This window comes from Mucilaginibacter sp. P5_A4, from assembly GCF_056400605.1.
Map to the genome: position 1 here is coordinate 1 of NZ_JBFUKX010000024.1, position 91,818 is coordinate 91,818.

The following is a 91,818-nucleotide window of genomic DNA, read 5'->3' on the forward strand; positions in this document are numbered from 1 at the left end:
TTTTTCCTCCTGTTGGCTATCCTGGATATACTGCTATGCCGTATTCCTTACATTCTGTTCAAACTCAAGAAAATAAAAAGAATGAGGCTGTATCTCGCAAACAATATGCTTATAGCTATTTAGGCACGACGTGCTCTCATCCTTTTTCACTCATAAAATGTATGTAAAGAATGTTTTAATATCTCCTAAACAAGATATAATACATTTTTTAATTTCAACTGTAAACATAGGAGGTACGAAGCAATCCCCGACTTACAGAGCGGCCTTGCAAATCCGACATGTACAGTTTGGGATTGCTTCGTACCTCGCAATGACGATCTATTTATAAGGATTATCTAATAATTATAAAGCCTATCTACTTAATATTTACTTCTTCTTTTTAACCGGTGGTGCAACAAAATTCAATTCGCTTTTGCCCAGATCTTTTGATGTGGCTACAGCTATACCACGCTGATCGGCTTTGTTTACCGCGCAATAGTAGTGGTATACCACACCCTTATATTTTACCACAAATGATTTGTGGGCAAACATATTATCATAAGGTTCGGATGATTCAATCAGCTTATCGCCGGTCCAATCAGTCCAGTGAACCAGGTCGTACGAACAGGCAAAGCGGTTAAATACACCCGTTGTCCCGGTTTTCCAAAAGGCGCCGAAATAAAACATCACATACACATCGCCCATTTTTTGAATATACGGGTCGCCGGTAATGCCATCGCCATGGTTCAGCACAGGATCTTTGCCAAAACGCTGCCAGTGCAGCATATCATCAGATACAGCCATACCAATGCGCTCGGCGCCGCGCTTTTTGTTTAGGCTATCGCCGTTGGCATTGTAATACATTACAAATGGGTGCCCGGTAAGCTTTGCCTTATCCCATATCACGGTTTCTTTATATTGGGTATGGTTATCCCACCAGCTTACGTCTTTATCGATGCTTGATAGTACGGGATGATCTAACCGCTGCCATTCATGTGGTGTTGACGGATCCTTGCCGGTATTGGCTATGCTGATTGATAGCAGCCCTTTCTCGTACCCCCGGCTTTGCCCGCCGAAATACGACATCCAGTATTTATCCTGGTATTTTTGCAGCTGATAACTGCCGCCCCATTTGTAATCCTGCAAAGCAATATAACCTGCCTTTTGGTTGCTGTCCCACTGCGTGGTATCTGAGAATGACAGGATGCGGCCGCGGGTTTTCCAATGCAGCAGGTCCTTGCTATCAGCCAGCCAGGTTTCGTAACCACGGCCATCGAATACAAGGTAAGTCATGTACCAGTTGTTCCCTTTCCTGAAAACACTGGGGCAATCCATTTTTTTTGAATTGCTATCGGGCGCCATCACCAGGCCATATTTATACGGGGTTTTTACCTGCTGGTAAATATCCTGCATTACCTTATTGGGCACAGTTTTGGTTTGTGCCGATAGTTTTATAGCCGGTAACAGGCAAATAAATAATACCAAGCGTTTTAATGTATGATTCATATTTTATAATTCTTAAAAGCTGCCTAAAAACAGATCGTCATTGCACGAAGCAATAAGGTGTTGGTAAAAAAATCCTTTGTCATGCTGAACGTAGTGAAGCATCTATTATTCGCCATACTTCTTCGCCCTGTACAGCCTGCGAATAGATCCTTCACTACGTTCAGGATGACAAACCCCTTCAGAATTTCCCCAAACTTTTACTACTCAACATGACAGCCCTCTACCTAACCACAAACAAATAACCACCCGACCCTACCCTAACCAGGGCCTTACCATTTTTGTATCCTATAAATTCCATGTCTTTTCTGTTCCTGATGTTTTGCCCGCCGGCTGTGATCATAGCCGTTTTATTTACCGGCAAATAAATGGTGGCCGTTGTATTAGCAGGAATGCTTACACTCAGCTCAAACTTACCTGCCTCCTTTTTCCAGCTGCTTGAAATGGTGCCGTAAGGCGATTGGTAGTTTGCCCTTGCCCAGGTTACATCGCCTACAACTTCCGGTCTGATCTCTATTTTGTTAAAGGCTATAGCATCATCTGCCGGGCGGATGCCTGCCAGTCCGCTGTAAAACCACTCCATTAAATGGCCCAGCATAAAATGGTTGTTTGATACCGATGGCAACGCCGCCCATGATTCTGTCAGCGCCGTTGCTCCATGTGCTAACTGATACCCATAACCCGGCACATCAGCACGGTTATTCATATCAAATATCACGTCAGACCGACCTTCATCATCCAGTACCCTCAGCAGGTAGCGGTAACCAATATCACCGGCGGTAAGGCTGTTACCCCTGCTGCGGATATCCTTTACAATATTGTTCACCACAGCGGTTTTATATTGCGGTTCAACCAAACCGGCATAAACCGATATAGCATTTGCCGCCTGGCTGCCGGTACCATATTGCCTGGTTTCGGCATTAAAGAATTTTTTATTGTAAGATTGCTTAACCTGTGCGGCTAATTTATTGTAAGCCACAGCGTCTTCGCTTTTCCCCAGTAAAGTGGCAATTTTTGTCGCGATATCCAGGTCGTAATAATACAAGGCCGTGGCCGTAATGCCCTTTGGGGTTAACTGCGACACGCCAGGTGGATTGGGTCCCAGGTCGTACCAATCGCCAAGGCCTTGTGTTAAAATATGGCCATCTGCTTTTTTACTTAGGTAAGTTAGGTAGCGTTTTATCATATCGTAATTCTGGGCCAGCACACCTTTATCGCCGTACCATTGATACACATACCAAGGTAGGATAACTGCATTGCTGCCCCATTCGGGCGAGTCGCGAAACGGCTCATCAAACTTTACATATTCAGGAGCTATCTCCGGAACCAAACCATCTTCAGTTTGGGAGATCCGCATATCGTTGATGCATTTACGCGCCAGCCTAACTATATCATAGTTATAATGCAGGGAACTTCCCACCAAATGAGCCTCTTCCAGCCAGCCCAGTTTTTCGCGGTGCGGACAATCGGTAAACACGCTGGCCATATTGCTTTTCATGGCCCAGTCTATCAGCTTAAAGGTTTTGTTAAACAGCTCATTTGAACAGGCAAAATTACCAACCGTAGCAGCGGCGTTGCGCGTGTGCAGGCCTTTTATCACGATTATAACCGGCAGCTGTTTGGCATTAGCCTCATTTTGCGGAGCCACGCCTACCACCTGTAAATACCTGAAACCGTAATAGGTAAACTGCGGCTGCCAGGTTTCTGCACCATCACCTTTTAAAATGTAATTATAATAATGCGGCCCGCCCGATCCTTTTTGATTGGCACTGCCATCAGCATTAACCAACTCGGCGGGAATTATCTTTACCGTATCTCCTTTTTTTCCCCTAATCGTGATTTGCGGGATGCCCGAAAAGTTTTGTCCAAAGTCATAGATCCAGGCTCCTGTGTTTAATTGGGTTTTGTTTTGGGGGATAAACTCCTGCATTACTTTCAGCGGGTCGGCCGCCTGGGCGTTTAGCATCGGCGGGCCATCTACCTGTATAGCCTTACGCCAGGTATCATCATTAAAGGCATTGGTGTTCCATCCGGCCTGTTCCAGGTTGGCATTATAGTCCTCGCCGCCATAAATACTGCTGAAGGTTACCGGGCCGGGAGCTGTTTTCCAGGTGGTGTCGCTTACAAGGTTATCTATCTTCCCATCCTGGTATTCCATAACCAAACGGCAGATCATTTTGGGGTAGCCATATCCCCCGGTAAGCTTACGGTAGCGTTTATCGCGGGGGATATAATAAAACCCATTACCCAACATTACCCCGATGGTGTTTTTACCGGCTTTTAGCTGACCAGTAATATCAAATGGTACATACAGGGCCTGCTTGTCATATTTTGTCCAGCCGGGGTCAAGGAAATGGTCGCCAACTTTTCTACCGTTCAAACTCAGGTCGAAATGCCCCAGCCCGCAGATGTAAAGTGTAGCTCTTTTAAGCCGATTGCCCACATGGAATGGTTTACGCAGCAATGGCAGCACATCATTGGCCATCCCTAACTTTTTTGGCCCTTTACCATGATAAAACGGAACAATAACTGAGGTATCGGGCAGTTTCTCGTAAGCTATCCAGTTGGCACCTTGCCAATCAGCTTGGGTTAACAATCCCATTTGCCAGCGGGCGGTACCACTCCAGGCTGATTGCTGCCGGTGGTTATCCCAAACCATTACTTTCCAATAATAAGTTTTGGCCGGTTGGAGTTGGCTGCCCTTGTAGGTCACCTGCAAAGATGCCGGCAAGGCCACTTTTTTTGAGTCCCAGATGTTGCCCTTATTACCGTCCAGCTTCTGCGGATCATCGGCTACCAATACCCGGTAAGCCGTTTGCATGGTGTTGGCTTTGCTGCTTTTCAACTGCCAGCTCAGCCCTGGTGATACCGACTCAACCCCTTGTGGATTTTGTTTGTAATCACATTGCAGACCTGCCACTTTTAGTTCCTGGGCAAATAATCCCAATGGTAATACCAGCAGCAAAAACAAAATGATCTTTTTTAGCATTTTTCTATATTTTTCTCAATTTTTCTACTGCATTTCTATCCCCAATATACATAAACCTGCACATTTTTCACCCGCAATTACCAGTTTATAATTACCCGCGTTAATACTCGTCCCCGTTGTGGTAACCACCATTCCCGACTTGTTTTTGGCTACCGGTCTAAAGCTTAAATCTTCTTCTTTCATCATAGTTCCATCGGCAGCAAGCAACTTCATTTTTGCTGTAAAGACCTTATCGGTTGAGTTGTAATACTTTATACGCAAAGCATACAGATCAGCCACACCGGGGGTAATGGTAAATGACATGCTCCCCCTGGCATCCTTTTTATAGCGGATCACTTTTTTACCGGCCAAAGTATCCCTGAATATGCCATCGCCCTGAATATCAGCGACATCAGCTTTGTAACTTATGGTTTTACGCAGATCGGTTGCTGGTTCAAGTGTAGTTACCGGCAAAACAGCTACGGTGTACGTGTATTTTCCTTTATTCGCACCTAATTGCACCATGCCATCCTTTTTAAATCTTTTGCGGTAGACCGGGAGCTTATGCCCGCCATCGGCATCATTTTCTATATACAAACCGGTAACTTCATAATCATTTAACCATGCTGGCCTTTGTGCCGGGGTAGTATCCATCGCCACAAATACATCTGCATCGGCAGTTACATTAAACGAGGCAAACTGCTTATTATCAGAAAGATCTGTACAAATCCAATCAGCCCCAAAAAGCACGGGCGGCAGGTTACTGAATCTGATATCAGCGTTCACATACTGCTTTTGGCCCACATCCATCCAGCTTTGCAGTGTCCACTTACCGGCTGATTTTAAATGTGCTATTATACCGCTGTTATTTGGTGCTGCATGTATCTTGCCATTTAAAGTACTGATAGCCATTGCAGATATAAGGGCTTCACCAGCAGGTACATTGGGGAAGCTTATGTTTATTTTACCGCCTGTGATGTGGGCTGTGATTGTTTTCTTGAGCGCGCAGGCATAACCTGCTTCCTTCCAGATATCCAGGTTTTTGATCTTTGTTTCACCGTTAACAGCTACATCAAATAAACGCCAGCCAGTACAGTCCATTCCGCCGCCTGTGCCATACCATGGTTCGGTAAAATATAATTCAACACGGTAATCGCCATCGGGTACCGGGAAGTTAAACTGCAATTTGCCCATCCCATACCTGAATGTTTGAAACAATGGGCTATCATTTGTTCTGCCAATATTATCAAACGTGCGTTGCTGGCTGGCAAAAAAGGCAGGCATATTCGAATAATCGTCCGTCCATGATAATGAGCCCGGTTGGTTTTTATTATCCTGATGCTTATCGGCCATCCATAAATTACCAAAACTGTCTTTATAATCGGGGCCTCCGCAATTTAACCTGTACAGGTAATTGTAACCGGCCGCAGGTTTGAGCAGCACTGAATTTGCTGATCTATCCGAATTTAAATACGGAGCAGCTGGTAAATGATTGAGCACCACCTGATCATGCGCAACGGATTTGCCATTTACATACCCAACCGCGTACAAAACGTTATATTTTATATCCACACCATCCCACTGAAAATGAGTACCTACCCCGCGTTTTTTCTTTTTACCAAGCGAAATATGTTGTACATCATTAAACAGTTCTACCTCGTCGCAATTGGAGTAAACGGTAATGCTATCTTTTTTACCGGGTGTTAACCAGCGATCGGGCCATGTATGGGATACAATGTAAACCATTGGCTCTTTATCTTTTGGTGCATAATTGGCCCGGTACATATAAAATGCGTCGGTTGGCTGTCCCCAGGGTGTAAATAAGCCCTTATAGTTAACCGGCCCTACCCTGTCCAACTCCCGCTGGCCTTCGCCTCCTTGTGTGCGGCCAGGGTTCTCATGCGAGTAGAGCAGCCATTGAAAATGTCCTGCAACCTGGTCTTTTACAGAATCGGCCAGGCGAACTTTAGTCTCCATCAGTTGTGTCATTCGGTCCTCGCTAAGCGGACCGTTTTGGTTAAATGGCCCTTCTGTATGTAAACCAAGGCTTCTCCAGGCACCATATTCGCCCACGAGGATCTGTTTTTTGAGGTCTTCACCATAGGTTAGAGGATTACCGCCATAGGTGCCGGTCCAGTTTTGCGGCACATCCCAATCGGTACCCTGGCCACCGTTACAGGTGGTAACTTTGCGCTGCGATGATGCAGTCGGGTCAAGCTTGCGGATGATTTCGCTGCATTCACGGGCAAAATCGGCCGGTAGCTTGCTTTCATTCTGCAGGCCCCACAAAATAACTGAGGGGCTGTTACGACGCTCTTTGATCCAATCAACCAATAGCACCTTATAAGTAGCCCTAAACTCCGGCGTATTAAACCAGATATGCGCCGAATATTGCGGCCACCAAAGGATGCCCAGTTTATCCCAATATGTTTGATATGCCAGATTATGCGGTTGGTGCGCATCCCTGAAAGCATTAAAACCAGCAGCCTTTACCTGCATCACCCTTGCTTTGATTTCTTCACCGGTAAAAGCCTGGCTCTTACCCATCAGGTGCTCATACTCGGCAATGCCATTGATAAACACTGGTTTGCCATTCAAATAAAAACGATTATCGTCATTATTACGACCAATTGGCCAGCTTATCCAGCGGATGCCATAGGAAGTGGTTGTTTGATCCACAAGTTTGCCATTTTGCCAAACCCGGGTAATTAAATTATATAAATACGGATTTTGTAAAAACCATAAATGTACACCGGCTATATCTTTTAGTAATTGCTTTACAACAACAGTTTCACCGGGTTTAACTTCATTTGAAGCGTTTACTTCTGCAACTACTTTTCCTGTAGCATCAACCAGTTTATTGCTAACACTGATGGAAGACGAGTGCATACTGTAATTTTTCACTTCTGTTTCGAGGTTAAGCGTGGCTGATTTTTCGGAGACGGTGGTATCATTCCAAATATGTACGCCAAAAGGCTCAATACGCACGGGACTGGTCACGATCAAATGCACCGGCCTGAAAATGCCCATAGGCTGCGACCCTTCAGAAAAGCCCGGGTCATCCGAGCAGCCGCCACAAACCCAGGGCAGGTCTTTTATAAAGGCTGGATGATCTGCACGAACACAGAGCAGGTTTTTACTCCCTGTTTTTATCGCGTCAGTAACATCCAATGTAAACGAGGTACGCCCACCTGCATGATAGCCCACCTGCACGCCATTTAGCCAAACAGTAGCATAAGAGCCCACTCCTTCGAACCATAAAAAGTAGCGCTTATTTTGCTGCTTTGCAGGCAGAGCGAATATTTTACGATACCATGCATAGCCATGCCTGTTTCCATGTTTTAAACGGCGATAACCTTCATATTCATCCCAATTGTGCGGTATTTTTACTATCTTCCAGCTTTGATCTTTAAAGCTGGCCTGTTCAAAGCCCGGATAAGTTATTAGGTTATTATCATGGGCTATGGTATGCCAATTGGTGTTTAACAAAATCTCCTGCCTGGTGTTATTTTGCCCAAATACCGGAGTTATAAAAAAAGTAAACACCAAGCATATAAAAAGCATTAAAACCGGATGATGATTAAACCCGGAAAACTGTTTTTTAATATGACAATTGTTTACCTTCATCGTCTTCTATTATAGCTGTTTCAGATCAGCATTAAATTGATACGACCGGCCTTTTTGCGTATTGATGCTGATGATTTTATCATGATAACGCAAGCGACAAACCCCACCGGCTTTTGATAGCACTTGTACCCCCAGCAGCTGCCCTTTGTGCCAGTTAAAGTTCAATTCAAAATCACCACGGGCGCAAATGCCTTTTATACTTCCCTGCGCCAAAGCGGATGGCAGGGCTGGTAGCAGTTCAATATCATCTCCCTGACTTTGCAGCAACATTTCTGATAAGCCGGCGGCTCCGCCAAAGTTTCCATCAATCTGAAAAGGCGGATGCGCGTCGAACAGGTTATGGTAAACCCCGCCTTTTTCTTTACCAGAGCTCACGTCAGCAGGAGAAAGCAGCTTAGTGAACATCAAGTAGGCGTGATCGCCCTGCCTTAGCCTGGCCCATAAATTTACCTTCCAGGCAATACTCCAGCCGGTTCCCTCATCACCGCGGTATAACATAGATTTTTGGGCTGCATGCATCAGGTCCGGGGTTTTCCCGGTGATATCTGTACCGGGGAACACGCCCCACATATGCGATACATGCCTATGTGTATCGGCAGTATCGTCCTTATCTTCTATCCATTCCTGCAGCTGACCATATTTGCCAATTTGGTTAGGCGCTATCTGATCGTATTTTGCATTCAACGTATCAGCAAAAGCTTTATCAATTCCTAAAAGGACAGACGCCGCTATGCAATTTTTGAACAAATCGCGGATGATCTGGTGATCCATAGCAGGCCCCGCTACCAATCCGCCATGTTCAGGCGAATTGGAGGGAGAGCTGATAAGGTAGCCGGTTTTAGGATCTTTCACTAAAAAGTGCATAAAAAATTCCGCCGCCCCCTTCATCTCCGGGTAAGCGCGGTTCTGTAAAAAATTTTTATCCTTAGTATATAAATAATGCTCCCATAATTGGTGACAAAGCCATGCGGCGCCGCTTACCCAAATGCCATGATTTGACGCATTTACCGGAGCAGTGCCCCGCCACAGGTCGGTATTATGGTGCAGCACCCAGCCCGGTGCACCGTAATGTTCTTTTGCTGTTTGCCTACCTGTTTTAGCCAGGTCATCAACTATACTAAAAAACGGCTCGCTACAGGCCGAAAGGTTCAACACCTCGGCAGGCCAATAGTTCATCTGCAAATTGATGTTGGTGGTAAATTTACTGCCCCAAGGCGGCGTAAGCAGGTCGTTCCACAGGCCCTGCAAATTGGCCGGACCATTACCCGGGCGCGATGAAGATATCAGCAAATACCTGCCATATTGTGTGTACAGTGTGATAAACGATGGATCGGGTGTATCCCTGAATTTCAGGATCCGCTCATCTGTAGGCAAATCAGCATTGATGCCTTTACCAAGGTCAATAGAGAATGTTTTGAAGAATTTTTGGTAATCTTTTATATGATCTGCCTTTATAACCGGGTAGCTTTTACGGGTAATACCCGCTATTTGCATTTTGCAAATGGCTTCCGGATTGCCGGATACATCATGATAATTTTTGAAATTTGTTGCCGCTGTTAAATAAAACGTAGCCTCGTTGGCACCGGTAACTTCTATATTATTGGGAGTCACCAGCACTTTGCCGTTGGTGGCCTTCACATGCAGGTAACTTACCCCGCGTAATACCCCATCATGTACCTTTAACGATAATGCAAGCGTGTGATTGTCAACCCTGCGGGTAATAAAATTTTTATGCAGACTTTTCATCAGGGCTTTTACCGTAATGCTGCCCGGCTTATCGGCGGTTAAATGAATAGTTATTACCTGGTCGGGGGCGCTTGCCAGGTACTCGCGGGTGTAGGTTATTCCATCAGCCTTATAGGTAACATGTGCCGTGGCATTCGTGATATCAAGGTCGCGCTTGTATTCACTTATTGTTTGCTTTGGGATTTGCAGGTACAAATCGCCAAAAGGCTGGTAATCGGCATTATAGCGGGGGTAAGCCGGCGGATTATCATCCTGGATCCGGTATTTCCATGTTCCGCTTAATTTTATTGGTTCTATAGTGCTACTCTTTTCAATAGCGGATGTTATCGCATTGCTTGTTACCCCGGCTTTGATGATAGCAACTTCAACACCTTCAGGATAAAGCAGCATTTCTTTTGCCGCGCTGGTTAAGCCACCTTTATCATTGAAATTTAATACCTGTATAGCTAATAAATTTGTTCCTGTACGCAGCTCTTTAGCCGGGATGATATATTTACGATAAGCTGTTCCGTTGGTTGTGCCTACCTGGTTGCCATTGATATAAGTAAAATCGAGATCCCGGATGCGGCCTAAACTGAGCACCAGATTTTTTCCCTTCCAACTGGCCGGCAACTCAAATGTCGTTCTAAACCAAACCGCTCCGTCAAGTCCCTCAAAACCGGGGGTTGTTTCCCAGCCCTGTGCGGCGGGTAAGGTAATGGATTTCCATGTGTCATCGTGAAAATCTACCCCTTGAATCCCATTTATATTCCGCACCATTTTAACCCAGCGGGCAGAATCAGCAGCGTACGTAATTTCATTGCTCTTCATTCCCATGAAATGTTTTTCGGCAAGTGCTTCGGCTTCGGATTGTTTGCCGTCAAACAAGAGCTGGCGAATAGGTTGCAGGTATTTTACGGCCCCTTGCCGCTCATAGGTGCGCGGACCGCCCGTCCATAGCTTTTGTTCATTAAACTGGATCCTGTCTTCTGCCACTCCACCAAATATCATGGCGCCTAAGCGGCCGTTGCCAATGGGTAAGGCATCCGTCCATTTTTGTGCAGGCTGCCTGTACCAGAGTTTAAGGTCTGATTGGGCCCGGGCTAAATGAGTGGCAAGCACGAGCGTAATTGCAATAAATAAATATTTTAAGACCGGCAGTTTGGAGTTTTTCATAGCACTGTTTAGTTAAATAACCAGCGTAAATCTTTAATGTTACCGGTATTACTCAATCCGGCATCGTAAACCGGGATATAGGCATCATCATTAACAATACCTAAAATTAAACAAGCGCCTTTACCCAGCGTAAGCGTGTTGGTGCCCGCCTTAAACGAATAGGTATGCACATTAACCGGTGGCAAACCTTCTACCTGTATGGCATTGGCAATCTTTATATCCGCCTGGCCGTAATCATTGGCACTGGCATCTGTTTCCAGTTGTGGTTCCGGCAGGTATTTAGGGTCTTTCTCATTAAAAAAGCCCACCAGCACCTTAACAGGTTTGGCGTTGATAAAACTTAATTCCGTTCCATTTTTTAGCTGATCTGCCTTAATTAATTTTAAAGGCTGCAGGTTTACCAGCTCAGGGGCTGCATTTTTAACTACTACAGCAGTATCAGCAAATATCTGCTCACCGTTACTCAATTTATAAAAGGCGGTACCCTTTGTTTTAATAACGGCCTGCGCGTTGGTCAGAATTATCTTATCGGCTTTTTTTGCCGCCACCTGCGGCGATTTCAACGAGTCGATGTTATGTTTAAAATTATCCAGTTCTTTTTGGTAAACAGGCAGCAACTCCACCCAGGTTTTCATTTTAGCATCATTGCCGCCCACGGGAATTTTACGCTGTTTGGTTTGCATGCTATTGGCATACAGGTAAGTATCTTTGGTAAGATTAACCAGCTGCTTAAAATAATACAGACTGGTTTGCAATTCAGGTAATGCCTTTTCCAGGTCGGCAATGTTATCCGAATATTTGTACCGAAGCACCCATAATGCTGCTTTTGCTTTATAAGCATAGCTGTTTGCTAAAGCATTATAGCAATAGATGTCATTTTTTAACCTGTTAAATTCAGCTTTATCTTTTTTTATCTGTGCCGATGCCCGATCAATAGCCTCAACACCTTTACGGCCCTGCACTATTACACTATCAATTACTTTAACAGGCGTTTCGCCGATGTGGGGCTGGTGTTTCCATTCCTTTTCGGCATACTCACTCATCATTTCGCCAACCGGCCCTTCAGAGTTATAAAGTAAGGTGAACAAACCATATTTTTCGGGATTAACCAACTGGCTCATCAGCATACCCAGGGTCATAGTTTGCCGGTTGCCATCGGTAATACCAAAGCGCCTGAGCAATTCCGGGGCTATCTCGCCCGATTGCTCGTACGCTGCTAAAATATCCTTGCCCTGGGTTTCGTTACAGCCATATTTAGCGGCCAGCTGCTTAGCCCAATAATTTATCTCATCTCCCCTGCCGCGATGGCTATCCCAGGCATAGCGTGCCCATGCCTTGTACCAAATCCAATCGCGATCCAGTTGTAATAACCGTTCTCCACCTGTATTATCGGCTGTATAAGGCCAGTCCCAGTAAGATGCCTGTGGATATATGTGCAAGCCATTTGCCCCGTAAACATTGTGCATGGCCAATAGGCATTTTTGTATAAAATCCGGCGAGCCATAGCGGAAAGGCTCCAGGTTGGCCATGATGTGCACATTCTCTATCTGTACGGTACCAATGCGACTTAGTGTGCGGTGCAAATCGGCCCATGGGCCATGCGGCTCATAGGTGGTAAGTGCTTCCCCATTATATTTAGCCATGGTATACAGGTTTTTATATAATGGCTTGGCGTATTTCATCACCGATGGTGCATCGCTATCATGCGCACGCAATACAATCGGCGGTTCGTCAGTGCGGCCCAATGCTTTCAAGCCATCCTGTACGCCGGGAATAATGGTTTTGGTGAACCAGTCTATATCATCCTGCCCAACCCCTTCCATCGCTTCGCCAAGGGTGATTAACAAACCTACATTCGGGTATTTTTGTACGAAGGCCGCTATTGATTTACGGGTATAATCGGCAATTACGGGTACTATATGACGGTTCCTGTCCTGTGTTTTGAGGTTATTTTTTTCGGCAAAGGGTTTAGATACGATGATGTTATAAAAGCCCTGGATCAGCCAGATGCCGCGTTTATCGGCCTCGCTCGCCAGGAAACGATAGATCTCCTCATTCTTTTTAAAGGTGACGTCATCCACCTCAACGGCATAAGGATATTCCTTTACTTTAACCAAAGAGGCAAAGGGATGACCATTCCACAGGTATAAAGAGTTCATCCTGTTTTCGGCCAAAGAATCCAGGTACCGCAGCCAAAGTGCTTTATCATAAAACCATGGAAAATTTTCGGGCGTATAAGGATATTCATAAGTACCGCGACCGGGCAATAATGCAGGTTTTTGAACACCAACGCAAGCGCCGCGTAAAACCATTTCGGGTTGATCGGTTATTGCCAATTTAAGAGGTAAAGCATGCGCGCTTTTTATCCTGCCAGCCAGCTCCAGGCAACCATATAAAGTACCGGAATTATCCGCGCCGGCTATGATAGCCGTATTGTTGGTGCTATTAATTATAAATCCTTCTTTGCCGGGGAATTTCAGAATATCAGCATGTTGCTTTATCAATGCTCTTTTAATAACAGGATCCCGTAAAAGACCAACAAAAATGGCGTTACCGGCCACCGCTTTAGTATTTTGCTGTGTGGTAACTATATAACCGACCTGTTGCAAGGCTGACTTTAGTTTTTGAGCGCCATAATCTAACCGTTCGTGATGTTTTGCGGGCAGCACGATGGTTATTTTTTTACCGGGGTCCTGGGCCTTCAATGAGGAATGAAAACAGCTGAATATCAGTATCAGAAGCGCAACGTAGCTATGGGTTATTCTCATTTTCATGTTTTTACATCATTTGCTACAAAGCCATTTCAGGGGGACAGACTTGGTATAGCAGGTTATGTTAAGATGGTATTAAGGTTGAACTTAATTGGTTGTATTACATTCAAAAATATCAGTATAGCATGGTAGTTTCATCTGATATTTTTCCCAGCTACTGTACGATATTACCATCATTGGAGTCTTTTGCAATCCAGAAAAGCGAGAACGTATGCTACAAATTAAACAGGCATCCTTACCAATACACGCTTAAGCTGTGTGCTATGCATAATTATTTTACCATCGGCATAAATTATAAAACCTTTGCCTTTATGATATTTGGTGCCGGTTTTATCCCATAGGATACTGATATGATGACCATGGTAAAGCACATTATCCAATGCAAACCATTTCCATTGATTTTTAGGGATAAGCGGAAAAATCTCCAGCATATTATCGGCACGGGGCTTTAAGCCAACCAGATCATTGATCACCAGGTCGCAAAAACCGGAGTGGTTATAATAGCTGCTGCGTGGATTATCGCCTTTAAGCCAATAGCCGGTTTTTTCGTCCTGGTACTCACCAAGATACGGCACTCCCCGCTTTATGTGCGATAAGGCATATTTATGCAGTTCGTTATAGAAAACAGCCGGGGTCATGCTGCCTTTGTTTTGATAATTGGTAAGCAAATTTGCCAGCCCTTTTAGGGTTTGGGTAGTAGCAAATGGCCAAACTGCCCCATCCCACTCACAGCCATGCCCGGTACCATGTGTGCGGAACAGCGGATGGCGTCTTTCGGCCGTGGTAATACCCCATGGTGCATTAAAACCTTTATCATCAGTTAACTGATCCCATTGTTTGGCAAAAGCGGGATTATCATCGGGCAGCTTAAAATACCAGGGGATAAATCCCAATTCCTCACGGGCACTGGCAAAGCTCCCGTTGGGCCTGCGTGCCTCAAAAAATGAAGCAGAATCGTTCCATAAACTATCCTGTGCCAGTTTTTTTAGTTCGGTAGCTTTTTGGCTGTACTTACTCCTCAACGAATCGATGCCAAGCAGTGATGCCATTTTTGATAGCGCCACAGCGTTACCATACATATAACTGTTAATGGTAGGTCTCTTATTTTTTATTTTTCGTGAGCCGCTAATGGATTCTTCCATGGCATCCCTTACATCAAACTGCCAAAACAGTTTTGAGGGCAGTTGCTTTTCGGTTTCCCATTGGCGGTAATCGGTATTTAACGCAGGTAGTACCTGCGCTACAAAATTTTTATTGAGGTTAACCAGGTAATAATTATAAACGGCATCATCAATCCAGCTGCTGAAGGCGTGCAAATGAGGTTTCTTTTGCTTTGGATCAACATAGAGCCAGAATTTGATATAGTCGTTTATATATTGAGGATCATGCAGCCAGCGGCCCTCGTAAACCTGGTGACCAAGCGCACTGCTCGAGCTGTTGTAAACGCCCGTAAAACTTACCGGTGTTATAAATTCTGTAAAAATAAAGCCATCAGGTGTTTGTTTCAGGTGTTTACGAAACGTCCACCAGCGGTAATAATATATTTTTTGGATAGCCGAATCGGGGCATTCAAAAAGTGGTATGTTTTTAGCCATCCAATCATAAGCACCATCATTGGTTACATAGTTCTTTACCGTTTCGGTATCTATCGCATTAAAGTAGCTTACATAGGTTTTTAGCTTATCAAAGCTTAACAGTGGCTTTTGTTGCGCGTAAACACCACCTGACGCAAAAACAAGCACTGCAGTTATAAAACCAAATATGATAGTTCTCCTGGCCATATTTATACTTCAACCATAGCTTTAATTACCCCATTGGCAGGGTTTAGCCAGCTTTCAAACTGGTTTTTCACTTCATCAAATGTTACCCTGTGGGTAATATAAGTTTGGGGATTAATCAACCCGTTTTTCATAGATAGGATCACATGCTCAAAATCTTGCCGGGTTGCATTGCGGCTGCTCATCAGGGTGGCTTCGCGTTTATGAAACTCCGGGTGACTGACAACAATATCACCCCGTTGCAAACCCACCAGCACATACCTTGCGCCGTGTGCCATGTATTGAAAAGCGCCATTTATAGCGTTTTGATTACCGGTTGCATCAATTACTACGGTAGGCATATCGCCATTGGTAATTTCTTTTAACCGCTCCAGGATATCTTCGTCCTTTACGTTAATGGTGTGGGCAATCTTCAGGTTATCCCTGCAAAAAGTCAAACGCTGCGCGTTCACATCGGCCGCTATAACCACTCCCCCTGCTATGCGTGCAAACTCCATAATACCCAAACCAATTGGCCCCGCGCCAATAACCAGCACAAATTCTCCCGGCTGTACACCTGCCCGCCGCACGCCGTGCGCGCCTATGGCCAATGGTTCAACCAATGCCAGTTCATCAAAACTAAGTCCCTCGCCGTGCATCAGCAAATGTGAGGGCACCTGCAGGTATTCGGCCATGCCACCATCAGTGTGCACCCCGCAAACTTGTATGTTAACACAGCAATTGGGCTTAGCCGATCTGCATGCAATACAGTGGCCGCAATTAAAATATGGTATAAATGTTACTGCCTCTCCTTTTTCAAAACCATCCGCTTCGCCGGCATCAAGCAGCTCGGCGGCCAGTTCATGCCCCAATATGCGGGGATAACTAAAAAATGGCTGTGTACCCTCAAACGCATGCAAATCCGTCCCGCAGATACCAATACGTTTTATTTTGAGCAGGGCATAACCGGGTTTAAGCGCCGGAACATCAGCGGTGCCATACTCCAGTTCGCCGGGGGTAATACAGGTAAGTACCTTCATTATGTTATTTTAGATAAGAATCAAGATGTTAGAGTCAAGAATCAAGAGAAAGCCATAGTAAGGTAAAGGCTTGGAAAACTTTTATGTTTTAACGCTTTTGTGCCGTCTTGATTCTTGATTCTCGATTCTTAATATTGTTAATAATTGTAAATACCTATAAGGATACGCCTCTTTTCCATGGGATAAAATCATCCTGGCCATGCCTTACCGCGCTTACTTCAATTTCGCCGCCGGCTACTTTAATTACGTAGTCCAGGATCCTTTCGCCTGCCTGTTCAATTGTTTCATCGCCTTCTACTATGGTACCTGTATTAATGTCGATGATATCGCTCATCCGGTTAAACAAAGTAGTGTTTGTGGCGATCTTAACAACCGGAGCTATCGGGTTGCCGGTTGGTGTACCCAGGCCGGTTGTAAACAAAACTATATTAGCTCCCGAACCAACCTCGGCTGTGGTTGATTCCACATCGTTACCGGGTGTACACAACAAATTCAAACCTGGTTTGGTAACTTTTTCAGGATAATCCAGCACATCTGCCACCGGTGATGTACCGCCTTTTTTTGCAGCTCCGGCAGATTTGATGGCATCGGTTATTAAACCATCTTTTATGTTGCCCGGCGATGGATTCATATAAAAACCAGAGCCCGCTTCCTCGGCACGCTGGCTATAGCTACTTACCAGACTGGCAAAACGCTCGGCTTTATTTTTATCCAAACAACGGTCAATCAGGTTCTGTTCAACACCGCATAGCTCCGGAAACTCGGACAAGATAACCGAACCACCAAGCGCCACCAGCAGATCGGACGTGTAACCGATAGCGGGGTTTGCCGATATCCCCGAAAAACCATCAGAGCCCCCGCATTCCAGCCCTATAACAAGCTTACTTAATGGTGCCGGTTTACGAACGTACGTATTGGCCTGCATTAAGCCAGCCAGGGTTTGCCGTATGGCCAGCTCCATCAGGTCGGCTTCCTTCCCGGTTTTTTGCTGATCTAATATGTATAAAGGCTTATTGAAATTGGGTGAGCGCTTATTAATCTCTTCCTGCAGGATCCGTACCTCCGCATTCTGGCATCCCAGGCTTAATACCGTGGCGCCTGCAACATTAGGATGGGTAATATAACCTGCCAGTAAGCCGCACAAGGTAGTTGAGTCCTGGCGTGTACCACCGCAGCCGCCGGTATGCGATAGGAACTTAATACCATCAACGTTAGGGAATATTTTATTACCGGTTACCTGGGCTGTATCGCCATCAATTTCGGTATACAATACTTCATTGATCTCTCCGCCGGCTTTAATCATGCCTATCAGTTGCTGTGCTTTTATTTCATAAGTTTTTTTACGCCCATAGCCCAAAGGCTTTACCAGCGCTTCCTGCAATACCTCAATATTGCGGTTCTCGCAAAACACCATCGGAACAACCAGCCAGTAATTGGCAGTACCCACGCTACCATCCTCCCGGTGATAACCGTTAAATGTCTGGCTTTGCCATTTACTTACATCCGGTTTATGCCAGTCGGTATGGCTGCTGCCAGTTAAAAAGCTGTTGGCTGCATGTACTACATTGCCGGTAGATAACAAACCACCAACCGGGATAGGGCTTTGCGCTTTGCCTACTAAAACCCCGTACATAATGATCTCGCCACCCTGTGGAATATCGGCAATTGCAAACTTATGTTTGGCTGGTATAAATTCAAGCACTTTATAACTATTCCCCTTATATTCAACCTCTTCACCCGGCTGTAAATCGGCCAGTGCTACCAGTACATTATCGGCAGGATGTACTTTTATAATTCGTTGTTTCATCGTTTTAATTTTTTAATAGTGCAGCAATCTGTTTATCCTTTATTCACCTGGTTAAATTGCTCAATCACAGCTGCAGTAAAACCTGGTAAAATGTCCAGGTCGGCATCCCACAAGTCTTTATTTTTTAATATGTTTTGAATTACAGCATCGCTATCCGGGTTTTCCCAAACCTTTGCAAAATATGCAGCCTGGCTATCTGTAACTTTATATTCCCCGTTGTTGTTGGTACCGATATATTGCCCCTCATCCCCCGCTTTAACGCGCATAAAACGGATAAAGGCAGCAAAACCTATTGCCATGCATGCAGGTACTGCATTGTTTAATTTATAATAGTTTAATAATAACGGAATAACACGCATTTTGATTTTAGTAGCGTATTGCACCGAGATACTTAACCACTCATGCCTGATATACGGATTGCGAAACCTATCCAGCACCTTGTTTGCAAAATCAGCAGCTACAACATCATCAATTTTATACGGGATGGCAGGCCGGATCTCTTCAAACACCAGCTGCGTAATAAACTTTGTAAACCGCTCATCATCCATTGCCTCTTTAACCGTTTTAAATCCCGATAAATAAGCAAAAGCGCAGCACAAGGTGTGTGTACCGTTTAGCAACCTTAACTTTAATTCCCTAAACAATTCAATATCGGGTGTTATTACCACACCCTCATCAGCCTGTGCAAATGATAATACGTCCTTTATTTTATCGTCTCCCTCAATAGCCCATAAACTATAAGTTTCGGCCATAATTGAAAGGTTATCCGTATAGCCATTCCTCGTATCCAATTCCCCATTCAATGCAGTATCCGGGCGACCAGGTACAATCCTATCCACTAATGAATTACAGAAACTATTGCTATTTTCCAGCCAATCCATAAAGGCAGGCTCCAGTTTATTCAAATGAGCCAACTCCAATACAATGGCTTCCAGTTTTTTACCGTTATCAACAATAAGTTCGGTTGGGATAATTACCAGGCCACTATCCACACTGCCGTTAAAGGCCATGTAACGTTCATATAAAACAGCTAATAATTTGCCGGGGAATGAAGCCGGCGGGTGTTTACGCACATCTTCCTTTACCAACTTAATACCCACTTCGGTGGTGTTAGATATAATCACTTTCAACTTTGGGTTTCTGGCAACCTCCAAAATGTCATCCCAGGCATTTGCGGCAGAAAGCACCCTGCTTATTGCCGAAGAAATTAACTGCTCGCTCACCTCCTTACCATTTACAATCCCTTTTGAATAAATAGTATACAAATTATCCTGCTTATCAAAATCGTCAACCGTACCTGTATCTGTTGATTTTATAACAACTACCCTGCCGTTAAAAATTCCGCTACGATTAGCCTTGTCAATAAAATAATCGGGAAGGCCCCTTAAAAGCACTCCTGTGCCAAATTGCAATACCTTTTCGGGTAGCTCAAATAGTTGTTCGCCGGGCAATTCGGTTCCTGCAACGTTTATTCTTTTAAGGTTATACTTTGATAAGATCATGTTTTGTTTGATTGGGGTATTTATGATTATTTATGTTTTAATAAAATCTGATCGGCCACCCAGCGTACCAGGTCGTTAGCGGCATTAAAGTTTTCAAATTGCGGAGGCAGCTTCCGGCCATCTACATATTCGTTGTAAAACCAGGGGTCGCCTACGGCAAACACGGCTCCTTTGCCATATTTAGCAGTGGCAACTATTACGTCATTTTTATTAATAAGTCGGGCTATAGCCGGGGCACTAATGTTTAATGTGCTAAGCTCCTTAATGTATACCTTTTTGGCTGTTTTAAATATCCTATTATCGGCGGGTATGTTTATTGCCCCCTGTTCAAACTCACGACCGGCTACATGGTTAATGCTGTTTTTATTAAAACTGATACCAAACTTTGCCATCAGCTTATTAAGATGGGTAAACTCGGCGTTACCCGTATCATTATTTAGTACCAGTAAAACGCCTCCGTTTTTAACCCAATCGCTTATGGCTTTAATGTGCGGTTCAAGTATATATTTTGCCTGTGGATTTTCTTTGGGGATATCCGGATCAACAATAATATAAACAGCTGCATTTTTTAGGTTTGCAGCGGTGGGCTCTTCATTTAAAGTTTGTGTACGGAAGCCATAGTTATTAAATACCTGCCCAAAAAACGAAATGCCATTGTTGTCCCACTCCTCCCATTTATAATGAAATGAGGCTGTTTGGCCGTTAATATCCTGCCGGTGCTCGTCATTAAAATAACTATCCAGCAAAGCTATTTTGCCTTTGCCTGCAGCTAAGGTTTTTAACTTTTCCATTTCAACACTGGCCAGCATAAAAACGCCAACACCCTTAGTTTCATTGGTGACGGTTTTTACACCGGTATAATATTCATAGCTGCCATCACGGTATGGTTCCCCGCCCACGCCAACAGCGCCGCAGGTTCCTTTTATATTAACCTGCCCGGCTGCATCGGTTTCAATAAACTGCTTTATAATACCTTTATATGCTTTTTGTGCAGGTTGCAGGTATTTTGCGGGCAAATATCCTTGCCGTACACTTTTGGCTAAAGCGTAAACAAACATACAAGAGGCGGATGCTTCTAAATAATTATCCTTTTGAGCGCCTTTGTCCAGCACCTGGTACCATACCCCCGTTTGTTTATCCTGGTAATTAGTTATCGCAACAGCCAAACGGTTTAAAATAGCCAGCAACTGCGCACGTTTTGGATGATTTAAAGGCAACTGGTCGAGCACATCAACCAGGCCCATAATATACCAGCCGTCGGCCCTGGCCCATAAACATGCAGATAAGCCCGTTTGCGGATTAGCCCAGCGTTCTTTTTTACTTTGATCCCAGGCATGGTACAGCAGCCCCGTTTTAGGATCGCGGGCGTTTTTTTCCATCAGGATGAACTGGCTGGTTATATCATCAAAATCATTTTCCTGATGAAACTCAGTAGCATATTCTGCATAAAAAGGTTCGGCCATATACAGGCCATCCAGCCACATCTGGTTTGGGTACCGTTTTTTATGCCAGAAACCGCCCTCGGGTACACGGGGTTGCTTGTCTATCTGTTTACGCAACAGCGTGGCCGCCTTGTAATACTTTGGGTTATTTAAAACCCGGTAAAGCATAATGAGGCTGCGGCCCATTAAAATATTATCAAGGTTAAAATCATCCGCTTTATAGGTACGGATAGGGCCGTCAGCGGTAACATACCTATCTGCAGCGCGTTGTATATAGCTAAAATATTCGCCGTTGGCACTTTGCTGCCAAACGCTTTGCATACCCTGCAAAACTACGCCCTGGTCGTACGACCAATTACCACCGGGCAACGAATCTTTCCAGATATGCATAACTGTGGCAGCCATGCGCTGAGACCAGGGCTGCTCCTGTGCCCGAAGCAATAATCCTTGCAGGATAATGGTAAATAACAAAAATATCTTCTTCATTTTTAAGATTATTTTATGGTTGAAACATCCCAGTTATCATTACCGGCCAGGATATTTTTTATAGTATATTTTTAAAAATCAACAGCACTCAGCTGGTGCGACCATGGTATAAGCCCCTTTGCCTACGCCTGTCATCAATATCAGCAGGTATAACTTCCTCATTATTTTGCTGTTATAAGTGAACTACTTTGAGCACCAGGGCCAAACTCAGCTTTATTTTTAGCCTTTGAGGCATCGGTATTTAACAACTGTACCTGGGCCGATTTTTTGCCTGCTATTTTAAGCAGTAATTGCGCCTGGTTATACGTTATGCCGCTAAGAATTATGCTGCTGCCATTTTTAATATTAATAAGCGGGCTGGTATTTTTACTATCCAGGTGCACATTTTTAAGGCTGATGTTTTGCGCTTCAATAATATCAATACCATCGCTTGTTTTGAATATGCTGTTTTCAATATGGATGCCTTTAATACTCATTTCGGGCAGGCCGCGTATCATAATGGCTTTCTCGGCTCCGTTGCAGGCCACATTGTTCACATAAAAATTGCGGAACGCCGGTGTAGCTGCTGTTACCGGGAAATTTGCCTGGTCGTTAACCTCATCTGATTCCCCCGGTGATTTACCACCATAATACATATCAAAAAGTATAGCCTCATGAAGTATATCTTTCATGCTGATGTTTTTGATAAAAATATTTTCGACCACCCCACCCCGGCCGCGGGTAGTTTTAAACCTAAGGCCAATATCGGTACCAATAAACGTACAATCGGACACGAAAATATTGCGGGCGCCGCCCGACATTTCACTGCCAATTACAAAACCGCCATGCGCGCGGTAAACAACATTGTTTCTTACAATAACATTTTCCGTTGGTTTACCCCTCTTACGGCCCTCTTCATCACGGCCGGATTTGATACAAATACCATCGTCGCCGGCATCAAATGTGCTGCCTTCAATCAGCACATTTTTACATGATTCCACATCAATCCCGTCACCGTTCTGCGCGTTCCACGCATTTCTCACGCGTACATTTTGCACGGTAAGGTGTTCGCACAACAAAGTATGAATATCCCACGCCGGTGAATTTTGAAGTGTAACCCCTTGCAGCAATACATTTTTACAATTAGTAAGCACCAGCATATTCGGCCTAAAAAAATCCTTCAGCGATTCATTATCCTTAATGGTTTTCCCTTGTCCAAGTACGCCGGCCCCGGGTGTTTTAACACCTTTCATAAAGCTTTCTGATGGATACCATGATCTACCATTTTCGCTTATAACACCGCCGCTGGCCACCAGCTTTTTCCACTCGTTTTCGGTAAGCCTGTCTTTGCCGATGGCACGCCAAACCTCGCCATGCCCGTCGATAATACCATCGCCCGTAATGGCTATATTCTGCAGGTTGGTACCCGATATCGGCGACTCGTTACGCACAGCGGCATGCCCTTCATAATTACCTTCAATTAATTTATACTGGCTTTTATCGCCTGTAAACTGCAGCAATGCAGCCCTGCTAACATGTAAGTTTACGTTACTTTGCAATACCAGGGGGCCGGTAAGCCATAAACCCTGCGGAATAAGCACTACCCCACCTCCTTTTGCACTGCAGGCCGCAATTGCTTTATTAATATTTGCTGTATTTAGCGTGATGCCATCGGGCTTTGCGCCGTACTTTAAAATATTAATGGTATCCTTTTTAAATACCGGCATATTTACATGTGGCAAATGTTGCCACGAATACGGCGGTCCCTGTGCAAATGCAGTCAGTAAACCTGCTCCAAACAGGACAGCAATACTAAATGATACTTTTATTAACGACATGTTTTGTATAGGTAAGATTTTTAACGCCTTATAATTGGTGACGAATTTATCCAGGGCTATCTATTTGACAGTGTCCATGTAAAATTCCTAAACAAGATTAACGGCTCTTAACTACAAAAAAAAGGATTTAACCAACTAAAACCACGCAATCGTTCCCAGTAACGTTTGCGGAGTTTAACAGTTGCGGGTAAACACGATAAAATCCCGGTTTTTACAATAACTTAGCCGTAAAATAATTTCTTAATATTTGAAAACGTTTGATCTTACCGTAATTTGCAGGATCAGGAAACCAAATTATGTTTGAATCTTATACCATTAAGGACATAGCAAAAGCTTTGGGTGTATCAACATCTACTGTATCAAGGGCGTTAAAAGGCAGTTATGAAATTGGCGCCGAAACTAAAAAGCTTGTCCAGGAGTATGCAGAAAAGGTAAATTACCGCCCAAACCCTATAGCGTTAAGTCTTAAAGACCAAAAAAGCCATTCAATAGGCGTTGTGGTGTGCGAGGTAGCCAATGATTATTTCTCGCAGGCCATCAATGGCATCGAGTCAATTGCCTATAATCTTGGTTACCACGTTATTATTACGCAAACCCACGAATCGTTTGACCGGGAAACGGTTAACGTGCAGCACTTGCTTTCAAGGCATGTTGATGGGTTGCTGGTTTCCCTGTCAGCCCAAACAACCGATACCTCACAATACAAATATTTACATGAGAAAGGGTTTCCTATTGTATTTTTTGACAGGGTTGCAGCCGATATTAATACCCACAAGGTAATTGCAAACAACTTTAAAGGATCATTTGATGCTACCGAACTGTTAATAAACTCCGGCTTTAAAAAAATAGCCCACCTTACCAGCTCAAATAACTTATCAATAACTCAGGAAAGATTTGATGGCTTTAAAGCCGCGCTTGATAAACATGGCCTTGAATTTAAGCCGGGGTATTTAAAACATTGCGAGCATGGCGGGATGATTTATGACGAAATTGAACTTGCCGTAAAAGCCCTGTTAGCTATGGACGACCGCCCCGAAGCTATTTTCATAGGCGCCGACCGGCTTACCATCAGCTGCGTATCTATATTAAAAAAGCTGGGGATCAAAATACCAGGAGATATCGCGCTGGCAGGTTTCACCAACTCTGATGTGGTTGAATTATTTGATCCCCCATTAACCGTTGTACGTCAACCGGCTTTTCAGATAGGGCAAATGGCTACAGAAATGCTCATAAAAACCATCGAAAGCAAATGGCCTATAGAAGAGTTTATCACTGAACGGGTTGAAACCGAACTGATTGCCAGAACCTCGTCGCAAAAGTTGTACTAAAGTTCAAGGCCTTTTAATTTAGCAAAGACGCAGTTTATAAGCAAGTAATGCGTAGTTTTCAACTTCCTAATGCTGTGTAAAATAAAGCGGCATCCAAATTAGAAAAAATGCATTACATAATATACTTAAGCGCCGGGGTTAACTGGTTTAATGAAAGCGAATTAAAGGACATCCTGACCGTTAGCAATGTGAATAATATTCGAGATAATATCACCGGCCTCCTTTTATATGGTGAAGGAAATTTTATTCAATTATTAGAGGGAGAAGAAAATGATATACAAAAGACTTTTAATAAAATAAACGAAGATCAAAGGCATAAAGGAATAACTCACATTGCAAGTGGTGAATTAAAAGAAAGAAACTTCCCTGATTGGGCTATGGGCTTCAGATCAATTGATTCAGTCAGCCTTAATCAATTTAATGGATATCACAATCCTTCAAAAAAAGACTCTCTCTTAAACAAAAATAACCATATAGCTGTAAATCTATTAAAAACGTTTGTTCGAACTGAGAGAATGTTTCTTTAATTAGCGCCAATTTCTTCATGTTCTCAATAAAGAATTCAGTTCTTCCGACAGCATGTGTGTCGGCGCCTTTTATTAATGCGATAAAAGATGATTGAACGTTTCCCGATAAATCAAACTTTCAAAAACACCTTATACCTAAACAATAGGTAGAGCAATGCCATTTGGACAATCACTATAGATAATGCCTGGGCAAATGCCTGCCAGTTAAGAGATAAATGGTGAATTAACCCGCCAAAAAAATAATTGGCGCTGTGCTGAAAATCGATTATGCCTTCTGACGCGAGGTAAATAAGTATAGAGTTTAATCCTATAAGTACAAACGGAAAAGCCCATTTACGATAGCCTGCTACATCAATAATCAAATAGAAAATTGAAAAAAGAACCAGGCTCCATCCTCCCACATACAAAACAAAGGAACTTGTCCAAAGCCTTTTATTTATTGGAAAAGCCAAATCCCATAATAAGCCGAATGCGATAAAGATTAAACCTGCGAAGAAAAGACATATCCCCTTTTTCCACATCGGCCAGTTTGATGATTCGTACTTTAAAAACGTTCCGGTTAATATACCCATGAGCGCGGTTCCAATAGCCGGAATGGTTGATAAAATCCCTTCAGGGTCGTGAACCTTATCATGAAGCCTGCCGGGTAACAACAAACGATCGATATACGATTCGAGGCTTCCATCCATAGTCAAAACACCGGCTCCGTAACCGGGAACAGGAATGAGTGTCATAGCTGCCCAATAACCTACAAGTAAGGCGCAAAACCAAATAATCTGCCCTTTACAGTTAAAATTTAAATAGATGAGACCTGCAAAGAACCATGACAAACCTATTCTGCCTAAAACACTGGCAAAGCGCGTGTTTTCAAACCCGTTAAATTTGAACAAGCCATTAACCACCACGCCTAAAAAAATCAAGATCAAAGTACGCCTGATCATGGATTTGTAGATCTCTTTTTTAGCCTTGTAAGGTAACAGGTATGCATCTGTGACACCATATTGCCCTGTTTTGTTATTCATAGAATATGGCATAGAAATTCCCGCTATGAATAAAAACAAAGGGAAGATCATGTCATAAAAAGTTATTCCATTCCACGTTGTATGGTGCAACTGGCCCGACATCCATAGCAACAAAGGCCAGCCGGTCGCTTTTGCCAGCGTATGAACTACGCCTTCACCACTCATGATCCAAAACATATCAAAGCCACGTAATGCATCAAGCGACATCGATCGCGCGGGTTTTGATTTGCCAACTAATTTGCCGGGCTCAACATCCTTATTCATTATACCTTATTTTAAATCTTCGCCCATTACTTTCCTATACTTTTTATAGAGCTGCACCGCTGTATCCACACTATTACCGGAAGTAACAACGGGATAACTTTTGCTGGTGTTAACCCAGGTCCACTCCCATTCGCTTATGTTTTTGTCAAAAGCTTTAAGGTCTGGCTCCTGCTTATCAATTATTGACTTGCTAAGCACCTCAAAAAATCGTTGCCACCTTACTTTGTAAAAATCATTCAGCAACCCACTCCACTGCCGGCAGGAGTATTCATGCAATGGACTGTTTTTATCTCCCCATAGGGTAACCAGGTTTCGTGCATTACGTTCGTAAAGTTTTTTCTCTGCCGGGTTTGTACCCCAGCTCCTGGCATCCGCTATCCAGGGGCCCAATAAAAAATCTTTACGGGTTGCTAATAATTTATCTATGTCCGTAATCAACTCCAGGTAATCAGCCGCTGCTTTATTGAATGTATTAATATCTTTATCCCGGTAGGCATTTATCCACTTTACCTGTAATGGGCGGGCGTAATTTGCCAGTACCTGGCGTGTTAAGTCAACCAGGTCATAATTAAAACCACTACTTTTACCACAAGCCGGCGCTGCAGAGATTAATTTATCCCAGGCCGGCAGCAGATCTGCACGGTTATAATTTAGTTTTGTCCGTGTCCAAACTGCAGCAGAATCAAGCGTGGGCCGCCCGGTAATAATCGACTCGGCACCATCACGAATAGCTTTTCCGTTAAACACAGTTAACCTGAGGGTTTTCCAGGCATCCAATGCGTCGGTATTTTTAACACCGTATCGATTATAAATATATTGGGGTAACCATTCATCCAGGTTAACGGGCTTATCCTGCCATGTGTTCTGCATCATTAACTCGTACAGTACAGGCGTTTGTTCAATTGCCTCCATAGTTAAACCTATACCAACCATTTTACCTGAAGCCGGATCATGCAAAGCCGTGGCGGGTTCTTTAGCGACGGCATCCATCCTGCCAAACAAACTATTATTACCGCCATAATTATGAAGCATGTTCCAGATCCAGGGTTTACCGAAGAAAGCACTCGTACGCTTCCAGATCGGTTCAAAATCAGTATTCAAATCCAGGATGATCATATGCTCATTTGGCACGGCGCTCAGCAAAGCCCTGATCTGCTCATCGTGCCAAAACTCCCTGTCGCTGTAAAATAGCCAGCCCTGCATTACCCAAACGGCTTTAGGGTCGGCCCCCTTCATGCCATCATACACACGCGCACTTAATTCTGACAGGAATGTAGAGTCATTGGAAGGCGGTTCATTCTCATTAAATGTATCTGCCGAATACAGGTGATCTGTTCCATAGATCCTGGTTTGTTCTTCTATAAATTTCTTACCAATTTCGGCAAAAAGAGGATCTTTGGCGTCCAGTATATAGGTATCCTCAAACCCGTTTTTCCAGTTGGTTTTTTTAAGCTTTGCCTTAGGAAACCGTGTTTTAAAAGATGCCGGCACATGGCCCGTAAATGCGGGCAATACAGGTTTTATGCCTAATTCCCGTTCCCTTTTTAATATTTTTAGCTGCAGGTCTTTATGATTGATTATCCAGCTTTGTGGTAATGGTCCCTCCCATTTATCTACATTACCCATGTAAAACCAGCCAAAGTAAGCAGGCCCGGTAAAAAAGTTCTGCATATCTGCCCTGCTAAAGCCCATGTCGGTATACACTTTGTTCCAAACGTACTCCTGCCCGGTAATGGCCAATGGCATATTGATGCCGTGCATCGCCATCCAGTCTATTTCTTTTTCCCACCGTTTCCAATCCCACCAGCTCATGCTATAACTGTAAGTGCAATAGTTTAAATAGTATCTATAATCATAAGGGCTGTTTTTTCTTGTCTTATGATCAGGAACAGGGAGCTGTTGTGGCAAATTTAAATTTGTACCATTCCAGGTGACCTGGCAATGCGTATATTCCGTTAAATAATAATACAGAGCTGAAGCTACAGCAACACCATTATTACCACGTAAAACTATTTTCCCGTTTGCGCCGTCAACCTCAAAAGCATCTTTGGAATTATTGTTTTCCAATGCTTCAACCACAAACATTTTAGCATGAGCCGGAACGACCCTGTTGATGAGCGCTTGGGACGATTCAATATTTAGCTGTGCCTTTGTTTTTACTGCAATACTGCAAATAAGCGCAACAAGTAAATATTTAAGCCTGTATATTTTTTCCATGGTAATAGGCAATTTTTTATTGGCAATATATCAAGATATAATCTTTGGGACCCGGTTATTGTATTTTAACCGTGTTTTTAGCCTCTGTCATAAACCGGTCGTTCAGCGATGGGTGCCTTACATTGTTTAAAATAATTACAGGAACCACCTTTGAGTTGATAACATTTATTTTACTAAGATTTAGCTTATCTAGATCATCAAAAATGAATGGGCTCCTGAAATCTTCGCCGGCATAATTCATCCGCATATTTTTAATTGTAACACCTTCGGCATGTCGTACGTAAAGACCAGACGCAGGCAATTCCCCAAACATTGAGAATTCCGGATAAGCCTCGGCTTTTTCCGGCACTTTAACCAGGGTATCTGCGTTGAAATAAGCTACATTTTTTTTGGCGTGGCCCCGGTAACTGATGTCAATGTCCTGAAGGGTTACACCGGTAACATTGTACCCTGGCAAGCCCATAATAGAAGAAGGGAAAGCGTTATGAGGGAACAGCTCCGCCGGCCCTTCCATATGATAACCGGCATCCGGTTTTCCGGCAGGGATATCAACTTTCACATTTGCTATAAATACATTGTTGATTTTACCCGGGAGGCTTTTTTTATTGCGCTTACCCAGGCGAATGAATATGGCATTACCCGTGTTTTTTGCAGTTATATTGCGGATATCAATATCCTGGATTATGCCACCATCTACAGATTCAATGGCAATGGCCGACCGGAACGTATCATATACATAGATGTTGCGAACGGTTATCTTCTTAAATCCCCCAAACGATGCTGTCCCCATTTTAAAGGCGCTGGCGCTTGAGCGTATTTTACAGTTAGCTATATATATGTTTTCGCAGGCGCCCTGCGGATCATGCGATTTAAGGCAAATGCCATCATCGGCAACATTAAAAAAGCTATTGGTAAGCCTTACATTTTTACAATCAACCAGATCGATGCCGTCGTTATTTAAGAAAGTATTGCTTATTACGCTGATACTGTCAATAATCATATCGGTACAGCTCCTGTAGTCCTGAATCCAGCATAACCCGTTTTTGATAGTAATGTTTTTTATGGCGATGTGGCTGCAGTTTTTAAACATGATCAGTTTTGGACGGTTATTCTCTTCGGGCCGCATCTGGTGCCAGTCGTTATAAGTTTGCCATTCCGAATCTTTTAATGTGCCATCTTTTAGCATTTTATAGATATCCTTTAACAGTTCATCACCGTTTCCGTCTATAATACCTTTGCCTGTAATTGATACATTTTGCTGCCCATCAGCACAAATTAAAGGAGAAGCTTTCCCCGGCCCGTAGGCAATCCGTTTAGCGGATGCCAGCAATATAGCGCCTGTGCCAAGATGAAGGTCTACATTTGACTTTAGATAAATTACACCAGTAATAAATTTACCCGCGGGTACAAATACTGTACCCCCGCCTGCCTTATTGACCATATCAATCGCTTTCTGGATAGCTGCCGAATTATCTGTTTTACCATCTGCAACCGCACCAAGCTTCTTGATGTTGATGATCGTGTTTTTGGCTTCTGCTAAATTAATCAGCAGCGCCGAAAAAATAATTAATAGTATTGATCTCATCTTTTGATTAATGGAAGATTCAAGGCCTATAAGCAAGATAAATCCCCCAATCTTTACAAGACTGGGGGATTAAAAATATTGGTTGTTAGTACCCAGGGTTTTGTGTCAGCTTGGGGTTTAACTGCATTTCGGGTCTTGGTATTGGAAAAATCCGCTTGGCGGGGTTGGCATCTGTTTTAATGCCCCAGGATTTTTCAAACTGTCCAAAGCGTATCATATCATTACGGCGCCACATTTCCATAGCCAGTTCCCTGCCACGCTCATCTAAAATATCCTGCAAGGTTACAGCAGCCAATGGGGTAGCTTTTGCACGCGCCCTTACCTGGTTAACTAATGATAATGGCGAATCGCCGTTGGTTGCTGTTGCACCCCTTAAAATGGCTTCTGCTTTCTCCAGCAACACATCGGCGTACCTGAACATCGGTACATCATTGCCCTGGTTACGGTCGGTGTTTAAGCTATCCGGATAAAATTTATTATTCCTGTAGCCTTCTTCGTTGGCAAGCTCATCATTGCCGATATCAAAAGTGGCCGGATTTTTCCAGACAATATCAGGCGTAAACTCCAGCTGGTGTACAACCGGGGCAGTAGGATTTGGGCCGCTATAGCTTGCATCAAGCCCTATGTTGGTGGTAGTAATGTTTATTGGCGTGCCATCGTTGTTGTATTGCTTGCCAACCAGGTATTGTTTTTTACGAATATCATTGGCATCGTTAAACAAAGCATAATACTCTTTATAAGTATACACCGGCCCGTCGGGCGTGTAAGGCATTTTATACTTATTTTTCAGGTTAGGATTGATTGTCCAACGGGCATAGTACTGTCCCTGCGCCTGCACACCATCAAAAGGTACGGCAAAAATGAAATCCTTAATCTGCGGGCCATTGTTGGGTTTAAACATGCCCAAATAATCGGCATCTAAACCATACTGGCCGCCTTTTATAATGTTATCGCACATAGCAACCGCATCCTGGTACCTTGGCGTGCCAATGTAATATTGAGCGTTAAGGTACATTTTTGCAAGCACAGCGTAAGCTAAACCTTGGGTTGGCCTGCCGTACGTTGTAACGCCCGATGTAGCGCTCAGATCGGGAATTTGTGCAAGCAATTCACTTTCAATGTATGCAAACACCGCTGCTCTCGGCTGGGTACCCAGGTTGGTGGTATCGCCAAACTTTTTGCTGATAGGCACATTTCCAAAAAGGTCCATCAGGTAAAAGTAGGATAAGGCGCGCATGGTTTTAATTTCGGCAACGGTTTGCTTTTTAGCATCGCTTGCCGGTGTAGCGTCAAATAATGACAGCACCTGGTTACATAAACTTATAGTTCCGTAACCCCACTGCCAGCAGGTTTCGGCCATGCCGTTATCGGGGTTTACGGTATGCAGGTTTACGGTAGCATAGGTACCCCCATCCAGCCAGTTGCCGCCGCGCGCTACCAATACACATTCGTCTGTACTTAAATTTTGCAATAGCCAGTACTGCCTGCCCGGCGCCGCACGGAATGAGGTGTAAATAGGCCCTGTGGCAGCTACATACTGAGCCGGCGTGGTTGGAAAAATAGACGGGGTAAGCGCCGATTTAGGTGTGATATCTAACTTAGTGCAGCCCGAAAGGTAAATAGCCCCCATCAACATGGCCACAAAGCCAGGTTTTATATATCTTTTTAAATTATTCATGTCTGTTAGCTTAATGGTTATTATAAATCAACTTGGATACCGGCAAGGAAACTCCTTGTTTTTGGATAGAAATTATTACTATCAACCCCGATAAACTGGCCGCTTGACTGGTTATCGATGTTCAAATTCAATTCGGGATCAACCCCTTTGTATTTGGTGATAATAAATAAATTGGTACCGGTAACATACAAGCGGATACCATGTACATAATTACCCGAAACATTTATTTTGTATGCAAGGGTTGCATTACTTAACCTGATGAACGCGCCACTTTCAAGATAACGGGTTGAATAAAAGTTGGCATTAACATCAGTGCCTGGTTCGCTCAATGTTAATGTAGGCACACCATGCGCCGAGGCCTGGGTTGGCTGGTTAAAGCTGGCTAAAGACGCGTTCATGATTTTATTACCACCCTGGCCCCTGAAAAAGAAATTAAGGCTGAAGTTTTTGTAAGTAAAATCGTTACCTAAACCAAATGTATAGGTTGGCTGTGCATTGCCCGCATAAGTTTGATCGGCACTTGTAGGTGTTGTGGTTGGCTGGCCATTGGCTCCTAAAAATGTTGATACACCATTGGGGCGGCCAAGATATTTCAGGGTATAAAATTCGCCAAGCGGGTAACCGGCTTCAATGATGGATACGTTTATCCCGCTTTGGCCAGGCCCTTCAGGATCGCCTCTATATATTTTAGATAGATTTGGGGCAAGGGCTGTGATCTTGTTTTTATTAAACGAAATGTTGCCATAGCTGCTCCAGGTAAAGCCCTTTAATTTTATAGGCGTTCCGTTAAGTGCTATCTCCACTCCTTTATTGGTCATACTGCCTACGTTTACAACCTTCCAACTTACAAAGTTATTGATAAGCGGTACCGGAACGGTAGTGATCATATCGGTTGTCTTTTTATTGTAGATGTCAACCGAACCGCCCAAACGTCCTTTTAATATAGAGAAATCAATACCGCCATTTAGTGTGCCGGTACTTTCCCACTTCAAATCCGGATTCGGGTTTTGGGTTACGCCAATAGCACCTATATAAGCACCGTTGTAATAAAAACTGCCTGTGGTGCCATAAAGCGTTATCGGCGTATAAGGCGAAAAGCCCAATGAATTCCCTGTTTTACCATATCCTACCCTTAGTTTCAGGTCATCAAACAGCGATTGTGATTTCATGAAACCCTCGTCGATCACGCGCCATGCAGCAGATGCAGCAGGGAAATACCCCCAACGTTTGTTGGTACCAAAAGCGTTTGATCCATCGCGACGTACCGACGCCTGCAAAAGGTATTTACCTTCGTAACTGTAATTAAGGCGCGAATAAAATGATATCAGACGCAAAGTTTCCTCATTGACACCGCCATAATCAACCCGGTAGTTGGAAGCTGGTGTACCCAGGGCCAGGTTACTATAGCTGGTAGCATCAGAAATAAAATTTTGATTTGTAGACTGAAACCCATTTCCTTTAGTGGTTTGATCTATTGAGTACCCAAACAAGGCTTTGAAATTGTGTTTCTCATTCCAGTCATGAGCATAAGTTAAATAGTTTTCAAATAACTTTTTAGTGTCCTGGTAAGTTGAGCGGATGGCTTTACCATTAAGGCTTGGGGCAAGCTCAGATGCCGAATTGTAATAAGTATTGCTATTAGTATTTGTTTCCTGGTAAGCCAAATTAAAATTGTAAAGCAAACCGGCCGGTAATATCAACTCACCGCGCACATTGCCTAACAACAAATTAACTTTTTGTTTATAAGTATCGTTGGTAATAAGGCCAACCGGGTTATAGCCCAGTTTTAAAGTGGGATCGTTATAAAAAGTACCATCGGCATTATAAATGGTACGGGTAGGCAAATACTGAACTATTGATTTAAATAAGCCCGGACTTTGACCATTTGCACTTGATAACGGAATATCATTAACCAGCAAGTTTGAGTTGGTAACCGAATTGCTTAAAGAAAAATCCAGCTTCAATTTATCATTCAGTGTTTTCTGGGTGATGTTAAGCCTGCCGATAACGCGTTTTAAACCGCTGCTTTTAACAATCCCCTGGTTATCCAGGTAGTTTAAACTTCCGTTATAAGTAGTTTTATCGGTACCGCCGCCAAACGAAAGGTTATGGTTTTGCGAAAAGCCGGTATTGCGTTCAACGGCTTTTTGCCAATCGGTATTTCCGCCGTTATCATTCACGGGCGTAAAACTTTGCCCGTTAGCTTTTACGTAAGCCCTAAGCTGGTCGGCGCTGGCCACATCAAACTGGTTAGATACTTTTTCAAATGCGCCGTAGCCATTGTAAGTCATCCTCATCTGGCCCGCCTTAGCTTTTTTGGTAGTTACTATAATCACACCATTGGTAGCCCGTGTTCCATATATTGCAGCAGCAGAAGCATCTTTTAACACATCTATTGACGCAATATCCGAAGGAGCCAACAAATTAAAATCGGCTCCGGGTACGCCGTCTATTACATAAAATGGCACAGAAGCTTCGCCTGCACGTATAGACGATGGTCCGCGGAGCGTAACAGAAGCTTTGCTATTGGGGTTACCGTCACTGGTAATATTTAAACCGGCCACTTTACCTTCCAGCAAATCGGCGGGGCTTGATACTACGCCGGCGTTAAATTGCTCGGCCTTAACGGTTGAAATGGCGCTGGTAAGCTCTCTTTTGGTACTGCTGCCATAACCTATAACCACTACTTCATTAAGGCCTCTTTTTTCTTCGACCAGTGTAATGGTTAATGAAGTTTGATCTTCAATCAACACCTCTTTTGTTTCAAATCCTATAAAGCGAAATTGTAACGTGTTTCCCTTTTCGGCCATTATAGAAAACGTACCATCGAGCGCTGTAGTAGTAAGAGTTGCAGAACCCTTTATCTGTACAGTAACACCCGGTATGGCAAGTCCGTCCTTATCTGTAACCTTTCCCGTAATACGGCGGGGAACCGTTTTGCCATTGTTATCGGTCGTCCCTTCAGGGTTTAATTCCTTAATAATGATAGTATTTTCATCCAGCTCATAAGTAAGGGGCTGTGATTTAAAGATCTGGTTCAGGGCTTCGCCAAGCTCAATGTCTGATGCATGTATAGTAACAGGTTTAGCTTTTTTGAAAACCTGGTTATTGTACATAAACAAAAAACCGGTTTGCTTTTTTAATTGCTTTAAAACCGACTTTAAATCAGCTTTATCATTGGAAAGGCTAACCTTTTGCGCCAATGTATTTGCACTGATGTGAAGCGTGAATACAAATAAAAGGATACCCGTTATTTTCATAATCCTAAGTACCTGTTTTAAATAATTGTCATATTGACTTATTGATTTTCGTTCCTGACAAAAAGGCGCAGGAATTTTAGAATGCAGAACTTGTTTCATACATTTGAATGTTTGGGTTAAGTAATAATTGGTGCAGTAAATTGGTTATTAACAGGTTAATCCAATCAATTGCCTTCCCGGCCGCAATCCGGGGAGGTATTAATTCAGATACCTTAATTGGTTGGTTTCGTAATTTATCTCTCCATATTTTTCTGATTAGGCTATTAAAGTTAATTATTTTTTGTGAACGATTATTTTATTTTGGTTGAGGGTGAATTTTATTCCGCCTGTTGATTCCAGTATTTTAATTACTCTCGATAGATTATTGTCTCTTTTTATCTCCCCTGTAAAATTCAAAACAGGTTTAGGGCCCTCGTATTCTATTTCAATATTATACCATCTTGATAGCTGGCGCATTACCTGGTCCAGCTCGGTATTATCAAAGTGGAATAAGCCGTTTTTCCATGACACAACGTCTTCGGTGTCAACCTCTTTAACAGCAAACATTTTACTGCCCGGCTCATAAACAGCCTGTTGTCCGGGTACCAGTAAATGATTTTCTTTCCCTCTTGAAATCCTCACAGAACCTTCTAAAAGCGTTGTTTTATAATCCGCCTGATCATTGTATGCATTTATATTGAAATGAGTGCCTAATACTTCAACTTTCTGATCGCCGAAGCTTACGTGGAATGGCATTTTTTTATTTTTAGTTACTTCAAAATATGCTTCTCCGGTAATAGAAACACTTCTTTCTTTACCTGCAAACGCTATAGGAAACGTAATTGACGATTCGGAGTTAAGCATTACTACTGTACCATCCGGAAGTTGTAACTTATATTGCCCTCCGCGCGGGGTCGACATTGTATTATAAACAGGTGATGCTTCAGAAGCTCCGCTTTGATTGTACCGGAGTTCCCCGTTGGTAAGCTTAACAACAGCTGCACTACCCTGAACTGCCAGCTTCCCATTTTTAGCATCATTTAATACAATCTTTGAACCATTAGAAAGAGTTAATACAGCTTTGTTTCCACCTGGTTTAAAATCATTAAAAGTTTTTACAGCGACAAGCTTGCCTGAAGGCTTCTTAGTGTTATAAAAATATAAACCAACAGCCAAAAGCAAAATAGCTGTTGCAGCGTACTTAGCCCATAAAGTTAATATCCCGGCGTTTGATTTTTTATTTACACTAATGGTAGCCGGGGGGGCAACTGCAAACACCGCATTTAATATTTTTTCCCGTTTCCCCTCAGCGAACGGATCATTATCCGGAATGTGCGACACATAGGTTTCCTCCATCAGCCCAACAATCGCATCCTCATTAGACGGATCATTTATGATCTGCATCAAATCATTCCGCTCTTCCTCAGTGGCAGTTTTATGAAAATATTTGAGGAATAAATAATTTAATCTTTCGGGTTGCACTTTGGTCATATACCACTAAAGACCCAAAACGAATAAAAAAGGGGTAACGTTTTATAAAAAAATATTTTTTTATTTAAGAAACAGCGGGGTAAGCAAAATCATGACCACCAGATCTTTATTTTCAATAAGGACGTTGTTTTTTATAAAGCGGGTAGCCAGTTTCAGGTGTTTTTTAACCGTTTCGGCCGAGATATTGAGTTGTTTAGCAATTTCTTCCTGCTTTAGCCGCTCATTCCGGCTTAGTAAATAAACTTTTTTTTGCTGCGGGGGGAGCTTTTCAATCGCTTTTTCTAACAATGCCCGGTAAGAATCTTCCTGTTCAGCATCATTTGGCTGGCTTAAACTATGCTCTAAATCCTTTTCCCATTTTAATTGCCTGACTTTTTCGTTAGCCTTTTTACGAAGACAATTATAAGTTTGATTGCGACTGATTATGAAGATGTAATTACTAAAACTGTCAATTTCTATTAAGGATCCTCTGTTAGTCCAGATCTTTATAAAAACATCCTGAACAATCTCTTCAGCCAGTTCTATGGATTCGGTTAACCTAAACACAAATTCGCCTAAAGGTTTGTAGTAGCCATCAAATAACTTTGTAAAGGCCTTTTCGCTGCCTAAAGTCACTTGCTGTATAAGCTCACTTTCATTAGGAATTGGTTTAATGGCCATTTTGAATAATTACTTATAAATCTATGTAAAAAAAACCAGGTTATAAAAAATTATACATGCATAAATAGCTTCATCACTAAAAAATGTTCACATCATTTAAACGCCTGTTGAAAAAAACAAACGCGTAATGGATCAATACCGGTTATGGTAAATCCATTGATATAATGAAGCATAAAAAGCAAAATATATGATTGTTATACCCGAAACAAGGTGGCAATTTATAAAAAAGATTTACAGTTAGAAGAACGAAAAAACCGGCTTCGTTCTTCTGATAAAGCGTTATAGATAGGCACAATGCAAAAGTCTGCCCTACCGGGGGAGATTTAGATGGGGCCCTTTGCTTAATTACTTTTACTTAAGTCCGTTGGGTAAAGCGCTTACTGATGTCCATCCCCCATCAACAATTAAGCTCTGACCTGTGATGTGTTTAGCCTCATCTGATACTAAAAACAAAGCGGTATTAGCTATATCCGAAACGTAAGCTGGACTCCCCATCGGGGTTATGTCCGACCAGATACGTTCATAGTCGGCCTCCCCGGTAGTGCGTTCGGTTAGTGTTGCTCCCGGCGCTACGGTATTTACGTTGATCTTGTATTGCGAAAGCTCGATCACCAGGTTTTTAGCCAGCATTTCTAAGGCTGCTTTGGTCATGGCGTAGGCTGCAAGGCTTTTAAGCGCCTGATGCCCAACAACCGACGAGGTAAACAGGATTGCCCCGCCATTATCCTGCTGTTTCATTTGTTTTGCCGCAGCCTGTGCCAGGAAAAACGAACCGCCAAGATTGACATCCATTACCTTAGAAAATGAGTCCTTGGTGTAGGTAAAAAAATCACCATATAAAGTAATCCCCGCGTTGGCTATTACAATATCCAATCGTCCGTAAAGCTCAACTGCGGTATCAACCATCCTGTTTATAAAGGCAAGATCACCGGAGTCTCCGGCCATAGCTAAACAATTGCTGCCCTTGCTTTGGTTGATCTGCATTGCTGCATTATCAGCCAGATCGGCTTCTATATCATTTAGGATCACTTTTGCTCCCCTTTCGGCAAGCATTCTGCATATCTCAAAACCAATACCCTGGCCTGCTCCTGTTACAATGGCAACTTTATTGTTAAAACTCATCATATATAATTAATGGGAATCCCTTAATACCTTACCGCCAGATCCGCCGACTAAAAAATCCATGTCGGCCCCTAAATGCGCCTGCTGAACATGATCTATATAAAGCTTTACATACCCCCTGTCCGTAACCGGTGCGGGTGCTAAATACTGTTTCTTTCTTTCAGCAAATTCTGCTGCACTTATATCAACGTTTAATAACCTGTTCGGAACATCAAGTGTTATCATATCGCCGGTTTTGATCATAGCAAAACTGCCGCCGGTATGCGCTTCCGGAGATACATGTAATACAACAGTTCCAAAACCGGTTCCACTCATTCTGCCGTCGGATATGCGCACCATATCCGTAATACCTTTATCCAGTAACTTTTTTGGTATGCCCATGTTGCCAACTTCGGGCATACCGGGATAGCCTTTTGGGCCAACGTTTTTTAATACCAACACACTGTTTTCGTCTACCTCTAATTCATCCGTATCAATACGTGCCTTAAAATCCTCAATATTTTCAAAAACAACCGCTTTACCGGTATGCTGCATTAAATGCGGACTTGCAGCCGACGGCTTAATAACCGCCCCGGCTTCGCATAAGTTACCCGTTAAAATGGCAAGCCCGGTAGCTGTATTAAAAGGAGCATCAACAGTAGTGATAACATCGCTATTGTAACCTGTTGCTTTGCTGTAATTGTCAGCGATGGTTTTTCCGTTTACGGTAATACAATCGCGGTGGAGAATGTTATCCAAAGCTTTTAAAACAACCGGTAAGCCGCCTGCATAAAACAGGTCTTCCATAAAATATTTACCCGAAGGCTGAAGATTTGCTATTAGCGGAATATTTTTGGAGAGGTGATCGAAATCTTTTAACGCTAATGGCACACCAATTCTGCCGGCAATGGCTAACAGGTGGATTACAAAATTTGTTGACCCTCCAATGGCAGCATTTACTTTTATGGCATTTTCAAACGCGTTCCTGGTTAATATATCCGATAGCTTCAGATCCTCTTTTACCATTTCAACTATACGTAAACCCGAGAGCTGGGCCAAAACTTTCCGTCGTGAATCCGCAGCAGGTATAGCGGCATTTCCCGGTAACGACAGCCCCAAAGATTCAACCATACAAGCCATTGATGAAGCTGTACCCATTACCGCGCAATGCCCCTGGCTACGGCACATGGCCGATTCAATGGTTAACAATTCCTCTTCCATTATTTTGCCTGCACGTACGTCATCATGGTATCGCCATACATCGCTGGTACCAATTTGGTTGCCCCTGTGGTTACCGGTTAGCATTGGCCCGCCGGATACAACTATAGTGGGAATATTAACACTGCACGCCCCCATTACCAGCGATGGTGTAGTTTTATCGCAGCCACATAACAACACCACCCCATCTAAAGGATTTGCCCTGATTGATTCTTCCACATCCATACTGGCCAGGTTGCGGTACAGCATTGCGGTAGGTTTCATTAAGGTTTCGCCCAACGACATTACCGGGAATTCAACCGGGAAACCACCCGCCTCTAAAATACCTCGCTTTACCGATTCGGCAAGTTCACGAAAATGAGCATTACATGGGGTTAGTTCGCTCCAGGTATTACAAATCCCTATTACCGGTTTGTTCTCAAATTCATAATCAGGAATGCCCTGGTTTTTCATCCAGGCCCGGTATATAAACCCATCCTTGCCTTTGCGGCCAAACCATGCCCTGCTTCTTAATTCTTTTTGCGCCATGCGTTTAATATTTATTGTTTTACACCTGCAAAACCAATGTATTGGCTTTTAGCTTCGTACATTCTGCCTTTAACTTTTATGGTTAAGTTGTTTCATCAATCAGGTAAAGGATGGATTCATAATTTTCAGAAACAGCTTTTGACATGGCCATTTCGCAGGTTTTGGTTGAGGAATAATATCCCTCGTAGTTACCTTGTTTAACTTCCAGCGCCTCGGCCATGGTAGCAGAATCGGTCAGTTCGGGAAATAAAAAGCCCCGGTCCCCTGCCATTCCACAACATCCGCCGTGTTTTGGAACGGTTACTTCATCTGCAAAATGCTTTGCTAATTCCACAAACTTATTTACAGTTTTCATTTTCTCCAATGAGCAAACGGTGTGCACGGTAATGCTGCCCTTTTTTTGCTTTATGGTAACAACAGGCTTAACATAATCATGGAAAAAATCTATGCTATCCAAAATCTTAAGCGTATCAAATTTAATTTGGTTACCTGCTGTAAGTATGCCCCTTATATTGTGCAAGGTGTAAGCACATGAGCTCACGTCTGTTACTACCGGTAGCTGTCCTTTATTGCTCGACAGCCATAACCTTTGCACAATGTCGTTAGCGGTATATTCATATGCATCCTTAAATCCTTTAGAAGAATATATTTGGCTGCAGCAACTCCCGCTTAAATTTTCCATTACACGCACCTTTACGCCCGATTTTGCGCACACGCTCAAAAAGGTATCCATAATACTCTTTTCTTTCCCCTTGTAAGTACCCAACATTCTTGAAATACAGGCCGGGAAATATACAATAGAATTTCCCGTATACACATTACCAACATTATCCGCTGATTTAAAGGATAAACGAGGCGGATAAGTGAGCTGATCTGTCCATAAGGGCATTGCCGGCACAATTCGCTTCCCTAATTTGGTGAGCTTATGCATCGTTTTGCTGCCGAAAACCTTATTTAGGGCAAAACCGGCTTTTATCCCGGTACGGATCCCCCACTCTGCTGTTTTAAAGTTTTTAGCTACAAACAACGCCACGCTGTTTTGAAAGGCAGAATGATTTTCTCTTCGTAAACGTTTTACCAGGTCGCCGGTATTAATATCAACCGGGCAGGCGGTAGCGCAAAGACCATCTACCGCACAGGTTTCCAAACCATCATATTGATACTGATCAAGCAGGAGCTTGTATTCCTGCTCATTGCCTGCCTTTTGCAGCTTCTTTAGCACCCTCCTGATCACAATACGCCGCCTTGGTGTAGTAGTTAAATTACGGCTCGGGCATTTATGTTCACAATACCCGCATTCAATACATTTATCAACTTCTGCTTCTACAGATGGCAGTTCTTTCAAATCCTTCAGGTGCGCTTCCGCATCGTCATTTATGATCACTCCCGGGTTTAGGAGCCTGTTCGGGTCGATAGCCTGCTTGATTATTTTCATAATATCGTAAGCTTCGCCACCCCATTCTGTTTCAACAAATGGCGCCATATTACGGCCGGTACCATGCTCGGCTTTTAAGCTGCCATTGTATTTATCTACCACTAAAGCCACAACTTCCCGCAAAAACAAATCGTACCTTTTTACCTCTTCGGGCGTATCAAATGATTGTGTAACTACAAAATGAATATTGCCATCCTTTGCATGGCCAAAAATGATAGCATTGTTGTAATTGTATTTTACAAACAGGTCCTGCAGGTCTAAAATAGCATCGCCCAGTTTACTTACGGGGAAAGTAAGGTCTTCTAAAATTACGGTTGTTCCGCTTGCGCGTACTGCGCCTACAGCCGGGAAGAGCCCTTTTCTAACTTTCCATAAAAAATCCTGTTCAGCAGGGTTGCTTGTAAAAACAGGGGCATTGAGTAATGACAACTGCGCTATCGACTGTAAAAATCCGTTTACCTTAAATTCCAGTTCCTCAAAAGTATTTTCCTGGAACTCAATCAACAAAGCGGCGGCAGCTGGCGGTAATTCCTTTACAATTGCAGGCATCCCAACCATATTCTCCACCGATCTTAACGATGCCCTGTCCATCAGTTCCACCATCAAAGCCCCGGCGTCGGTAAGCGGGATAATTGCCTGGCAAGCCGAATAGATATCGGGGAAATAAAGCAGTGCGGTTGATTTGCATGGATAATCGGGAACGGTTTCCAATACCGCTTCAGCAATAAATGCCAGCGTACCTTCGGCCCCAATTAACAAATGCGCCAATATATCCAATGGGTGTGTATGATCAATAAAAGCATTTAACGAATAACCAACCGTATTTTTGGTTTGATATTTATTCCTGATCTTATGATACAAAACCTTATTTGATTCAATACGAGCCTTTAGATCTTTTAATAGCTGATAGAGCTCAATGCATTCATGCTGAAACCGGGGATAGTCGTTTTTATCTTCGGTACTAAAAACTTTCCCATTGGGTAATACAAACCTGATGTATTTGGTGGTGTGATAGGAGTTGAGCTTAACGCCGCAACACATACCACTGGCATTGTTTGATAAAATACCCCCCATCATAGCCGCGCTGATACTCGAAGGATCGGGACCTATCTTTTTTTTGTGTTTTTTTAAGAAAGTATTAACCATTTGCCCGGTAATTCCCGGCTGCACCCGCACCAGGTTTCCAGATTCTTCAATGATTATCTTATCCCAAAACTGGCTCAGGTCTACCAGGATACCATCTGTGATGGACTGACCGGAAAGACTTGTACCACCGGTACGAAAAACCAGCGGGATGTTATACTGATGAGAAAACTTAAATAAGGCAACAATTTCGTCCTCACCAATGGGTTGAACTACAGCCTTTGGCACTAAATAATAAAAGCCGGCATCTGATGCAAATGATACCAGGTCGATATAGCGGGTTTTGATACGGGTAGCAGGCAGTATCCTGTTTAATTCTTCCTCAATCTTCATCACAATAATTAGGCGTGTAATTTATCCAATTATATGCTTTTAAACTCCATAAATGCTGCAGCCCCGTTTATTGTTACTGTCGGTTCGCTTTAAGCATTGAAATTTTTGGTCTATAATTGAATATTCAAATGTATACATCAATGAGTACAGATAAAAACATAGTTTTTGCTGTTATGGTACATTAGTTACATTTTGATTATGGGTCTATGACGGTTTGTATCAGTAAGCCTTTTTAATATAGTCCGCAAAGCGGACGAATCATATTGTAACAACGGGTTTTAACCCGTTGACGATAACCGCTCCTGTTAACAGTTCCGTAGGAACGGCCCATTTATCGTTATATGTGCCGAACCTATGGTTCTCCGTTTTTCATCGCCCGGATTCAACGGGTTGAAACCCGTTGTTACAAGATGTTTCGGGGCTACGCCCCTGAGGAAATTTTACACTTCTAATGAAGCACATATCCAAGCGTCATTGCGAATAATCCTGGAAAAATGGGGATGACGTGTAGGGTTTAGGGGCTCATAACACCCATGTCATTGCGAGCGCAGCGTGGCAATCGCGAACTGTGCAGGTCCGCTCTGTATAGCATGCGATTGCTTCGTACCTCGCAATGACATAGATTATATTAAAAATAACACTGATAATCAACAACTTAAAACCACGTCAATATAAGGTACGAAGCAATCCCAAACCTCCAGAGTTGCTGTGCAAATCCGCTCTGTATAGTTATAAACGAGCCAACCCTTTATACACTTAACCCAGCTACGTCATTAAGGTTACAGCATGTAAACGTGGTAATAATATTATTGGCCGATTGCTTAAGGTAATTAACAATTATGGCTTCCTCGGTATTGGTTTCATACTGTTTATTAAAGGGGATCTCCGCTTCGGGGATATTTTCAAAATCGGGATGGTTATTTTTTTGCTTAACGAGGATATTTTTAAGCGCTACCGCCTGCCTGTTTTTTACACTTACGGTGTTGCTTACGCCAAACAGCACTTCGGGTTTTGTTTCGAGGCCCAGGTTAAAAATATACTGTTCCATTTCTTCAAAATCAAGATTCTGGCAATTGATATACAGGCAGCCATCTCTTATACCAACAACCTTACCACTATACCGGTGCCCTTCTGATACCGATTTTACAACCACCTGCCCGCTTTCGTGCTCCTTTAAAACAAAAGGGGTTTTAATTACATTTTTGCTGCCGTCCGTTTTTTGATAGTACAAAAAATAATTACCCAAAAAATAGCTTTTAATAACCGATATAGACGACTTGCTTAAGCTAAGCCCTGCAACCGGCGCCTTTGCAAGGTTATGTCGGTAAGGACTGGTACTTTTGCCCGTTTCTTTTTGCCAGGCATCCCAATTGTTGAAAGGCACCTGTAAAAAAACCAGCAGCGCATTCACCTTAATATATTTTGCCTCGCCGCCGTTCCAGTAGCTTTGCAGGGTTTTACCGCTTATCCAGTTATAAACGCGGTATTCGCCCATATTGCCAAGGTACTTTATAAAATCATATACGTTTTGGCAACGCAATGTTTCCAGCTGATTGTTGATCTGTTGGCGGCCTATAATCAACCCCATTTCAACCAGGTCGGGATTGGCCTGTACTTCCAGGCTTATTTGTTTATTTATTACCCGGGCAACCAGGTTAAACTGGGTTCGTGTAAACTCTTCCCAGGTATTTTCCTTCCCTTTTATCTTTAATGCAGCTAAAACTTTAGGATGCTCGGCTATTGCTTTTTGTATTTTACGGGATAAATGCATGAAATAGGTGGTTCTTAATAAAATCACTCCGGTTTTAAAGATCAGTTTTCAATATTTTTTCACAAATAATAATCAATATCTGCTACACTAAGTACCAAAATGGATTAATTACTTTATTGCCTTTTGACCAAAACACAGGTAAAATTTATGACTTAAAATTAGACTTAATTCTGACCAAATACAACACACTGTAAATCAATTCAAAAAATTTATTTCAAAAAAATATTTTGACTTATATTTTTCCTCATTTGACTTGATGATATTTATAAAACAAACTAATACAGATAAATTTTAAATAAAATTTTTAATAATCTCCTAAATCCACACTATGAAACAAACTGTACGCTTATTATTTGCTGTTTTAACCATGTGGCTTTGCTTAACAGCCCCTCCTATTGCCTCGGCACAAGACCGTACTGTTAAAGGCACCGTAAAAGATGGCCTGGGACAAACCATTGTGGGTGCATCGGTTTTTATAAAGGGTACCAAACAGGGAACTGTTACCAATGCCGATGGTATGTTTTCTATCCAGGTTAATGGCAGCAATCAACAATTAGTTATATCCTATATAGGTTTTAAAACCTATACCGCTGATGTTGGCAGTAAAACCTTGCTTAGCATAGTGATGGAAGAAACCAAAAGCCAGCTTAACGATGTAATTGTAGTTGGTTATGGTACGCAAAAAAAATCCAGCCTTACATCGGCCATCAGCTCCATCAGTAATAAGGATTTTAAAGACCAGCCCGTATCAAACCTTGCCCAGAGTATTGAAGGTAAAGTACCCGGAATTTTGGTAACCACGCCATCCGGTACACCGGGGGCCGGGCTATTGGTGAGCGTTCGCGGCGCCAGCAACCCTTTATATGTGGTTGACGGGATCCCCATGATCAGCGAAAGTAACTCCTCCCTTTCCACATCATACACAACCGATGGTACAGTGGTTGGCCAGGGCCAGAACATCAGTTCGATAGCCGATATTAACCCGGATGATATAGAATCCATACAGATTTTAAAAGATGCCTCGGCCGCCGCCATTTATGGAGCCAGGGCCGCCAATGGTGTTGTGCTGATAACCACCAAACATGGTAAAAACGGAAAAACGGAGTTTAGCTTTGATAGCTATACCGGCGTTCAGCATGTTGCGCATACCATTCCATTTTTAGATAGCAAGGGGTTTGTTGCTTTGGAAGAAGATTCCCGCAAACAGGACCTGAAACTTTACCAGGATGACCCTACCCAGTTTCCGGACGGATTTGACCCCGCGGTTTTAACCAATCCGCTGCCGGCTAACTGGAAAACAAAAGTAAATACCAACTGGCTCGACCAGATCCTGAAAACAGCCCCTATCAGCTCTATTCAACTATCAGCCCGCGGCGGCAGCGAAAAAACAAAGTTCTTTATCTCGGGCAATTACTTTGATCAGCAGGGTATTGTGATAGAGAATTACTACAAACGCGCATCCTTCCGTTTCAACCTTGACAATAAAGTGAGCGATAGGGTAACCATTGGTACAAATGCCTCCTTTACCTACGGCAAAAACAGGCGTAGTTTTAATGATGACACTTACACCGGTATTGTAACCAATGCTTTAGGTGCATCGCCCTTAATGCCGGTTTATAATGCCGATGGCAGTTATGCAGATTATACCCAGTATGAAGCCAGCTGGTTGAGTGATAACCCGGTAAAATCAGCAAAAGAGATCCAGGCATTCACCACCAATTACCGCTTTTTGGGTAGTGTTTTTACTGATATTGAAGTGCTTAAAAACCTGAAATTCCGGGCATCGTTCAGTACCGATTATACCAGCCTTAACGACGACCAGTTTTTTGATGCCATTACCTCAGATGCCTCTGCTGTTGGGGGTAAAGCTATAAAAGGCAACTACTCCAATACCACCCTGATTAACGAAAACACCTTAACCTATCAAAATACCTTTGCCGAAAAGCATAGCCTCAACCTGTTAGGTGGCTTTACAGCCCAATCAACCCGTACCGAAAACTCATCTATCAACGCGCAGGGTTTTCCGGAAGGAACCGGGCTTACCAACATCTCCAGCGCTTCGACCGTTACCGGGGCTACCGATCTGCATTCGGGTTGGGGCTTGCTTTCATTCCTGTTCAGAGCCAATTATGCTTATGATGATAAGTACCTGTTATCGGCCAGCGCCCGTTATGACGGCTCATCAAGATTCGACCCCAATAAACGCTGGGGGTTATTCCCCGCGGTTTCTGCCGGCTGGGTAATCAGCAAAGAAAAATTCCTGAGCGACTCCAAATGGCTTACCAACCTTAAACTGAGGTTCAGCTACGGCCTAAGCGGCGACCAGGAGATAGGCGATTTTCAATACCAGAGTTATTATCAGCCATCGCGCTATGATGGTGTATCGGGTTTAAAACCACGCAACATCGGCAACCCCGATCTCACCTGGCAACGCAACAAAATGATTAACGCCGGTTTGGATTTTGAATTATTCGGCGGTAAAATAGGCGGCTCGTTAGAGGCATACAAAGGCAACCGTACCGAACTGTTAAGCGAGGCTCCGCTCCCGGCTACCTCTGGCTTTGCTACGCAAACAATAAACGCCGGTAATATCCAGAATACCGGCATCGAGTTTTCGGTGAACGCTTACCCTGTAAAAACCACCAATTTTACCTGGACAACCGCCTTTAACATAAGCTTTATTAAAAGCAAGATCCTTGCACTATCGTCAGATAACCAATTACTTTCTGCCTACAGCGATTTGTTTCCAACGCACATCTTAAAGGTTGGCGAGGCAGTAGGCTCTTTTTATGGCTATAAATATTTAGGCGTCGATCCGCAAACCGGCAGTCCCAAATTCAGCGATGACCAGCAGGTATTGGGTAAAGCCACACCCGATTATTTTGGCGGCTGGAGCAACAGTTTCAGGTATAATGATTTTGACCTTAATATTTCAACCCAGTTTAGCGTTGGCAACAAGGTATACAACCTTATCCGCTCAACCTACCAAACCCTTGGCTGGAGCGATGGCGGTTATGACGACCAGTACCTTTACCAGGTATACGCCAACAATGCCACCATTGTAAACAAACGCTGGGAAAAACCGGGCGATGTAACCGATATCCCAAGGGCATCTATGGTTTTCCAGAATTACGTGCAAAACTCATCGCAGTTTATTGAAAATGCCTCTTTTTTAAGGATCAGGACGGTAAACCTGGGTTATACCATCAAACCAAAAAACAGCAAAGCATTTTCATCCCTGCGGATCTATGTGGAAGCGCAAAACCTTTACACATTTACCAAATACTATGGTTTTGATCCCGAGGTTAGCTCAAACGGTGGCAGCTCGCCCAGTACAGCCGGGGTTGATTATGCGGCCTATCCGCAGGCCCGCACGGTTTTATTGGGTGTAAACTTTAAATTTTAATTCTACTATTATGCGAAAATATATAACAGTTGTTCTTCTCCTGGTTGCCATCATCCAATCGTCGTGCAAAAAGGTATTGGATGTTACATCGCCAAATGAAGTAGCCGATGGTACCGTATTTAAAAATGTAGCCGGTTTGCATAGTGCACGTATAGGCATGTACAGCACACTGCAAAACAAAAGCTACTACGGAGGCTATTACCCGCTGCTGGCCGAATGCTATTCGGACAATGGCACTACAGGTGGCTATGATGTGATTGACCTTACAGATATTGCCAACAAGGCTGTATCGCCAAGTAATATTTACACATCGGCAATTTATATCCAGGTATATAACTCCATTTATGCAGCCAACAAGATCATCGAAAACGCAGACAAGGTTCCCGGAGCAGATGCTACCGAGCTATCAAACATAAAGGGCGAAGCTTATTTTGTACGCAGCCTGGCCTTGTTTGATCTGCTGCGTATGTTTGGCGAGCACTGGGATAATACATCGGCCTATGGCATCTCAATAGTTACTTCTACAGCCAACCCGGCTACCCCGGTTAAGCGCAGCAGCGTTGCCGATTCATACAAACAAATAATAGCCGACGCGCAGCAGGCCGTTAAATTGCTAAACACGGATAACGGCAGCAAATATGCATCGCAAGCCGCTGCAAACGCGTTATTGGCAAGGGTGTATTTATACCAGGGAAATAAAGCCAGCGCTGCTACGGCCGCTTCGCTGGTAATCAACAACAGCGCCTATGCGTTGTTACCGGCCTCCGATCTGAATAAGATCTATACACAAAAAAACACATCCGAAAGTGTATTTGAACTGGTTTTCGATCAGCAAAACAACAGCGCCTACAACGGGCTTACCTATGTGCGTGATGATGCCTTAAGAACAGATGTGGCATTTTTAGCCGCCGAAGACCTGAACACCTTTTTCACCAGCCGCCCAACCGACGATCGCTCCAGCCTGGTTGATTTTGTAAATGTTGATCAAAGCATCCAACCCGATGGCCGGACCGAAAAATACCGGGGCGAAACTACCAAAGACAATTCGGCTTACATTATCCGCCTGGCCGAGGTTTACCTTATCAGGGCCGAGGCTTTAGGCAGGGTTAACGGCCTGGCCGATCTGAATACGCTTCGCCAGCACCGGGGCATGGCCAAACTAACCGCTGCCAATGTCCCCAGCGATGCAACCTACCTAAACGCTGTTTTAAACGAACGCCGTGCCGAGCTCAACTTTGAAGGCCACCGCCTTTTTGACCTGGCCCGCACCCAAAAAGTAGCCGAAGTTTTAGGTGACGAGGTAAACCCTGTACTACCTATCCCGCAAAGCGAGATCAGTTCAACAGGTGGTGTGGTGGTACAAAACAAAGGATACTAATTCGCTAACCCAAAAATGCATAGTCCGTTTATTCACCTGTTAAGAAAAGCCTTTTTCTCTTCCCTTAGGGAGGATGAAATTAGCCATGAGCAAATGGGCGATAGCCGCCGAAAGTTTTTGCGCGATGCAGGTTTAATGGCTGGCGGCATGGCCTTGCTCCCCACCTTTGCGGATGCCTTCACTTTAGGTGATACCCAACATACCAGCATAGCCATAGTAGGTGCAGGCATGGCAGGGTTAAACGCGGCCTACCAGTTAAAAAAACTTGGTTTAAAAAGCACGGTATATGAAGCATCTGCACGTGCAGGCGGGCGTATGTTTACCATCAAAGATAAATTTGGCAAGGGCATCACTACCGATCTGGGCGGCGAATTTGTTGATACAGACCATACCGAGATAATTCAGCTCGCAAATGAGTTAAATGTTGATTTTTATAATCTAAAACTCGATAAACTTGATCCAAAAACCTTTTATTTTGATGAAAAACACCTCAATGGCGAAGACCTTAAAAGAGCCATTCATCCGTTTGTCCGGCTGATAGAAAAAGATGTAAAATCATTACCCAGGCAAATAAATTTTACCACGGCAACCTCGTTTCAACACTTCGATAACCTTTCTATCTCCGAATACATAAACAGCATTGGCATAACAGGTTGGCTGAACAAATTGTTAAACGTAGTGCTCACAATGGAGTATGGCATGGAAACCTCGGAGCAGTCTGCTATCAACTTCCTCATCATGTTTACCGAACCCATATCTGCCGAAAAAGACTATGAATTGTTTGGTGATGAGCATGAGGTGTTTAAAATAAAAGGCGGCAGTCAGCACTTAACCGATAAAATATACCAACAGGTAAATGACCGCGTTTTATTGGGGTATAAGCTTACTGCCATTAGTCAAACTAAAACAAAAAAATACCAGCTCAGTTTTGATCAGAAAGGCGTAATAAAAAGATTCACAGCTGATTATGTGATCATAGCTATCCCATTCAGCATACTCCGAAAGATAAAATTTGATATACCCATGCCCCCTGAAAAACGAAAAAGCATTGATGAGTTAGGTTATGGCAACAGCGGCAAGTTTATTATGGGCGTAAACACTAAACCCTGGCGCAAAGCGGGCAAAGCCGGTTATACATTTACCGATCTTGAATTTGGCTGCGGATGGGACAGCAGCCAGATGCAGTCAGAAACAGAAGGCAGCTTTACCCTTTTTGGCGGCGGCCATATCATCAATACCCTTTATAATGAAAAAAATGAGGTACTGGCAGCCCGGATAGTCCCACAATTGGATAAAGTTTATCCTGGTGTACTGAAAGACTACAACGGTAAAACCGTTAAGTTTTGCTGGATCCAATATCCATATACAATGGCCGGATACAGTACCTTTAAAAAGGGCCAGTGGAGCACTATTGCCGGTTGGGAAGCAATACCAGTAGGCAATATTTATTTTGCGGGCGAGCATGTAAGTCTTACCTGCCAGGGCTATATGAACGGCGCAGCCCAAACCGGCCGGATGGCTGCAGAAATGGTAACCAAAGCAAGCAAAAGAAGCTTTAAAAATAAGCTGATTATGAAAGAAGTATAAAATTACAACCATGGACAATTCGCAGGAATTATTAGAGAGAAGAAAAAAGTGGGTACCTAACGCCATAGGGATCTTTAACCCATCAACAGCGGTAAGTGCCAGCGGTGCTATTATTATTGATGCCAATGGTAACGAAATGATTGATTTTGCTGGCGGTATTGGTGTAGTAAACGCCGGGCATTGTCCCCCTCCTGTTGTAGCTGCCATTGCAGAGCAGGCGGCTAAAATGATCCATTGCAGCTTTAACGTGGCCACCTATGATCTTTACCTGCAATTAGCCGAGAAACTGGCTACCCTGTTACCGCATGGTGAAAACACTAAGGTAATGCTCACCAATTCGGGTGCGGAGAGTGTGGAGAACGCTATAAAAATTGCACGGCAGGCAACCGGTCGCCCGGCAATAATAAGTTACGAGTGTGGTTTCCATGGGCGTACCATGATGGCCATGACACTTACATCAAAAGTGGGCTATAAACTGGGTTGCGGCCCCTTCGCGCCTGAGGTTTACCGAATTCCCTTCCCAGATCATTACCGTTATGGGAATGGTTTAAGTCTTGATGAATTTTCTGATGTTCACCTGCGCGAGCTGGAAACATTTTTCCATACCAATGTACCAGCCGAGCAGGTTGCAGCCATCATCATTGAACCTGTGCAAGGCGAAGGTGGTTTCAATGTTGCACCCCCAAAATACCTCTGGGGTTTGCGTGAGGTTTGTGATAAGTATGGCATTATGCTGATACTCGACGAAGTGCAAAGCGGTTTTGGTCGTACCGGAAAATGGGCCGCTTATGAGCATTACGGTGTAACGCCCGATATATCCACCTGGGCAAAATCAATGGGTAGTGGTATGCCAATAGGTTGTGTTATTGGCAAGGCGCATATTATGGATAGCTGTAAACCATCAACCATCGGCGGCACCTACCCCGGCAACCCGGTTTGCTGTGCCGCTTCACTGGCTACGTTGAAATATATGGAAGAGATAGATATCAATGCGCTTGGTACAAAAGTAGGCGATATTGTACGCAGCCGCTTTAACGACCTCAAATCAAAGTTCAGCGCAATCGGCGATGTACGCGGCCTGGGCGCTATGATGGCATTTGAGCTGATAAAGGATGATGACCCTTTTAAACCTGATGATGGATTATGCAAAAAGCTAATCGGCTATTGTGCCGATAATGGTTTGATCGTGATCAACGCGGGGGTAAACGGCAATGTGATTAGGGTGTTGAGTCCGCTGGTTATTGATGAGGCTTTATTAAACAGAGGCCTTGATATTATTGAAAATGGATTAGCTGAATTATCGGCTTAAACTAAATTATAAACCAATTGTGAAATTATTATGTCGCTAAAGACTTAGCAGTTTTAAAACTTCACAAGTCTATTTACGGCAAGCTTAAACAGATCAACTATGAAACAACAATTCATCAACGGGGAATGGGTAGCTGCGATTGATAAACAGGAGATGGATTTGATCGATCCCGCTACCGAAAAGGTAATTGACAGGCTAAGTTCAGGCAATACCAATGATTGCCGGGCAGCAATTGATGCAGCACATAAAGCTTTTGCATCATGGAGCAAAACAACACCTTATCAGCGGGCCGAGATCTTAAAAAAAGCCGCTAATTATTTGAGGGAGAACCTGGAGATCATTGCACATGACATGGTAATGGAAAGCGGCAAACCCCTACCCGAAGCTAAGGGAGAATGGGCTGTTGCAGCAAACCTGTTTGAGTGGTATGCCGAAGAAGCCAAGCGCAGCTATGGCCGCGTTATACCAACCAACCGCCCGGATAAACGCAGTTCGGTAATTTACCAGCCAATGGGGGTTATAGGTGTTATTACCGCGTGGAATTTTCCCGCCTATAACCCGGCACGGGCCTGGGCTGCAGCTTTAGCGGCCGGTTGCACTGTTGTGGCCAAACCCTCAGAAGAAACTCCCCTGTCGGCTTTTAACATGGTTGACGCTTTGGTAAAGGCCGGGTTACCAAATGGCGTGCTGAATGTTGTTATAGGCGATGCCGCGGCCATAGGGGATGAAATGCTTAACAATCGCCTGCTAAAAAAAATAAGCTTTACGGGCAGCACCCGCGTGGGTAAAATATTAATGGATGGAGCATCGCGTACGCATACCAAACTCTCGCTTGAGCTTGGGGGCAATGCACCTGTATTGATATTTGATGATGTGGATGTTGATGCTTTAGCTAAGGTAACAGCTATAGCCCGTTTCCGTAATAACGGGCAGGTTTGTACTTCACCACAGCGGTTTTACCTGCATAAAAATATTTATGAGCAGTTCGCTGAAGCTGTTACAGGGTATGTAAGTAAATTAAAAGTGGGTAACGGATTTGAGGAAGGCGTGAATGTTGGCCCCCTGATCACCAAAAAACAACGGGAAAGTGTATTTGGCCTGGTAAATAAAACCAAAACAGAAAACGCGGAGGTCATGACGGGTGGTACTGTGCCCCCCCACTTGCAACAGGGCTATTTTTTACAACCCGCGGTTATTGGCAATTTAAAACAAACATCTGTATTGGCGCAGAATGAGATCTTCGGACCGGTACTGCCATTGTTTGTTTTTGACGACCTGGACGACGCCGTCACCAAAGCCAATGATACCGAGTATGGGCTTGCATCCTACATATTCACCAATAATTTAAAAACATCCATTTACGCCTCTGAGCGATTAGAATTTGGCATAGTGGGGATCAACGAATGGGCGCCTCATGGAACAGAATCACCCTTTGGCGGATGGAAATACAGCGGCCAGGGCCATGAAAGCGGCAGCGAGGGATTGTATGAATACATGGAGAAGAAACTGATAAGTACAGGAGGATTATGATTATTAACAATGGTCGCCTGTGAGGACACAGGCAATGGATAAAATTAAAAATATCATTGCGGGTTGTAAAATCCGGGGGACACTGAAGGAAAGTGACTTTTTAAAAAGTTTTTTTTATCCCCGTTGTCTGTGTCTTCCCAGACAACTAACAAAAAATAAAATTATAACAAACTAAACACATGGGTTACGGGGCACTTGCATTAATTCCGCCACTGGTAGTAATTGTACTGGCTATTGCATTAAGGGCATCATTTGAGGCGTTGCTGCTGGGGTGTATTGTCGGCTTTATCATCATTGGCTTTCATGACCACACCAATTTCTTCACCGGTTTTATTGCCAGTTTTTACAAGGTAATGGAGGATGAAAGTACAGTATGGGTGATACTGGTTTGTGGTTTATACGGCTCCCTCATCGGCCTTATGGTTAAAAGCGGGGGTGCGATGAAGTTTGGTGAGGATGCCCTTAAATATATCAAAACAAAAAAGACCGCCTTATTTGGCACATGGGCATTAGGCCTGTTTATTTTCCTGGATGATTATTTAAGTGCGCTTACGGTAGGTGTCACCATGAAAAAGATAACCGATCATTTTAAAATATCGCGCGAGTACCTGGCTTATATCGTTAACACCACATCGGCCCCGTGGTGTGTTATTGTCCCGCTTTCCACATGGACAGTTTTTATTGGGTCGATATTGGAAAAATGCAAGTTTGCAGCCCAGGGGCAGGGTAATCATGTATACCTGTCTGTTATTCCTTATGTGGCTTATGGCTGGGTATCTGTGCTGCTTATCCCAATGGTAATTATAGGGGCAATACCCATGATTGGCCGGATGAAAAAAGCCGAATTACTTTCAGCCAACCACATTATAGCCCTGTCGGCAGAACCCGAAGAGATCACTATACAGTCATCATGCTTTGAAACCGAAAAAAAGCCGAGTTCTTTGTTTTTTATCCTGCCGCTTGCCGTTACCCTGGTTTGTACTTTTTTAATGAATTACGATGCCCTTAAGGGTATAATGGTTGGTGTTGCGTTCACCTTTGTTTATTACCTCATTATAAAGCTTGGCACCTTTCAGCAATTGAGCGAAACTGTTTTTTCTGGCTTTAATAGCATGATATATGCCCTGGCCCTCGTTATCATGAGCTATGTTTTAAAAGATGTTGGTGATAAAATGGAATTGACAGGTTATGTGATCAATGGCGTAAAACCTTATATCAATAAAGAGCTGTTACCTGTTATTATTTTTGTATCCATATCGCTTATCACTTATTCTACCGGCTCGTCATGGGGAGTTTACGCGGTGGTTATACCTATAGTAATCCCGCTGGCACACACTTTGGGTGCAAACGTATTAATGAGTATCGGAGCCGTAGTAAGCACAGGCGTGTTTGGCTCAAATGCCTGCCTTTATAGTGATGCAACTATATTAACATCACAAAGTACCGATGTAAGCAACCTCAAACATTCCTTTTCACAATTACCATACGCGTTGATCGCATTTATGTTTTCATCGCTTATTTATATCGTAATGGGCTATACCATTGCTTAGTTTTTTAAGATTATGATAACAGAAAAACCTGCATATTATAAGTTGATGCCTAATGGCCTGGTTGTTCAAAACACAAGAACCGAGCATGTAGAACAATTGGAGGAGCTTCAAAAAATCATATTTCCCACGCTATCAAGTGAGGAGCATATCAGGGCGGTACATTATTTACGGCACCTGGAAGTTTTTCCTGAGGGGCAGTTTGTAATAACCGATAAAGACCATGTTATAGGCATGACCACCACCATGCGTACCAACTTTGATTTTGCCAACTATGAGCATACGTTTGCCGAAACCATAGCAGGCGGCTGGCTTACCAACCACAACCCAAATGGCGACTGGCTTTACGGACTTGATATGGGTATATTGCCCGCGTACCGCGGCATGGGCCTGGCCAGGATCCTTTACAGGGCCAGGCATGAAATGGCCAAAACGCTGGGCTTAAAAGGGCAACTAACCGTAGGCATGATGAGCGGCTATGGCGCAGTAAGCGACCAAATGAGCGGAGAAACCTACTACGAGGAACTGCTCAGCGGTAAGCGCAAAGATCCCACATTAACCAAACAAATGAAAATAGGCTTTGAACCCATAGCCCTGATGCCCGAACATGTAAACGACCCTGTATGTGGAAATTACGGGGTATTGATAAAATTAGACATAAGTAAAGAGGTCTGAACCGGAATGCATTAATCAGAATTTTCCAAATTACAGAATTAAGAGAATTGCAATTCAAATTCGGGAAATTATGAAAATTCGAAAAATTCCGGTTCAGACAACAAATCGGTGAAATCATAAGATAATGAAATACATACAGTTAAAAACCCCATTACCCGGTCCTAAAAGCCAGGAAATATTGGAGAGAAGAAAAAACGCGCTGCCCGCAGGCTTAGCAAAATCAACAGAAGTAGTTGTTGAACGTGCCTCTGGGGCCTTGGTTTGGGATGTGGACGGTAACCAACTGATTGACCTTGCCGGTGGCATAGGCATGATCAATGTAGGCCATAGCGATCAAAAAGTGGTGGATGCGATAAAAAAACAGGTTGATAAATATATTCACACCTGCACCCTGGTCACCACCATGGAGCCGTATGTTGAGTTGGCTGAACTGCTAAACGAGATTACACCCGGCGACTTTAAAAAGAAAACCCTCCTGGCCAATTCCGGGTCCGAAGCGGTTGAAAATGCTATCAACGTTGCCAAGTATTATACCAAACGTAATTCGATATTATGCTTTGAGGGCGCTTATCATGGGCGTACCTTGTTGACGCTTAGTTTAACCAGTAAATATTCCCTGTTTAAAAAAGGAATGGGGCCATTTGTATCTGATATATACCGTATCGCAGCCCCCAACCTCTATCGTAAGATACAAGGTATGAGCGACGAGGAATACATCAAGTACTTTATTAAACAGCTGGATATCGCTTTTATATCGCAGGTAGACCCCGAATCATTAGCTGCCATTATTATTGAGCCGGTAATGGGTGAGGGCGGATTTATACCGATGCCCAAGGCCTATCTGCAAAAGATCCGCGAGGTGTGCGATCAATATGGCATCGTGATGATTGTTGATGAGATCCAATGCGGGGCCGGTCGTACGGGTAAATTCTTCGCTGTTGAGCATTTTGATATAGTGCCCGATGTGGTGGTAAGTGCCAAATCAATAGGTGCCGGCATGCCTATCAGCGCCACCACTGGCAGGGCCGAGATTATGGACGCCCCGCATCCGGGCGGGGTTGGCGGTACTTATGGCGGTAGCCCGGTGGCTTGTGTTGCAGCTATTGAAGCTATCAAAATTATAAAAAGCGAAAGCTTTTTAAACCGTGTTAACGAGGTTGGCGAACTGATGCGCACCACCCTTGAAAGCTGGAAAGAAAAATACCATATAATTGGAGATGTACGTGGTTTAGGTGCTATGCGGCTGGTTGAGTTTGTTAAAGATCGCGACAGTAAAGACCCGGATATGGATGTTACATTAGAGATCATCAGGGATGCGGTAAGCCACGGGTTGATCATGATCCGTGCGGGAATGTTCAGTAATTGCCTGCGTTTACTGCCGCCTATTGTAATAACTAATGAGCAATTAACCGAGGCGCTGAGCGTTTTGGAAGAAGCGATTCAAAGAGCGGACATCAAAAGAAAACAATGAGCATAAACGATAATGGATCAACAGGCTTTCTCCCTTTTCAAAATGGGTCTGGCAGCTTGTTGATTCATAATGCCAATATCCTTTCTTTTCATAATGGATTTGACAATAGTGCTTCCGATGCTATTGTGATTGAAGGCAACCGCATTAAGGCCGTGGGACAGTTCGATGAATTGCAGCCCTTCATTCAACCCGGCACACAGGTAATTGATGCGCTGGGTAAAACATTGATGCCGGGTTTAAACGACAGCCACATTCATTTGTGGAAAGTGGGCAACCTTAAAACCTTTATGTTGGATGTTCGTGGCGCCCAAAGCCTCGATCATATGCTGCAAATGTTGGATGACTACGCCCGCGAATACCCCAACGCAGCATGGATAACCGCCCGAGGGTTTAATGAAGCTGCATGGCATAGCGGGCAGATACCTACCAGGGCCGATTTGGATAAAGTGATAAAAGACCGGCCGCTTTATGTGATCCGTACGTGCGCGCATATTGCTGTTTGCAATTCAAAAGCGCTGGAGATTTGTAATATCACTTCGAACACTATAATACCAGATGGAGGTGTTATTTATATAGGCGATGATGGCAAGCCCAACGGTATTTTCTCTGAAACGGCGCTGGGCTTAATCACCAAAAACATCCCTCCTTATACAAAAGACGAGTTAAAGTTAATGGTACTTTCCGCACGGGAGGAGTTCTATAAATATGGCATCACTGCAGCAACAGACCCGGCGGTCGACCCGCTCCTACTTGAGGCATATTACGAAATGTACCAGCAGGATCAGTTAGGTTTCAGGCTAAACGCTATTCCTATAATCCTTCCTGATGGCGGCGATGCCCCCTATCCTGTTCCTGACTATTTCGGCTCGGACAATTTTAACGTGAACACGGTTAAGTTTTTCTCGGATGGGGGCTTAAGCGGTAAAACAGCAGCGCTAAAAAGGCATTATAAAAACTCATCCGATCAGGGGGTATTGCGCTTAAAGCGGGATCAATATATTTCACTATCAATACAAGCGTTACAAAAGGGTCTGAGCATAGCTACACATGCCATTGGCGATGCTGCCATTGAATTTGTAATTGATGTTTATAAAAATCTTCATCATCAGTTCCCTGCTATGGTTAACAGAATTGAACACCTGGGTTTACCCGAGGAAAAGCACTTGCTGGATATGCAGCAATATAATATTGCTACCTCCATGCAAACCATTTTTATAAGCGAGTTGGGTAAAAACTTTATCAAATATCTTGATGATGATTATCTTAACCAATGCTATCCTGTAAAATCGGTTTTAAAACATAATATTTTACTGGCCTTATCATCAGACGCGCCGGTGGTAAAAGAGCTTAACCCTTTTAAAGGCATGCAGGCTGCTGTTACCCGTACAGATAATGAAGGTAACGTGATAGCCGCACATGAAGGCATTAGCACAGCATCGGCGCTTAAGGCTTATACTTACAGTGCTGCCGAGATCAGTAAAACTCCACAAATAGGATCATTAGAAAAGGGCAAACTGGCAGATTTTATTATCACAGATAAAAACCCATTAAAAATGTCTCCAAACGAGCTAAGCATGCTCAATGTTGAGCATGCGTTTGTTGATGGCAAATGCGTTTATAAGAAACAATTGTAGGTAATTATAGGATGATTGCCCGTTTTAAGACGGTTAAGTGTGGTTATTTCACAACAGTAACCTCAATTCCTTTTTCCTGTAATATTTTCAGCATACCGGCACTTATTCCGCTATCGGTAATTATATGTTGAACCTGGTCTAAAGGGCAAATTTTTCCTAAGCCTCGTTTTCCAAATTTTGTACTATCTGCCAGTACAACTACCGTTTGCGCTGTATCAATCATCTTTTGATTTAACCTGGCCTCCATTAAATTAGTGGTTGTTAAGCCAATTTCGGGGTCTATTCCATCAACACCTAAAAAAAGCATGCTGCATGCCATATCCTGTAACATCGCCTCGGGATATGCCCCTGTTACTGATGATGATGAAGTACGCAGTTGCCCGCCTAATTGAACTACTTCTACATTAGGATGCTGCGATAACTCGAGCGCTACATTCAGGGCTGATGTGATCACCGTAAGCTGTTTGCCCGGATTAATTGACCGTGCAAGGGCCAGCATTGTAGTACCTGATGCAATAATAATAGAATCGTTATGTCCTATTAATGCTGCTGCTGCTATCCCTATCTGCTGTTTTTCTGGCGCGTTTAGTTTTTCCTTTTYGGCTACAGGCCTATCATTCGTATATGGATTACTTTTGGTAGCACCGCCGTGTGTTCTGAATAATAATTTTTTATCCTCCAAAAGCTTCAGGTCTTTCCGGATGGTAACTTCAGAAACATTTAATTCCTTACCCAACTCCTGTACGTTTACAAAGCCATCATCATCCAGTTTTTGCAGGATGATCTTATGCCTGTCGGTATTTTTATTCATAACAACCAAAATTAAGTAAAAAACCGATACCGGCTAAACTGAAACAAAAAATAAGTTTCGATTTATTTCGTTTACATTTCATTATTGTACATTTACAATGCAAACGAAATACAAAATAACAAAATGAGTGTTTTCAAAAGGGATTCAATTTTGCAATCCATAAAAGATAAGGATAAGATTTGGGACATAATTATAATTGGTGGCGGTGCTACCGGCCTTGGCGCTGCGGTTGATGCAGCTTCAAGAGGCTTATCTACCTTACTATTTGAACAAGCCGACTTTGCCAAAGGAACATCAAGCCGGGCAACCAAACTTGTACATGGCGGTGTTCGCTACCTTGCCCAAGGCGATATAGGTTTAGTACGTGAGGCCCTGCATGAACGTGGCTTACTATTAAAGAACGCCCCGCACCTGGTAAAAAACGAAAGTTTCATCATCCCTAACTACAGTTGGTTCGATGGGATATTTTACACCATAGGTTTAACTATATATGATCTGCTGGCAGGCAAGCTGGGTTTTGGCAGGGCAAAGCATATCTCAAAAAAAGAAACCATAAACAGGCTGCCCGGAATTGAAGATAAAGGACTTTATGGAGGCGTGGTGTACCATGATGGCCAGTTTGATGATTCAAGGCTGGCTATCAACCTGGCGCAAACAGCTTTGGAGCAAGGTGCTACCGTTTTAAACTATTTCAAGGTTACCGGGCTGCTAAAAGACAGCAACAATAAAATTACTGGCGTTAAGGCTACTGATGCAGAGACCGGCGTTACTTACCAACTAAAAGCCCAAACCGTTGTCAATGCAACCGGAGTTTTTGTTGATGATGTGCTTAAAATGGATGTCCCCGATAAAAAGCCCCTGGTAAGGCCAAGCCAGGGGGTACACCTTGTTTTGGATAGATCGTTTATGCCCGGCGAAGATGCGATCATGATCCCCAAGACCGAAGATGGCCGGGTCCTTTTTGTTGTTCCATGGCATAATAAGCTGTTGGTTGGCACTACTGATACTCCTATTGATAAACATAGCCTGGAGCCGGTAGCTCTTGACGCCGAAATTGATTTTATTATGCGTACTGTTGCCAAATACCTAAAAAAAGCACCCACCCGTGAGGATGTTTTAAGTGTTTTTGCCGGGTTGAGGCCATTAGCTGCCCCACAGGATGATTCATCAAAAACAAAAGAGATATCGCGCAGCCATAAACTCATTGTTTCTAAATCAGGGCTGATCACCATAACCGGCGGTAAATGGACTACCTATCGAAAAATGGGCGAGGATACAATCGACAAAGCGATAGAAGTAGGTAAATTAAAAAACAAGGTTTGCCATACTGCGGGTTTGCCGATACATGGCAGCAGGCCAAACCCCGACAGGAGTAATCACCTGTACGTTTATGGCGCTGATATTGAAAAGGTATTAGCCCTGGTAAACGAGAATACCGACTGGAAAAGCCGGGTTCACCCGGATGATGAATACACTAAGGGTGAGGTGATCTGGTCGATACGGCACGAGATGGCGCGTACAATTGAAGATATACTGGCCCGCCGTACCCGCGTATTATTTTTAAATGCCCGTTTAGCAATAGCCATGGCCCCGGAGGTAGCACGCCTTATGGCCGGGGAATTAAATAAAGATATTGAATGGCAGGCAGAACAGGTAAGCGCCTTTAATAAAGTGGCCAGAAACTATATATTAGCATAACCAATAAACCAATAATAAAAACCTGAATATGGAAGAGTACATCTTAGCCCTCGACCAGGGGACAACAAGTTCAAGGGCGATAATATTTGATCATGCGGGGCAAATCAAATCGCTTTCGCAAAAAGAATTTAAACAATATTTCCCTAAACCTGGCTGGGTTGAACATGATCCGAACGAAATCTGGTCGAGCCAGGCAGGTGTTGCAGCCGAGGCTACTGTTAAGGCCGGGCTCAATGGTAAAAACATTAAAGCTATAGGCATCACCAACCAGCGCGAAACCACTATTGTTTGGAACCGTGAAACCGGTGAAGCTATTTATAACGCCATAGTTTGGCAAGACAGGCGTACCGCGGCTTATTGCGATAAATTAAAGCAGGACGGGCATAGCGATATGATCCGCTCAAAAACTGGCCTGGTAATAGATGCCTATTTTTCGGGCTCTAAAATTAAATGGATCCTGGATAATGTAGATGGCGCACGGGCACAGGCAGAAGCCGGCAAACTGGCTTTTGGTACTGTTGATAGTTGGTTGGTATGGAAATTTACCCGCGGTACGGTGCATGTAACCGATGTGACCAATGCAAGCCGTACCATGTTATTTAATATCCGTACCCAGCAATGGGATGACGAGTTACTGCAACTGCTTGATATACCCAAAAGCATGCTGCCCGAAGTGAAACAATCCAGCGAGATCTATGGCGAAACTACTACCACCATATTTGCCAGCAAAATCCCCATTGCCGGTATAGCAGGCGATCAGCATGCTGCGCTTTTTGGGCAGATGTGTATTGATAAGGCCATGGTTAAAAACACCTACGGAACAGGCTGCTTTATGCTAATGAATATTGGCAATGAATTTATTGAATCAAAAAATAACCTGCTAACCACCATTGCCTGGAAAATTAACGGCGAAATCCAATACGCTTTTGAAGGCAGTATATTTATTGGCGGGGCCGTAGTACAATGGCTCAGGGACGGACTTGGCATCATCAAAACCTCGGCTGATGTTGAACAATTGGCCATGGGCGTTAAGGATACAGGCGGCGTATTTTTTGTGCCCGCCTTTGCCGGGTTAGGAGCCCCCTACTGGGATCCCGAAGCCAGGGGCACCATAGTTGGCCTAACACGGGGCACTACAGCAGGGCATTTGGCCCGGGCAGCGCTGGCATCTATTGCATATCAAACTATGGACGTGTTAAATGCAATGGAAGCTGATGCAGGCATGCAAATAAAAGAACTACGAGTGGATGGCGGCGCCACCGCAAATGATTTGCTGATGCAGTTTCAGGCTGATGTTTTAAATTGTAAGGTTATAAGACCAAGCATTGTAGAAACAACCGCTTTAGGTGCCGCATACCTTGCCGGTTTAGCGGTAGGTTTTTGGAAAGACATAGCCGAGATACAGCAGCTATGGCAATCTGAAAAGGAATTTATCCCCGGGGATAACCTGCAGGATATTAAAACAGATATTGAAGGCTGGAAAAGAGCAATCCATACTGCCCGGTGCTGGTCTGATAGTCAGCAACCTGTTCAGGTGATCTAAGCTGAAAACAGAATACATAAAGCTAAAAGCTAAGTCTTTATACCAATTGTGATAGATTGACGTATTTGAAATTATTTAATAGTCTTAATATAATTATTCAAACCTATAAATTCCATTATCATGTCTCCATTTATTGCCGAGTTAATTGGCACCATGTTACTTATACTTTTAGGCGATGGCGTGGTAGCCAACGTAGTATTGAAAGACACCAAGGGAAATAACAGCGGCTGGATAGTAATTACTACGGCCTGGGGCCTGGCTGTATTTGTAGGCGTTGTGGTGGCAGGTCCCTATAGCGGCGCACACCTTAATCCTGCTGTTACCATAGCATTGGCAATAGCAGGTAAATTTCCATGGGCCAATGTTCCGCTCTACATCGCAGCGCAATTTTTAGGCGCTATGATAGGTTCATTCCTGGTATGGGCTACGTATTACGACCATTTTAAACGCACCAATGAACCCGCTTTAATATTGGCTGTTTTTTGCACCGGCCCGGCAGTACGCAACTATATATCAAACATTACAAGCGAAATTATCGGCGCTTTTGTACTGTTGTTTACTATATTTTACATTTCGGGGGCCGAGATAACACCAACAAAAGTGCCCGTTGGCCTTGGCTCCGTTGGCGCTATACCGGTGGCTCTTTTGGTTTGGGTAATAGGTTTATCGCTGGGCGGTACAACAGGTTATGCTATTAATCCCTGCCGCGACCTCGGGCCGCGTTTCATGCATATGATATTGCCTATCAAAAACAAAGGCACCAGCGACTGGACTTATGCGTGGATACCGGTTTTGGGGCCAATTGCAGGTGCAGCTATGGCCGCGGGTTTATATCTGCTCATTAAGTAAACCCTCCACCCAATACAACCAATTGCCTTCTGTGATCATCAGGCGCGGTATAGCAACATTATTGTTATTATACCGCGTTTTTTTGTTCAAAAAAGCAGTATTTAAACTATGTTTCTGTCCATTTAAAATGGTAGCGTTGCATACAAGAGCGAAGCAAATGACCAATGACTACTGACTATTGACTACTGACTTATGTCCAAATCATTCGCTCCTTAAACTTTTCACCGGATTAGCCATGGCTGCTTTTATGGCCTGGAAACTTACGGTTAGCAGGGTTATTAAAATGATGGATGCGCCTGCAATGAAAAATACGCCCGGGCCAATATCAATACGGTATTCAAAACCTTGCAGCCACTTATTCATTCCCCACCAGGCCAGCGGAAAAGCGATAACTACAGCAATACATACCAGCCTCAGGAAATCCCTGGTGAGCATAAGCGTGATACTGTTAACAGACGCGCCAATTACTTTACGTACACCTATTTCTTTTTGCCGTTTTTGTGCAGTAAATGCAACCAGCCCAAACAAGCCCAGGCATGAAATAAGTATAGCCAGAAATGAGAAATATTTGGTTAAAGTTGAAACCCTTACCTCGGTTTCATATTGTTTTTGATATGCCTGATCCAAAAAACTATAAGTAAACGGAAAACCCGGATTATAGGATTCATAAAGGCGCTGTATTTGCGCAATGGTTTCTTTTTGCTGTGCCCCTTTAATCCTGATCATCATTTTATAATAAGGGCTGGCGCCCTGGGCAAGCAGTATGAATGAAGGCCTTACCGTTTCATGTAATGATTCGAAGTGAAAATCTTTTACTATCCCGATAACCTGGAAGTTATTACCTAATATTTTAACATTTTTACCAACAGGATTTTGCAAATGCATAGCATTTACTGCAGTTTGATTTAATATAACCTTACTACCTTCGGCTCCGTAGTTTTTTGAAAAAGCCCGGCCGGCAGCCATTTTCATGGCCATGGTTTCTATAAAATTAAACCCGCCAAAAAAGCCTTCAAAATAAACATCCCGGTTAGCCTCTTTACCATCCCAGCTAAGGCCGGCTGTGCCGTAATTACGCCCTACTATATTATGCTGTGTAAAACTGGCATTTACAACGCCGGGGAGGTTCTTCAGTTCGGCCGCAAATGTTTCCTCATTGCCTGCAAGTTTTCCCTCCGAATCAAACCTTATCATGTTATCCTTATTATAACCAGGTGTAGTATTTTGAATAAACTCAATCTGTTTATAAACCACCAGCACCGCTACAATCAGCATAACCGAAAGCGTAAATTGAAAAACCACAAGTCCCTTACGTGCAACCAGTTCGCCGAAAGATGAACTGAGCTGGCCTTTCAGGATTGCTAAAGGATTAAACTTCGAAAGGTACAAAGCCGGGTAACTGCCGGAAACCAGGCCCGTAAAAAGCGTTATGCCGATTAAGATCATGATAAGCCGGAAGTCGAAATTCAATTGAATTTCCTTCCCGGTTAACTGGTTAAACTGCGGCAGTAATAGCCAGGCAATTATAATTGCAAGTATCATTGTAAATACTGCCATCAGTAACGACTCTGACAGAAACTGGATGATCAGCTGGCTGCGTGCTGCGCCAACAACTTTCTTGATCCCCACCTCCTTCATCCGGCCCGAAGCTTTCGCTGTTGAAAGGTTCATGAAATTGATGCAGGCTATAAGGAGTATAAATATAGCTATAAGTGAAAACAGCCTTACATATTCCTCTCTGCCGCCTACCCTTGCCCCATGATTAAAAGTATTATGCAGGTAATTTTCTGAAAACCGCATGGCAAAAGCTGTTCTTGTGGTATCGCCGCTGTTTTTTGTTACCAGGTTGCTGATTTTTTTATTGAATGCTTCAATATTGGTACCTTTTTTCAGCATCACAAAATTGTGCGGACCACCATTATTCCAGGTTTTAACCCATCCCTGCACATCTGCCAGGTAATCAAACGATAATACAAAATCAAATTGCTGTGAAGAATGGGTTGGCAGTTTCTCAAATACACCCGAAACAGCAAAATCCTTATCGTGCTGAAATTTTATAGGCTTACCTATTGCATTATCTACGGTACCAAAAAGTTTTATTGCAAGCTCATCAGAAATAACAACATCATTTTTAGCGGCAAGTACCTTCCCGCGTTCGCCCCGGATCATTTTAAATGAAAAAATATTAAAATAATCTTTGCCTGCATACTGCCCTGTAGCTTTAATATTTTTTTCGCCGACTGTAAGGGTAAATTTTTGCCACCAATCTGCAGGAGCAACTGCTGCGGCATATAAAACGTCCTCGGGAATCTGGACCTTTAAAACCTCGCTAACAAGCCCCGATGACTCGTCGGTAAGCTGCTGACTTCCGCTTTTCCGGTTTTCCATAACCTGGTAAACCTGGTTGTCGTGTTCAAAAAACTTATCATAGCTTAGTTCATCATGCACCCATAAATAAATCAATAAAGTACAGGCTAACCCGGCCGAAAGGCCCAGCATATTAAGAAAAGTAAACTGTTTATCCTTCCCGAGGTTGCGCAAAGCGATCTTTAAGTAATTCTTTATCATGGCTTTAGGAGTAAGTAATTACAATATGTACTCATCAGGAGTAAAAACCATGCCTTATTTATAAATATTTGATTATTAATAAATTAAACCCATTTTCTTATTTCTTACTGTATCGAAAACGAACAGCCTTCGTTCGTTTTTATTGTATAGTTTTTGCCGGACGTGTCCGGATCAGGCCAATTGCCTATAAACACCTGATTTCTCCGGAGTGATTTTTATCAAACATGTGTCTTGCCCTAAAATGTGTTTACCTTTATTTTACCGACACAATACTTGCTTTTACCGACAATTTTTAATATTTTGCGGATAATTATTTCTTCCTGGTTATCAATTACTTATTTTTGAGTAACAATAAAATCAAACCTATGAACATTTTATCAGGAACAATCACACAAAACGCAGATGATAGCCTCAACACAACAACTATTTTTGGCGGAATAAAAAGAACTGTACTTTCAAAAGATTTTAAGGGTGGCAATGTCAGAAATGTATTTGGCGATACAGAGCTGGATTTTACCAATGCCGACCTTACCGGGACAGCGCTCCTTAATATTTCACAGGCATTTGGCCAGGTAACGATAGCTATACCTGCTGATTGGCGGATTGTAACAGACATTACGCGCATCGCTTCGGAAATGGATGATGACAGGAGTTATTTAGCCCGGACAAGACAATCAGATAAAATACTGGTGCTTAAAGGACTCTCGGTTTTTGCATCTGTTGATATTGTGCATAAACTGGATGAATAAGGTATTGCTAAATAAACCTCATTATAAAACTACAACTCTATAAATTCAATAAAGAGCTATATCCCGACATGGGTTTTCTTTCCTAAAGATTAACCTGTACTTTCAGCTGTGGGAATATCCTAAATATCTCTTAAAACTTCCTCGTTCTGTAACAATTATTCTACCTGCAACCTGTTTAGCCCCAACCTCCCTGCTTTTCCATAAATTAGGTTCATGAAAAACTTTAACACAAATTTCAACCTGAATATGTGGCACAAGGCAAGGCCATTTATTTTAGGTGCAATGCTCTGCTGCGGTTTTGCCAATGCGCAATCAACAAATCCTGTTATTAATAATATCATGACCGAAGAAACCAGCAACTCGCAGCTGGAAAAACTGGCACATGAGCTTTTTGATGGTATTGGGCCCCGACTGGTGGGCACACCGCAAATGAAACAGGCTAACGACTGGGCAGTAACCAAATATAAAAGCTGGGATATCCCGGCGCATAACGAAAAATGGGGCGAGTGGCGGGGCTGGGAACGCGGCATCTCACATATAGATATGGTTTCGCCGCGTGTAAAATCTTTAGAAGGAACTCAACTGGCCTGGAGCCCGGGTATGGGCAAAAAAACAGTTACCGCCGAAGTAATTATTTTGCCTGATGTGGCCGATTCCCTTGCTTTTCAGCAATGGCTGCCCAATGTTAAGGGTAAATTTGTGATGATCTCCATGTGTCAGCCAACCGGCAGGCCCGATTATAACTGGACGGAATTTGCCACAAAGGAATCCTTCGATAAAATGAAAGCCTCGCGTACCGCGCAAACAGATGCATGGAAAAAACGCATCAGCAAAACCGGCTTTACCAACAAAACATTACCTGTTACGCTCGAAAACGCTGGTGCTGCCGGCATCATCACCAATAATTGGTCGGCAGGTTTTGGGGTTGATAAGATCTTTGGCGCTTATACTAAAATAGTACCAACAGTTGACATAGCGCTGGAAGATTACGGCATGCTTTACCGCTTAAGTGAATCGGGCGGTAAGCCGAAGATCAGCATGCATACCGAATCAAAAGAACTTGGCGTGGTGCCAACTTTTAACACCATTGCCGAAATAAAAGGCATCGAAAAACCTGATGAATATGTGATGCTGAGCGCCCACTTTGATTCATGGGATGGTGGTACCGGCGCTACCGATAACGGCACAGGAACTTTAACCATGATGGAGGCTATGCGTTTACTTAAGAAGTACCATCCTCATCCAAAACGCACCATATTAGTTGGGCACTGGGGCAGCGAGGAAGAAGGCCTGAACGGTTCGCGCGCCTTTGTAGAAGATCACCCGGAGATAGTAAAAAACCTGCAGGCCCTGTTTAACCAGGATAATGGTACAGGCCGCGTAGTTAACCTGGGCGGGCAAGGCTTTGTGGAAGCAAAAGATTATTTAGGCCGATGGCTCGCCGCTGTGCCTGATACGCTAAAAAACCGCATCAAAACAAATTTCCCGGGCCAGCCAGGTGGCGGCGGGTCCGATTTTGCTTCATTTGTGGCCGTTGGCGCACCGGGCTTTTCGTTAAGCTCGCTTAACTGGTCGTACGGCTCATATACCTGGCATACCAACCGCGATACTTACGACAAGGTTGTATTTGACGACCTGAAGAATAATGCCATGCTGGCCGCAATAATGGCTTATATGGCCAGCGAAGATCCGGCTAAAACAACAAACACCAAAACCGAGGGTATTAAATGGCCGGTGCAAACCAAGGCTACCCGGCGGGGAGGATTGGATTAAGTCAACAGTTCTAAGTCATAAGTTGTAGGCCGGATTTGTTCTTTTTGGCATTGAACTTAAGACTTTCGACTAAAGGCTAACGTCAATTCAACATTGACACGACACTACATATTTATGAGAGCCTTTCAGCATTTGCTGAAGGGCTTTTTTATTTATGAATGTGCGTATTTAAACAAAACATTTCTTGTTTCTGGCGCTTATTAGTACATAAACCAATATCAAAAGTTATGAAACACGCATTTATTTTCGGGACTACCATATTCCTGAGCACACAGCGCACCCTTAGGGTGAATGATGGCGATAACAGCACCGAGTTTTTAAGAGTTTTATCATTTTATAATGAGAAAAAAAACCATGAGAACCTGGCGCTAAATATCGATGCGAATATTTCAACAATGGATGGCCATGCTTTAAACATCGCGAGTAACAGCGTTGCCGACAGAACAGACATCCGCTTGGAGATCAGTAAATTCCGAATTAAAGTATATCAAACCGGTCATCACGAACCTGTGCTGGATGTTTACCAGCTTGATGAACATGAGTATCCCGGCTTATCCAGTCATATCCTTAACGAAATACATGCCCAGCTGCCAGATAAGGTGTTAACTATTAAAGGTAATTTTAAAGTTGGCAACACTCATTTCCTGATCGAGAACGAGAAAATGTTTGTTGATAACAATGGCTATGCCAATGGCGTGGTGAATGCCCATCATGGTATTATACTATCGGCCGCTTATCAGGATTTAATGCGCTAAATTATAAAGCTAAAAGCAGAATACACAAAAACCAATGTCAATACCAGGGAAATCGCTTTTAAAATATCTGAATGGCAATTTTGGCTGAAGCCGCTTTTTGTTCCTTCGCTACCGTCCCATAAATGGGACGGCAATGAACTTTTAGCTAGTTTATTAAATCATTGCCGTTGGGCTTCAGCCAACGGTTAAATTGGTAGAAATGAGTTAGGGCTTTAGCCAAAAAATATTATAGATATTTAAAAGCGATTTCTGTGCGGGGAAATAACTATATAATTTTTTCCAAAATTATATAGTTACCTTTTTCTCCAAATTCAGTAAAGCCCATCTTTTTACATGCATTCAAAGCTGTTTTATTGTTCGCTTTTATTTCGGTAAGGCATCTGTTAAATCCTTTGCGCATCAAATCAACCAGGCAAAAATCAAGTAACCTCCTTCCATATCCCATTTTTCGCATCGACGGTGAAACTACCGCCATTGATAAAAAAGCGAGCTTGTTTTCATAATCATTTGCATAATAGGCTAAAAACGCAAGCAAAACATCGTTTTCCATTACAGAGATTATACATCCCTTTTCAATGATTTTATCGATATAAGCATTTAAATCATCAAGTTCATACGTTCCGCTGCCATCATTGATCAGCGGATACATCATATCATAAATTTTTGATTTCATTTTTAAATTGGGCTTTAAACACAATTTATACTTATTTTTTTGTTCGATAAAGAAAAACAAGCGAATGCACACAAATTGTAAAGTTTGTACTGTTTTTAAAAAATACATTTTACAGATTTGGAACCGAAAGCCGAAAAGGGTGGAAAAAAAGGCCTGTCATGCTGGCAATAAAATTTCGCGAAATTCTGAAGGGGGATGACGTTTTAAAAGGTTTGTCATCCTGAACGGAGTGCACTGGTGTCCGGTAAACCAAAATCGTAAAACTTTTACCGGACAGCCGGTGTCGAAATAGCTGCGATATTTTCAGCAAAAAACTTTTTATAATGCTATAACGCAACCATAAGCGGTCAAATGCCAAGCATATCGATGTTTTGAATAAATTTTTACCGGACAGCCGGTTTTCAAAAATGGGCACACCTTTTCATTTTTCAGGGGGCTTACTTTCAAAAAAGCAATAAAAAAGGCCCTTTTGAGGCCTTATGTAATGTTTTCTAATATCAAACGAACTTTTACCGGACAACAGTGAACGGAGTGAAGGATCTATTCGCAGACGGTACAGGGCGAAGAAGCATGGCGAATAATAGATCCTTCACTCCGTTCAGGATGACAAAAAGTTTTTTTGAAAACAGGTAATAGGTAACGATAGTGAAGAATGACAAACCTTTTACTTCAATTCCTTCACCTTTATACTCCTGAAAAACACTTCATTTCCATGATCCTGCAATAACAAATGTCCTTGAGGGGCCTCGCCAAAGTTTTTCCAGATGGTGTATTTACTCATAGCAACCAGGTCTTTGTAGGCTTTTGAGCCGCGTTCGTATTCCAGCACTTTAACACCATTAAGGTAATGTTCCACATGGTTATTTGGGTATACAATCACCCTGCCGGTATTCCAGGCGCCTATCGGATGAACAAAACGATCTTTCTTATTGGCCTTTATCAAGTCATATAATGAAGCTAACGTCCTGTCGCCGTCACGGCCGAGCTTGGCATCGGGGTGTAACTTATCATCCAGCACCTGGTACTCCAAACCAATGGCCGAGCCGCTTGTAACTTCGCTCAGGGTAACAAAATATTTCACCCCGCTGTTAGCACCAGGTGTCAGCTTAAAATCAAACGACAGGTCGAAAGCGCTGAAATTATCATTGGTAACAACATCACCACCGCCCGATTCTTCTTTACCGCTTGATGGCAGCACATGCATTGTTCCGTTGGCCACTTCCCAGCCATGACCCGGAAAGGTTTTAAGGGTTGCGCCATGCCAGCCTGTGTTGGTTTTACCATCATACAGTAACTTCCAGCCGGCGGCTTTTTCTGCAGGTGTAATGCTGTTGGGCTGCAGGTTTACCACATACACATTTTTAGGGAACGGTTTTGATTTTAAATTGGTGGTTTGCAGGTTGAAATTTTTGAAGTACACTTTTTTGCCTGCCTGCTTTTCGTCGCTCACGGCGTGTACCTGCAAGGCTATAAATCCTTTTGCATCAATAGTATCCACCACATCGGCAGTAGCAATACCATTTACCCAGGTTTTCATTTCGTTACCAATACACTCTATACGAATATGGTTATACTCTCCTACTTTAAAGGCGCCTTTTGCAGCGGCATTTAAATCCAAGGGGTAAAGCCAGTCGCGGCGACCCTCGTCATATATACCACCTGTCCACTTACGGTCGGATGGATCGATCTCGAGCTGCCGGCCATAAACCAGGCCCTTACCATCATGACCGGCAGGGTTGTAGTGACTGCGGGTTTGCACGCCCGAGTTACTTAAGTTGCTTTCAATTTTGGCATCAAGCTCCAATATAAAATTGCCGTATTCCTTTTCGGTAACCAAAAACGTGTTGCCGGAGTTTAAAACAGTAGTGCCTACTATGGCTCCATCCTCTACCTTATAATCGGCTGTACCGGCCAGGCGTTTCCAGCCTTTCAGGGTTTTACCATCAAATATTTTGGTTTGAGCCTGGGATAGTGTGGCTGCACTTAGTAAAATTACTATTGGATAAATGTATTTTTTCATGTTATGATATAGTAGATGTTTTATGCAATTGACAACTTATAAGTTTTTAAGGCTTACACCTTCACTTCCCAACCCTTTTCGTACTCCCTGCTCCAAAGCTTTTCGGCCTCCGGATCATTAAGGATATGGCCATTCCCGGGGTTGATGTGCAGCACCCGGTCTACCCGGTAGGATATATTTCCTAACTGCGGCAGCAGGGTTGATTTAAAACCGATCTCGATAGGGCAATTCAGCGGGGCTACTCCTCTAACCCCATCAATAAAGTTTTTAAAATGGAAACCATCCAGCGCTTCGGTGGGGCTTACTTTATTGGTTCCATCAACTTTGGTATCGTCTTTAATGTCTTTTATAAGCTTGTTATCACCATCATAAACCTGGTAACCGTTGCCGCTGCCATAAAATAGTGTTCCTTTATCGCCGTAAAATACTACCCCACGGCTCAACTGCTCCATATTAAAGCCGTTGCTGCTGCGGCTTTCCCATTCGGCAGCGGTATTGTTAGGGAAATTATACAGGATATTTTGCGTATCGGGTGTTTGCCAGTCGTCGTTAAAATGAAACCGACCGCCTGTTGAAACTACTTTATTGGGATAATCAACACCCAAACCCCAACGGATCACGTCAAGCTCATGGGTGCCATTGTTTAGCGCCTCGCCGGTTCCCCAGTTCCAAAACCAGTGCCAGTTATAGTGAATCAGGTTATCCTGGTATGGCTTCCGTGGTGCCGGGCCCTGCCACAAATCATAATTTAAATTAGCTGGCACAGGCACCTGTTTGCCATGGCCAATGCTTAGCCTGTGATTAGTGTACCATCCTTTTGCATAATAAGCACGACCGATAACGCCATCATGCAGTTCTTTAACCATGGCCTGCACATTTGAAAATGAGCGTCGCTGACTCCCCATCTGCACCAAACGATTGTACTTTTTTGCTGCTTCAACAGCCATTTCGCCTTCATGAGGGTTATGGCTACAGGGCTTCTCTACATATACATGTTTACCCGCCTGGCAAGCCATGATGGTTGCCGGGGCGTGCCAATGATCGGGTGGGGCTATAACAACCGCATCGATATCTTTTATCTCCAGCATTTTTCGGATATCGGTAATACCTTTAGGTTTTTTACCTGTTATTTTATAAATCTCGTTGATGGTTTTATCAACCACATTTGAATCTACATCGCAAATGTACCCTACCTCTACATTGGGTATCTTAGCATAGCTTTGGGCCAGGTAAAGGCCACGGCTATTGGTGCCCATCATGCCTAAAACAACTTTTTCATTAGGTGACCCTTTAAAAAATGACGCTGCTTTTGATACCTGGGATGCAAGCAGGAAACTGGTTCCGGCAAGTGACGTAGTTTGAATGAACTGCCTGCGGTTGAGCATGGATAAAATGGCTAATTGGTTTATAACACATTGCCCGGCGGGCAGCGTTGGCAAATTAGCTAAGTTTTGTAAAGGCTCGAAAAAAACAGTCGCTTTTTTTTAAAAGCAATTGTAATTTAACTGTTACTTTAATTTCACAAGCCTGTAAATAGCCAGAGGTTGTTTTGAAAAAAGATAAGGTTTAGGTTTTGCAGCAAACATTAACATTAACCGTTTGCCATGTAAAAGTAGGCAACAGGGTTTGTTTTGGGATTAGTATTTATACGGGATTTGATGCGTTTTTATACGTGTTTTTACGTAATTAAAGAGTGGTTATTCCAAACACCATAACCCATGGGTATGAAACCCATGGTTATGGTGTTTAAATTTATACTGTTATTAGTATTGTATCGGCGGAGGTATGAGTTTAGGATTTTGGCGTTGGTGCCAGTATGGATATATTGGCGGCAAATCGCTGGCGGCATCGAGCTTTTTAACCTGATCGGTAGTTAAGTTCCAGCCAATGGCGTCAAGGTTTTGTTTTAGCTGCTCCTCGTTACGTGCGCCTATAATGATGTTGGCTACGGTTGGCCTTTGCAATAGCCAGTTAATTGAAATTTGGGCTACAGATTTACCTGTTTCTTCGGCAACTTCATCCAAAGCATCAACAATGTTGTATAGGCGATCGAAGTTGGTTGCGGGGCCATGAGCGCCGCCTTGTACTGTTCTTGAATCTGCAGGGATTGGCTGCCCTCTCCTGAATTTACCACTCACTTTGCCGGATGCCAATGGGCTCCAAACTATGGTACTCACATTTTGATCGATGGCTAAAGGCATCAGTTCCCACTCAAACTCGCGGTCTAATAACGAATAATAAGCCTGGTTGGCCACATACCTGCTCCAGCCATAACGCTCAGATACCGATAACGATTTCATAAGGTGCCAGCCCGAAAAATTTGAACAGGCTATATAACGCACCTTACCGCTTGTTACCAGGTCGTCAAGCGCGCGCAGGGTTTCTTCAACCGGGGTTGTGGCGTCAAAGCTATGCATGTGGTAAATATCTATATGGTCGGTTTGTAAACGTTTCAGGCTATCTTCTGCCTGTTTTACCAAATGCAGGCGCGATGAACCATAATCGTTAGCACCATCACCCATAGAAAGCGTAGCCTTTGTGCTGATGAGCACCTCGTTACGCAGACCTTCCAATGCCTTGCCCAATATTTCTTCAGCTATTCCCCTTGAGTATATATTCGCGGTATCAAAAAAATTCACACCTGCATCAAGGCATATACTAATCAGTTTTTTGGCCTCATCAACCTGCGTATTGCCCCAGGCTTTGAAAAATTCGTTGCCACCGCCAAAAGTGGCAGTGCCGAAACTTAAAACGGGCACTCTTAAACCCGATGCTCCTAATTGTCTGTATTCCATAGTGTAGTTTATTTAAGCAGAAGGCTTAAAGCGAAAGGCTTAAAGCTTTTGCTATGTATACAAAGCTAAAATTTATGTTTGCGAAGAGCGGGTTTTATGCATCATCATTTTGTCATTTGTAATTTAGTCAGGTAGCCGCAACAAGGAAAAACGCCAGCCGTCTTAACTCTTGATTCTTGACTCCTGATTCTATCCCAATCCAATCAGGAACACTTCTAAATAGCAAATAGGCTATATAAAGGCTCTCCCATTAGTTAACTTTGCGCCAAAATTTTAACGTATGGCAACAACTAAACTTACTATTAATAACAACGGATCTGTAAAAATTGAAGGCGATTTTGAAATTGTAGATATGCAGGGCGAAAACTACGGTTTACAAGGCAGAACTGTGGTTTCTGTTTGCCGTTGTGGCCTGTCGGCAAATAAACCGTTTTGTGATGGCTCGCACAAAGGTCATTTTGAGCATAATGCAATTGCATTTGATCTGCCTCCTAAAAAAGTTTAATAACGGTTAATCACCATATTATAAAGGGCCTGCTGTTAAATACCGCAGGCCCTTACTTTTACAGTCATTTTACCACATTTTTTGTGGATTTTTGGGCAAAGGATCATGCGGTATTTTTTTCATATAGGTTATCATGGCACAAAGTATAGCGGCTGGCAAAAACATGCCGGCGTTGTAAGTGTGCAGGCAATCTTTGAAGCCGCACTAAGCAGGCTTTTAAAAACCCAAATAGCCATTAACGGCTGTGGCCGTACTGATGCTCATGTGCATGCCAGCCAGTTTTTTTTTCATATTGACGTAGAGCAGGAATGGGATTTTGACCTGTTTTTCAGGCTGAATAAAATTTTGCCTGATGATATCGCGGTATTTGACATTATCCCGATGCAGGGCCTGCCCCACGCCCGGTTTGATGCTGTGCAACGCTCTTACGATTACTTCATTCATACCTATAAGGACCCGTTTTTAAGTGGCTTTAGCGCGTTATACCCCGAAACAAATTTTAACATTGATGAAATGAAAAAGGCGGCGGCCCTGTTGCCGCTTTATAGCGATTACCGCGGCTTCTGCAAAATGCCCGATAGGATTGAACATACTATCTGCAATGTGAGTTCGGCCGGGTTGTACGTAGATAAAACTGGCGACAGGCTGCGTTTTAACATATCCGCAAACCGTTTTTTAAGCAGGATGATCAGGATCATCATTGGCCGCCTGCTGGAAATTGGCCGCGGGGAGATGAGCGTTGACGAATTTGAGGGTTACCTTATCAGCAGGCAAACGCCAAAGATCATTATTCCTGCCTATCCGCAGGGTTTATACCTGTCAAAAGTGACTTATCCTTACCTTGATATTCCGGCCCGACCTACCTTTTCGGGCCTGCTGCAAAAGGATGATGATGCGGTTTGGCACTCCATATAATATTGAAGAAACACTCCCCTCTTGCCTCCTGATTTTAATATCTTGACTCCCGGTATGGATATAAGCGGTATTTTAGGTAATTTCGCACTCTCAAATATTATTTAATAAGGTTCTCAGATGGTGTGGTTTGAAAAATTGAAGCTGAAAAAGCAACTGGTTAAGTCGGTAAATGAAGCTGGTTTCACAAACCCGAAAGAACTGCAACTAAAAACCTTGTCGAGAATAGTTGGTGGCCAGGACATTATCGCCATAGGTTATGAAGGCAGCGGTAAAACTACAACCTATGTTTTAGGTGTGTTAAACCGCTTTAATTATGCACCCGAGGGCGTTCCGCATGTATTGATCCTGGTACCCGAAAAAGAAGATGTATTAAGCGTAATTGAACAATTTGACCTGCTTAATAAAAATAAATCTATTAAAATTGTTGGACTGTATGTAGCGCCGGGCATAGAAGCACAAATGGATGCGTTGGCCGATGGCGCCGATATTGTTGTTGCCACTCCCGACAGGGCAAGAGCCATTTACCTCAAACTTGCCCTTAACCTTAATAAGGTTGTTCTTTTTGTAGTTGATGATGCCGACGAGATGATTAAAAAAGGCATGCAATTACCTGTAATTGAACTGGCTAACAGCATTGGCAAAAGCCAGAAACTGGTATTTACCGAGGTAATGCACAGCAAACTGGAAAAAATGTTGGCGCCTTTTATGCATGAGCCTGCCATCATCGAAGTTGAAGCATTGGCAGAAAAACCGTTAGAAACACACCCGCAGTTATTATATAACGTACCAAACTTTGGCACCAAACTAAACCTGCTTAATTTGTTTATGTACGATGAGGAGCTATTTACCAAAACCGTTGTGTTTGTAAATACCCGTGCCACAGCAGATAAAGTTTATAAAAGCCTCCAAACCCGCCTGCGTAGTGCCGTTGCCTATTTAAACCCACAATTTTTTGATAGCCCCGGTTTTAAAAGCATTGAAGACTTTAAGGCCGACGAAGGTTCAAGGGTATTGTTGGTAGCTAATGAAAATGAAGAAACCATTAACCTTACAGATATCCCCTTCCTGATCCATTTTGACCTGCCGGCAGAAAAAGAGATCTTCATTGAGCGCATCACTAACCATTTACCGGATAGTGAAAACGAAACCATGGCACTAACCTTCGCTACCGATCTTGAACTTAGCCAGGTTAAAAAGATTGAACAGGCCATTGGTAAAAAAATATCCATGGCAGAGCTGCCCGAAGAATTAATAATTGAAAAAGATATAAAAGTTAAAAAGGAAGAGAAAGCGCCTAAGTCGAACCCCGATACTCCTATAGCGGGCGCGGCCTTTCACGAGAAAAAAGCGGCTAACTCAAAAACTTACAACTTTAGTTCGGGCCAAAAGGCTAAAATGAACAACAAGCGCAAGCACTAATTTTTTTTGGTAAAGTAGTGTATATACATGTCTTCAACCTTTTTGCGGGCCCAGGGTGTTTTGCGCAAAAATTTAAGGCTTGATGATATGCTGGGATCATCCAGGAAGCAATTGATCCTTATCTGGTAACCAAGTTCGGCCCAACCAAAACGGGCCACCAGGTCGTTCAGTATCGTTTCTAAAGTTTTTCCATGAAGCGGATTATTTACTTGTTGCGGCATATGCAAAGGTAAATAAATATGTTTTACATCTTTTCACCTTAAGTAGCCAAAGTGTTAAAAGAGCACGGGGCTTTTGAGTTCGTTTTCCCGGAAACATAGTGTAAATTACAAGGTATTTTATTAATTTAACCTGCGCTAAAGCATAACTAAATTTATCTATCCCCGTTTAAATATATTTGACCGGCAATACCAAATAATTACTTAATTTCTAACGTCAAAGTTGTATGCACAATATACCCCATTTAATAACATCCTGATATCAATGAGTGGCTATAAGTTTTACCTGGTTTTATTTTTTCAAGCTATATCATTATCAGCAATTGCCCAGGATCAGCCTATTCATTTTCAGCACATTGGCAGTAAGGAGAACCTTTCAGAACTTAATGTCAATTCCATGATCCAGGGTAGCCGCGGCTTTATATGGGTAGGCACGCGCGACGGCTTAAACCGCTACGATGGTACTAAGTTTAAGATTTTCAGAAACAATATCAATGATAATACCAGCATCAGCAACAATTCTGTAAACCACATTGTTGAGGATAAAAATGGCGATATCTGGATAGCCACCAGCGGCGGCATTAATAAATACGATCGCCAAAAGAACCGCTTTTACCGTTATCTGCACAACGACAAACTACTAAACAGCCTTACAAACAATTTCACTGTAAATGTTGCCCTGGATAAGGATGGCAATTTATGGATAGCTACTTTAAAAGATGGTGTTGATGAATATATCATCAGCCAAAACAAATTTGTTCACTACAAGTACAACAAGGATGATCCACACAGCCTGAGCGACGATCACGCCAGGGTTATTTATGTAGATGGTAAAAAAAATATATGGATAGGTACCGCATCCGGCCTAAATCTTTTTAATCCTAAAACCAAAAGTTTTACCAGTTTTAAACATGATGAAAACGACGACGGTACCATATCTTCCGACAGAATAACCAGCATTTTTGAGGATAGCAGCCATCGGCTATGGGTTGGCACCGGGAACGGGTTAAACTTATATGATGCCAATACGCTAACTTTTAAACATTTTAAAAACATTGCCAATAACACCAATTCGTTACCCTATAACGGGGTACAATGCATCAGCGAAGACAGTAACCATAATTTATGGATAGGTACTGAAAACGGCGGACTTAGCATTTTTAATTTTACCGAAAGCAAATTCAGTAACCACACCCAGGACGATATAGATAATAGCAGTATCCCCAGCAACTCTGTTGATGTGATATTGAAAGATAAGTTTGGCAATATGTGGCTAAGTACCTTTGCATCAGGTATCAGCTTTTATAAAAAGACAAATGAAAATTTTACCCAATTTAAACACAGCTCACGGCCCAACAGCTTATCCAATAATTTTGTACTAAGTATTACCGAAGATAAAAATCATAATATTTGGGTTGGCACTGATGGCGGCGGACTAAATCTGTTTGATATAAAAACAGGAACATTTAAAGTTTATCGTTTTGATGCCCGGGATAAAACGAGTATAGGGGGCAATAATAACCTGGCCTTAAAAGAAGATGACAAAAATAATTTATGGATAGGTACCTGGGGCGATGGTGTAAGCGTAATGAATCTGCAAACCCGTAAATTCAAAACATACAAACACAATGAAAACGACTCTACCAGCTTAGGCGGCGACAACGTATATGCTATAACAACCACCCTTGATCATAAAATATGGATTGGCACGCTTGGACAAGGGCTTGATTTATTTGATCCTAAAACAAATAGTTTTATTCATTACAGGCATAATGCAAGCGATCCTCACAGCCTCAGCAGCGATAATATTAATTCGCTTTTAGGCGATTCGAGAGGTAATCTTTGGGTTGGCACCAATGATGGCGGCTTAAACCTTTTTAACGCAACAAGCAATACATTTAAAACTTTTAAATATGATGCATCAAAAAACAGCTTGAGCAACAATTCTGCTCTTGATCTGTTCGAGGATCATTCGGGGAACATATGGATATGCACTTATAATGGTTTAAACCGTTTTGATCCTAAAACAAACAAATTTACAGTTTATAAAGCCAGGGATGGCTTGCCTAATGATTACGCTTATGCCATAAGGGAAGATAATAACAACAACCTTTGGATAAGCGGCAACAATGGCCTGTCAAGATTCAACCCGCGGACAAGAAGGTTCAGGAATTTTTCTACTGATGATGGTTTGCAGGCCGATGAGTTTAAACCCCACTCCGCTGTAAAAAGTCATGATGGCACTTTATATTTCGGCGGAGTTAATGGATTCAACATGTTTGATCCTGATAGGATAACCCAAACCGTTTATGATCCTCCGCTGCGGTTAACCGATTTCCAGATATTTAATAAAACTGTTCCTGTAGCCCAAACCGATGATGATCCCTCACCGTTAAAAAGGGATATTACTGAAACAAAATCTATTACTTTAACCCATGAGCAATCGGTTATTTCTTTTGAGTTTGTATCACTGGATTTTGCCCAGGTTAATAAAAAAGAATATGCATACCAGTTAGAAAACTTCGATAACAACTGGAACTATGTGGGCACAAAAAATACTGCCACGTATACCAATTTACCGGCAGGCGACTACACCTTCAAGGTAAAAAGTCGCAATAGCGATGGTAAATGGTCAAAGCACCAACTTAGTTTAAATCTCACCGTTTTACCTCCTTTCTGGCTTACCTGGTGGTTTATTTCGGCTACAGTATTGCTTGTCCTTACTTTAATTTATAGCCTTTACCGGTGGAAAGTAAACAGCATAGAAAAACAAAAGCGTCTATTAGAAAAACAGGTTTCTGAACGTACTGCCGAGGTTTTATACCAGTCGGAAGCATTAAAAAAACAGTCGGGTGATCTTCAGGTTCTAAATTCCGAACTGCAGGCACAATCTGAGGAGTTACAGGCCCTGAACGAAGAGCTGCTATCACAATCAGAAGAGCTTGAACTTCACATGACCCAGGAAAAAGAAGCCCGCGAAGAGGCCGACAAAGCTAACCAGGCCAAAAGCGTATTCCTGGCCACCATGAGTCATGAGATACGTACGCCTATGAATGGCGTAATTGGCATGGCTTCACTTTTAAGTGAAACGGGGCTTAACCACGAACAACGCGAATACACAGATACGATTATATCATGCGGTGACAGTTTGGTTAACGTTATCAATGATATTCTTGATTTTTCGAAGATAGAATCGGGCAAAATGGATATGGAGAAAGAGGATTTCGACCTGCGCCATTGTATTGAAGATGTGCTCGACTTGTTTTCGCCTAAAGCATCGCAACAAGGCCTTGAGCTGGTTTACCAAATAGATCCTGCCCTGCCCAACCAGGTTATTGGTGACAGCCTTCGCCTTAAACAGGTGATTAGCAATTTAATCAGCAATGCCCTGAAGTTTACGCAACAGGGTGAAGTATTTATAAAGGTTTTCCTTTCAAAAACCCATAGTAACAGTGATATCGAGATAGGTTTTAGTGTGATGGATACCGGAATAGGCATCCATGAAAAAAAGATATCGAGCTTGTTCAATGCATTTTGGCAGGCCGATTCATCTACTACGCGTAAATATGGCGGTACTGGCTTGGGTTTGGTTATCTGCCAGCGTTTGGTAAAACTAATGGGGGGTGATATTTGGGTAGAAAGTGTTTACGGTGAAGGATCGGTATTTGCGTTTACTATTAACGTGGCGGTAAGCCAAAAGCAATCTAAATATGTACCGCTGGTATTTGATACTGCCATATTGGAAGGCAAAAAGGTATTGATTGTTGATGATAACAAAACCAACCTTTTTATCCTTAAAACCCAGTTAGAGCAATGGGGGCTGATTACTATAACCGCCTCGTCGGCAGCCGATGGCCTTGTATTACTGGCTAATGATAAAGATTACAATCTTATCATTACCGATATGGAAATGCCCGGGATGGATGGTGTTGTTTTTGCAACTGCTGTTAAAGCCCAATATGCGCAACTGCCCATTATTATGCTAAGCTCTGTTGGCGATGGTTCAAAAACAAAATATCCGGGGCTGTTCTCGGCAATATTAACCAAGCCGGTTAAACAAAATCAACTCGGTAAAAGCATCCAGGCCGAGTTGAAAGGTGATAGAAATCCACCCGAAACAGAAACTAAAGCTGTAAAACTGCTTGATGAAAAATTTGCTAGTGAGTTCCCGCTCAATATTCTGGTTGCCGAAGATAACCTGGTGAATCAAAAACTCATCAGCCGCATGCTAAACAAGCTGGGGTACGAATTTGCACTGGCCGAGACCGGGCTTGAAGTATTGCAAAAATTAGATGAACAGGATTTTAACGTAATATTAATGGACATCCAGATGCCCGAAATGGATGGCTTTGAAGCAACCCGCTCTATCCGCGAGAGCAACCGTAAACTACAGCCATTCATTATAGCCATGACCGCAAACGCGGGCCCCGATGACCGCGACCAGTGCATTAGCGAAGGCATGGACGATTACATTGCCAAACCCATGAAACCAGAAGGTTTGATAACAGTTTTGAAAGCCGCGCATAAGATGATGAGATTGGTGGGTATAAGCAAATAATATTCCCGCCAGGTTAGTGTACCGTAACTCACGAGTATAATGCTGCAAGCTCGCGTTAAATGATAAAACCTGGCGGCAGTTGAAATTTACCAATACTTCTACCCCATCAATTCCTTCATCAGTTTATCAAAGGCCTCTTTCATTTCGGCCAGGTCTTGCTCTAATTTGGCAACACGGGCTTCAAGGCCACCGGATGATCTGACGCCTAATTCTTCCATTTCATCATCGTCGCTTATTTCGGGGATACCAGCTAACAGGTGGGCATAGCGCTGCTCTTTTTGTCCGGGGCGTTTAGGGAGTTGTACGATATAGGGCATAGCCGGGTCTGCCAGTTTCTCCAGCATTTCCTGCACTTCCTCAATGGATTCAAACTCATATAACCTGCCCGAATTGGTATTCAATTCACCCGGTGTTTGCGGGCCGCGCAATATCAGCAGGCAAATTAAAGCCACCTCTGCCGGTATCACGGGGAAAACTATTGCAAAATTGTGTTTGTATTTAATGTTACGGATAGATCCCCCGGTTGCGGTCGATATCAGTCCGCGCCTTTTTAGCGTGTTCAGCGCCTCCGTAACCGTACTCTCATCATAGTTTACAACCGGCTTGCGTGATGTTTTCTGGTTACAGGCAGCAGTTAAACCATTGAGGGTCATTGGATAATAATCCGGTGTGGTTTTGCTTTTTTCCATCAGTGAGCCAAGCACACGCAGTTCGGCCGCGTCAAGTATGGGTAAAGTTTGTGGTGAATCCATGGCTAAATATAAGCAGCTTTTTATAACCGCAAAAAAATGTCGCTTATTTTTAAAAGTGTGGCCATACAACAGCTAATAATATAGTGCAAATCCGTTACTTTGTATAATAGGATTGAAGGGTAGCTTTTAGCTTTCGGCCTTCAGCTTTGGCTTAAAAACATGTCTTTATTTATAACATCACTAAATTCGGGGAGTAATGGCAATTGCTATTACGTAGGGAACGAGCGGGAGGCTATATTGGTTGATGCCGGCATATCATGCCGTGAAACTGAAAAACGCATGGCCAGGCTTGGCCTTTCCATGAGCAAAGTAAAAGCCATTTTTGTATCCCATGAACATTCTGATCATATTCGCGGTATACCGGTATTAGCTAAAAAGTTTAACCTGCCGGTGTATATTACACCTGGTACATTACTCCATTTGGGCAATAGCGTAAACCTGCAACTGGTTCATCACCTGCGCGAATTTGAAACGGTAACTATTGGTGAACTGGAAATAACATCTTTCCCCAAAGTACATGACGCTACCGAACCCCATAGTTTTATCATCAGCTGCCGCGATATTAAGGTGGGTGTATTTACCGACCTGGGGATTGTATGCGATCAGCTGATCCGCTATTTTAGCCAGTGCCATGCCGCATTTTTGGAAGCTAATTATGACGAGGATATGTTGGAGCATGGCGGATACCCTTATCACCTGAAAAGACGGATCCGCGGCGGTAAAGGCCACCTGAGCAATAAACAGGCACTGGCATTATTCATGACCCACCGACCAGCCCACATGACGCATTTGCTGTTATCCCACCTATCTAAAAACAATAACGATCCTAAATTGGTAGAAGACCTGTTTACCAGCTGCGCCGACGGGATCAAAATAGTAGTTGCATCAAGGTATGAGGAAACGCCCGTTTATTACATTGGCCATGCCGGTAATACCTTAGAAATAGCCGGCCAATTGGATTTGGGCTTTAATTCGTTGTAAAAAATTATTCTGTTGCCCTATCCTGCTTAAATATAGTGCTCAGCATTTCATATAGTTCGGGATGCCTGTGCTTCAATTCATCTGGCTTTTGGAAAAAATATTCGGCTACTACGGCAAAAAACTCCGCTTCGTTGGTAATGGCGTAAGGATTAATATCCGATTCGCCCTCTTCTATTTTACGAATCTCCTGGTGAATCATTTTAAGCCAGGGCAATACATATTCATGCGCCAGCAGATATTCAGGTACGCCATTGGTTGCTCCGTCACTTTTATCCAGCAGGTGCACAAACTCATGAATGGCTGTATTCTCCTTCCCTGCCCACCTGGAAAAACCTTTGGTTAAAGCAGCCCGCGACAAAATCATCTGGCCATTCATATATCCTGTACCTACCATACCCAGTATACTGCGGTTTTCGCCTTCAAACTGAAACTCACTATCAAAGGTATCCGGATATAATATTACGTTAGTTAAATTCCTGTACTCCCAATCCTTAAACCCAAAGATGGGGATCACCGCGCTTGAAGCTATCATCACCCTATCGGTATCATCAACTATAGTACCTACACCTTCAATAGTAATTCCGTTAAGAAATGTATTTATTTTCTGTTCAAATATTTGTTTGCCAGCTTCATCCAATTGTTGATAAAATTGAATGTGCTGCTCCAGGATTGATCTGTAACCGGCATTAAGCGAGACTGTTTTTGCCTTATTGCTTTTTAAAAAGAAATAAGCAACCAGGGCAAAAACAATAAAGGCGATTAAAATAAAAATCATATGGTAAATATCAGTATTATGTAGAAGCTAAAAGTAGAATGCACAAAGCTTAAAGCTAATAGATTGATTTTCAATCTTATTTAATCAATTTACTTAATTAATAGACTCCATATAAGTAAAGCAACAGCATAACCAAAGCAGCTATCAAAGTATTTAAAAAATTAACTGCATTATTGCTCATATAATGCTTTCGCTCCAGCAATGCCCCCATTACCGAATCGCTTAAATTTCCTGTTGTTCCGGCAATAACAATCCAGATCATGTTTAAACTCCATCCAAAGCCGATGGCGTAAATTACCGCTATCAAACAACTTCCTGCTATGCCTATCAATGTTCCTTCTAAACTAATCACGCCATCCAGTCCCCGTTCATCAGCCTTCAGGGTAATAATATTGTAGAAACGCTTACCATAAACCGTACCCAATTCTGATGACAGCGTATCGGCCGTTGCCGAGGCAAAGCTGGCAGTCATCATCAGCGCCAGTAAATGAGTGAGCTGAGGATACAGCAGCACCAATAATCCAATTACACCCGCTACACCCGCATTGGCCAGCACCTGCCCGGTTGTTCTGCCGCTTTTACGTTCTTCGGCAATAATAAAAGCTTGTTTTTTATTTTGTTGCCACGATGTAGCCGCCGATCCTAAAATAAAAAAGGTGGTCATCATGGCTATACCGGTAAAACCTGCACCTGTAAAAACAAAATAAGCTACTAGTCCCCCGGTTAACGCGGCAATAAAAGTTAGCTTTTTTGCTGTAACACTGTAAGATATGCCTGTAACAATGATAAGGGCCAGTAAGGTATTACTTGTGAACATAATAACCAAAGGTATTTATTGTGCCGGTAATTAAGCGTTCAATTCATACTTTTGCCCCAGCATGAAAGATATTTTAGGTCAGGCCATACACAATCATTATCACAAAAATCCATCGCACAAATTATGGATCAATAACCAATATGGCCCAAAGGAAGAAATGCCTATAGAAATTTACTTCCGTGATGAGGACGATATGCCCGATATTGAATGGCTTGCACTTAATGAGTGCCGGGGTGAAGTACTTGACATTGGCGCAGGTGCAGGCAGCCACGCCCTGTTGCTGCAGGAACGCCGCTTTGATGTAACCGCCCTGGAGATCTCGGCCCTTGCTGCCGCTGTGATGCAGGCCCGTGGCGTAAAAAAAGTGATCACTGCTGATATATTTGAATATAAGGACCGCAAATATGATACCCTGCTGTTACTGATGAACGGAATAGGCCTGACAGGAACACTAACAAACCTCAAAGTATTTTTAGTACATGTAAAAAGCCTGCTTAATAAGGGTGGGCAGCTATTATTCGATTCGTCGGATATTGCTTACCTGTACGAGGGAAACCTTCCCGATACCGGTAAATACTACGGCGAGCTCAGCTATCAGTATCAATATAGCCGGACAAAAACCGACTGGTTCCCATGGCTTTATGTTGATGAAAAAACATTGGCTGCTATAGCCAAAGAAGCCGGGTTTGAAATGGAAGTTTTACTGGAAGACGAGTATCAGCAGTATTTGGTGAGACTAAGCCCCCTCTAAATCTCCCCCTGAAGGGGGAGACTTTTAAAAATTACCAGGACTATTAACCGATTTTCTCATTATAGTTTTCCATATACTCCCTTGGTGAATTACCTGTTACCGACCGGAATACCCGATTAAAATTGGTGATGCTTTTAAACCCGCATTTATAAGCCACCGAAGCTATACTATCTGATTTATTAGCTGTAAGCATTTTGCAGGCTTCATTAACGCGCACCTCGTTTAAAAAGGTTATAAAAGTATTACCGGTATGCTTTTTAAAATAGCGGCAAAAGGATTCGGATGTCATAAAGGCTGCTTTTGCCACATCATCCAGCGTAATTGCCTGGGTATAATTTTGTATAATGTAGTTGTATATATTGCCTATCCGTATCCCCTCGCTATCGGTAATACCCGGCAAATTTCCATAGGATGAAAGTGGTTGCAATTGCTCGCTTATCCCGCTTAACTCTTTCATTAATTGAATAAATTGCACCAATTGGTCCCCGCCATTGGTATCTCTCAAACCGGTAAGCTTATCAACTATTTTATCAATATCGGCATTGGGCACTTTAAAACCCTGCTGGTGCTGATTAAGAAAAAGCTTATAAGCACGCATTTCGGGCAGGTCAAAAAGAGCAGCAAGTATCCCATCAGGATTAAAAAAAATACTTAATGCGCTTATAGCGCCTTCAGTTTCATTTTCAAAATACTCCGGGTTACTTTTAAATAAATGCGGCAGGTTGGCCCCCAATAAAAACACATCGCCGGGCCCAAAAGGATGCATGTTATTACCGGCAATGAGTGTGCCTTCGCCCTGCTGAATCCATGTTAGCTGGGTTTCTTTGTGCCTGTGCAGGTAGGGATAAAAATAAGGCAGGCTAAACTGATCGGCAATTACACTTTTATCGTGAGCAACAGGAATGGTAAACTGTAAAACCTTCATTTGGAATCCGCTTCAAACACAAACAATAGGCAAATATTACCATAAAAATTCAATTTAGCCAAATAAAGAGTTAATATTTGATTAAACCACCAAAGATCAAAAAAAATCCCCCGGCTCAAATTGAACCGGGGGATAAATATTTGTTGTTATGATTTTATTAAAAATGGAATGCCAGTTTGGTAAACATCCTCATACCATTAAAGCCCATTTGTACGGCATCAAAAGGACCTCCTGATTCACTATCACCCCATGATGACTTATGAGCGCCTTCTGTAACAGCTAAATCCGGATGTACGTTAAATATGTTATCTACGCCAACAGTCCATGATATTTGTTTGGATATTTTATAAGATACATATAAATCGGCAGTAGCTTTTCCGTGGAAAACAAAGTTTTCCGGAACAACGCCTTTGCCGTTATCCAAATCAACATAAGGATCCCAACCGTTGCCCGAAGCAGAAATGTTAGCGCCGCCCGGTCCGTCAGGATTTGCGCCTGGTACACTACTATAACCAAAGCCCTGTGTAGTCAGTTTGCCGTAATAAGTAATATGGCTACCTGCCGCAAATTTGCCATATCCGTATTCAAGACCTAAAGAGAACTTTTCGCGGGGGGCAGAGGCCTTTAAAAAGGCAGCCTCCCTTGTACTAAAGTATGCCTGCTGGTGTGCATAGGTATCGCTCAGCGCGGCCGGAATATTAACTTTATCAATAGTTAGCCCTTGTATGTTCCCGGCAAATAAGGCTGTAAACTTATTTTTACCCCATGACTTGCGATAATCTAATACTATATCAATCCCTTTATTGGTTGTATTTACTGCATTGGTAAAAAAGTTGGCGCTTGTTACGTTATTAGCTATCAGGTAATTTTTTATCGCGGTTACCGTGGTATCAAAACTACCGGTAATTACTATCCTGTTTTTAATTTTAATAATATAACCATCAACAGTTACATTAAAATCATGTGTTGGTTTCCATGTAAATCCTAAGCTGGTATTGGTTGAAGTTTCCTGGCTCAGTTTTGGGATCCCTACCTGGCGGGCGGCTTCAGAGTAATTTGGAATCAATTTGGCATAAACCAATTCGCCGGCAATAATATTAGTATTGGTATTACTAAAATTCATTTGCTGTAATGTAGGTGCCCTAAAACCCGTACTAAATGAGCCCCTTAAATTAAAGTTGTCGCTTACTTTATAGCGGGATGCCAATTTAAACGTGCTTACCCCTCCAAAATCCGAATAATGTTCAAACCGTGCAGCACCGTCAACCAGCCATGCTTTGGTTACATCCAACGTACCTTCTATATAAGCGGCTTCGTTAGTTCTGTGGGCGTTAACCTCGTCGGTAGGCTGATAGCCAGGATATCCCTGAGATCCGGAAGCCTTTGAAACACCGTTTAACAGGGCCCCACCATTTATATAGGAGTCTGGTTCTCCGGCATTCAGTTTATAACGTTCATACCTGAATTCGCCGCCGAAAGATAATGTTAATCCCTGGGCCACATGTTCAAAATGCTTGGTTACATCGGCGTTAGCTGTATTTTGTAAAAAGTTAAACCCTCCGTCGTCAAACCTGTTTTTAGTATATTGCTGCGGTAAAGGCAACGACGCATTAAAGGTTTGGTTACCCCAATAATGAAAATCATTATATCCTGTATTATTGCTCAAATCCCAGTCCCAGCCATCGCCCATAGTACCTTTAAAACCCAATGCGCCCGACATATCTTTTATATAAACATCTTCCTGTGGATTGTAATATACATTAGCTGTATCTAAAGCCCCCGGTGTAGGGTCGAAAACACGCATAATGCCCGGTACAAATATTAACTTACCATTTTCATCAGTAGGGAATTTTATATGATTACTTCCACTGCTCCACCTGCGTGTCCAGGCATATACATTTGAATGTTTATAGTTATAGCCACCAAAAGAATAAAAAGTGGTTTGAGTACCTGCAATAGGAATTTCCATATTATACATTCCACCACCGGATTTAACAGAACCATCGCCAAATGCTCTTCTCCAGGCATTAACACCTAAGGCATTTGGATTTGTATCCCAGTTGGTTTCGGGTACAGCCCTGAAAGTTTTACCCTGGTCCATAAAGTTGCCGCCAAAATTAATAAAGCCGCCGTTTTTTCCAATCGCCAGTCCATAATCCATGCCTAATGTAAAAGTTTTACCATCAACTTGGGAGCCTGTATAATATTGGGTTGGATCAACATTGTTCAGTGTATTGTATTTATGATCATAATAACCACTGCCACCAATATTTATATTCAGTCGATTTACATCTTTTTTCAAAACGATATTAATAACCCCCGCGATGGCATCAGAACCATATTGTGCCGAAGCGCCATCACGCAGGATCTCTACCCTGTCAATAGCTGCTTCAGGTATCGCATTTAAGTCGGTACCACTGTTGCCGCGGCCACGGGTGCCTACCTGGTTCACAAATGCCGACAAGTGACGGCGTTTACCATTGATCAACACCAATGTTTGGTCAAAACCCAGGCCACGCAAACTGGCAAAATCGATAGCATCAGACCCATCGCCGCCGCTTTGCTTATTATAGTTAAATGAAGGTACCGCCTGGTTCAGCTGGCTCATCAAATCGGGTTTTGCAGTAGTTTCGCCAATCTGGCTCGTCCTGAGCACATCTACAGGTACCGGCGAATCCATTTTAGTGCGACCACCGCCACGGCTTCCTACTACTACCACTTCTTTTAAAGCCTCCGAGGAAGTAAGCAGCTCCACATCCAGCGTCTTGGTTTCACCCGCGGCAAGCTGTACGGTTACTATTTTCTTTTCAAAGCCTATTGCCGAAAAACTTACCTGGTATGAGCCGGCTTTTAAGGTTAAAGTATACTTACCATCAATGTCGGTTGTGGTGCCTGCACCTGCCGGTAATACTTTTATAGTCCCGGCACTTATGGTTTTACCGGCACTGGATACGGTCCCCGTAAGCTTTTGCGCAAAAAGCGGGGAACAAAGCAATAAGAGTGCTCCAAAAAGAAAAAAGTGTAGTTTTAAATTCATTGTTCGTTTGATTGATTAACTAATTATGTTGATTGACCCACAAATTAGATTAATTTTCATAAAAAACATCAACATTTTATCAAAAACAATAAAATTTATTCAAAATCTACATCAATATTTCAACAAAAACTAAAAATACATTAATAAAATAAATAAATTAATAAAATATAGTCAACTTTTTTCATCATAAGTAAATTATACAATAATTATTGATCGATTTTTTTTCAATATAAATAAATTCTACAATATAAATC

At 43.0% G+C, this 91,818-nt stretch carries 57 protein-coding genes; 23 read left to right on the forward strand and 34 right to left on the reverse strand.

All coding sequences use genetic code 11. The features are described from left to right. Nucleotides 1-366: 366 nt before the first annotated feature. The 11 genes from AC1DQW_RS15355 to AC1DQW_RS15405 form a co-directional block, all read right to left on the reverse strand. Nucleotides 367-1,485 carry a glycoside hydrolase family protein gene (locus AC1DQW_RS15355; protein ID WP_477454889.1) on the reverse strand — a complete coding sequence of 373 codons (1,119 nt, stop codon included), beginning with the start codon at nt 1,483-1,485 and terminating at the stop codon, nt 367-369. A 220-nt stretch (nt 1,486-1,705) separates the two neighbouring features. Further along, nucleotides 1,706-4,471 (reverse strand): glycoside hydrolase family 78 protein, encoded by a 2,766-nt coding sequence (locus AC1DQW_RS15360; RefSeq protein ID WP_477454890.1) that lies wholly within the window; start codon nt 4,469-4,471, stop codon nt 1,706-1,708. A gap of 24 nt (nt 4,472-4,495) precedes the next feature. Continuing rightward, complete coding sequence (locus AC1DQW_RS15365) at nt 4,496-8,014, reverse strand: malectin domain-containing carbohydrate-binding protein (protein ID WP_477454891.1); 3,519 nt, start codon at nt 8,012-8,014, stop codon at nt 4,496-4,498. A 72-nt stretch (nt 8,015-8,086) separates the two neighbouring features. Beyond that, nucleotides 8,087-10,978, reverse strand: coding sequence for a glycoside hydrolase family 95 protein (locus tag AC1DQW_RS15370; RefSeq protein ID WP_477454892.1), 2,892 nt, complete (start codon nt 10,976-10,978; stop codon nt 8,087-8,089). 8 nt (nt 10,979-10,986) lie between these two features. Beyond that, nucleotides 10,987-13,752 carry an alpha-d-galacturonidase gene (locus AC1DQW_RS15375; protein ID WP_477454893.1) on the reverse strand — a complete coding sequence of 922 codons (2,766 nt, stop codon included), beginning with the start codon at nt 13,750-13,752 and terminating at the stop codon, nt 10,987-10,989. A 218-nt stretch (nt 13,753-13,970) separates the two neighbouring features. Further along, nucleotides 13,971-15,530, reverse strand: coding sequence for an MGH1-like glycoside hydrolase domain-containing protein (locus AC1DQW_RS15380; protein ID WP_477454894.1), 1,560 nt, complete (start codon nt 15,528-15,530; stop codon nt 13,971-13,973). Nucleotides 15,531-15,532: 2 nt separating this feature from the next. Then, nucleotides 15,533-16,546 (reverse strand): zinc-binding alcohol dehydrogenase family protein, encoded by a 1,014-nt coding sequence (locus tag AC1DQW_RS15385; RefSeq protein ID WP_477454895.1) that lies wholly within the window; start codon nt 16,544-16,546, stop codon nt 15,533-15,535. A 154-nt stretch (nt 16,547-16,700) separates the two neighbouring features. Further along, a complete protein-coding gene (locus tag AC1DQW_RS15390) occupies nt 16,701-18,353 on the reverse strand; it encodes a UxaA family hydrolase (protein ID WP_477454896.1) in 1,653 nt (550 codons plus the stop codon). A 32-nt stretch (nt 18,354-18,385) separates the two neighbouring features. Then, nucleotides 18,386-19,855, reverse strand: coding sequence for a tagaturonate reductase (locus tag AC1DQW_RS15395; protein ID WP_477454897.1), 1,470 nt, complete (start codon nt 19,853-19,855; stop codon nt 18,386-18,388). Nucleotides 19,856-19,881: 26 nt separating this feature from the next. Continuing rightward, the gene (locus AC1DQW_RS15400) at nt 19,882-21,783 is read right to left on the reverse strand and encodes a glycoside hydrolase family 88 protein (protein WP_477454898.1); all 1,902 of its coding nucleotides are present in this window, start codon (nt 21,781-21,783) and stop codon (nt 19,882-19,884) included. 161 nt (nt 21,784-21,944) lie between these two features. Then, nucleotides 21,945-23,600, reverse strand: coding sequence for a glycoside hydrolase family 28 protein (locus AC1DQW_RS15405; protein WP_477454899.1), 1,656 nt, complete (start codon nt 23,598-23,600; stop codon nt 21,945-21,947). 296 nt (nt 23,601-23,896) lie between these two features. On the opposite strand from AC1DQW_RS15405, the gene AC1DQW_RS15410 reads away from it, so the two are divergent. Both AC1DQW_RS15410 and AC1DQW_RS15415 read left to right on the forward strand, forming a co-directional pair. Then, nucleotides 23,897-24,928: a LacI family DNA-binding transcriptional regulator gene (locus AC1DQW_RS15410; protein WP_477454900.1), complete on the forward strand. Its 1,032-nt coding sequence runs from the start codon at nt 23,897-23,899 to the stop codon at nt 24,926-24,928. A gap of 107 nt (nt 24,929-25,035) precedes the next feature. After that, the gene (locus AC1DQW_RS15415; protein ID WP_477454901.1) at nt 25,036-25,455 is read left to right on the forward strand and encodes a BLUF domain-containing protein; all 420 of its coding nucleotides are present in this window, start codon (nt 25,036-25,038) and stop codon (nt 25,453-25,455) included. A gap of 110 nt (nt 25,456-25,565) precedes the next feature. On the opposite strand, the gene AC1DQW_RS15420 is transcribed toward AC1DQW_RS15415, so the two are convergent. The 11 genes from AC1DQW_RS15420 to AC1DQW_RS15470 all read right to left on the reverse strand — a co-directional run bounded on the left by AC1DQW_RS15420 (nt 25,566) and on the right by AC1DQW_RS15470 (nt 45,140). Then, entirely contained in the window at nt 25,566-26,741 is a 1,176-nt protein-coding gene (locus AC1DQW_RS15420; protein ID WP_477454902.1) for an acyltransferase family protein, read from the reverse strand. Between the two features lie 6 nt (nt 26,742-26,747). After that, complete coding sequence (locus tag AC1DQW_RS15425) at nt 26,748-28,958, reverse strand: alpha-N-acetylglucosaminidase (protein WP_477454903.1); 2,211 nt, start codon at nt 28,956-28,958, stop codon at nt 26,748-26,750. A 55-nt stretch (nt 28,959-29,013) separates the two neighbouring features. Next, complete coding sequence (locus tag AC1DQW_RS15430; RefSeq protein ID WP_477454904.1) at nt 29,014-30,543, reverse strand: glycoside hydrolase family 28 protein; 1,530 nt, start codon at nt 30,541-30,543, stop codon at nt 29,014-29,016. 85 nt (nt 30,544-30,628) lie between these two features. Then, nucleotides 30,629-32,221, reverse strand: a complete 1,593-nt coding sequence (locus AC1DQW_RS15435; RefSeq protein ID WP_477454905.1) for a RagB/SusD family nutrient uptake outer membrane protein — start codon at nt 32,219-32,221, stop codon at nt 30,629-30,631. A 20-nt stretch (nt 32,222-32,241) separates the two neighbouring features. After that, nucleotides 32,242-35,580: a TonB-dependent receptor gene (locus AC1DQW_RS15440; RefSeq protein ID WP_477454906.1), complete on the reverse strand. Its 3,339-nt coding sequence runs from the start codon at nt 35,578-35,580 to the stop codon at nt 32,242-32,244. A 174-nt stretch (nt 35,581-35,754) separates the two neighbouring features. After that, entirely contained in the window at nt 35,755-36,951 is a 1,197-nt protein-coding gene (locus AC1DQW_RS15445; RefSeq protein WP_477454907.1) for a FecR family protein, read from the reverse strand. Between the two features lie 60 nt (nt 36,952-37,011). Then, nucleotides 37,012-37,611, reverse strand: a complete 600-nt coding sequence (locus tag AC1DQW_RS15450) for an RNA polymerase sigma-70 factor (RefSeq protein WP_477454908.1) — start codon at nt 37,609-37,611, stop codon at nt 37,012-37,014. A gap of 351 nt (nt 37,612-37,962) precedes the next feature. Beyond that, nucleotides 37,963-38,736 carry an SDR family NAD(P)-dependent oxidoreductase gene (locus AC1DQW_RS15455; protein ID WP_477454909.1) on the reverse strand — a complete coding sequence of 258 codons (774 nt, stop codon included), beginning with the start codon at nt 38,734-38,736 and terminating at the stop codon, nt 37,963-37,965. Nucleotides 38,737-38,742: 6 nt separating this feature from the next. Then, entirely contained in the window at nt 38,743-40,458 is a 1,716-nt protein-coding gene (locus tag AC1DQW_RS15460) for an IlvD/Edd family dehydratase (RefSeq protein WP_477454910.1), read from the reverse strand. 82 nt (nt 40,459-40,540) lie between these two features. Beyond that, on the reverse strand, nt 40,541-43,369 hold the full coding sequence (locus tag AC1DQW_RS15465; RefSeq protein WP_477454911.1) for an FAD-binding and (Fe-S)-binding domain-containing protein: 2,829 nt from the start codon (nt 43,367-43,369) through the stop codon (nt 40,541-40,543). 748 nt (nt 43,370-44,117) lie between these two features. Further along, complete coding sequence (locus AC1DQW_RS15470) at nt 44,118-45,140, reverse strand: hypothetical protein (RefSeq protein ID WP_477454912.1); 1,023 nt, start codon at nt 45,138-45,140, stop codon at nt 44,118-44,120. A gap of 328 nt (nt 45,141-45,468) precedes the next feature. On the opposite strand from AC1DQW_RS15470, the gene AC1DQW_RS15475 reads away from it, so the two are divergent. The 9 genes from AC1DQW_RS15475 to AC1DQW_RS15515 all read left to right on the forward strand — a co-directional run bounded on the left by AC1DQW_RS15475 (nt 45,469) and on the right by AC1DQW_RS15515 (nt 59,677). Next, nucleotides 45,469-48,546 carry a SusC/RagA family TonB-linked outer membrane protein gene (locus AC1DQW_RS15475; protein WP_477454913.1) on the forward strand — a complete coding sequence of 1,026 codons (3,078 nt, stop codon included), beginning with the start codon at nt 45,469-45,471 and terminating at the stop codon, nt 48,544-48,546. Between the two features lie 10 nt (nt 48,547-48,556). Next, nucleotides 48,557-49,924 (forward strand): RagB/SusD family nutrient uptake outer membrane protein, encoded by a 1,368-nt coding sequence (locus tag AC1DQW_RS15480; RefSeq protein WP_477454914.1) that lies wholly within the window; start codon nt 48,557-48,559, stop codon nt 49,922-49,924. A gap of 15 nt (nt 49,925-49,939) precedes the next feature. After that, on the forward strand, nt 49,940-51,511 hold the full coding sequence (locus AC1DQW_RS15485) for a flavin monoamine oxidase family protein (RefSeq protein WP_477454915.1): 1,572 nt from the start codon (nt 49,940-49,942) through the stop codon (nt 51,509-51,511). A 10-nt stretch (nt 51,512-51,521) separates the two neighbouring features. After that, entirely contained in the window at nt 51,522-52,820 is a 1,299-nt protein-coding gene (locus AC1DQW_RS15490; protein WP_477454916.1) for an aspartate aminotransferase family protein, read from the forward strand. Between the two features lie 99 nt (nt 52,821-52,919). Continuing rightward, entirely contained in the window at nt 52,920-54,350 is a 1,431-nt protein-coding gene (locus AC1DQW_RS15495) for an NAD-dependent succinate-semialdehyde dehydrogenase (protein WP_477454917.1), read from the forward strand. A 179-nt stretch (nt 54,351-54,529) separates the two neighbouring features. Next, nucleotides 54,530-55,900 (forward strand): Na+/H+ antiporter NhaC family protein, encoded by a 1,371-nt coding sequence (locus AC1DQW_RS15500; RefSeq protein ID WP_477454918.1) that lies wholly within the window; start codon nt 54,530-54,532, stop codon nt 55,898-55,900. A gap of 12 nt (nt 55,901-55,912) precedes the next feature. After that, a complete protein-coding gene (locus tag AC1DQW_RS15505; protein WP_477454919.1) occupies nt 55,913-56,572 on the forward strand; it encodes a GNAT family N-acetyltransferase in 660 nt (219 codons plus the stop codon). Between the two features lie 124 nt (nt 56,573-56,696). After that, complete coding sequence (locus tag AC1DQW_RS15510) at nt 56,697-58,043, forward strand: aspartate aminotransferase family protein (RefSeq protein ID WP_477454920.1); 1,347 nt, start codon at nt 56,697-56,699, stop codon at nt 58,041-58,043. After that, nucleotides 58,040-59,677 carry an amidohydrolase gene (locus tag AC1DQW_RS15515; protein ID WP_477454921.1) on the forward strand — a complete coding sequence of 546 codons (1,638 nt, stop codon included), beginning with the start codon at nt 58,040-58,042 and terminating at the stop codon, nt 59,675-59,677. The genes AC1DQW_RS15510 and AC1DQW_RS15515 overlap by 4 nt, the downstream gene beginning before the upstream one ends. Nucleotides 59,678-59,720: 43 nt before the next feature. On the opposite strand, the gene AC1DQW_RS15520 is transcribed toward AC1DQW_RS15515, so the two are convergent. Further along, a complete protein-coding gene (locus AC1DQW_RS15520; protein WP_477454922.1) occupies nt 59,721-60,488 on the reverse strand; it encodes a DeoR/GlpR family DNA-binding transcription regulator in 768 nt (255 codons plus the stop codon). A 123-nt stretch (nt 60,489-60,611) separates the two neighbouring features. On the opposite strand from AC1DQW_RS15520, the gene AC1DQW_RS15525 reads away from it, so the two are divergent. The 3 genes from AC1DQW_RS15525 (at nt 60,612) to AC1DQW_RS15535 (ending at nt 64,578) form a co-directional block, all read left to right on the forward strand. Further along, nucleotides 60,612-62,186 (forward strand): glycerol-3-phosphate dehydrogenase/oxidase, encoded by a 1,575-nt coding sequence (locus tag AC1DQW_RS15525; RefSeq protein ID WP_477454923.1) that lies wholly within the window; start codon nt 60,612-60,614, stop codon nt 62,184-62,186. A gap of 28 nt (nt 62,187-62,214) precedes the next feature. Beyond that, nucleotides 62,215-63,729 (forward strand): glycerol kinase GlpK, encoded by a 1,515-nt coding sequence (gene glpK, locus AC1DQW_RS15530; protein WP_477454924.1) that lies wholly within the window; start codon nt 62,215-62,217, stop codon nt 63,727-63,729. Between the two features lie 120 nt (nt 63,730-63,849). Then, nucleotides 63,850-64,578, forward strand: coding sequence for an MIP/aquaporin family protein (locus AC1DQW_RS15535; protein ID WP_477454925.1), 729 nt, complete (start codon nt 63,850-63,852; stop codon nt 64,576-64,578). Nucleotides 64,579-64,779: 201 nt separating this feature from the next. Here the strand turns inward: AC1DQW_RS15535 and AC1DQW_RS15540 are convergent, their stop codons facing one another. Further along, nucleotides 64,780-67,146 (reverse strand): ABC transporter permease, encoded by a 2,367-nt coding sequence (locus tag AC1DQW_RS15540; RefSeq protein ID WP_477454926.1) that lies wholly within the window; start codon nt 67,144-67,146, stop codon nt 64,780-64,782. A gap of 365 nt (nt 67,147-67,511) precedes the next feature. On the opposite strand from AC1DQW_RS15540, the gene AC1DQW_RS15545 reads away from it, so the two are divergent. The 3 genes from AC1DQW_RS15545 to AC1DQW_RS15555 all read left to right on the forward strand — a co-directional run bounded on the left by AC1DQW_RS15545 (nt 67,512) and on the right by AC1DQW_RS15555 (nt 70,423). Continuing rightward, complete coding sequence (locus tag AC1DQW_RS15545; RefSeq protein WP_477454927.1) at nt 67,512-67,895, forward strand: LiaF domain-containing protein; 384 nt, start codon at nt 67,512-67,514, stop codon at nt 67,893-67,895. A gap of 213 nt (nt 67,896-68,108) precedes the next feature. Then, the gene (locus tag AC1DQW_RS15550; RefSeq protein ID WP_477454928.1) at nt 68,109-69,668 is read left to right on the forward strand and encodes a M20/M25/M40 family metallo-hydrolase; all 1,560 of its coding nucleotides are present in this window, start codon (nt 68,109-68,111) and stop codon (nt 69,666-69,668) included. A gap of 227 nt (nt 69,669-69,895) precedes the next feature. Beyond that, nucleotides 69,896-70,423, forward strand: a complete 528-nt coding sequence (locus tag AC1DQW_RS15555; RefSeq protein ID WP_477454929.1) for a hypothetical protein — start codon at nt 69,896-69,898, stop codon at nt 70,421-70,423. Nucleotides 70,424-70,688: 265 nt separating this feature from the next. Here the strand turns inward: AC1DQW_RS15555 and AC1DQW_RS15560 are convergent, their stop codons facing one another. From AC1DQW_RS15560 to AC1DQW_RS15575, 4 genes are all read right to left on the reverse strand, one after another. Next, complete coding sequence (locus AC1DQW_RS15560) at nt 70,689-71,096, reverse strand: GNAT family N-acetyltransferase (protein ID WP_477454930.1); 408 nt, start codon at nt 71,094-71,096, stop codon at nt 70,689-70,691. Nucleotides 71,097-71,760: 664 nt separating this feature from the next. Then, nucleotides 71,761-73,116 carry a 3-keto-disaccharide hydrolase gene (locus AC1DQW_RS15565; RefSeq protein WP_477454931.1) on the reverse strand — a complete coding sequence of 452 codons (1,356 nt, stop codon included), beginning with the start codon at nt 73,114-73,116 and terminating at the stop codon, nt 71,761-71,763. A 53-nt stretch (nt 73,117-73,169) separates the two neighbouring features. Further along, nucleotides 73,170-74,555, reverse strand: a complete 1,386-nt coding sequence (locus AC1DQW_RS15570; RefSeq protein WP_477454932.1) for a Gfo/Idh/MocA family protein — start codon at nt 74,553-74,555, stop codon at nt 73,170-73,172. Between the two features lie 324 nt (nt 74,556-74,879). Continuing rightward, on the reverse strand, nt 74,880-75,911 hold the full coding sequence (locus tag AC1DQW_RS15575) for an aldo/keto reductase (protein WP_477454933.1): 1,032 nt from the start codon (nt 75,909-75,911) through the stop codon (nt 74,880-74,882). A gap of 280 nt (nt 75,912-76,191) precedes the next feature. Between AC1DQW_RS15575 and AC1DQW_RS15580 the strand changes: the two genes are divergently transcribed. From AC1DQW_RS15580 to AC1DQW_RS15590, 3 genes are all read left to right on the forward strand, one after another. Next, entirely contained in the window at nt 76,192-76,416 is a 225-nt protein-coding gene (locus tag AC1DQW_RS15580; RefSeq protein WP_477405487.1) for a CDGSH iron-sulfur domain-containing protein, read from the forward strand. A gap of 105 nt (nt 76,417-76,521) precedes the next feature. After that, nucleotides 76,522-77,331, forward strand: coding sequence for a tRNA pseudouridine synthase A (locus AC1DQW_RS15585; protein ID WP_477454934.1), 810 nt, complete (start codon nt 76,522-76,524; stop codon nt 77,329-77,331). Between the two features lie 117 nt (nt 77,332-77,448). Beyond that, nucleotides 77,449-78,750: a DEAD/DEAH box helicase gene (locus AC1DQW_RS15590; protein WP_477454935.1), complete on the forward strand. Its 1,302-nt coding sequence runs from the start codon at nt 77,449-77,451 to the stop codon at nt 78,748-78,750. On the opposite strand, the gene AC1DQW_RS15595 is transcribed toward AC1DQW_RS15590, so the two are convergent. Further along, a complete protein-coding gene (locus AC1DQW_RS15595; protein WP_477454936.1) occupies nt 78,747-78,971 on the reverse strand; it encodes a VF530 family protein in 225 nt (74 codons plus the stop codon). The two genes, AC1DQW_RS15590 and AC1DQW_RS15595, sit on opposite strands and share 4 nt — an antisense overlap. A gap of 262 nt (nt 78,972-79,233) precedes the next feature. On the opposite strand from AC1DQW_RS15595, the gene AC1DQW_RS15600 reads away from it, so the two are divergent. Further along, on the forward strand, nt 79,234-83,526 hold the full coding sequence (locus AC1DQW_RS15600) for a hybrid sensor histidine kinase/response regulator (protein ID WP_477454937.1): 4,293 nt from the start codon (nt 79,234-79,236) through the stop codon (nt 83,524-83,526). 98 nt (nt 83,527-83,624) lie between these two features. Here the strand turns inward: AC1DQW_RS15600 and AC1DQW_RS15605 are convergent, their stop codons facing one another. Then, complete coding sequence (locus AC1DQW_RS15605) at nt 83,625-84,278, reverse strand: YceH family protein (protein ID WP_477454938.1); 654 nt, start codon at nt 84,276-84,278, stop codon at nt 83,625-83,627. Nucleotides 84,279-84,437: 159 nt separating this feature from the next. Between AC1DQW_RS15605 and AC1DQW_RS15610 the strand changes: the two genes are divergently transcribed. Continuing rightward, the gene (locus AC1DQW_RS15610) at nt 84,438-85,259 is read left to right on the forward strand and encodes an MBL fold metallo-hydrolase (RefSeq protein ID WP_477454939.1); all 822 of its coding nucleotides are present in this window, start codon (nt 84,438-84,440) and stop codon (nt 85,257-85,259) included. Nucleotides 85,260-85,263: 4 nt separating this feature from the next. Here AC1DQW_RS15610 and AC1DQW_RS15615 read toward each other — a convergent pair whose 3' ends face one another. Together AC1DQW_RS15615 and AC1DQW_RS15620 are read right to left on the reverse strand one after the other, a co-directional pair. Further along, entirely contained in the window at nt 85,264-86,034 is a 771-nt protein-coding gene (locus tag AC1DQW_RS15615) for a M90 family metallopeptidase (RefSeq protein WP_477454940.1), read from the reverse strand. 97 nt (nt 86,035-86,131) lie between these two features. After that, on the reverse strand, nt 86,132-86,851 hold the full coding sequence (locus AC1DQW_RS15620) for a DUF92 domain-containing protein (protein ID WP_477454941.1): 720 nt from the start codon (nt 86,849-86,851) through the stop codon (nt 86,132-86,134). A 61-nt stretch (nt 86,852-86,912) separates the two neighbouring features. Between AC1DQW_RS15620 and AC1DQW_RS15625 the strand changes: the two genes are divergently transcribed. Then, complete coding sequence (locus AC1DQW_RS15625; RefSeq protein ID WP_477454942.1) at nt 86,913-87,602, forward strand: class I SAM-dependent methyltransferase; 690 nt, start codon at nt 86,913-86,915, stop codon at nt 87,600-87,602. Nucleotides 87,603-87,645: 43 nt separating this feature from the next. Here the strand turns inward: AC1DQW_RS15625 and AC1DQW_RS15630 are convergent, their stop codons facing one another. Together AC1DQW_RS15630 and AC1DQW_RS15635 are read right to left on the reverse strand one after the other, a co-directional pair. Then, the gene (locus AC1DQW_RS15630) at nt 87,646-88,527 is read right to left on the reverse strand and encodes an AraC family transcriptional regulator (protein ID WP_477454943.1); all 882 of its coding nucleotides are present in this window, start codon (nt 88,525-88,527) and stop codon (nt 87,646-87,648) included. Nucleotides 88,528-88,684: 157 nt separating this feature from the next. Next, nucleotides 88,685-91,564: a TonB-dependent receptor gene (locus tag AC1DQW_RS15635; RefSeq protein WP_477454944.1), complete on the reverse strand. Its 2,880-nt coding sequence runs from the start codon at nt 91,562-91,564 to the stop codon at nt 88,685-88,687. Between the last annotated feature and the right edge of the window lie 254 nt (nt 91,565-91,818).

Bases quoted from the DNA above. Each gene is read 5' to 3' on its own strand.
- AC1DQW_RS15355 (WP_477454889.1), bottom strand. From the start codon at position 1,485: ATGAATCATACATTAAAACGCTTGGTATTATTTATTTGCCTGTTACCG.
- AC1DQW_RS15360 (WP_477454890.1), bottom strand. From the start codon at position 4,471: ATGCTAAAAAAGATCATTTTGTTTTTGCTGCTGGTATTACCATTGGGA.
- AC1DQW_RS15365 (WP_477454891.1), bottom strand. From the start codon at position 8,014: ATGCTTTTTATATGCTTGGTGTTTACTTTTTTTATAACTCCGGTATTT.
- AC1DQW_RS15370 (WP_477454892.1), bottom strand. From the start codon at position 10,978: ATGAAAAACTCCAAACTGCCGGTCTTAAAATATTTATTTATTGCAATT.
- AC1DQW_RS15375 (WP_477454893.1), bottom strand. From the start codon at position 13,752: ATGAAAATGAGAATAACCCATAGCTACGTTGCGCTTCTGATACTGATA.
- AC1DQW_RS15380 (WP_477454894.1), bottom strand. From the start codon at position 15,530: ATGGCCAGGAGAACTATCATATTTGGTTTTATAACTGCAGTGCTTGTT.
- AC1DQW_RS15385 (WP_477454895.1), bottom strand. From the start codon at position 16,546: ATGAAGGTACTTACCTGTATTACCCCCGGCGAACTGGAGTATGGCACC.
- AC1DQW_RS15390 (WP_477454896.1), bottom strand. From the start codon at position 18,353: ATGAAACAACGAATTATAAAAGTACATCCTGCCGATAATGTACTGGTA.
- AC1DQW_RS15395 (WP_477454897.1), bottom strand. From the start codon at position 19,855: ATGATCTTATCAAAGTATAACCTTAAAAGAATAAACGTTGCAGGAACC.
- AC1DQW_RS15400 (WP_477454898.1), bottom strand. From the start codon at position 21,783: ATGAAGAAGATATTTTTGTTATTTACCATTATCCTGCAAGGATTATTG.
- AC1DQW_RS15405 (WP_477454899.1), bottom strand. From the start codon at position 23,600: ATGTCGTTAATAAAAGTATCATTTAGTATTGCTGTCCTGTTTGGAGCA.
- AC1DQW_RS15410 (WP_477454900.1), top strand. From the start codon at position 23,897: ATGTTTGAATCTTATACCATTAAGGACATAGCAAAAGCTTTGGGTGTA.
- AC1DQW_RS15415 (WP_477454901.1), top strand. From the start codon at position 25,036: ATGCATTACATAATATACTTAAGCGCCGGGGTTAACTGGTTTAATGAA.
- AC1DQW_RS15420 (WP_477454902.1), bottom strand. From the start codon at position 26,741: ATGAATAAGGATGTTGAGCCCGGCAAATTAGTTGGCAAATCAAAACCC.
- AC1DQW_RS15425 (WP_477454903.1), bottom strand. From the start codon at position 28,958: ATGGAAAAAATATACAGGCTTAAATATTTACTTGTTGCGCTTATTTGC.
- AC1DQW_RS15430 (WP_477454904.1), bottom strand. From the start codon at position 30,543: ATGAGATCAATACTATTAATTATTTTTTCGGCGCTGCTGATTAATTTA.
- AC1DQW_RS15435 (WP_477454905.1), bottom strand. From the start codon at position 32,221: ATGAATAATTTAAAAAGATATATAAAACCTGGCTTTGTGGCCATGTTG.
- AC1DQW_RS15440 (WP_477454906.1), bottom strand. From the start codon at position 35,580: ATGAAACAAGTTCTGCATTCTAAAATTCCTGCGCCTTTTTGTCAGGAA.
- AC1DQW_RS15445 (WP_477454907.1), bottom strand. From the start codon at position 36,951: ATGACCAAAGTGCAACCCGAAAGATTAAATTATTTATTCCTCAAATAT.
- AC1DQW_RS15450 (WP_477454908.1), bottom strand. From the start codon at position 37,611: ATGGCCATTAAACCAATTCCTAATGAAAGTGAGCTTATACAGCAAGTG.
- AC1DQW_RS15455 (WP_477454909.1), bottom strand. From the start codon at position 38,736: ATGATGAGTTTTAACAATAAAGTTGCCATTGTAACAGGAGCAGGCCAG.
- AC1DQW_RS15460 (WP_477454910.1), bottom strand. From the start codon at position 40,458: ATGGCGCAAAAAGAATTAAGAAGCAGGGCATGGTTTGGCCGCAAAGGC.
- AC1DQW_RS15465 (WP_477454911.1), bottom strand. From the start codon at position 43,369: ATGAAGATTGAGGAAGAATTAAACAGGATACTGCCTGCTACCCGTATC.
- AC1DQW_RS15470 (WP_477454912.1), bottom strand. From the start codon at position 45,140: ATGCATTTATCCCGTAAAATACAAAAAGCAATAGCCGAGCATCCTAAA.
- AC1DQW_RS15475 (WP_477454913.1), top strand. From the start codon at position 45,469: ATGAAACAAACTGTACGCTTATTATTTGCTGTTTTAACCATGTGGCTT.
- AC1DQW_RS15480 (WP_477454914.1), top strand. From the start codon at position 48,557: ATGCGAAAATATATAACAGTTGTTCTTCTCCTGGTTGCCATCATCCAA.
- AC1DQW_RS15485 (WP_477454915.1), top strand. From the start codon at position 49,940: ATGCATAGTCCGTTTATTCACCTGTTAAGAAAAGCCTTTTTCTCTTCC.
- AC1DQW_RS15490 (WP_477454916.1), top strand. From the start codon at position 51,522: ATGGACAATTCGCAGGAATTATTAGAGAGAAGAAAAAAGTGGGTACCT.
- AC1DQW_RS15495 (WP_477454917.1), top strand. From the start codon at position 52,920: ATGAAACAACAATTCATCAACGGGGAATGGGTAGCTGCGATTGATAAA.
- AC1DQW_RS15500 (WP_477454918.1), top strand. From the start codon at position 54,530: ATGGGTTACGGGGCACTTGCATTAATTCCGCCACTGGTAGTAATTGTA.
- AC1DQW_RS15505 (WP_477454919.1), top strand. From the start codon at position 55,913: ATGATAACAGAAAAACCTGCATATTATAAGTTGATGCCTAATGGCCTG.
- AC1DQW_RS15510 (WP_477454920.1), top strand. From the start codon at position 56,697: ATGAAATACATACAGTTAAAAACCCCATTACCCGGTCCTAAAAGCCAG.
- AC1DQW_RS15515 (WP_477454921.1), top strand. From the start codon at position 58,040: ATGAGCATAAACGATAATGGATCAACAGGCTTTCTCCCTTTTCAAAAT.
- AC1DQW_RS15525 (WP_477454923.1), top strand. From the start codon at position 60,612: ATGAGTGTTTTCAAAAGGGATTCAATTTTGCAATCCATAAAAGATAAG.
- glpK (WP_477454924.1), top strand. From the start codon at position 62,215: ATGGAAGAGTACATCTTAGCCCTCGACCAGGGGACAACAAGTTCAAGG.
- AC1DQW_RS15535 (WP_477454925.1), top strand. From the start codon at position 63,850: ATGTCTCCATTTATTGCCGAGTTAATTGGCACCATGTTACTTATACTT.
- AC1DQW_RS15540 (WP_477454926.1), bottom strand. From the start codon at position 67,146: ATGATAAAGAATTACTTAAAGATCGCTTTGCGCAACCTCGGGAAGGAT.
- AC1DQW_RS15545 (WP_477454927.1), top strand. From the start codon at position 67,512: ATGAACATTTTATCAGGAACAATCACACAAAACGCAGATGATAGCCTC.
- AC1DQW_RS15550 (WP_477454928.1), top strand. From the start codon at position 68,109: ATGAAAAACTTTAACACAAATTTCAACCTGAATATGTGGCACAAGGCA.
- AC1DQW_RS15555 (WP_477454929.1), top strand. From the start codon at position 69,896: ATGAAACACGCATTTATTTTCGGGACTACCATATTCCTGAGCACACAG.
- AC1DQW_RS15560 (WP_477454930.1), bottom strand. From the start codon at position 71,096: ATGAAATCAAAAATTTATGATATGATGTATCCGCTGATCAATGATGGC.
- AC1DQW_RS15565 (WP_477454931.1), bottom strand. From the start codon at position 73,116: ATGAAAAAATACATTTATCCAATAGTAATTTTACTAAGTGCAGCCACA.
- AC1DQW_RS15575 (WP_477454933.1), bottom strand. From the start codon at position 75,911: ATGGAATACAGACAATTAGGAGCATCGGGTTTAAGAGTGCCCGTTTTA.
- AC1DQW_RS15580 (WP_477405487.1), top strand. From the start codon at position 76,192: ATGGCAACAACTAAACTTACTATTAATAACAACGGATCTGTAAAAATT.
- AC1DQW_RS15585 (WP_477454934.1), top strand. From the start codon at position 76,522: ATGCGGTATTTTTTTCATATAGGTTATCATGGCACAAAGTATAGCGGC.
- AC1DQW_RS15590 (WP_477454935.1), top strand. From the start codon at position 77,449: ATGGTGTGGTTTGAAAAATTGAAGCTGAAAAAGCAACTGGTTAAGTCG.
- AC1DQW_RS15595 (WP_477454936.1), bottom strand. From the start codon at position 78,971: ATGCCGCAACAAGTAAATAATCCGCTTCATGGAAAAACTTTAGAAACG.
- AC1DQW_RS15600 (WP_477454937.1), top strand. From the start codon at position 79,234: ATGAGTGGCTATAAGTTTTACCTGGTTTTATTTTTTCAAGCTATATCA.
- AC1DQW_RS15605 (WP_477454938.1), bottom strand. From the start codon at position 84,278: ATGGATTCACCACAAACTTTACCCATACTTGACGCGGCCGAACTGCGT.
- AC1DQW_RS15610 (WP_477454939.1), top strand. From the start codon at position 84,438: ATGTCTTTATTTATAACATCACTAAATTCGGGGAGTAATGGCAATTGC.
- AC1DQW_RS15615 (WP_477454940.1), bottom strand. From the start codon at position 86,034: ATGATTTTTATTTTAATCGCCTTTATTGTTTTTGCCCTGGTTGCTTAT.
- AC1DQW_RS15620 (WP_477454941.1), bottom strand. From the start codon at position 86,851: ATGTTCACAAGTAATACCTTACTGGCCCTTATCATTGTTACAGGCATA.
- AC1DQW_RS15625 (WP_477454942.1), top strand. From the start codon at position 86,913: ATGAAAGATATTTTAGGTCAGGCCATACACAATCATTATCACAAAAAT.
- AC1DQW_RS15630 (WP_477454943.1), bottom strand. From the start codon at position 88,527: ATGAAGGTTTTACAGTTTACCATTCCTGTTGCTCACGATAAAAGTGTA.
- AC1DQW_RS15635 (WP_477454944.1), bottom strand. From the start codon at position 91,564: ATGAATTTAAAACTACACTTTTTTCTTTTTGGAGCACTCTTATTGCTT.